Here is a 113,954-nt window from a genome sequence, read left to right as displayed (position 1 = left end):
ATCCCGGAATGGAGATCGTGCAGTCGGTGTGGCCCGGAGAAAATCCTTTCGCCGTCAGCCGCCATGAGTTGCTGCGTGCGGTGAAATACGAACTGGGATCGGCCGGGCGCGATCTCAACTTTAACGCTTATGCGGATAACCGCTCCATTTTCCGGTACGATATGGAGGCGTTGCCCAACGAAGTGACAGGGCCGATCGGGACTTCGACGGCCTTTGCAGCATGGAACGCGGCGGTGTATGTCGCTCAGGTCGAAGACGACCGCCTGGACGAAGTCACGCAAAGCGGACGTTATCTCGACGCCACCAGAGAGGTTCTGCGCAAGCACAACGGGCTCTGGTTCTACGATGAATCCTACGTCATCTCACGGCGTCGCGATTGATAAGAATTTGTTGAAAATCCAAACGGGCCGATCGCGGCCCATCTGAAAGGGATTGTTGATGCGCGCGTCTTATCTGTTCACCAGTGAATCGGTTTCCGAAGGTCATCCGGACAAGGTCTGCGACCGCATCTCGGACGAAATCGTCGATCTGTTTTTCCGTGAGGGCCCCAAGGCCGGCATCGATCCGTGGGCGATCCGCGCCGCATGTGAAACGCTCGCCACCACCAACAAGGTCGTGATCGCCGGCGAGACGCGCGGCCCGGCCACCGTCACCAACGAGCAGATTGAGGCGACCGTGCGCGCCGCGATCAAGGACATCGGTTACGAGCAGGAAGGCTTCCACTGGAAGACCTGCGATATCGAAATCCTGCTGCATCCGCAGTCGGCCGACATCGCGCAGGGCGTCGACGCACTTCAGCCCGGCACCAACAAGGAAGAGGGCGCGGGCGACCAGGGCATCATGTTCGGTTACGCCACCAACGAGACGCCTGAACTGATGCCGGCGCCGATCCACTACGCGCACAAGATCCTGCGCCTGATCTCGGAAGCCCGTCACTCGGGCGTCGAGAAGGTGCTGGGTCCGGACTCCAAGAGCCAGGTCACCGTGCAGTACGAAAACGGCAAGCCGGTCGGCGTGCGCGAAATCGTCGTGTCGCATCAGCATCTCGTCGAGGACATGACCTCGAACCAGGTGCGCGAGCGCGTCGAGCCGTATGTCCGCAAGGCGCTGCCGGAAGGCTGGATCAACGGCAAGACCATCTGGCACATCAACCCGACCGGCAAGTTCTATATCGGCGGTCCCGATGGTGACGCGGGCCTCACCGGGCGCAAGATCATTGTCGACACCTACGGCGGTGCGGCTCCGCATGGCGGCGGCGCTTTCTCCGGCAAGGACTCCACCAAGGTCGACCGCTCGGCGGCTTATGCCGCGCGCTATGTCGCCAAGAACGTTGTCGCAGCCGGTCTCGCCGACAAGTGCACGCTGCAGCTCGCCTACGCCATCGGCGTTGCGCGTCCGCTGTCGATCTACATCGACACCCACGGCACCGGTAAGGTCTCCGACGACAAGATCGAGAAGGCTGTTGCCGAGTCGATGGACCTCACCCCGCGTGGTATCCGCAAGCACCTCGATCTCAACAAGCCGATCTACGCACGCACGTCCGCTTACGGCCACTTCGGCCGCACGCCGGACGCCGACGGCGGCTTCTCGTGGGAAAAGACCGATCTCGCCGATGCGCTGAAGCGCGCGGTGTGATGCCAATTATTTCCCTCCCCCTTGTGGGGAGGGTCGGCCGAGCGAAGCGGAGGCCGGGGTGGGGGTGTCGTGAATGGCATTCTGAATGTTCCCCCACCCGACGCATTGCTCGCTTCGCTCTCAATGCGCCACCCTCCCCACAAGGGGGAGGGAGTAGAGCCGCAACTCAAAGGATAGAACCAACATGACCACCGCTACCGCGAAAGCCCCCGCAGGCTTCACCGATTACATCGTCGCCGACATCGGCCTCGCCGATTTCGGCCGCAAGGAGCTGTCGCTCGCCGAGACCGAAATGCCCGGCCTGATGGCCACGCGTGAAGAGTACGGCCCCAAGCAGCCGCTGAAGGGCGCGCGCATCGCCGGCTCCCTGCACATGACCATTCAGACCGGCGTGCTGATCGAAACCCTTAAAGCATTGGGCGCCGACATCCGCTGGGTCTCCTGCAACATCTATTCGACGCAGGACCACGCCGCAGCCGCCATCGCTGCCGCCGGCATTCCGGTGTTCGCGGTCAAGGGCGAGACGCTGAAGGACTACTGGGACTACACCGCCAAGCTGTTCGACTGGCACGGCGGCGGTCACCCGAACATGATCCTCGATGACGGCGGCGACGCCACCATGTACGTCCATCTCGGCCTGCGCGCCGAGAACGGCGATGCCGCGTTCCTCGACAAGCCGGGCTCCGAGGAAGAGGAAGTGTTCTTCGCGCTGCTCAAGAAGCAGCTCAAGGAGAAGCCGAAGGGCTACTTCAAGGCGATCGCCGACAGCATCAAGGGCGTTTCGGAAGAAACCACCACGGGCGTGCATCGCCTGTACGACATGCAGAAGGCCGGCACGCTGCTGTGGCCCGCCATCAACGTCAACGACTCGGTCACCAAGTCGAAGTTCGACAACCTCTATGGCTGCCGTGAATCGCTGGTGGACGGCATCCGCCGCGGCACCGACGTCATGATGTCCGGCAAGGTCGCGATGGTCGCGGGCTTCGGCGACGTCGGCAAGGGCTCGGCGGCGTCGCTGCGCCAGGCCGGCTGCCGCGTGATGGTGTCCGAGATCGATCCGATCTGCGCATTGCAGGCGGCGATGGAAGGCTATCAGGTCACGACGATGGAAGACGCCGCGCCGCAGGCCGACATCTTCGTCACCGCGACCGGCAACAAGGACATCATCACCCTTGAGCACATGCGCGCCATGAAGGATCGCGCCATCGTCTGCAACATCGGCCACTTCGACAACGAGATCCAGATTGCCTCGCTGAAGAACCTGAAGTGGACCAACATCAAGCCGCAGGTCGATGAAATCGCGTTCCCGGACGGTCACCGCATCATCATGCTGTCGGAAGGCCGCCTCGTGAACCTCGGCAACGCGATGGGCCATCCGTCCTTCGTGATGTCGGCGTCGTTCACCAACCAGACGCTGGCGCAGATCGAACTGTTCGCCAACAACAAGGACGGCAAGTACAAGAAGGAAGTCTATGTGCTGCCGAAGTCGCTCGACGAGAAGGTTGCGCGGCTCCACCTTGCCAAGATCGGCGTCAAGCTCACCGAGCTGCGCAAGGATCAGGCCGACTACATCGGCGTGAAGCAGGAAGGCCCGTACAAGAGCGATCACTACCGCTACTGAGAACCACCCGTCATTCCGGACGGTCTGCGAAGCAGGCCGATCCGGAATCTCGATGGGTTGGAAAAGAACGTCTGGATTCCGGATTCGCTTGCGATGCGCGCGCCCCGGAATGATGGAAACAGAAAAGCCCCGGATTGTTCCGGGGCTTTTTTGCTATTTGCTGCCGGGCGCTGCGGGCGCCGTAATGGTCACGCTGGGCCCGGAGCTTTTGCCCTTCATTCCGCCCTGCAGGAAAAAGAAACCGATGCCGACAACAATTATGGCACCCACGATCACGCCCAATATTCCAATTCCACCACTTCCACCTTCAGCCATCTTGTCCTCCTCATAAAGAACGGCAACGGTCACGAAGCTGTTATGTTCCCGCCCGCACAATCCGGCATGCGCATATCGCACGGGGCGAATCCCGATAAGATGCGCAGGTTTCCGGTTCATTCGCTGATGCGAGGTTGCTCGTGACCGCCAGATCAAACGACTATCCGACGACAGTCTCGCTGCTTGGCGTGCCGATCGAAGTCGGCGCGTCGCAGAAGGGCGCGCTGATGGGCCCGGCGGCGCTGCGCACGGCGGGCATCGCACAGCTTTTGGAGAGTCTGGATTTCAAGGTCGAGGATCACGGCGACATCGCGCCGCGCGAACTCTCGTTCAGCGATGAAGCGCCACCGCCGAACGCGAAGCACTACCGCGAGATCAAGGCCTGGATCGGCGAGACCAGCAAGCGCGCTTACGCCATGGCGAAGTCCGGCGCGATTCCGATATTCCTCGGCGGCGATCATTCGCTGTCGATGGGTTCGGTGAACGGCGTCGCGCGGCACTGGCACGCGCAGAAGCGCGAGCTGTTCGTGCTCTGGCTCGATGCCCACGCCGATTACAACACGCCCGCGACCACGATCACCGGCAACATGCACGGCATGTCCGGCGCGTTCCTGTGCGGCGAGCCGGGGCTGGATGGCCTGCTGCCGCAGAGCGAGCGATCCTCAATCGCGCCGCGCCAGCTTGGCCTGTTCGGCCTGCGCTCGGTGGACAAGAAGGAAAAGGAATTGCTCGGGCAGCGCGATGTCTGGATCGCCGACATGCGCCGGATCGACGAATTCGGCGTCAGCGTCTTGATGCGCGAATTCATCGAGCGGGTGAGGGCGCGCAGCGGCGTCCTCCATGTCAGTCTGGATGTGGATTTCCTCGATCCGGTGTCGGCCCCCGGCGTCGGCACCACCGTCTCGGGCGGGGCGACCTATCGCGAGGCGCATCTCGTCATGGAGATGCTGCAGGATTCAGGGCTGGTGCGCTCGCTCGATCTGGTCGAGCTCAATCCGTTTCTGGACAACCGCGGCCTCACCGCGCGCACGGTGGTCGAGCTCGTCGGCTCGCTGTTCGGCCAGCAGATTCATGACCGCCCGACGCCGAGCAATGCGGTGGTGTAGGGGACGGTTCTTCCACATTCGAATAACAATTCATGAGCGGAGCGAGAATGCTTTGTAAAATTTGCGAACGAGTTTCCTCATTTTGTTTCCCGATTCTTGCAGCGTGAAGAGCGGTTGAAGAGAAGGTTCAGAGAGGAGACGATCACAGATATTATGATGGCTAGCTTGATTAGCGTTGGTCAGCCAATGGTTTTCGTAGAGTTTCCAGATGAAAGCGTTACTGGCGCTGACATGGAATGGAATTTTGTAAACCCCCATACTCCGTCTTTCTTTCGCATACTTGTTCAAGCAAAAAGAGCTTTTGGAGAGGGGAAATCATGGAAAAGGCATTCTTATCGTGAACTCTTCCATGTTTCTGGCTCGCGGTTACAAGCTGAAACTCTTTGCGATAGCGCGCGGAATGGGAATGCAACTTATCCGCTGTATGTTTTCTATCATCCGGGTCACACATGCGAACTTGCAGCCAAAGCGGGCTTCTCTTCTGTATCAGGGGTCAACCTTGCCGATGGGTTTGTCATAGAAAAACTTGTTAAGACGAACAAAAAGCGAAGTGGAAATAATTCGTTAGGAAAAATTCAGCCGCATCTATTTCCATTGTCGAGTTTGTTTTGCCCTGAAAATCTCGTGTTACTCGACCCAATGGCATATTTCAGTTCGAGTGTTGTCGTTTTGAATCGTAACGGGATAGGCGTTCCGATACCGCCGAGTCCGGACGTAATTCGGGATAGGTTGATACAAATTCGACGCCAAAGTAGCTCTTCCGAGCTTATTCTGGGAGAGCTTGATATCCCCGAAATCTCCGAGGTGATACCTCGTGAAATTATGGATTTGATCGAAGCCCGCGGTGATCGAAGGAAGCTGGAAAAACTAAATCGGTGGCGAGTTACTTTTGTTTCGCCAATGGTGCCGGACTCCGTGCGAGGGACATATCCTCAGTCACAACGACGGTGACAAATCAAAGCGATCGATCACCGGGGAGAGCACGAAGCAAGCGGCCGTTTGAATCGGTGGATCGAAGTTCAGAGGCGCATAATGCGTCAATACTCGCAATCGTCATCACCGGGCTTGACCCGGTGATCAACGCCTTACTTGCGATGGGGTGAGTGTAGACGTGGATGGCCGGGTCAAGTCCGGCCATGACGATCTGTGGGCGATGCGCGATCGCGCAACACTTGCGATGTCGTCCCCGCGAAAGCGGGGACCCATAGCTACCGAACACTGTCTGCGTGGTCTGAGGTGCGAGCATTTGCGAGCCTCGAAGGACGACGGCAACAGGCAGCCGCGCGTCCTTCGAGGCTCGCGCGCTATGCGCGGCTCGCACCTCAGGATGACGCGACATCGCTACGTTAGCGATCAATGGGTCCCAGCTGGAGCCTTGTCATTCGGGCCGGCGAAGCCGGACCCGTCGGCGGGGACGACGCGGAGAGATCGCGTCGCCGCGTTATGGATGCGCCTGATCTCCTTCGCGAGGACGGCCCTCCTCGCGGCGTCGCGCAGGCTCGCGAGAGAGGCGCAGTGACAGCTCGGCGTGGTTGCCTCGCTGCTTGGTTGAAGTGAATCTTCTGGGAGAGCTTTAAGGCTAACTCCGCACGTTAAGCTGGAAATGCCGCGGCACCCGTGGGTTATTTTCAGCGCCCAAGCCTCTGGCATTGCTCGCTTAAACGCCTGCGCCGCCGCGCGAACACAATTGAGTTGTTGCTTTAAGGCCGGCAACTGCTACAAGCCTCGCATTCGACCTGCGGCACAGCTTTTGTTAAAGCGCCCTTTGGACCTTTTCGGTCCCCTTCGGCTCCTTACCCTAAGACATCGCTAGATTGGATTATGCTCCGCGCGACGTCGTGCGGAACTGCGCATGTACGCGCCTCTAAGGATTGTTTGTTATGACGACTGGTACTGTGAAGTGGTTCAACGGCCAAAAGGGCTTTGGTTTCATTCAGCCGAACGATGGCGGCACCGATGTGTTCGTTCACATCAGCGCTGTCGAGCGTGCTGGCCTGACCGGCCTCGCCGAAGGACAGAAGGTTTCGTACGAAGCCAAGGTTGACAAGATGCGCGGCAAGACCAGCGCAGAAAACCTGCAGATTCTGTAAGGCCGATCGCGGCAGCCGGACACCGGTTGTCGCGCAAGCCTGAACAAGAAAAAGAGCCAGGCGCTGCATCCACGGATGTACTGGTTGCAGCAGCCAGCTTTTCGCTCGTTTCACGGATGTAATGAAACGGACGTCACGAGTGGAGCGGATTTGACATTCGCTCCATTTTTGCGACTGCTTCCCAAAGCGAATGTCAAATCCAAAGCTCCACTAGAAATATATCTGCCGGTGGGCCTTTGATTCCAACATTCGCAAGGAAGCCCGCCGCAATATGGTGCGAATGTTAGAATCGGCCCACGAGGCCCCGTCAGAAATGATGGGGCTTTTTGCTGTCTGGGCGCGGAGGAAGGTCAGAAATATTCTGCGTCGTCACCGGTCAAGCGATCACGAATAATTCCAGGCACGGGGAAACCATAGCCGGAACCCTGGTCCGTCCATCGCAGGCTTCCGGACGTGTGGGCATCGCTTGCGTACAATTCCGATCCAACCGACTGGAACGCATGCAAAAGCGCCTGCGCGGAATCATACCCGAAGATTTCGCTCGTTCTGAGCCGGTCTGGCCACTGAATTTCCCAGCGACAACCCCAAGCGTTGTCATCCTTTGACGGCAGGAAAATACGAACAGCGACCGGCACATCTTTGCCGGATTGGTTCAATGTCAGTGTTCTTTCGGCGACAATCATGGGACGTCCTCAGAAGTTAAGCGGCGGAAGAGGATAACCGGAAATACATGCAGCCCGCCTGGCCATCGCCTGCCGCCAGCAGAGAACCTCTTTCAATCCGCTCATTTAACGACCGCGTTGCATTCGTTGATCTTGATGTAGGATAAAAATCCTACTGACAAGATCGACGTACAGATAACCGGTCATGGCGGCTTGCATTTCCAATTCACCTGCGCGCAAATCCCGGTCAGGGAGACCGAAATGCTCGACAAGACCAATATCAAGACAGAACACTTCGATGTGCTGATCGTCGGCGCGGGCCTCTCGGGCATCGGCGCGGGCTATCACCTGCAGCAGAATTGCCCCGGCAAGAGCTACGCGATCCTCGAGGGCCGCGAGGCCATCGGCGGCACCTGGGATCTGTTTCGTTATCCCGGCATCCGCTCCGACAGCGACATGTATACGCTCGGCTATTCGTTCAAGCCGTGGACCCAGCCCAAGGCCATCGCCGACGGCCCGCACATTCTGGATTATGTGCGCGAGACCGCGCGCGAGAACGGCATCGACGGAAAGATCCGTTTCAGCCATCAGGTCAAGAGCGCGTCGTGGTCCTCGGCGGACTCGCGCTGGACGGTGGAGGCGGAGCGGGGCGAGGCGCGCGAGATCGTGCGCTTTACCTGCGGCTTCTTGTTTATGTGCAGCGGCTACTACTCTTACGAGGGCGGCTACTCGCCGGAATTCCCCGGCGCGGACCAGTTCAAGGGCCGCATCGTGCATCCGCAGAAGTGGACCAGCGACATCGACTACGCGGGCAAGCGCGTGGTGGTGATCGGCTCGGGCGCCACCGCCGTGACGCTGGTGCCGGAAATGGCCAAGACCGCTACCCACGTCACCATGCTGCAGCGCTCGCCGACCTATGTGGTGGCGCGGCCCGCCGAGGACGCGCTCGCCAACAAGCTGCGCGCGAAGCTGCCGGCGAAGCTCGCCTATCATGCGATCCGCTGGCGCAATGTGCTGTGGGGCATGTATTTCTTCCAGCTCTGCCGCCGCAAGCCGGAGCGCGCCAAGCAACTCATCCTCGGCGGCGTGCGCCATGCGCTCGGGCCGGATTACGACATCGGCACCCATTTCACGCCGCGCTACAATCCCTGGCAGCAGCGGCTGTGCCTCGTGCCGGACGGCGACCTGTTCAAGTCGATCAAGGAGGGCCGTTCCTCGGTGGTGACCAGCACCATCGACACCTTCACGCCGAACGGCATTCGTCTGTCGGATGGCAGCGAACTCGAAGCCGACCTGATCGTCACCGCGACGGGACTCAATCTTCAGGTGTTAGGGGGCATGCAGGTCAGCGTCGATGGCCGTGCGGTCGATTTCGCGCAGACCCTGAACTACAAAGGCATGATGTATTCCGACGTGCCGAACCTGGCCTCGTCGTTCGGCTACACCAACGCCTCGTGGACGCTGAAGTGCGATCTCACCTGCGAGTATGTCTGCCGCCTGATCAATTACATGGACAAGAACGGCTACAAGCAGTGCACGCCGCGCAACACCGATCCCGAAGTGCAGCGCGAGAACTGGCTCGATTTCACCTCGGGCTATGTGCAGCGCGCGGTGGCGAAGATGCCCAAGCAGGGCTCGAAGCGGCCGTGGAAGCTTTATCAGAACTACGCGCTCGACATCGTCTCGCTGCGTCTCGGCAAGGTCGATGACGGCGTGATGGTGTATGAGTGAGCGCGCCGCGATTCTGCCGAAGGAAGCTCCGATGAAATCCCTCCCGTTCGCGCTCGGCCTGCTGCTGGCCGCATCGCCGCTGTATGCTGACACGCAGTCTGCAACGAGCAAGGTCGTGGTGAAGCCGGTGATGTCCACGACCGTGACATCGAGCGGCCAGCCGATCGTGCTGCCGCAGAAGGACGCGCAGGTCATCGTCTCGACCTACGAGATTCCGCCGGGCGCGGTGCTGCCGAAGCACAAGCATCCGTTTCCGCGCTACGGTTATGTGCAGGCGGGGACCATCGAGGTCACCAACCTCGACACCGGCAAGACCGAGATCTTCAAGACCGGCGACTTCATTGTGGAGGCCGTCGGCCAGTGGCATTTCGGCGCCAACAAGGGCACGGAGCCGGTGAAGCTGCTGGTCATCGATATGGTCGAGAAGGGCGCGGCCAACGTGGTGTTGCAGAAGTAGGGATTTGATTAAATTTGGCGGGCCGGTTGCAACCGGTTCGACTTGGGGTCGACTTGGGGTAGTTTCAAGCAAGTTCATTTCAAGCGGGGCGAACCATGCGCTGGTTAAACACAGCTGTGATTGTTGTTCTTGTCGCGGGAACCCTGATCTTTGCATTTCAGAATCTTCAGAGCGTCACGGTGTCCTTCCTCGGCATCAGGTTCAGTGCGCCGATGGCGGTGCATGCCCTGATTATCTATGTCGTCGGCATGGTGACGGGCGGCAGCGCATGGGGGCTGGTGCGCTGGGCCCTGCGCGGGCAAAAAACGCCGTAGCGCAATCAGCGCGCGAGGGCTGTCACATGTGACGGCGGATAAACGCGCCGGCTTGCGCCAGCGCGCGGCGGCCGGGTTCGAGATGCGCGTTCCACAGCGGCCAGGCGTGGATCATCTCCGGCCAGACTTCCAGCGTCACGTCGACATCGGCCGCGCCCAGCGCCGCCGCAAGGCGCACCGCATCGTCGAGCAGCGTTTCGTGCGAGCCGACCTGAACCAGCGCCGGCGGGAAACCCCGTAAATCCGCGAACAGCGGCGAGATACGCGGATCGTTGCGCGCAATCCCCGCAGGTACGAAGGCGTCGGCGAGTTCGCCGAGATAGCCCTTGTGGATGATCGGATCGACCGCATCCTTGGTCGCGAGCGAGTTGCCCGACATGGTGAGGTCGGTCCAGGGCGAGGTGAGCCATGCACAGGCCGGGTGTTCGCCCTGTTGGCGCAGCGTGTTGATCAGGACGCCAGTCAGATTGCCGCCTGCGCTGTCGCCGCCGATGGCGATCTGCGACGGCAGATAGGCCTGCCTGCGCAGGTATCGCCACGCGGTCATCGCGTCGTCCAGCGCTGCGGGAAACGGATGCTCCGGCGCAAGACGATAGCCGACCGCCAGCGTCCGGATTTTCGCCGCGCGTCCCGCTTCGGTGACCATGCGGCGATGGCTTTTGATCGAACCGGAGCAGTAGCCGCCGCCGTGGAAGAACATCAGCACGCGTGAGGCATCGCTGCCGGGCGCCAGCGACCATTCGCCGGGCACGCCGCCGAGATCGACGCTTGTCAGTGTGATGTCGTCGGCCACCGGCCACACCGAACCGATCTCGTCCAGCCGCTCGCGGCGTGCGGCCCAGCCGACCGGCCGGGCCTTCGCCGTCAGCAGCGCGCGGATGGCATCGATTTCGGAGGAGAGCATGGTGCTGGCTCCGGTTAGAAAACCTTGCCGCTCCTGCGGCTGCTGCGTCATGCCTTGGCGAAGATCGGCGTCAGCTCACTGTCCATCTTCTTCCAGAGTTTTTCGAACCCGGCCCAGTTGCCATGCATTTCGTCGTTCCAGAGGCTGTCGTCCGGGCCCGCAACGTAATCGTCCGTTCCGATCGTGTTGCGGAAATCGATCAAATGAATCTTCCCGTTCGACGCATCCGCGATCTGCTTCAGCCCGCCGTAAAACAGGTCGATCATCTGGTTGAGGATTTGCCTCATCAGCCCTTCGCCTTCGATCTTGTGAAATTTTTTGAGCTGGTAGCCGATGTACTGGCCGTTCAGTTTCGGATTTGGATAGTCGTAGGTATGCAGGATAACTGGCCTGCCACCGGCCACCACCTTGCTGGTCGCTTCGCGGTAACGGTGGATGGCCGCGCCTAATACGTCGTCGAATCCCGGTCTCTCGATGTCCCCTTTGTGCCTGATGTACTCGTCTCCGGGACGGTTCGGGTCGAAATCATAAACGCAGTCTTTCAGGTTGCCGATGAGGTCGTTACCTCCCGCGCTGATCATCACGTATTGGAAGAGCTTCGGGGTCGCCTCATTCAGTGTGTGAAAGAGGCCCATCAATGTTCCGTCCGGATATCTTTTCGGGAGGCCCACATTGCTGTCCTGATCGAGGATGTCGCTCCAGGTGTCTCCGGCCCTTGCCAGACTCAGAACCGCGTATTTGTCTCCGGCGCGGTCGATCAGGTCCGGGATGTTGGGCCATGGATACTCGAACCAGGAATCTCCTTCCGCCAGGATGATCGGACCCTTGTAGGGCGAGTTCAGTTTGTTGAGAAACCGCGTCCTCTTTGCAGGACGCTTGCGATCCCTGAGTTCGGTGACGTTGACCCGGTCGAAGGACGTCAGGTCTCTGGCGTCGAGCGGTGCGCCTTTGCGCACGAAGATGAAATTCCCGAACTGATCGATTCGTATGTCTATGAGATTCGAAAGCGCCTCATCTTTTGCGGCGGCGCTCAGTGTCTCGTCACCGATAATTTTGCGAACGCGATCTTCGAGTGTCTGGTCGGTCATGCGTGCCCCGTTAAATAACTAAAAAATGCCCGCATGGTTGAGCGGGCGGCTGAAAACGCGGGCAGTCTAGCCGGGATGAAACGAAGCGCAATCGGGACCGCTCGGAATCCCGTATGTCGTCTGGTTGTCCAGGCCCCGGAACGCCGAAACATTTCGTGATGGGGATACGTATCCCCGCCCTCCAAACCTCTCTTATGTTCGGCGTGTCCCGCCCCGTTGATGAGGGGCGTTTCGCGATCGTCACGATACGCGGGGCGGGATGCGGTGGCGCGGCAGCGTCAGGCGCGAACGAGGATGACAGGGCGCGTTCCTTGTACAAAGGGCGTGTGAGTCATCCGAGCCAGCGCTGACGAACCACGCTGTGCGCGGGAGTTTAACGTGGCGACACGTTATACGTCCGCGCGTCCGCGCCGGCCCAAGTCGTGTGGTCCTGCGAAATCCGGTCTGCTCTTTTCACCTCCGACCGGAGGAGAAAAGTACCGCGGAGACGACGGCGTCAGCCTGCGGGCGTTGCCGGGGAGAGCACGAAACAAGCCGGAGCCCCACCGCGTGCGGAACGCCGGATGCAACCGGCGTGACCGTGGCGACTAGGCTCGTGTGCTTTTCACTTTTGCACACGGGGCTGCGGATGCGCTCGCGCATCCGGCGTTCCGCGCGCCCTCATTTTGAGGGAGGAACGAACGAGAGCTTCGGGCGCCCCCGCGCCGTCATAACAACAGGGGCGATGGCGCGTGTTTGCGTGAGGTTTCGCGCGATGTGTCGGGCGAATGCGAAATTTTAGAGGCATTGCCTTCTGCGCGCGAAAAATACATTCTCCCGGCCCCGTTCCCGCAAAGCAAAAAGAAGCCATGACAGCCTCATCTCGCGACCGCCTAGAACAAGCCCTTGCCAGAATCGCCGATCCCGCCGGGGAAGGCGCGCGCTCCTGCCTGAGCGTCTATGCGGACGACGCGCGCAAGGCGGCTGATGCTGCCGACGCACGTATCAAATCCGGCGGTTCGCGCGGCCCGCTCGACGGCGCGGTCATCACCATCAAGGATCTGTTCGACGTCAAGGGCGAGGTCACCCGCGCCGGATCGAAAGTGCTTCCGGCGCGCAGCAAGCCCGCGGCGGCGGATGCTGCCATTGTCACGCGGCTGCGCGAGGCGGGCGCGGTCATCGCCGCGAAAACCAACATGACCGAGTTCGCCTATTCCGGCCTCGGCGCCAATCCGCATTACGGTACACCGGGCAATCCGGCGGACCGCAAGCGCGTGCCAGGCGGTTCGTCCTCCGGTGCGGCGGTGGCTATCGGTGACGATATCGGCGAAATCGCCATCGGCACCGATACCGGCGGCTCGACCCGCATCCCGGCGGCGTTCTGCGGCGTCACCGGCTTCAAGCCGACCGTGAAGCGCGTGCCGCGCACCGGCGCATTTCCGCTGTCGTTCACGCTGGATTCGATCGGGCCGATCGCGCGCAGCGTCGCCGATTGCGCCAATGCCGACGCCATTCTGGCCGGTGAGGCCCCATCGCCGCTGTCGCCGCCTGCACTGGGCGATGTGCGTGTCGGCCTGGTGCAGGGTTATCCCATCGAGGGCCTCGACGAGACCGTCGGCAAGGCCTATCCGCTGGCGCTGGCGAAGCTCGGCTCCCACTGGAAGGCCGCCGACATCACTCTCGATGCATTGAGCATCATGCACACCGCCAACGAACGCGGCGGTGTCGCCCCGCCGGAGGCCTATGCGATTCACCGCACGCTGCTGGCGGAAGCGGGCGAGGGCGTCGATCCGAACGTGCGGGCGCGCCTGCTGCGCTCGGAGAAGATCAGCGCGGCGGATTACATTCTCGCCCTGCGCGACCGCGAGCGCGGCATCGCGCAGATGGATGCGGTGTTCGACAAAGTCGATGTGCTGGTGATGCCGACGGTGCAGATCGTCGCGCCCACCATGGACGAAGTATCCACCATGGAGAGCTTCAACAAGCGCAACGTTCAGGCGCTGATGAACACCGCGATCTGGAATTTCTTCGACACCTGCGCGATCTCGCTGCCGATCCGGCTCGGCAACACGCTGCCGGTCGGCCTGATGCTGATCGGCCGCCATGGCGGCGACCGCAGGCTGCTTGCCATTGCGGCGGCGGTCGAAAAGCAGCTCGGGGCGTGACCGGATGACGGAAACGGCCAGCACGCAGGCAAAACCGGCGATCGCCTCGCTCACCGGCATCCGTGCGCTGGCCGCGTTTCTCGTGCTGTTCCTGCACGCGGACCAGAACATTCCTATCGGCCTCTCGCATATCGGCGCGGTGTCGCGGGGTTATCTCGGCGTCGACCTGTTTTTCCTGCTGTCGGGTTTCATTCTGACCTATGTCTATTTCGACAGCATGGAGCGGCTCACGGGGCGCAAGTTTGCGATCTTCATGTGGCATCGTTTCATCCGGCTGTATCCGGTGCACATCGCGGTGCTGGCAGCGCTGGTGATCATCGTGTTAAGCGCCGGGCGGCTCGGTTTGAATCTCCGGTCGCCGGAAGCCTTCACGTTTGGCGCGCTGCCGTGGCAGCTCTTGCTGGTGCACGCCTGGGGCGTGACCGATCAGATGAGCTGGAATGTGCCGTCATGGTCGATCAGCGCCGAGTGGTTCGCTTATCTCTGTTTCCCGCTGGTTGCTTATGGCCTCGGCCGAGTCCGGGATCCGCGGATGTTGCTGGTGATTGCGGTTGCAAGTCTCGGCGCTGCGGCGCTGATCTTCTCGCTGGCCGGGTGGGGACTCTCCGGCGCATGGATCGCGCCGTCGGCACTGGTGCGGATTGCCGGATCGTTCGTCTGCGGCGCGGCTCTGTGCCGTTATGCGGTGTTGCGCCGTAAGCTTGAAAGCAGGTCTGCTCTTAACGACGCGGCTGCAATGATGGCGCTCGCTGCGTTTCTGGTCCTGCCGTCATTCGGCGTGCCGGATTTCGCGCTGATCGCACTGCTTGCGGTGTTCATCGCGGCGCTTGCGATGTCGAGCGGCGTCACCACGCGGCTGTTCTCACTGGCGCCGATGGTCTGGCTCGGCGAGATTTCATACTCGCTCTATATGGTTCACTTCCCGGTGCTGCGGGCGCTCGGCATCGTCTTCAAGCCGGAGCGGCTCGCGGCCATGGGGCCGATGACTGCCATCGCGGTTTATGCTTTCGCGATCTGTGTCTGTGTGGCCGCTGCGGCAGTGCTGTATTATCTGGTCGAGCGGCCGCTTCGCGTCAGGCTTCGCAATGTCATCGGCGAAATGCCGCGCGGCGCTGCGACGGCGTCTGCCATCGCAGCAAAATCAGCGTAGGGAGATTCAGCCGATCGCGACTTTCAGCGTGCCGATGCCGTCGATGCCGCATTCGATCTTGTCGCCGGGCTGGAGCGCTGCGACGCCGGCGGGGGTGCCGGTCAGGATGATGTCGCCCGCGCCGAGCGAGACCTGCAGCGAGAGCTTGCCGATGATCTCCGCGACGTTCCAGATCATCTCGGAAAGATCGCCCTTCTGCTTCTCGGTGCCGTTGACCGAGAGCCAGATCTTGCCCTTCACGGGATGGCCGATCTCGGCGGCGGGACGCAGCGCGCCGCAGGGCGCGGAGAAATCGAACGACTTGCCGATCTCCCAGGGCTGCTCCTTCTTGCGCGACGCCATCTGCAGGTCACGGCGGGTCAGGTCGATGCCGACGCCATAGCCATAGACGTGATCGAGCGCCTTGGTCGGATCGATGTTGGCGCCGCCGCTCTTCAGCGCAACGACCAGCTCGACCTCGTGCTGGAAATCCTTCGTCAGCGACGGGTAGGGGATCGTGGCGCCGTCACGCGTCACCATGTCGGCGTGCTTGGCGAAAAAGAATGGCGGCTGGCGCTCGTCATTGCCCATCTCGCGGATGTGCTCGAGATAGTTGCGGCCCACGCACCAGATGCGGCGCACCGGGAAGGATTTCGATTCACCGGCGACAGGAATGGACGGTTGCGTGAGTGCGGGAATGACGAAGCTGGCGCTCATGGGGATTCCGGTGTCTGGGAGGGCAACGAGGCGGGAGAGGCGATCTTACGCGCTGGCGGCGACGGGAGCCAGCGGATTGGCATCACGATGCTGCAAGCGGAAGAACGAGGCGTAGCGTCCACCGCGCCGCAGCAAGTCGTCATGACGCCCGGTTTCGACGATGGTGCCGTTCTCGACCACCAGAATCTGGTCGGCATGCATGATGGTGTGCAGGCGGTGCGCGATGACGATGGTGGTGCGGTTCTGGCACAGATGCTCGATGGCTTCCTGCACTTGTTTCTCGGATTCGGAATCCAGCGCAGCGGTGGCTTCATCGAGCAGGATGATCGGCGCGTCCTTCACCAGCGCACGGGCGATGGCAATGCGCTGGCGCTGTCCGCCCGAGAGTTGCGTGCCGTGTTCGCCGACCGGCGTGTTGTAGCCGAGCGGGAAACTCATGATGAAATCGTGGGCGCAGGCGGCCTTCGCGGCGTTGACGATGTCCTCGTCCGACGCTCCGGCTTTGCCGAACGCGATGTTCTCGCGAATGGTATCTCGAAACAGGTAGACATCCTGACCGACATAGGCGGTCTGCTGGCGCAACGAGCGCCGCGACACGTCGGAGATGATCTGCCCGTCGATGACGATCGCGCCGAACTTGGCTTCGTAGAGCCGCAGCAGCAGCGCCAGCACGGTGGATTTTCCGCCGCCGGACGGGCCGACCAGCGCGGTCATTTTGCCGGGCTCGGCGACAAAACTCATGCGGTTGAGCACGGTCTCGTTGCCGCGATAGGCAAAAGTGACATCGCGGAATTCGACCTTTGCTTCGGTCAATTGCAATGCGGGCTTGTCGCTGTCGTCCGGCTCGCTCGCCGGGCTGTCAACGATCTCGAGCAGCTTGCGCGCGCCGATCAGATAGCTGTTGAGCTCGATGTTGAGGCGGGCGAGCCGCTTGGCCGGTTCATAGGCCAGCAGGAACGCGGTGATGAACGAGAAGAACTGTCCCGGCGTCGCGCCGGTCGCGATGATGCGATAGCCGCCATACATCAGGACACCGGCGATGGCGAAGCCGCCGAGGGTTTCCATCAGCGGGCTGGATCGGCTCTGGACCCGCGCCATCTTGTTGGCGTTGGCTTCAACCATCCCGATATTCCGGTCGATCCGCGCCTGCATGGTGTCTTCAAGCGTGAACGCCTTGACCGTGCGGATGCCTTGCAGTGATTCCTGCATGGTTTCGAGAATGTCCGCCGTGCCGGTGAACTGGTTGTGTGCGAGGCCTTTGATCCTTTTCACCAGCTTGCGGATGACGAACAACGCAGGGGGTGCAATCAGCAGCCCGGACAGCGACATCCAGGGGTCCTGAATCACCATCACGGCGGCCAGCCCGACCAGCGACAGGAAATCGCGGCCGACGGCGTTGATCAGGAGGCTGAGAACCTGGGTCACGGATTGCGCGCCTGCGGTGAGCCGCGCGAGGAACTCGGACGAATGGCGTTCGGAATAGAACCCGACATTCTCGCGCATCAGTTTCGCGAACAGCCGGCGCTGATTGCTGGCAAGGATGGCGTTGCTGATCTTCGACAGGATGACCGTATGACCGTAGGTCGCTGCGCCCTTGAGCGTGAACAGAACGATGATCGCCAGCGACAGCATCACGATGCCGTTGATGCTGCGATTGACGTAGGTCTGGTTGATCACTTCGCCAAGCAGCCAGGCGGACGCGGCTGTCGCGCCGGCGGACAACGCCATCAGGACGAAGGCGACCGTATAGCGCCGCCAGTGCTGGAGGCCCTGTTCGGTAATCAGGCGGCGAATAAGGGCAGCCGCCCCATAAGGGTCGTCAGTGATTTTTCGTGGAAGCTCGGTCATCCGCGTTCCATTGACGCCCGGCGCAACTAGTGATCCGGTTCCGACATTCGTATCACGTCTTTCGCAGGTACTTTTACGAATGTCGGAACCAAAGGATCACTAGAATCATCGTTTGCTAGTGTCCTTTCGTATCCGACGTTTGCTCGGAAGACGCTGCAAAACAAAGCAAACGTCGGATACGGGACACTAGCGCCCCGTCAGGGTTTCTGCGATGTCCGTCTCTTGCCCGCTATGGACCGGATTTTCAAGCGAAATCAGGGCTTTTTGGTCAATTCTACACTATGCCGAAACCGCCTGCCGGCCGTCCCGGAGCCGGTCCGCCAGCAGCTTTTCCTCCCATGCGAGCGCATGGCGGGCGATGGTGTCGAGATTGTCGTATTGCGGCGTCCAGTTCAGCGTGGCCCGAATGCGCGCCGTGTCCGCGATCATGGTCATGATGTCGCCGGGGCGGCGGTCGGCGTACTGAACCGCGAAGTTGCGGCCGGACGCGCGGCGGACTGCTTCAATGGTTTCAAGCACGGAATAACCGCGGCCGTAGCCGCAATTCAGGGTCGCCGAAGGGCCGCCGCCTTCGAGATAGCCGAGCGCCGCGCAATGCGCCTGCGCCAGATCACTGACGTGGATGAAGTCGCGGATGCAGCTTCCATCGACCGTCGGATAGTCGGTCCCGAACACGTCGATCTTGGCGCGCTGGCCGGTCGCCGCTTCAACGGCGATCTTCAGGAGGTGGGTCGCACCGACCGTCGCGAGACCGATCCGGGCTTCCGGGTCAGCGCCGGCGACGTTGAAATAGCGCAGCACGACGTAATGCATCCCGTGGGCGGAGGCGACGTCGTGCAGCATGATTTCGGTCATCAGCTTCGATGAGCCGTAGGGCGACAGCGGGCGTGTCGGCGCTTCTTCGGCCACGGGCATCTGCTCCGGATTGCCGTAAACCGCGGCTGTCGATGAGAAGATGAAGCGGCTGATGTTGCATTTGACCGCGGCGTTCAGAAGGTTGCGCGTGGTCATCGTGTTGTTGCGGTAATAGCCGAGCGGGTCGCGCATCGAATCCGGCACCACCACCGAGCCTGCGAAATGGATGATCGAACTGACGTTGTGCGCAGCGATCACGCCCTCGACGAGATTCTCGTCCGCGACGTCGCCGATGAACAGGGGCACGCCTTCGGGGAGGAACTGCGAGAAACCGGTCGAGAGATTGTCGACCACGACAACGCTTTCGCCTGCATCGACCAGCGCACGAACCGTGTGGCTGCCGATGTAACCTGCGCCTCCGGTGACCAAGACTGTCATGGCATTCCAATCCGCATTGCTTCCGCGCCTGTCTCTCGCGCCATATCTTTTCGTGACCTGGCGCGGAATGTGAAGCGAACTTGTTGCCGGAAGCTTGCAGAGAAACGATGGAAATGGGGTATAAGGCCGGACTTTCTCGGGAAATCCCTTGGATTTTCCCTCAGGAACGCGGTTTATGGTTTCCAAAACGTAACGCGCATTCAAGAGTTCAAGGCCCATCACGCCGATGCACGGTATTCTGTTCATCAAGACATCGTCGCTCGGCGACGTGGTGCATCATATGCCGGCGGTGACGGATACGCGGCGGCGCTACCCAAATGCGCAACTGACATGGGTGGTTGAGGAGGCATTCGCCCCGCTCGCGCGGCTTCATCCTGCTGTGAGCGAAGTGATCCCGGTCTCCACACGGCGCTGGCGTTCCCAGTTGCTTCGCGGCGAGACCTGGAGCGAGATTTCCGCGTTCAAGGCAAAACTCAAAGCGGTCAAGGCCGAGAAGGTGATCGATACGCAGGGCCTGATCCGCTCTGCATTGATCGCGCGCACGGCATCGGGCGAGCGCCATGGCTACGATGCATCGAGCATCAAGGAGCCGGCGGCGTCGTGGTTCTATGACGTCAAGCACGCCGTCGCGCGCGATCAGCATGCGGTGACGCGCAACAGAGCGCTCACCGGATTGAGCCTCGGTTATTCGCCGGATGCTGCGATAGACTACGGGCTGGTCAAGCCACCGAGGGGCAACGCAGCGCCTTATGCGGTGCTGCTGCATGGAACATCGCGTGCCACGAAGGAGTGGCGCGAAGTCGACTGGGTCGGCACTGGCAAGTGGCTGCGCGGGCAGGGCATCGATGTTGTGCTGCCGTGGGGCAACGAGGCGGAACGCCTGCGCTGCGTTCGGCTGGCCGCCGCCATCCCCGGTAGCCGCATCCTCGATCGCCAGCCGCTTGATGTGACAGCAAAGGTGATCGCGAATGCAGCGCTCGTTGTCGGTGTCGATACCGGATTGCTGCATCTTGCTGCGGCTTACAGCGTTCCGCTGATCGCGGTGTTCCTCGCGACCGATCCCGGCTTGACCGGCCCCGTCGGCAACGGATCGATTACGGTCGTGGGCGGGAAAAACGTCTATCCGTCGTTCGAGCGCGTCATTGAAGCCGGGCAGAGATTGCCGCTCACACCTTAAGCGGTTTGCTTCGCCAGAACGTCGTCAATGAAGTCCGACAGGTTGTCGCCGTTGTACAGGTAGCCCTTGATACCTGCGGCACTGCCCGCATCGAGGTCGCGCTGCTTGTCGCCAACGACGAAGCTGCGGGCCTTGGCGACCGGCCAGTGCTTCATGAGATCGAGGATCATGCCGGCTTGAGGCTTCCGCCAGTTGCACTCGCGCGTGTAGCGGGGGACGACGCCATCGGGATGATGCGGACAGTAGCGAAAATCGTCGATCCGTGCGCCGTCACGCATAAGTTCGCCGCGCATCCAGTTGTGCAGCGTGCGCACATCGTCCTCTGAAAAAAAGCCGCGTGCGACGCCGGACTGGTTAGTAAAGACGAAGACGTAATAACCCGCGTCATTCAGCTTTCTGATCGCGTCCGTGACTCCCGGCATCCACCGGAGTCTGTCGCGGGTGCCGACATAGGCGTCGTCAAGATTGATGACGCCATCACGGTCGAGAAACGCAGCAGGTTTCGATATCGCGCCGCCCGCCGTCATTTTGTCTTTGTCGTGCTGATCAGCACTTGCTCGACCTCGTCGCAGATCGCATGCATCGCCATCATGTGGATCTGCTGGATCACGGGCGTATCGTCGGTGGGCGAAACGAACAGATGATCGCAGGAGGCGCGCATGCTTTCGCCCTTGGTGCCGGTGAAGCCGATGGTGGTGACGCCGAGATCGCGTGCGACCTTGAGCGCGGCAATGATGTTCGGCGAGCGGCCGGATGTCGTGAGCGCGAACAAAACATCGCCGCGACGGGCGAGCCCCTGAACCTGCCGGGCAAACACCTGCTCGAAACCATAGTCGTTGGCGATGGCCGTCAACGCCGAAGTATCTGTCGTCAAGGCGATTGCCGCCCAGCCGGGCCGTTCCTGCTTGTAGCGGCCGACAATCTCCGCGGCGATGTGCTGCGCATCTGCTGCGCTGCCGCCGTTGCCGATCAGCAGCAGCTTGTTGCCGGCTTTCAACGCATCCGCGACTGCGCGCGCAATGGTGTGCGTTGTCGCGCGCAGGTCCGCGCTCTGCACGGCCTTGCTGAGGCCGTCGAGCGAACTCTGGAAATGGGCCGTGATCCGGTCCTGGCTCACATGTCACCGCGTCGTTTGAAGTTGGCGTCAGTGGTAGTCACAGCGCGATAACGGCGCAAGTGCGGCCGGTTATCGAGATTAACGGGCTTCGGCGATCACGCGCTGCGCGGTCTCCACCACCTGCGAGGCCGGTATGTCGCGCATGCAGTGATGATCGTTCTGGGTGCAGACCGGCTTGTGACAGGGCTGACAGGGCAGGTCGGTGGCGCGCTTGATCGTCGCCGCGAGGCCGTTCAGCGGCGCCCAGTGATAGGGGCTGGTCGGGCCGAAAATCCCGATGGCCGGGGTGCCGATCGCGGCGGCGATGTGCATCAGGCCGGAGTCATTCGAGATCACGGTTTTTGCGGCGGCCATGGCCATGATGCCGTTGCGCAGGTCATTGCCGGTGAGATCGCGCACGCGCGGGCCGGCAAAGTTCACGATCTCGGTCGCGATGGCTTTTTCGCCGGGGCCTCCGACGATCCATACGTCGAGGCCCTGCTCGGCGAACATCCGCGCCGCCTCGGCATAGTAGGTCCAGCGCTTCGAGGCGCCGACCGAGCCCGGCGCAAGCGCCACGGCGGCGGTCTGTCCGAGATTGTTAGCCTGTCGCCAGGCGGTCACTTCCCGCGGTGGGACCACAAGCTGCGGCACCGGCCATTCTTTTGGTAGGGGGGCATCGGCGGGCAGGGCGAGGGCGGCGTTCTTGTCGATGAAGCGCGGCATGCTGCGCTCGCCCCAGCGCCAGTCGTTGATCAGGCCGAAGCGGACCTCTCCGACCCATCCGGTGCGTTGGGGGATACCTGCCAGCGTCGGCGCGATGGCGGATTTCCAGGTCCGTGGCATCACCAGCGCGGTGCCGTAACCGGCGGCGCGGAACTGCTCCGCCAGCGCCCATTGCTTTTTCAGGGCGAGTTGCCCGCGCGGGAGGTCCCAGACGATGCCTTTGCGGACGCCGGGCATGTAGTCGACAAGGGGCGCGCAGAGGCTGGTGACCAGCAGATCCACCGGCCGATTGGGCCAGCGCTCCTTGAGCACCCGGACCACCGTATGCCCGCGCACGAAGTCGCCGATCCACATATACGGAACCACCAGAACCGGGCTGGTTTCCGAGGGATCGGGCGTTACCCCGATATCGCTTAGAAATGAATTTATATTCATTTATTGAAGGGTTTTAGAGCGCACCGATCCCGGTCCGGAGAATTGTGGACGATCAGCCGGTTACCGCGTCCCCCGCGCGGCGTCCAGATGCGTTTTCTCCGGCGTTACCTCATTCTCTGCCTTCACCAAGCCCATGGACGTGAGTTGCCTGGGGGGCAGGAGTGAGGCAAAGGTGACCCGCGCTAATAGGGCGGGATTCCTTCATGCTGTTGGTGACCGGCGGAGCCGGTTTTATCGGATCGAACATCGTCGCTGCCCTCAATGATGCGGGCCGCGCGGACGTGGCCGTGTGCGACTTTCTCGGGTCTGATGGCAAGTGGCGCAATCTCGCCAAGCGCCAGCTTGCCGACGTGGTTTCGCCAGCGGAACTGATGCAATGGCTGAACGGGCGCAAGCTGGATGCCGTCGTCCATATGGGCGCGATCTCGGAGACCACCGCGACCGACGGCGATCTCGTCATCGAAACCAATTTCCGCCTGTCGATGCGCCTGCTGGACTGGTGCACGGCCAACTCTGTCCCGTTCATCTATGCGTCCTCGGCCGCAACGTACGGCGATGGTGAGCAGGGTTTTCTGGATGATGGCTCCCTGGCCGCCCTGAAGAAGCTTCGGCCGATGAATCTGTACGGCTGGAGCAAGCACCTGTTCGACACGGCATTGGTCGAACGTGTGGCCAAGGGCGGGAAGATGCCGCCGCAGTGGGCAGGCCTCAAGTTCTTCAATGTGTTCGGCCCGAACGAATATCACAAGGGCACGATGATGAGCGTGCTGGCGCGCCGCTTCGACGACATCAGGTCGGGCCGCGTGGTGCAACTCTTCAAGTCGCATCGCGACGGCATCGCGGACGGCGACCAGCGGCGGGATTTCATCCATGTCGATGACGTGGTGCGCGTGATCATGTGGCTGCTGGCGACGCCCTCGGTGAACGGCATTTTCAATGTCGGGACCGGCCATGCGCGCAGCTTCCGGGACCTTATTCTCGCGGCCTATGGCGCGCTCGGGGCCAAGCCGAACATCGAATACATCGACATGCCGGAACAAATTCGCGGCAGTTATCAGTACTTCACGCAGGCGGAGGTCGATCATCTGCGCGGCGCAGGCTACAATGGCGGCTTCACGGCTCTGGAAGACGCCGTCGGCAGCTATGTCAGGGATTTTCTCGACCGGCCCGATCGCTACCGCTGATCGTGTCACAGGGATCTAGTGGTCTGGTTCTGGCATTCGCATCCCGTTGCAGCGGTTTCTTTTGCGAATGCCAGAACCAAAAGACCACTAGCAATTAATAGGTATCTAGTGTCCTTTCGAATCCGACGTTCGCTGCGGAAGGCGCTGCAAAATAAAGCGAACGTCGGATTCGGGACACTAGAGCGTTCTCATGTTCGATTTTGACGCGCTGTCGCAAGCGATAGTCCGCCAGACAGTGCTCTGCGTCGGCGACCTGATGCTGGACGAATTCGTCTATGGCGAAGTCTCGCGCATCTCCCCGGAAGCGCCGGCGCCGGTGATCGCGGCCCGGCGCAGCGAGATCAACGTGGGTGGTGCGGGCAACGTGGCGCGCAATATCGCCTCGCTCGGTGCGAAGTGCATTTTCGTCGGGCTGATCGGCAACGACGTCGCGGGCGAAACGCTGAAGGCTGAACTGGCCAAGGAAGAACAGATCGAACCTGTTCTGGTGACCGATCCGGCGCGACCGACGACACGCAAGGTGCGCTTTGTCTCGGAGCATTTCTCGACGCACATGCTGCGGGCGGACTGGGAGCTGTCGGCACCCGCTTCGGAAATCACCGAACGCAAGCTGATCGATGCGGTCGTCAGCGCGCTGCCGCGGGCAGACATCGTGCTGCTCTCGGACTATGCCAAGGGCGTGCTGACCGCGCGGGTGATCCGCAATGTGATCGACGCCGCACGCAAGCTCGGCAAGCCGGTGATCGTTGATCCGAAGAGCGCGAATTTGGCGATCTACCGCGGGGCCACACTGCTGACGCCGAACCGTAAGGAATTTGCCGAGGCGACACGGCGTCGTATCCAGTCCGATGCCGATATCGCCGATGCCTCTATCGAAGCGTTGCGCACCGCAGACGCAGAAGCCGTGCTGGTGACCCAGAGCGAAGACGGCATGACGCTGGCGCACCGCGACGGCAGCCTGATTCATGTTCCGGCGCAGCCCGCGAAGGTTCGCGACGTGTCGGGCGCCGGCGATACGGTGGCTGCTGTCCTGGCTGTGACGATGGCGGCAGGAACGGATTGGGACACATCGCTGCGCTGCGCCACTGCCGCGGCTGCGGTGGCCGTCAGTAAACCGGGCACGGCAACAGTGTCCCTTGCCGAATTGCGGCGGAAGATTCTGCCGCATGCCTCGCTCGCCGCGGAAGAGAAAATCGCTTCAAGCGCGGCGGACCTCGATGAACATCTTGCCGAGTGGCGCGGGCAGGGATTGCGCGTCGGCTTCACCAACGGCTGCTTCGATATTCTTCATCCGGGCCACGTGCGTGTGGTGACGCAGGCGCGCGCAGCATGCGACCGTTTGATTGTTGGCCTCAACAGCGATGCATCGGTCCGGCGCCTGAAGGGCGCTGAGCGGCCGGTGCAGGATGAGCGGGCACGCGCCGAAGTGCTTGCAGCGCTCGAGGCGGTCGATCTGGTCGTGATCTTCGAACAGGACACGCCGCTGGAACTGATTACGCAGATCAAGCCGAGCGTGCTGGTCAAGGGCGGAGATTACACCCGCGAGCAGGTGGTCGGCCACGAGATCGTCACTGCCAACGGCGGTGAGATCGTGCTTGTCGACATCCTGCCGGGGCACAGCACAACCTCGCTGGTCAAACGCGCGCGAGAAGGCAAGGCATGAGCGCGAACGCGTCAAATCTCGCGACAAGCGTCTCGCCGTCGATCTGGCGCAATACGGCTGCCTGGACCAAGGCAGCTGATATCGCCGTGGTCCTCATGGCGGCCTCGCTGCCATGGTCGACGTCGCTCGTCGCGATCTTTGCCGTGGTCTGGCTTCTGGTGTTGATTCCTACGATCGAATTGCGCGATTTCACCGAAACGCTACGGCGGCCGGCCTGTTTTCTCCCGGTTCTGCTTTTCGCGCTGGCCGTCATCGGCACGTTGTGGTCGACGGACATTCCATGGGCCGCGCGCCTGCAGGGCATCAACCCGGTTGCGAAGCTGATAGCGATTCCGATCCTGATACGTCACTTTGAGAAATCCGGACGAGGCCTCTGGGTTGCGCTCGCGTTCCTCGCGTCATGCACGGCCGTCATGCTGGCATCCTGGCTGATGTTCATGGATCACCGGCTGGCTTTCGATCCGATGCGCACGGTTGGTGTTCCGGTCAAGAACTACATTGCGCAAAGTCAGGAATTCGCGCTCTGTGCGTTTGCTGCGTTCGGGGCCGCGGTCTACTTGCTGAGAGCGCAAGGGAAGATCTGGGCTGTTGTTCTGATTGTTCTGGGCATCGGTTTTCTGGCCAACATGGTGTTTGTGGCGAGTTCGCGAACGGTATTCGTCTGCATTCCAGTGCTGTTTGTCGTTTTTGCTGCGAAGCACTTCAGCCGCCGCGGCTTTCTGTTGTTGATGGCTGTTGTCGTTGCCGCCGGCGCGATTGCATGGAGCTCATCGCCATATCTGCGGATACGAACGGCCATGATTGGTATCGAGTACCAGAATTATCGTGACTCGAACGCTGTGACCTCTGTGGGCGAGCGGCTCGAGTTTTGGCGCAAGTCGATCAAATTCGTCGAGGAGGCGCCGCTTGCCGGCCACGGAACGGGTTCGACGAAAACTCTTTTCACTCAGGATGCGGTGGGGCAAACCGGCGCGTCGGCTCAAATCATCGGCAATCCGCACAACCAGACCCTCAATGTGGCGGTGCAGTGGGGACTGATAGGCGTCTTCGTGTTGTATGCGATGTGGTTTGTGCACCTGAAGATGTTTACGGGTGCAGGACTTGCAGCCTGGGTAGGTCTGGTTGCTGTCGTTGAGAATTTTGTCAGCTCACTGCTGAACTCGCACCTCTTCGACTTTCATGAGGGCTGGATCTACGTGCTGGCCGTGGGAGTTGCGGGTGGCATGGTCATGCGCGCGCAGACGCGCGGTGCACACGCGGGGCAGGCGTAGTCATGGCCGGACTGTCCCAAATCAGAGTCCCGCGCCTCACCTGGCGAAATCTGCTGATTATCATTCATGACGTGCTGGCAACGATCTTCGCAGTCGTTGCGAGCTTTTATCTCAGATTTGAGGGCAGCGGCCTCGTAGAGCGCCTGCCGCTGCTGCTTCGTATCCTGCCGTACTTCGTCCTTTTCAGCATCGTGGTCTGTTACGTTTTCCGGCTGACGACGACCAAGTGGCGGTTCATCTCGCTGCCGGACTTCTTCAACATCGTGAAAGCATCAACGGTGCTGGCGCTGATGCTGCTGGTGCTGGACTATATTTTCATCGCGCCGAACGTCTATGGCACGTTCTTTTTCGGCAAGACGACGATCATTATCTATTGGTTCCTGCAGAACTTCGCGCTTGGCGCCCTGCGCATTGCCTATCGCTATTTCCGCTACACGCGAACGCTGAACCAGGCACGCAGCCTTGACGCTGCGCCGACGCTGCTGGTCGGGCGCGCCGCCGATGCCGAGGTGTTGCTGCGCGGTATCGAGAGCGGCGCGGTGAAGCGGACATGGCCGGTCGGCGTGTTGTCCCCATCCATCTCGGATCGGGGGCAATCGATCCGCGGCATTCCCGTGCTTGGCGCGATCGATGATCTCGCGGATATCGTCGATGATTTCTCGCGCCGGGAGAGACCTCTGGAGCGCCTGATCATGATGCCGTCGGCGTTCGAGGCGGATGCGTCCCCGGAATCGGTGCTGACGCGAGCACGCAAACTTGGACTGACCGTCAGCCGTCTGCCGTCGCTTGAGGGGAGTGGCGAGGCGCCACGTCTCGCACCGGTTGCGGTTGAGGATCTGCTGCTGCGTCCGAGCGTGAAGATCGACTATCAGCGCCTCGAAAGCTTCGTGAGGGGGAAGTCTGTCGTCGTCACCGGTGGCGGCGGATCCATCGGGTCGGAGATCTGCGATCGCGTCGTCACGTTCGGTGCGTCGCGGCTGCTCATTGTCGAGAATGCAGAGCCCGCGCTTCACGCGGTGATGGAAGGCTTGATTGCCAAATTTCCTACAGCGGTGATCGAAGGTCGCATCGCCGACATTCGCGACCGTGGGCGCATCGTGCATCTCATGACCGAGTTCAAGCCGGACATCGTCTTTCATGCGGCAGCGCTGAAGCACGTTCCGATCCTTGAGCGCGATTGGGGCGAGGGCGTCAAGACCAACATCTTCGGCACCGTCAACGTTGCAGATGCGGCGGTAAGCGCCGGCGCCGAAGCGATGGTGATGATCTCCACCGACAAGGCGATCGAGCCGGTCTCGATGCTGGGTCTGACCAAACGTTTCGCCGAAATGTACTGTCAGGCGCTCGACCGGGATCTGATGCATAAGGCAAACGGCAAGGCGCCGATGCGGCTCATTTCGGTTCGCTTCGGCAACGTCCTTGCCTCAAACGGATCGGTGGTGCCGAAGTTCAAGGCACAGATCGAAGCCGGCGGGCCGGTGACCGTGACGCACCCCGACATGGTCCGCTACTTCATGACCATTCGCGAGGCGTGCGATCTGGTGGTGACAGCAGCAACCCACGCGCTTGATCCGGTGCGGCCCGACGTATCGGTTTACGTGCTGAACATGGGGCAGCCGGTGAAGATCGTGGATCTCGCCGAACGGATCATCCGGCTCTCAGGTCTCCAGCCGGGCTACGACATCGAAATCGTATTTACTGGCGTCCGACCGGGTGAGCGCCTGAACGAGATTCTGTTTGCCCATGAAGAGCCAACCGCTGAAATCGGCATCGCGGGAATCGTCGCGGCGCGTCCCAATGAGCCGCCGCTCGATACGCTGCAAAGATGGCTGTCGACTTTGGAAAAAGCCGTAGCCAGCGAACAGCGCAACATCATTGTGGGTGTGTTGAAGGACGCGATCCCGGAATTCAAGAGCGGGGCCGCTTAATCTAGCCGAGCGGTTCTCGTTGCCGAGAGAACCGGCTGAGCACCAGCGCCACGGCGCTTAACCCCAAGAGAAGCGTCATTCCCTGAACATAGGGCGATTTCAGCCAGATCGTCACGGCGGCAAGAGCTGCGAGAACGATGTTCAGGACAAAGACCTCGCCGACGACCTGCGTCACGCTGAAGCCGTTGTTTGTCGCCTGCTGGTAAAAATGAGACCGGTGAGCGATCCAAACCGCTTCCCCCCTCATCAGGCGCCGAAAGAGCGTGATCGTCGCGTCGGCAAGATAGTACAGCGGCAGCAGGAGCGCGGCGAGCAGGTGGCCGTGTCCGGCAAGCTGAAGCAGGCACCATCCCATCAGCAAACCGATCGGCAGGCTGCCGACATCGCCGAGAAAGAGTTTCGCGACAGGCTTATTGAACGGCGCGAAACCGATCATCGCGCCGCAGAGCGCGAGCGCGACAATGGTCGGGCCGGGAGATAGTTCGCCGTAGAAGCCGAACAGCGCGAGCGCAGCCGTGACAGGAACGGTCTCCGCGACGGTGATCCAGTCGAGACCGTCCATGAAGTTGACGAGATTGACGAACCACAGTCCGCCGATCAGCAGCAGGGATCGCTCCAGCCAAACGGGCAGGGTCGGCACAAGGTGGAATTCAGCGGGAAGCGTTGCGAGGACCATGCCGACGGCAACCGCCTGCATCAGGAGACGAGGGCCCACTGGCATCGTCCGTAAGTCGTCGTAGGCACCGACCAGGGCGAGCAAGATAGTCGCAGCGAAGATCGCGAACAGCGAAGAAACATTCGCCGCGCCAAAAACAGATGCCGATACGGTGACCGCGGTGATGACTGCGATGATCACCGCTGCGCCGCCGCCTTGCGGCGTCGGTACGCTATGCGACGAGCGCGCATTCGGCCGTGCCAGCGCGTAGCGCTCCAGCAGAGGGTGCAGCACGACAATCAGTACTGAGCAGAGGATGCAGGCTGCTAGCGGCGTTGCGATGGTCAGCAATGGATTCATGAAATGAAGGCCATCCGGTCAGCGCTTGATGCCGATGGCACACCAGTAGGGCACGCGTTCCGAGAAGCGGATGTCCTGAAATCCTGCGGCTGTCAGCATGTCGTTGATCTGCGCGCGCGTGAAGCGCTGTTCAAGGCGCGTGCAGAACCGGTCATAGGCGTCGGTTCTCATGACATAGAAGGCGCGATGCTTGTAGGATTCCAGCGGCAGGGCTGCGGCGGAGAATCCGAGCCGCTCGACAAGAGCAGCAAGGCGGGCGAGCGGCCAGTAAACGATCACCGCAATGATCTGGCTGATCCACAGTCGCGGTTTTTCCGGAAGAGCCGAGATCACAACCCGGAAGAGATTGCTGAATTTCCAGAGCGCGCGATACCAGGCCGGCCGGTTGTCGAGGGCATAATAGAGATAGATCAGGAAGGGCGCGCCCGGCTTGAGTTTCGTGGAGACCTCGCAAATCGCGGCCTGAGTGTCGGGCACATGGTGCAACACGCCCAGCGAGAAAGCGAAGTCGAGCGAACTGTCCGGCAGGGGAAGTTCCCCAACGCTGGCATGATGAAACGTTACGTTCTTTGCCGCGGCCAGATTCGCGCGAGCGACATTCAGCGCATCGGCACTTGCGTCGAGAAGATGGAGGTGTCCGACGCGAGGAGCGACCATGACGGACCACCGGCCGCTGCCGCATCCGACATCCATGCCGACCGCGGTGGCAGGCAAGCGGTCCCAGGGGAAGATATGGAAATAGGACTCAAAGATGGCTGCCCTGTCGTCGGCTGAAAATGCATCGTCTCCCTGACGGAAGGTCGACCATTCATGGCCGAATCCGGCGGCAACCGCGGGGTCGACATTGCTGGGCGGACGATCAGGCATGAATTCTCATATGGTTGCCGGTGCGAGGACTTATGTAATGCGTGCATGGCTGCGGAGTGTTTAGTCAAACTCGGAAGACGTGACAACGTCCTCAGGCCTGCAACGGTTCTCATAAATCATGGGCTGGGCTGTTCCCTGTCAGGCGGGGCGTTTTTTCAAGCCCCTGACGGCGCTTTTCATCGGCACGTCAAAGCGATAGTAAGGCGACCGGAATGTCGGGGAGTGAGTAGCTTTGGTGGCTATTCGGTTGCTTCAAATGCTGCTCGCGGCTGCGCTGCTTAGCGGGTGTACGTTCTTTTTCGACGTGCAGGACTCCGTTCAGGCGGACCCCCAGCCGGACTCCCGGCAACAGCAGGTCATCTTCAGAGAGATCCAGCGCATTACACAATCGATGAAGCAGGTCGGTCCTTCGGAGATTTCCAACGTCGGGCCGAATGAAGCGCAGTCGGGGCCCGAAAAATGGACGGTTTGCTCACGCGCTAACTTTGGCAACGAACAGCGTTACTTCACGTTCTTTCTGAAGGGCGAAACCGTTGCCAACTGGCGGCCTGCGGTCATCAATGACAAGTGCGAGGTGCGCAATTTTGTACCGCTGGAGCAACGGTAGCTAAGGCTATCGAATGCGCTGCAACTGCTCTTCATAGAGGGCAACAGTCGCCGCGCCGATGGCCTGAGCCGACATCTTGTCGACGACGAGTTGCCGGGCCGCTGCTCCAAAGCGGGCTCTCAACTCTTGCGAGCCCGCCAGTTCACTTATTGCGCTGGCCAGCGCCTGTGGGTCCTCAATCGGCACCAGCAGGCCCGTTTCTTGATGTTTCACGATTTCCCGGCAGCCGGGGGCATCGGTCGCAATCATGGGCCGGCCGCAGGCGGCTGCCTCGAGCAGGCTCTTGGGCAGTCCCTCGCGATGAGACGGGAGGGCTGCGATATGAGAGTCGCGCCATAGCGAAGCAATATCGTTGACCTGCCCCAGCCATGTGATGCCCGGCTCACGGCCCCATTGCTGCGCCTCTTCAAGCGTTACTGAATCAGGATTGGCGGGATCCGGAGTGCCGGCGATCAGGAGCCGGATATCCTCACCCCGGGTCCGCAGGATCCGGTGCGCCGCAACCAGCGCGCGAATGCCTTTGGCAGTGAGCAGCCGCCCGGCAAACCCCACGGTGATGAGGCCGTCGGGCTCGGGCATCGGCATCAACTTGTCTGTGTCCACACCCGAGCCCGGGATGCGAGCAAGGCGGCGGGGAGCAATGCCAATTGTCTCAAGGGCGGCGCGGTCATCCGGATTTTGTACGAGAAAGACCGCGTGATCCCGATTGAGAAAGAAGCGGAGCGCGATCGCGATAACGATCCGGAGAAAAAGCGCCTTCGCGGTTGTCGACGTAAACGCGTAACCGAGCCCGGTCATCGCGTTGATCTGTGGCGTCGTCATTCCCAGTGACGAGATCCCTCCCAGCACGCAAATTTGCATGCCCACATGGTGCACGATCGCGGGGGAAAGATCGCGCTTGATCTGGCGCAGCGCCATGATGGTCGAGATCGCGCCGAACGGCGACAGGCCGCCGCGTCGCAGCGGCATGGAGTGTATCGTAAAGCCCTCGGAACGGATCGCATCGGCATTCGATCCGACAGAAGCCGCCACGTGAACGTCAAAACCCGCATCGCGAGCGGCGCGGGCCATCGGAAGCCGGTGGGACAGGAAGGCCTTGTCCTCGGTGACGACGTAGAGCAATTTCATGGACGATGAAGACGATGCCGTCATTGGAGGGGGCACGGGGTACGAAACATCCGGAAACTATATCGTTTTCACGGATTGTGAAATATGGCTTTCATGCGGGATAACATCTAAAGCCATGATGTCGGGCTCATTCCAGGCGCGATGCATTTCGTCAGATTGTCGGTTGGGTGACGCTGCATGTCTTCAGAAACATACCCGTCGCTTGTACCGGGCTCAGCGCCAGCGCCCGCGTTAAAGCAGGATGCTGGCCGAATTCCGTCGCTCGACGCATTGCGCGGCATCGCCATATTGATGGTCATCTTTGGTCATTTCATTCCCGCCCGGATAGCGCTAGGCGAAGCGTCCTATCACGTAAGCTCGCTTGGGCGCGGCGGCGTAATACTGTTTTTTCTCCTGAGCGGCTATCTGGTTTTCCGAAACATCGAGAGACAAGACGCGATTACCTTCATTTCCCGGAGGCTGTTCAAGATTTTTCCGGCCTATTGGGTCAATGTCTTATTGATCGCGGTTTTCAGCTTTCTGGCGGGTACGAAATTTTTCCCGCTCGATGTCGTGCTCGGCAATTTCTTCATGGTGCAGGATATCTTTCACAAGGAGTCTTTGAGCGGCGTTTACTGGACGCTGCTGATCGAAGTGAAGTTCTACCTGTTTCTGGTACTGCAATATTTTCTTCTGCGGGGACGCGGCATTCTTCTTGTCCTGGCCGCGCTGATTTGCGCGGATGCTGCGGTCTGGTTCGTGCGCGGGCACGCAAGCCTGCTGTTGATGTTCTTCCCGGCCTTCTACGTGGGCATTCAGGTCAGGCAAGCTGAGACTGCAGGCTGGAGCCGTTTGGCCATGCTGCAGGTTGCCGGCGTGAGCCTGGTCGTTGCCGCAAGCCTTCTTGTTTTCGATGACTACTGGGTTTCTTCGGCCGCATCTCGTACAGCCACTATCTTTATCACATGACGGCAGGTTACGTTTTTCTGTCGTTGTTCCCCCCGTCCGATGTTCTGCCGTTCAATTTGATGGTTGTCATGCTGGTGATCGCTCTCACCACCGCCATCGCCTACGTCTCATATCGTCTGGTGGAAGTCCCCATGGTTGCTTTCGGCAAGAGGCACGAACACCTGTGGATACGCCGACCCGCCCGCGCGGTGCCCTGATTTACTCCTCAGCCTTCCGATCGAGGCTTCAGGCCGCGTACGGGCTTTGGACGGGGCGTGGCCCAAGCGTCGATAATTAATGATTATTATCAGTCATTTAATCTGCGATGAGGTCGCTAAACTTGACGTTCATCGGGTGAACACGATAAGGAGACGGTTGCAGGAGTGAAGTAATGGAGCGAGCGTTTTCCGAAAGCGAGCGCGAGGAAGACAGCGACCGGATCATTCTCGGTCTCCTGAATTCCGTGGAGCAGGACGGTGCGCGCTCGCAGCGGCATTTTGCAGCCGAGCTCGGGATCGCGCTCGGCCTCGTGAATGCGTATCTCAATCGCTGCATCAAGAAGGGCTTGGTCAAAGCCAGCCAAGCGCCCGCGCGCCGTTATGCCTATTACCTCACGCCGCAAGGTTTCGCCGAAAAATCTCGTCTCACGGTCGAATATCTGTCGTCGTCGTTTGGATTTTTCCGAAAGGCAAAGGCGGATTGCGTGAAGGCACTTGAGATGGCGAAGGAGCGTCACCTCAAGCGGCTTGTTCTGATCGGCGTTTCGGACCTCGCGGAAATCGCAGCGATATGCGCGATAGAGAGCGGCATTGTTCTGGTCTGCACGGTCGATCCATCAGACAAGCTGGATCGCTTCGTCGGCCTGCCGGTGGTTGCCGACCTTGACGCGATCGACGAGCGCGTGGATGGCGCGCTCGTCACTGCGCTGGTGTCATCACCGGCAATCGATGCTCTGGTCGGAAACGCGCGCGAGAAATTCGGTGCGGACGCTGTTCTGATTCCGGAACTTGTCGATTCGCGGCCGCGGAAGGCGAGGGAGCGCTCCGCATCATGACAATATCCTCGAATTCCGCGTGGTATGTCGCCCAGACTCAAATCCAGTCGGAAGCGAAGGCCAGCGCCAACCTTGTCCAGCAAGGTTTCGAGGTTTACGTGCCGCGTTATCTCAGGACGGTAAGGCATGCGCGACGCGTGAATGTCGTCAAAGCTCCGCTGTTTCCAAGCTACATCTTTGTCCGGATAGATATGGAAACCCAGCGCTGGCGCGCGATCAATTCGACAGTCGGAGTCAAGCGCCTGGTCGGACATGAGGGGACGCCTGCGCGGATCGCGACGGATGTCGTTGAAGGTCTCAAGGAGCACGAGCAGGCGGACGGTTTCATGTCGATGATGTCTCCGGCTGTGCGTTTCAAGGCTGGTGACGCTGTTCGTATCTTGCGCGGTGCGTTCGATTCCTGCCGCGGAATATTTCAGGCCCGGACGGACAACGAGCGGGTTGAGATTTTACTTGAAATGCTCGGCCGTAAAGTTCGTGTCGTGACGGATGCGCAACTGATTGAACCGGCGTGATGGCATCGTGCCCGCGCCCGGTGCCGTCGCAACCGCAATAATCGGAAAGCATCGTGACTTCTACGTCATACGATTTCATAAAGGATGCGTGGGCGACCTTGCGCTGGAAGCTGCCGCTGCTCGCGCTGCTGACTTTCGCCAATGCGCTTCTCGAAGGAGCGACTGTTGCCGCACTGTTGCCGTTGCTCGCGAGCATAGGCGGGGAAAGTGCCTCCAGGCCGGATCGCATCAGCAAAATACTTGATGAAGGAATGGGTTGGTTCGGCTTGTCGCCGACGGCTGGAACCATCGCTGGATTGATCGTCGTTTTGATCGCCGTCAGCGCGGTGACTTTTATCATTCAATCTTATGTCGCTTCGCGGCTGCAGGCGCGCTACGTGGCATCCTGGCAGCGCCGGATGTTTTCGGCATTTCTTGCCGCCGACTATGACTTCTTTGTTTCGCGCCGGACTGGTGATCTGGTTGCTGCCGTTACCAACGAACCGTGGCGGATCGGTCTGGTTTTCTCGCAGGTCAATCTCGTCATCGCTGCGATGCTCTTTGTCTTCGTGCAGATCGTCATCGCGCTTTTCATCGCGCCGGTGGTCGTTGGTCTGCTGGTTGTGGTCGGTGCGTCGCTGTTTGGTATGACACGCTGGTGGACCGTGCGGGCTGCGCACTTCGGAACCGAGCTTACGAAGGTCAATGCCGACCTGACGGTCGACACAAGCGAGATCGTCGGCGGTGCGAAATTCGTCAAGGCGACAGCGACGGAAGCTCGTGCATTCGATCGCTTCGCCGGTTCTGTCAACCGGCTCGAAATTCTGTCGTTCGGGAACGCATTCGACAGTCAAATTGTGCGCGCGATCTTCGAGTACAGCGGCGGGCTGCTTGTTGTTGGGCTTCTTTTTCTTGGCCCCAAATTCCTGTCTGTTGATGTCGGCGCTATTCTGGTGATTGTCGCCATTTTTGTACGGCTTTTTCCCAAGATCACGGGACTGCGCCAGAATCTTCAGATCGTCGATTTTCACATTCCAGCGTTTGGAATAGCATCGGCGTTGCTTCGTGAAGCAGAATCGAAACGCGAGGCGGCCTCCGTTGGGAAGCCGGATGGATGGCCACCGGAGGTCGTGCCTGCTTCCATCGCGCTGGACGGTGTGTCGGTGACGCTCGGCGAGCGGGCGTTGCTGACGGGCGTGAACGTCGAAATTCCAGCCGGCGCATTTGTTGCGTTTACCGGTCACACCGGGGCAGGGAAAACAACGTTGATGGACTGCATTCTCGGTCTGCGGCGGCCGACATCGGGTGTGATACGCGTTGATGGACATGCGCTGGACACTTTGCCGAGCTCGGCGTGGCGGAAAGGCATCGGCTATCTCGGACAGGATCCGATGCTGTTCAATTCCAGCATCGGGGACAATCTGCGCTGGATCAGACCGCAAACAACCGACGACGAAATTCACGCGGCGCTGGAAGCCGCTGCCGCGGACTTCGTCCGCAATCTTCCGAATGGACTCGGAACGATTGTCGGCGACCATGGCAGCAGGCTGTCTGGCGGTGAGCGTCAGCGCATAGCACTCGCGCGCGCCTTGCTGGGATCGCCGCGCCTTCTCGTGCTTGACGAGGCGACAAGCTCGCTGGACGCGGAAACCGAGGAAATCGTAACCAGGGCGCTGATACAGCTGAAAGGCCGGATTACGATTGTTGCGATCTCGCATCGGCCGGCTTTGGTGCGCGAAGCTGATTTCGTCATCAATCTCGGCAACGGCCGGGCAGAGCGGATTGAAACACCGCTTGTTCAGCTGGCCGCTGACTAAGATCCCGTCCTCTGAGACCGGTATACATACTCATCGCAACCTGAACCGAATATTCCGCTCGACTTTGGCCGGGCAAAGACGCGCTCTGCCTTGAAGCCGAGGGCCGCAAGATGACGATCCACCTCCGGGGCAAGCGCTGATTCATATGGATAGCCGCCGAGCCAGTCATGAACGTCGTGATCGAAATCCATGCCGCGCCGTGAGGTGTAGTTTGCGATGTAATCCGCAAACGGTCCCTGCCGGGTCATGGCTCGTGCAAGGCGGAACGCGCCGATATATCCGCTCTTGATTGCATTCTGGATGAACGGCGGAGCACTCGTGTAAAGACGTTTCTCGAGCTTCCAGAACGGGTCTAAAAGCGTTTCGCGATAGAACGCGACTGCGAGGAGGCCGCCCGGAGCGACGAGCGCGGCTGCCTTGTCCAGCGCTTGCCACATATCGCCGGTGTGATGCAGCACGCCCCAGGAATAGACGATATCGAATACCCCGAATTGTTGGGGAGTGAGATCGAAGACGCTGACATTCTCGATTTGCCAGGGCGTGTCCTGCCCACGTTCGGACAGGACGTGTCTTGCCGTGGCGGCACTGTTGGGATCGATGTCGACACCGACGACGCGAGCCACGCCGAGCCGCATTGCTGCCAAGGCATGAAGACCGGACCCGCAGCCGATATCGAGAAAGGAGCGCCCCTTGAAATCGTCCGCCGGAATGAGTTTCAGCAGTCCTTCCTTGGCCTGCTCGATTTGCGGCTCTCCGATCAGTTTCGCATAGGATGCCCAGTTTTCGCCGAAAGCGAAATGACTATCCAGTTTCTTGAGAGCTTCGTTCGACACGCAAAAGGTTCCTTGTTGAGCTTTCTTTTGCCCAATCAGCCCCGAAGCGCAAGATGTGATGCGTTCTCAGGCGCCAAGCTGCGCATGAATGCTGGTGAATTCGAAGTATTCCTCACGCGAGCGATAGGTCCGACCGATACGTTCGTTGCGCAGAACAGAAAACCCCCGAGCGGAGAGCAGGGCTTCATACTCTTCCGGCTCTGTAAAATGAAAGGGGTAGTACTGGCCGAAAAAGGGCGAGGTGGTTCTGTGAAGACCGTCGAGTGTGCTCTCATCGATCATGCGTGATGGGCCGGGATCGCGAAAGCTGTCGTTATTTTTCGATGGCGTATAGGCAAAGAACCGGCCGGAAGGCTTCAGGATACGAGTGACTTCGTCGAGATATGTATTGAAATCCTTGTCGTCGAAGCAGTAACCCGAGAAGACATCGACAACGGCATCGAAATGATTGTCCGGATATCCCGTCGCGATCATGCTGCCTTGTTTGAGTGTCGCCTCCACCTGCCATCGGGACAGGACTTGCTCGCAAAGCCGGAGACCTTCCTCCGATAGATCCAGGCCATGGGCGTCGAAGCCTTCTCGCGCAATCATCCAGAGATTTGCGCCCGAGCCGCAACCCACCTCGAGAAACCGGAGCGTCTTTCGTTCGCTCGGTGGCAATGGAAAATAGTAGCTGCCCATGAAGCGCAGCAATTCCTCATTTGGGTAAAGGCGCTGCGCGGAAAAGCCTAGTTTCTTGTACGTTCCGTCGTGGAACGTTTTGGCGGCTTCACTTAAGGGAGCAGGCTGCATTTTGGAGCATCATTCCTGACTGGACGGAGCGTGGCTGATAGTCAAAGATAGCTGATATTAGAGGTTAAGTCATGTTTGAGAAATTTGATGCCATCGTTGTCGGTGGTGGAATATCGGGTCTCATTGCCACGCAGATACTGAGTCAGGCCGGCTATCGAGTTCTGCTTGCGGAAAAGGAAGCAAACCTCGGTGGCACCAACGGCTCGTTCCGTAACGCGCGAGGTGACACTTTCGATTTCGGCTACCACACCATCGATTACAACCGTTCGCCTTTCACGACGCGTTATTTTGCGCGGATGCTGAAGGGAAAATTCCACCTGTTGTCGCTGCGCAGGGGCATCGCGTTGCAGGGACATACGCTGCCCTATAACGCTCCTGTTTCGGAATGGCCGAAGGATATAGCCGACAAGATCAGCGCATCGGAATTTCACGATACCCTGAACGGCCCACCAACGCGTGATGCCATCGAAAAGATCTACGGTCCTTTTCTGACACGTGTCGCGTTTGACGAAATCCTGCCGTCATATCCGTCCCTGGCCTGGCAGAAGAAAAAGGGTAAGCCGGAATCTGATTTGATGGATTCGGTCTATCCCTGGTTTTTCCCCCAGACCTCACCCAAGGTGGTCGATGGGCCGGAATGGGTTAAATTTCACCAGAAGGTGCGCAATCAGGGCGAGCATCAAGTGATGTATCCGGACGAAGGCGGATTTGGTGCATTCATCGGCGGGATATACGACCACATTGATCATTCCCACGTAACGGTCGTGAAGGGGTTCGCGTCGATCGACATCGTGATTGATAAAAAAGATCAGCGTGTTTCAAACGTTGTCATCGATGGGACTTCTTACTCCGCCAGCCTATACTTTTGGTGTGCGCCGCTGGTGATCATGGGGCGGTTGCTCGGGATGCAGTTTCCTGTCGCTCACCCGCAAATGCTTTGCCTTGGCAGTTTTGCGTTCGAGAACGAACTTCCGTTCCGATTTCATGAGATTTTGGTCGGTGAGAAGGACGTCCCGATCAATCGCATTTCCTTTCCGGGAGCGATTGCCGGAAAGAGGAACAACCTTCTTCAGATAGAATTCGCATATCCGGTCGGCGACCTGGACATCAAGGAGGATACCTGGAGAGCCGATTGCCTGCGGTATGTTCGGGACAGGGGACTGATCCCTGCAGACAGCGAACCCGTAGAATACGCATACTTTGGCGCGGTGAAGGGCTTCATCTCGAGTTATGATCCGCGGCAGATGGTGGCGGATTTTCAGGCCCGGCTTCTGAGCACGACCAACGTTACCTATCCTTACATCGGCCTTGAGGCCGATAACATCAACCGTATCGTCCCGTCGGTGTTCAAGCAGGTCTATCAAGCCATCGCCGACGAAGCGGCTGTTTAATCATGGTTTCTCCGCAAGCGAGGCGTGGAAAGCCCTTGACGTTCATGACGTGAACATACTAAGGGTAAGTGGCTGTTGTTACGGGCATCTTCGCTCGCACACTCGAAAATGACCATTCGGTCGCCGAGTGGGCTTGCGTCGTGCCGGGATCGGCTCTAGCCGTTTCCGCGCTTTCAGGCCTCTCTGGGAAACGGTCATGAGTAACCTGCCGCCACGTACGGTCACCAATTTTGCGTTGTCGGACCGATACCGCGAGCGCGTGCATCAGGTCATTGTCGGCGGCGCCCACACCTATTCACGAGGCGATGATCAGTTTCCAGCGCTCGCGCCCGCCGCGATCGCCCGTGGCAAGGGTGCGCGGGTCTGGGATCTCGATGAGAACGAATACATCGACTGCACCCTCGGTCTCGGGGCCGTCAGCCTTGGCCACGCTTACGAGCCCGTGCTGGCCGCAGTGCGCGAGCAGCTTGAGCTCGGCGCAGGTTTTCAGCGCCCAGCGGCACTCGAGCTCGATCTTGCAGAAGAGTTCCTCGCGCTCACTCCAGGGATGGATCGGATCAAATTTGCGAAGAACGGATCCAATGTAACGACAGCAGCGGTCAAGTTGGCTCGCGCTTACACTGGCCGCGAACTGGTGGCGTTTCCAAAGAATCATCCATTTTTCAGTTTCGACGATTGGTTCATTGGCTCAACTTCGATCCACTCGGGAATCCCGGACGGGGTGCGACGTTTCTCGGTCACTTACGATTCGACAGATCCCGATACGTTGACCGCGCTCTTTGCGAAATATCCGGGACAGATCGCCTGCGTGATCACCGAACCGGAGGAAATGATTCCGTGGTCACCGGATGCAGTCCGTGCAATCGAGGTGATCGCCAAGCGCGGCGGGGCCGTTTTCATCGTCGATGAGATGATCACAGGTTTCCGCGCTGGCTTGCCGGGCTCATATGTCCGCCTCGGGTTGACGCCTGATCTGGCGACATGGGGCAAGGCAAGTGGCAATGGATTTTCGTTCTGCGCGCTTACGGGCAGGGCCGAGATCATGGACCTTGGCGGTATCAAGCAGACATCCCGGCCTCGCGTATTTCTTCTGTCGTCCACTCACGGCGGTGAGGCGCATTCGCTGGCTGCGGCCCGTGCTGTCATTCGTGAATACAGCACCAAGGATGTACTCGGTCATCACAAACATATCGTTGCGCGCGTTGAAGCGGGGGTCCGCCGTGCTGTCGAGAAGCACAAGGTTGGCGGTGCTATCGAATTGCACCCGGCATCCTGGCGGATATTTTTCGGCTGCAAGGATGCGGACGGACAGGTCTCGCTCGCATTCCGCACTTTGCTGCTGCAGGAGATGATCGGGCGCGGCGTATTGTTCCAGGGCGTGTTTCTGCCATGCTTCTCGCATAGCGATGCCGACGTCGATACCATCGTTGAAGCGTTCGATCAGGCGTTCGCGGTCTATGCGCACGCTTTGGAGCACGGGCTGGATCAGCATCTTGTCGGTGACGCGATACGCCCGGTGTTCCGCAAGTATGTCAGTTGTGACCGGGTGTGCGCGGACGACCCTTGCGAACACGAGATCGTCAGTCAGGCTGGCGGCAGCTAGATCACCGGGACAACATGAAGCGATTGGCAACCATCTGTGCGCGGGGTGGCTCAAAGGGCGTCCCCAACAAGAATCTGAAACTGCTGGGCGGGCGGCCGTTGATCGCGTGGAGCGTTTTGCAGGCAAAGGCGACCGGATTGTTCGATCGCATAGTGGTTTCAAGCGACTCCGAGGACATTCAGTCTGCGGCATTGCGCGCAGGTGCCGACGGCGTGGTGAACAGGCCGGTCGATATGGCGACCGACGAAGCGCCCAAGGTTCCAGCGATCCTTCACGCGTTACTGGAAACCGAGCGGCAGAACAACAAGCGCTACGATATCCTGGTCGATCTCGACGCGACCGCGCCGTTGCGGTTACCGGAAGACATTTCCGGTGCGGTTGCTCTTCTTGAAAGCAGCGGATCAAGCAGCGTCATCACAGGGAATGCTGCCTATCGTTCTCCTTATTTCGATCTTGTTGAGTTGCAAGTCGATGGAACGGTGCGTGTTTCGAAAACGCCATCGCGCCCCGTCTTCCGGCGGCAGGATGTTCCTGTCTGCTATGACATGAATGCTTCGATCTATGTCTGGAAGCGCGATGCGCTCGTTGCAAATCCTTCGGTGTTCTACGATGACACGCGATTGTTCGAGATGCCGGCGGAGCGGTCGCGCGAGATCGACAGTCAATTCGATTTTTCGATCGTGGAGTTTCTGTTCGAGAAACTGAAAATGGCTGACGCTCTGGACCTGCGATAGCGATGGACAGAAATTTCAAGATCATCGCAAGCGACAAGGACGCTGCGGGGTTTGCCGCAGTGCTGGCGGATCCGCGCTTTGCTGCCATTGAGGCGCACCCGCAGCCGGGTGCTTTCGGTCGTGCTTACTATCCGGCCGTTCATGGCGACAATCATCGCGACTATTCATTTGCCGTGGAGTGGCGGGACGAGCCGCGAGTTGTGGTGCTGTGCTCCGTAGTCGACGGTATTCTCGGCATGCACGGTATTCCGGCGCGAATCTTCGTGGAAAGCAATCTCGACGCTGAAGTCCTGAAGGCGGCCATGAAACATGCCTTCGCTCACATTGATGAGGTTGTGGTCGCCGCGAATGTGCAGGAAGTCGTCATTAGCGAGCCGGCGACGCCGGTCCTTTCGCCGGTGGGAGAAGCCTGTCTTTCGCGTGGCGCGAAGGCCGATGTCACGTTGATCGGCATGGTCGATATCCAGGCGGGACCGGCTGTCTGGAAGAAATCCCTGCGCAAGAGCTTTCAGCAGCTGATCAACTGGGGACGGAAGAACTTCGCGATCGGCTATGTGAATGCGGACAACTTCTCCCAGGAGGCCTTCGACCGGTTTCGCCACTTCCATGCGCATGTTGCCGGTCGTGTGACCCGGCCGATCGAGTCGTGGAATGCGATGGCAGAGAGTGTCAAGAACGGGCGTGGCGAAGTCATTGTCGGGGAGATAGCGGGCAAGCTCACGGCCGCGGCACTTTTCATCGATGGTGCCGTAACGTCACTCTATATGACCGCGATCTACGATCGGGACAGCGAAGACCCCCTTGCGCACTACATCATATGGCATGGGATGGAGCGTGCTCATCTTCGCGGGATGAAGGACATGGAGCTCGGGCCCATTCATCAGTTCGGCATGACCGACGCCAAGCAATTCAACATCGGTTTTTTCAAGCGAGGCTTTGTAACCCGCATGGATTCGAACCTCGACTGGCGCTGGCGGGTTAAATCCGCGGGCCGCGGCGAGTGAGATAGGGGCTGTAGGCATGGCTGCGGGCTGTTGCTCTTAACGAAGACGCGCGGGGCCAGCGATTCCCCCGATTCCTGGCCTTGGCGGCGGCAAAACTGTCTGCTACAAGATGCTGTTCATTTCGTGAACGTAAGACTATTGTTTATTTTCAATAGGTTAGACTGCCGATAGAGGCCTGATTATTGAGCTTCCGGCGGTCAAACGTCATCCCGCATAGCGGAGTGGCGTCGCTCGTATCCTGTCCGGGCGTTTCACCCGGACTGCGGTAGCCGTGGCTAGCCCGGTTATCGGAAGATCTCAGGCCCACAAGAAAGCACAATGCCCCCGCGCATCCTTGTTACCGGAGCCGATGGTTTTATCGGCTCACACCTCACCGAGCTGCTTGTTCGGGAAGGGTACGACGTTCGTGCATTCGTTCAGTACAACTCTTTCAACTCGTGGGGTTGGCTCGACGAGTGCGATGCCGACGTCGAGGGCAAATTCGAGGTCATTGCCGGAGACGTTCGCGATCCATTCGGCGTCAAGGCCGCGATGAAGGGGTGCGATGCCGTTCTGCACCTTGCTGCGCTCATCGCAATCCCGTTTTCATATCATTCGCCTGTGGCTTACGTGGAGACGAACGTCAACGGGACGTTGAATGTTCTTCAAGCGGCGCGCGATCTGGAAGTCGACCGCGTTATTCACACCTCGACCAGCGAGGTCTATGGGACCGCGCGCTATGTCCCAATCGATGAGGAGCATCCGCTTCAGGCTCAATCGCCTTACTCCGCGACCAAGATCAGCGCTGACCAGATTGCGCTCTCGTTCTACCGCTCGTTCCAGACGCCGGTTACCATCGTGCGTCCGTTCAACACCTTCGGACCGCGGCAGTCCGCGCGTGCGGTCATACCAACCATTATCACGCAGCTTGCAGCTGGCCGTGATCGCGTTGAACTGGGTGACCTGCGTCCGACACGTGATTTCAATTTCGTGGGCGACACGGCAGCCGGTTTCGTCGCGGCGCTGCGTTCTGATCGATGTATCGGCGAAGTCGTGAATCTGGGCACCGGATTCGAGATCAGCATCGGAGAGACTGCGCAGCTCATTGCCGAGCTGATGAACGTCAAGATCAACATCGGCCGTGATGAGGTCCGAATCCGGCCGGAAGCCAGCGAAGTGTTCCGGCTGCTTGCCAGTAACGACAAGGCGCGCCGCCTGCTTGACTGGCAGCCGCGTAATTCGGGCGCAGAAGGATTACGCAATGGCATGCAGACAACGATTGACTGGTTTATGAATCCCGACAACCAGCGCCGCTATAAAGCGGACACCTACAACATCTGATCGAGCATCAATGAGTTTGTTTTCCGATCAGATTGTTGCGGCGGTTCGCGAGGTCGCGGGCCCATCGCCGGCTGCGCTGCATGAGCCGGTCTTTGCGGGGCAGGAGATCAAATATCTCAGCGAGTGCATCGAAACCGGCTGGGTTTCGTCCGTCGGACGGTTCGTGGATCGCTTCGAGCAGCAACTCGCCGAGTATACTGGCGCGCGTCACGCGATCGCGGTTGTAAACGGAACGGCGGCGCTGCATGCGGCTCTGCTGGCCGTCGACGTGGATGCTGGCAGTGAAGTGCTGGTTCCGGCTTTGACGTTCATCGGAACGGTCAATCCCATTGTTTACTGCGGCGCGACGCCACATTTTATTGAAAGCTCTTCTGCGACGCTCGGTGTGGATCCCGATGCACTAGCGCGCTATCTGTCCGATATAGCCGTGGTCACCGGAGGCATCTGCCGCAATCGGCTGACTGGCGCTCGAATTTCCGCGCTCCTTCCGGTCCACATTTTCGGTCACCCGATCGATATGGATGCGCTTAACGAGGTCGCTCGCCGCTTCAGTATTCCTGTGGTGGAAGATGCCGCTGAGGCCATAGGCAGTTATGACAAAGGGCGGCATGCGGGAACATTGGGTTCTGTCGGAACGCTGAGTTTCAATGGCAACAAGACCATCACGACCGGCGGTGGCGGAGCGATCCTGACCAACGATTCGGGGCTGGCGGGCCGGATCAAGCACCTGTCGACGACGGCGCGTGTTGCGCACCGCTGGCAGTTCCTGCACGATATGGTCGGTTACAACTATCGCCTGCCGAATATCAATGCGGCTCTCGGCTGCGCTCAGCTCGAGCAACTGGATGGGTTCATCGCCCGCAAGCGCCGGTTGACCGAACTTTATGCCGCAGCATTCGAAAAGAACCCGGGTTTGCGGCTCATTCGCGAGCCGGCTGGCACACAGTCGAACTACTGGCTTCAATCGATCATGCTGGACCCGCAACATGCGTCGGAGCGCGATGTTGTTCTCGAAGCATTGAACGATGCCGGTTATGCCGCGCGTCCGGTCTGGCGCCTGATGAGCACCATGCCAATGTTCGAGGCTTGTCCACGGATGCCGCTGACGGTAACCGAAGACATCGAGCAGCGTGTGATCAGTCTCCCGAGCGGAGCGGGATTGATTTCATGAGCAAGGGTCTTTTGCTTGTCGGCGCCGGAGGGCATGCGCGATCCTGTATTGAGGTTATTGAAAGCGCTGGCCTTCGCGTTTTCGGGTTAGTCGATCGGGATACCAGCATGCTCGGCGGCGATGTATTTGGTTATCCTGTGCTGGGTAGTGATGCCGAGTTGGTAAGGCTGGCGAAGGAAAGCGATGGTGTGCTTGTCACTGTCGGGCAGATTGGGCGACCCAAGGCTCGCGTCACGCTCTACGAGACGCTGGTCCTTAACGGTATCGTTCCGGTGAATGTATCTGCCAGCACTGCGCGTGTTTCTCCGCGGGCGTCGGTTGGACGTGGCGGCGTCGTGATGCATCAGGTCGTTGTAAACGCGGGCGCGCGAGTCGGAGTCAATTGCATCGTCAATACCGGTGCAATTATCGAGCACGATGCCGAGATCGGCGATCACTGTCATGTTGCGATCGGCGCTGTGGTCGGCGGCGGCGTGCGCATCGGTGCCTGCTCATTTCTTGGTGCGGGTGCAATCATATCGCATGGCGTTTCGATTGGACCGGGTTCGATCATCGGTGCGGGATGTGTCGTGATGTCAGACTGCGCGGCGGAGACTTTCATGAAGCGGTCCGCATGAAACCGACGTTCATTATCGTTGAAGCCGGCGTCAATCATAACGGTGATAAGATGCGTGCCCGCGCGCTGATCGATGCTGCTGTGCGAGCCGGCGCGGACGCGGTCAAGTTTCAGACCTTCCGTCCTGATCTGCTTGTGACCCGTAGTGCCCAGAAGGCGCAGTATCAAAAGGCGCAAACCGGATCCGATCAAAGCCAGCACGATATGCTGGCCGCTCTCAGCCTCGGTGACGATGTATTTCGTGACTTATCGCAATATTGCTCGGCGCAGAACATCATTTTCCTGTCGACGCCGTTTGATGCGGAAAGTGCGGACTTCCTGGCGTCGATCAAGGTGCCTTTGATCAAGATCTCGTCCGGTGATCTTACCAATCTGCCGCTCCTGCGGCACATCGCTGCGCTGAAATTACCGATTATTCTGTCGACCGGCATGGCGACGCTGGGCGAGATCGAAGCGTCGGTCCATGCTCTTGAGCAAGCCGGTGCCAAAAGGCAGGACATCACACTGCTGCATTGTAACACCGATTACCCGACGCCCTGGCATGATGTGAACCTGCGTGCCATCGATACTCTGCGCCGCGCATTTGATATGCAGGTAGGGTATTCGGATCACACGACTGGAATCGAAATCGCCTGTGCGGCGGTCGCCCTCGGTGCCACTGTGATCGAGAAGCATTTCACGCTGGATCGAAGTTTGCCTGGCCCTGACCACAAGGCAAGTCTCGAGCCTGACGAGTTGACCTCGCTCGTCCAATCGATCCGCCATATTGAGCTTGCGATGGGAAGCGGCCGCAAGACGCCTACCGCGAGCGAACTTCCCAATCGGGCGGTGGCGCGGCGATCGCTTGTGGCCGCGCGGCCGATCAGGGCAGGGGAGGTTTTTGGACCTGACAACCTTATTCCGAAGCGAGCAGAACGAGGTTTGTCTCCCATGCTGTGGGACCATGTGGTCGGCCGCATCGCATGCCGGGATTTCGCAGAAGACGAGCCTATCGAGCTGTGACCCGCCGGGTTTGCATTTTTACCGGGGCGCGGTCGGATTTCGGCCTGCTGCAGCCCCTCATCCGCGCGGTGATGTTGGACAAGCAGCTTGAGTTGCAGCTCATCGTTTCCGGGTCCCACCTTGCGGCGGATTTCGGCATGAGCGTGAGAGAGATCGAGGGCGCCGGAATTCCGATTGCAAGGAAGATTGATATTCTCGGGGCGTCCGATGCTGCTGTCGATGTCGCGAGGGCCGCGGGCAGAGCTCTGATCGGGGTTTCGGATGCTCTCGAAGAGCTAAAGCCGGACATCGTCGTTATTCTTGGCGATCGTTACGAAGCGCTGTCCGCGGCGTTCAGCTCGGTCATACTCGGGATTCCTGTTGCGCATCTGCACGGCGGAGAAATCACCGAAGGTTCCAGCGACGACAGTTTTCGCCATGCCATCACGAAAATGGCTTCGTTACATTTCGTGGCGGCCGAGCCATACAGGACTCGCGTTATCCAGATGGGAGAGAGTCCCGATCGGGTATTTCTGGTGGGCGGATTGGGTGTTGACGCGATGTCGCGCCTGTCATTGCTTGACCGCGGCGAGGTCGAGCGCCGGTTGAACTTTGTTATCGATAACCGAACGCTGCTCGCCACGGTCCATCCATCCACGGCGGGAGCGGATGACACGGGCCTTGAGTGTGAGGAAATGCTCGCTGCCCTGGAAATCGAACGCGATTTAAGAGTGGTGTTCACATTAGCGAACGCGGATGCTGGCGGACGAGCGGTCAACGAACAGATCAGGGCTTTCGTCGCCCGCAACCCCACCCGGAGCATCTGCTTTCCCTCGCTCGGTTCACAGCTTTACTTTTCCTGCCTGAGATTTGTGAGGGGCGTTATCGGCAATTCGTCGAGCGGGTTGCTGGAGGCGCCCAGTTTCCACATCGGGACGATCAATATCGGCTCTCGGCAACAGGGCCGGCTGCGCAGTGCCAGCGTGATCGATTGTGCGCCGGACAGGCGGTCCATTGGCGAGGCTTTGGCACACCTGTTCAGTGCGGAGTTTCAACGCGTGGTGGCATCAGCATCGAATCCCTATGGCAGCGGAGGCGCGACGCCAGAGATTATTAGGGTTCTCAAGGCGGCGGATCTCGGCAAGCTGCATACGAAATCGTTTTACGACATTCCGAAGGCTTGAAGGCAAAGATGGTGGACTGGAAAAACTTGCTGATTGGGCCGGACGCCTCGATCGAGGCAGCTATCCAGACGATCGATCAGGGCGGCGCACGCATCGCGCTGGTGGTCGACGCTGATGGAAAGCTGCTGGGGACCGTGACGGATGGAGACGTTCGCCGCGCGATCATCGGTCACAAGGCGCTGACGGAAAGCATCGCGGGTGTGATGAATCCGCATCCGCGCACGGTGACACATCCGTTGGATCGAAAAAAAGCCGTCGCACTGATGAATCAGTATCGTGTGATGCAGATACCCGTCGTGGACGATCTGGGCCGTGTCGTCGGCATCGAAATGCTCGATGCCGCGGTGTCGGAACAGCGCCATGACAATTGGGTCCTGTTGCTGGCTGGCGGATTCGGAACCCGCTTGCGTCCTCTGACGGATAGCTGTCCGAAGCCGATGCTTGATGTCGGCGGGAGGCCAATCCTGCAATCAATTATCGAGAGCTTCATCAGTCTGGGATTTCACAAATTCTATGTGTCGGTCCACTACATGCCTGAAGTCATCAAGAACCATTTTGGTTCGGGCGAGAACTGGAACGTCACTATACGTTACATCGACGAGGAGAAGCCGCTCGGCACAGCAGGCAGTCTGAGTCTGATGGACGATGTCGGCGACCTCCCGGTAATCGTGATGAATGGCGATCTGCTTTCTCGGGTCAACTATCTCGACCTGCTCAAGTTTCACAAGGAGCACGGTGTCGCGGCGACGATTTGCAGCCGGGAGTTTGCTTATCAGGTGCCGTTCGGCGTGGTTAAATTTGAGGGCTACGATGTCCAGGAGATCGTGGAGAAACCGCTTCAGAAGTGCTTTGTCAGCGCCGGCATTTATGTTGTCGAAGCCGATGTGATTTCGGAGATGCAGAGGGGCCAGGCAATCGATATGCCGAACCTGCTGCAGAGCCTCATTGATCGCAAGCGCGGCGTTTGTACATTTCCCATTCACGAGTACTGGCTCGATATTGGCCGCTTTTCTGATTACGAGCGTGCCAATCGGGATTTTGAGTGAGCCAAATGACTGCTTTCCGCGACAAATTCAATCTTGCCGGAAAAGTCGCTATCGTGACCGGCGGTGCTGGTATTCTCGGTCAGAAATTCTGCGCGGGTTTGGCGGAGTTTGGCGCCAAGGTTGCTGTCATCGATGTTGATGAAGCGAGTGCGGCCGCGCTGGCTGCGCGGCTTTCGGCTAATTATGGCGCCGGGGCTATTGGTGTCGGCTGTAATATCGCAGAGCGCGACTCTGTGATCGAAATGTCGAAGAAGGTGATTGGCACCTTCGGTGGTGTGGATATTCTTCACAATAACGCAGCAACAAAATCGTCTGATCTCGCCGGCTTCTTCGCGCCCTTCGAAGATGTGTCGCTGGACACCTGGCGCGAGGTGATGTCAGTCAATCTGGACGGTGCGTTTCTGGTGTCGCAGGCGATCGGGCGCCAGATGATTTCGCAAGGGCGTGGCGGCAGCATCATCAATACCTCGTCGATTTACGGTATTCTCGGCGCGGACAAGCGCATCTATGAAGGCTCGCATTACCTTGGACGCGAGATTAACACGCCGGCTGTCTATGCGGCATCGAAAGCCGGATTGCTCGGATTGACGCGCTATCTCTCGACACACTGGGCCGCGCATAACATTCGCGTCAACGCGATTACGCCCGGCGGTGTTTCGAGCGGACAGAATGACGAATTCAGGAACAAGTATAGCGCGCGCGTTCCAATGGGCCGCATGGCTGATAGCGATGAGATGGTGTCAGCGCTGCTGTTTCTTGCGTCAGATGCATCCAGCTACATTACGGGGCAGAACATAGTCGTCGATGGTGGACTGAGTGCCTGGTGACCAGAGGCAGCTGCATTCTCCCCAATTGCCGCAAAAGTCTCTGACTTTTTTCCTTTCTGGATATTACGGGCAGGGGAATCTCGGCGACGATCTGCTGTTGCGCGCAACGATCGAAGGCATTTGCCGCATTAGTCCGGCCCCGCGTTTTGTGATCCGTAATGAGGGCGATGTCGCGCTATTGAAGGGGGCAGCGGTTCCGGTCGAATTGACGGGAATCGACAGGATCGCATCGGATCAAACGAAATCCAAAGTCCGGCGCCTTGTTTCCACGCTCGCGGCCTATCGCCGGCATCTAAGACAATGCGACTGGTTTGTCTTCGGAGGGGGGACGGTCTTCCACGAACGGTCGTCGGTTGTTCCACTTGCGATGACGTTATTGGTTTGTCTGCTGGCGCGGCTTATGGGTGTGCGAATAGCGGCGCTTGGAGTCGGCGTGGCAACGCTGCGTTCGGCAATGGGCAGATTTTTGCTGAGGTATATTATTTGGCTGTCAGACGTATTCGCGGTTCGGGACGCAGCCGCGCTGGCTGAGTGCACTAGGGCGCGGGCGGGGCACCGCGTTATGTTGACCTCCGACCTCGTGTTCACAATGGCTGGTGGTCTTCGGGGCCTGGGGGAAGTATCGTCTTCGATGGGGGTGCCGGTTGTCGGCATCTCGGTGTATTCGCCAGCGCTTTTGCACCCGGAGGCGGGTGATCGCATTTCCGCAGTCATGCGCGATGTGCTTGAGACCGTTCTCGTTCGCGGATGGCAGGTGGTGCTCATGGCGTTCCATCACAGCCATGAAGATTCGAAAACTCGGCTGGATCACAGCGCTTTGAAACAGCTTGGTGAAGATGTATCGCCTGAGTATCGGAATCAGATCCGGCATGTGGTCTTGGATGCAGCGAACATGACCGAGATCTTTGATGTGTTCTCGGAGATCAGTGTTCATTGTGGCATGCGGTTCCATGGACATGTTTTGTCCGCGATTTTCGAAAGGCCTTTTGTCGGCGTCGCGGTCGATAACAAGATCGACGCGATCTGCGGGTTCTTCGAAATGCCTGTGGTTAATCTCGACAAAATCTCGGCTGACGCTGTTGTGAATGCCATCGATCAAGCGATAGCCAGCCGCATTGATCCTGCGTTGCTTGCCAAATGCGAAGAGGCTGCCGAAGCAAATTTTTCGCTATTGGCTGCCCGTCTTGCTGTGTTGCAGCCGGCGCGACCATAGCCTCGCCGAAGAGTTGGAAGAATGACTGACCGCACACCACTGATTGCCGTGCACGGCTATGGAACGTATGCAATTTCGTATCGGCATATGATCGAAGTCGCAAAAACTGAAGCGTCCCACGTGCAATGGGCGATGCTGCTGCCGACGTCCCACCATCTTGACGTCGTTTCCGAAGTCCTCGACGCGGAGCACATTCTTTGCCTCGAGTATGAGCAAAGCCGCGCCAGTTTGAGCATGCCGAATGAGGTTGAGCTCGCAGGCTATCGCGGAAATATCTTCACTGATATCGAAGCTGAAAAGAAGGTCTTCAAGCATCGGCCGGCGGCGGAGCAGTTGATGCTCGCCGTACAGATCTATCGAATTTATAAGGACTTTCTGCTTCGCTTGAAGCCAACGCATCTTCTGATGGCCCATATCGAGACATTCGATGGCAAGGTGCTGGTTTCGCTCGCGCAGGAGCTGAACATTCCGGTGTTGATCCCGACCGATCTGCGGCATCTGGGTGGCATATATTTCAGCCGCGATGTGCAGGAACAGATTCCGGATTATCGTCAGATCGTCCCGGAGGGCAGGGAATGGGCTGCAAAGACGATCGCGGCGTTTCGGGCCAAGCCCGGTCCTGCTTTTGCGCCCGACATGTTTTTGGCGACCGGAGAAGATTTGTTGCCGATCGGCCGGAAATCGCTGCCCAAGCGCGCGTGGGGATTTGTCTCTCGCACTTGGAAGAACCCGCGGCTGTTTGAGAGCGAATTGTTCCTGACAAGTCTGAAATACACGTTTCCAGGTATTGTCGAAGGGTTTCGGTCGATGCGTGGTTATCTCAACGGGCTGAATTATGACTCGAAGGAGCTGACAGAACTACCACCCAGGTTTATCTACTATCCGCTACAGGTCACGCCGGAGTCCTCGATCAACACGCCGGCCCCTTACTACGTCGATCAGATGCGGGCGATAGATGCAATTCGCTTTGCCATGCCGAGCGACTGGACACTGGTTGTGAAGGAGCACAGGGCCTCGCTCGGTATCCGGCCCACATCGTTTTACCGTGCGTTGCGTCAGAAGGCCGGCGTTCACATCGCCCACGCAACGATGTCATCGATCGAGCTGATCAAGAAAGCCAAGGTAACGATTTCTGTTACGGGAAGTGCGACGCTGGAAGCGTTTCTTCTTGGACGTCCTGCTCTTGTGCTCGGAGGGTGCTTTATCGCGGACTATCTTGGCGGTGTCTGTTCGATCGATGAACTTCCATCCAGAATTGCAGCGAGCGCCTCGTCGCCGCCGGACGACCAGAAAATCGCATCAACTCTCGCTGAAATTCACAGCGTTCGTTACGAATGCGTTTTTCGGCCTGCAGATGAGCCCGGATATTATGGCAACCGTGCAGAGAATGTCAGGCGCATGATAGGTGCCGTGCTGGATCACATCAAACGGCTTGATATGATGGATGACCGGCGGGGCGCCCTCGGCAATCAGTCATCATGAAAAAAATGAGAGTATTCATTGCCCTGGGGACGCGGCCAGAGGCTATCAAGCTTGCGCCGCTGATTTTGTGCTGCCGGGCGACCGGGTATGTCGACGTGACGGTGTGCAACACGGGACAGCATAAATCGCTGGCGCGCGACATGCTGAATGCGTTCGGCATCGAAGCGGACGTCGATCTGGATGTTATGCGTCCTGGTCAGACCCTTACCGAGATCACGACGAATATACTCAAGGCGATCGAAGTCCCGCTGAAAGACAGGGAACCAGACTGGGTCGTGGTTCAGGGCGACACCACGACAAGTTTCACGGCGGCGCTCGCGGCGTTCTACCAGAAAATTCCCGTTGCGCATGTTGAAGCAGGACTTCGGACCGGCGACCGCTACTCTCCCTGGCCTGAGGAAATCAACCGCCGTCTCAATTCGGCTCTGGCGACAGCGCACTTTGCACCCACCGAGCGCAGCCGTTTGAACTTGATTGCAGAAGGTATTTCTCCGGAGCTGATCACAGTAACAGGTAACACCGGTATCGATGCGCTTTTGCAAGCTGCGAGAATCCTCGATGAGGATGCTGGAAGAAATGAAGCCGTTATCCGCGAACTTGTCGCGCGTGGATTGACGTTCTTGTCAACCGGAGATCAAGCGAAGAATGTTGTTGTCGTCACGGCGCACCGTCGCGAGAACTTTGGTGAGGGCATTGAGTCGATTTGCAAGGTGATTGTGGCGCTTGCCAAACGATATCCGAATCTCAAATTCGTTTTCCCCGTTCACCCCAATCCCGAGGTCACAGGCCCCGTCGATCGCATTGTCAGGACGGCAGGGTGCGCCAATATTTTTCTGATCGAACCGCTCGACTATTTTCCCTTTACCTATCTGCTTAAGGGCGCACGGTTGGTCCTCAGCGATTCGGGCGGCATTCAGGAGGAGGCTGTGTCGCTGGGAAAGCGGCTTGTCATCCTGCGCGAGGCCACTGAGCGCGTCGAACTTGTAGGTCAGTCCGATGTCTGGATCGTCGGCACCGACCAGCGGCTGATTGTTGATGCCGTGGATGCAGCGCTTAACAAAACGTCGGATTGCAAGCGGCTGGACATATTCGGTGACGGCCATGCTTCGCAGCGGATCGTCAACGCACTCGACGCATCACGATGAAAGTATTGGCGATTTCCTACGCCCTGCCGCCGATGTTGTATCCGCAGGCAATTCAGATCGGCAGGCTGCTTTCTCACAGTCGGCTATCGATTTCAGCGGTTTCGGGTGGCGACAGAGTGGATGAGGCGGGGTTCGGCAAACATGTCGAGCACCACATTGTACCGTTCAAGAGTGAGGCGAAGGGGATTTTGCATTCGCTCGGTATGAGGGTCGTTCCGTTCTATGGCACGATGCCGGACGCGTTCCGCGCGTGGATCGATCTGGCTTACGCCGCCATCTGCAGCATTGTTGAACGGCAAGGCAAACCGGATTTGATCGTCACTTTCGGAGAGCCGATGAGCGATCACCTTCTGGGGATTCGCCTGAAGCAAGCGTTCAATATCCCTTGGCTCGCGCATTTCAGCGATCCGTGGTCCGACAATCCCTTTCGTAACATCCAGCCGCTCTCGAAGTTCGCAAATCGCATACTCGAACGGCGCGTTCTGGAACGCGCCGATGCCGCTGTGTTTACATCCGATGAAACCGTCGATCTCGTCTATCGTAAGTATGATCGATCTCTTCGGAACCGATCGTCGGTTCTGTCGCATGCATTCGATCCCGATGCTTACGCCGGTGAAGCAGAGATGGAAATGTCGGGGCCGATCGTCCTGCGATACATCGGCAATTTCTATGGCCATCGCAGCCCCCGCCCGTTAGTTGCTGCGCTCGCTCGCATTTATTGCGACACCCCTGACGTGCTTGCTGATGTGCGCGTCGAACTGGTGGGCGGAATTCCAGAGCGGATGCGACGCTCGGGAGAGTGGAGAACGCTGCCGGAAGGACTACTGATTGCCCGTGGCAGCGTGTCGTATGCGGAATCACTTCGTCTCATGAAAACGTCGGACATCTTGCTGACGATTGATGCGCCCGCGCGTGAGAGCGTGTTCTTTCCAAGCAAACTTGCGGACTATATCGGTGCCGGCAGACGGCTCGTGGGGATCGTGCCGCCAGGCGCAGCTGCTCGCATTATGGGTCAATGTGGCGGAAGGTCGGTTTCGCCAACGGCTCCAGTTGCGGACGTAGCTGACCTGTTGCGTGATGAAATCGCTGCGGCCCGCTCGCAGCGAAAGATTGGCGTCTCAAGGCAGGCGCCTGGACAGAACGCGTCTCGTTACGATATTGCGAATGTCGCACCGATGTTTGATGCCCTCTGCCGCTCGACGGTCGAAGTTGCCCGACAGCGTGCGGGAGCGCTGCCATGAGCGCTTGCCCTTTGTGTGGATCGAAGGGGAACTGGCCGATGCGCTGGACAGCCGATCCAGCCGTTCGGCAGTGGCGGCTGGAACGTGGGGATAACCGCGCCTATGCGTGGTCCCTGTGCAAGACATGCGGGAATGGCTACCCGGCCTTCCAGCCGTCGTCAGATCTACTTTCCTTTTTCTGGAATCGCGACCGGCAGGACGGGTTCGACAGCGATGCGCAGAGTGAGGCTGCCTGGGCAGGCCGGAGGGCGGCCAGCCAGAAAAATGCGGCGCGCACTTTCGGTATGTTTGCGCCCATGCATGCGGGCCGGCCCGGCCGGTTCATCGACATTGCTTGTGGTCTGGGCGAAACAGTAAAGTACTTCTCCGATCGCGGTTGGGATGCGCGCGGCATTGATGCAGATCCGGCGCTCAAGCGCTTTCATGAACGGATCGGGATACGATCCGAAATCGGGCAAATCGAAGCCGCCGAGATCGATGGAAAATTTGATATCATCCATGTTTCTCACGCAATCTACTTCATTACGAACCCCGGCGAATTTCTGGAGCGCCTCAAGTCCTCCCTGAACCGGGGTGGGCTGCTGTGTATTGTTATTTCGAATTTCCTCGCGCCCGAGGACCCAGGTCTTCCGGGTTATGCGCACAGCTTTCTCCCGACGGCCGGCTCCATGCGCTATGCTCTGGCAAGGGCGGGCTATGAGATTGTTCTCTCCCGGAAAAAATCGGGGAGCATCTATATTGCTGCTCGTCGAGGGGAGGGACAGCTTCCCAAAGTTTATCCGCAGCTCATTCGCCTTGGCTATCGTACAAAAGCCTTGCGATACTCGCTGATTGGCCGGCCAAAGCTCCTGCTACATCGGGTTGCGAAGCAGATTCTGTCTTGGGCAGGTCTGCGTTGAAACTCGCAGCACACGCGTCGTAGCGCGGCCGGGTCCTTTTTCCATGTGTGGTATTGCCGGTTTCATAGATCGCCGCCTTGCACCCGATGGTGCCGCGCTTGTGCACCGCGCGCGGGCGATGGGTGATGCCATTGCAAACCGCGGCCCCGACGCTAGCGGAATCTGGACGGATGACTCCGTCGGCTTGGCTTTGTCGCATCGCCGCCTGTCTATCGTCGATTTGTCGGAGGCTGGTGCGCAGCCCATGGTGTCCGCGGACGGGCGCTGGGTGATTTGCTACAATGGCGAAATTTATAACAGCGATGACATCCGTCGCCATCCTGCGTTGAAGGCCGTGGCGTGGCGTGGTCATTCCGATACGGAAACGATTGTCGAATCCGTAGCGCGGCGCGGATTGAGCGTCACGCTGGATGACCTCAATGGCATGTTCGCGATCGCGTTGTGGGATCGAAAGGAGCAGGCGCTTCATCTTGTTCGCGACCGGCTCGGGATTAAGCCATTGTTTGTGGCCCACCGCGGCGAACATATTTTTTTCGCGTCCGAACTGAAGAGTTTTCACGCCGCTCAGGCATTCGATCTGGAGATCGAACCGTCGTCGGTCGCGAGTTTCCTGCGCTTCGGTTATGTGCCGGCGCCTCATAGCATTTACCGCGGCGTCAAGAAAGTGATGCCTGGTGAACATGTCACGTTTTCGGTTGGTGGTTCTTGCGCCAGCCGCCGTTATTGGTCTGCGGCGGAAGTGGCGTTGCAGGGGATCGATTCCCCCCTGAAGCTTTCCGACGAAGAAGCCATCGCGCAGCTCTCGGAATTGCTTGGGGATGCGGTTTCTCGGCAAATGCTTGCGGACGTTCCGCTTGGAGCTTTCCTGTCCGGCGGTATCGACTCGTCAGCGGTGGCAGGCTTGATGGTTGCTGCCGGGCGAGGGCCGGTTCGTACCTTCTCAATCGGATTTCCCGAATTTGGCTTCGACGAATCGAAAGACGCTGCCGCAGTCGCCCGGCATCTCGGCACGCAGCACACCGAACTCGTCGTTACCGCGTCCGATGCTCTCGGTGTAGTTCCGCAACTTGCGCAGATGTATGATGAGCCGTTTGCGGATTCGTCGCAAATTCCGACCCATCTGGTGTCGAAGCTCACCCGGCGGCATGTGACTGTCGCGCTATCGGGCGACGGCGGCGATGAACTGTTTGGCGGGTACAATCGCTATCGGCTGGCTGAGGGCATGTCCCAGAAGCTTTCACGAATTCCGCTCGGTGCGCGGCGTATCGCGGCGGGCGCGCTGCAAGCACTTCCCATGGCGTGGGTCGATGGTCTCGCATCGCTTGCGCCGCGCGGAATGCTGCCATCGCAGGTCGCCGACAAGCTGCACAAGTTTGCCAACGTGATGACGCTGGATTCCGAGGGGATCTACCGCAGGCTGGTGAGCCAGTGCGAGGATCCAGCAACGCTCGCCCCATTCGCGGATGAGCATCCTTTGACACCGTGGTCGACAGGTGCGGTCGGAGCATTACCGACATTTCTCGATCGCATGCAATTGCTCGACACCATGACTTACCTGCCGGACGACATTCTTCAGAAGGTCGATCGCGCCTCAATGGCAGTCGCGCTCGAAGCACGCCCGCCCTTGCTGGATCATCGCGTGGTCGAATTCGCTTGGCGTCTGCCCCGACGGTTCAAGATTCGGGACGGTGAAACGAAATGGCTCCTGCGGCGGGTGACCGAGCAGATGGTGCCGAGATCCCTGCTGGATCGGCCCAAAATGGGATTCGGCATTCCGCTTGCTGAATGGCTGCGTGGTCCGTTGAGGGACTGGGCGGAGGATTTGCTCGATCCGTCGCGGCTTGGCGGCGGCTTTCTCGACATAAGCGCTGCGCGTCGCTTGTGGGCAGATCACCTGACGGGCCGCAGGAACTGGGCTTACGCGCTTTGGACCATTCTGATGTTTGAAGCGTGGCGCAGGCGCTGGGCGGACAGTTAGGCCCGTGGACAACGTGTCACCTGCGCGGTCGCGTATCCTCTTTGTCACCAAGAAGATGGTGATGGGCGGCGCCGAGCGTCATCTGGCGCAATTGCTGCCTGCCTTGATGTCGCGTGGCTTTGCGGTGGAACTGTTCGTGCTGGAGCGGGGCGGAGAGCTTGAAGCGGATCTGGCGAAGGCTGGCGTGACCATCTCCGGGTTGCGACGCCGTTCCGGACGAGTGCGTCATTTGCTGACGGCCGCCGCCGAATTGTATCGTCGCACCCGCCGGACGCGCCCTGATATTCTGCATTTCTTTCTGCCAGAGCCCTATCTGGTCGGTGCGGCCGTTGCTGTTGTTGCGCGCCAGCGCATCTGCGTCATGAGCCGCCGTTCCTTGGCACACTATCAGCGCAGCCATCCGTGGTTCGGGCGCATCGAGCGCCTGCTTCATCGCCGCATGGCGGCGTTGCTGGGAAACTCAACAGCTGTTGTCGATGAACTCGTCGCGGAGGGAGGAGACCGACGCAAGATCGGCCTGATCCATAACGGCGTCACCATTCCCCGGCTCGCTGATGACCAGATTCGCGAGGCGCAGCGGATTGCCTTGGGTATTCCCCCCGGCGCCTTTGTCATGGCGATTGTCGCCAATCTGTTTCATTACAAGGGCCATGCAGACCTGTTTGATGCACTGGGGACGATAGCGTCGCGGCTCCAGCAGCCCTGGCGACTGATGGTTGTTGGCCGTGACGAAGGTGAAGGGCCGCAGTTGCGCTTACAGGCTGAACGTCTTGGCATTGCCGATCGCATTCTCTGGCTCGGAGAACGGCGCGATGTTGAAGCGATTCTGCCGGCGGCCGATATCGCGCTGCTCGTATCCCACCAGGAAGGTTTCTCTAACGCCTTGATCGAAGCGATGGGGCAGGGATTGCCAACCATAGCAACTGCTGTCGGAGGCAATCTCGATGCCGTTGTCGACGGTGAAACCGGCTTGCTGACTCCGCCAAGGGAGCCTGCCGCCCTCGGCGCGGCTATTCTAGCTCTTGCATCGGACCCGTCGAAACGCGAGGCCATGGGGATTGCGGCGCGGAGGCGGGCCATGGCGATGTTTTCCCAGGATGCCTGCGTTACGCGCTACGGCCGTCTTTATCGGAACCTCGGTAAATCGTCCCTGGGTCCGGTTCAGACCATGATTGACGGCGGGGACTAGCCGCCCGTTCAAGCGAATTAAGCCGCGTGTGGCGCGGTTTTGACCTTGGTCATGGGACGTTTGCGTGCCAGAAGGGCTCGCCAGAAAATACCACCGTCAGAAGCGAAAATTATTGCCATGTCGACTTCGTCATTGCCCTCGCGCAAAGCGCAAATATTGTCCCATTCGGAGGAATACGCTACCTCGCGCCCTGAGTGGCGTAACAAGGCAGCATTCTTTCATCGCGAGGATGAAGCCTATCTGCGGTTTCTGATCCCGGAGAATGCGCGCGTTCTTGAAATCGGATGCGGCATCGGAGATACGCTCGCGGCCCTCAAGCCTGCTTATGGCGTGGGTATCGACTTTAGCCCCGCGTTGATCGACATCGCCCGCAAGAGGCATCCCGGCCTGACATTTATTGTGGGGGATGCGGAAGATCCTGCAACGATTGCTTCAGCGGGTGGCACGTTCGACTATATCCTGGTTCTTGATGCGATCGGATCGCTGGACGATTGCCAGAAGTTCCTAGAACAGCTTCATCCGCTTTGCACGCGTGAGACCCGCGTTGTGATCGGTTACTTCTCGCATCTGTGGCAACCGGTACTCAAATTCGCGGAGTTGATCGGCCAGCGCATGCCGCTGCCGCCTCAGAACGCTCTTGCGCCGGCGGACGTCGCGGCCATCGCCCAGCTCGCGGACTTTGAATCGGTGAAATCCGAGCAGAGAATGCTGATGCCAGTGTCGCTGTTCGGGCTCGGGCACCTGGTCAACCGCTTTATCAGCGTTCTGCCTGTATTCCGTTTCTTCGCCTTGCGTCATTACTCCGTTTGCCGGTCGTGGCCGGCGGCGAAGGAAGATCTCAAGTCGGCAACGGTCGTCATTCCCGCGCGCAATGAGCGCGGGAACATCGAGCCCGCAGTGCAGCGGTTGCCGCAGTTCTGCGATGACATCGAAATCATCTTCATCGAAGGTCACAGCAAGGACGGGACCTTCGAGGAGATGGAGCGCGTCAAGGCTGCTTATCCGGACAAGGATATCAAGTTGATGCGCCAGCCCGGTAAAGGCAAGGCGGATGCCGTGTTCACAGCCTACGATGTGGCCCGCGGAGATGTGCTGATGATTCTCGACGCCGATCTCACCATGCCGCCCGAGCAGCTGCCGAAATTCTGGGAAGCGATCAAATCGGGGAAGGGTGAGTTCATCAACGGCTCACGCCTCGTTTATCCGCTTGAGGATGACGCGATGCGCTTTCTCAACCTGATCGCGAACAAGATATTTTCCTATCTGTTCTCGTGGCTGCTGAATCAGCGCTACACGGACACTCTGTGCGGCACCAAGGTGATGCGGAGAGCGGACTACTATCGGCTCCGTGACGGCAAGGCCTACTTCGGGGATTTCGATCCGTTCGGCGATTTCGACCTTATTTTCGGCGCGTCGAAACTCAACCTCAAGACGATCGATCTGCCGATCCGCTATGCCGCCCGTGCCTACGGCGAAACACAGATTTCGCGATTCCGGCACGGCGTGATGCTGCTGAGAATGGTGATCTTCGCGTTCTTCAAGATCAAGGCGATCTGATCGTGATGTCGAGACGCATCCGGTGTCGAAACGATTGATGTGCCATGGCCGGTGTTCTTGACAGCTATCGTGCGGTTTGGGAGCAGAAGCCGGTTCTACGGACGGTCTACAATGACATTTTCGACCGGATCGCGAGCCGTACCGTTGCGGGAACGACTCTCGAGATCGGCGGTGGTATCGGCAATCTGAAGGAGCGGATCGACGACCTTATTTCGTCGGACATCCAGTTCGCACCATGGCTCGATCTTGTCGCCGATGCGCAAAAGCTCCCGTTTGCGGACGGCGCCCTGTCGAACATTGTGATGCTTGATGTGCTTCACCACATCGAATTCCCGGCATTGTTGTTTCGCGAGGCTTCGCGCGTGTTGCGTCCGGGCGGGCGTATCATCATGGCGGAGCCGGGCATTACGCTTGGAAGCAGGCTTTTCTATCGCTTGCTGCATCATGAGCCGGTGCGGATGGATGCAGACCCGCTGCTGGAGGGATCGCCGGACAGGAGCCGCGATCCTTACGATTCCAATCAGGCAATCCCGACATTGCTGGCGACGAGCCACCGCGAGCAATTTCATTCCAAATTTCCGGATCTGACGATCAGCGAAACGCAATGGTTCTCGTTCGTCGCATATCCGTTCAGCGGCGGGTTCAGGCCATGGTCGCTGATGACGGAGCCGATGGCTCGCGCGATGCTTTGGTTTGAAAAGCATGCCGAGGGCGCTCTTGGCCGCCATCTCGGTTTTCGTTTGCTGACCGTGGTCGAAAAACGAGGCGGATAGCCTTACGCCACTTGATGGATGTTGACCTTGCCGGGCTTCCTGCGCCGGTCGCGAATGGCGATCAACCCTGCACCGCTCAGCACATTGAAAATCGGCTCCAGTGGCAACCGGTACTTGGGGGAGGCGACAGGCCCATTGACGAGCAGGATGTAGCCACACCACGATGCCGCCAGGAAGATCGCAGGCCAGTTCGCGGTTCGCCGCGCCAAAGCGACGAAACCGATCAATTGCAGCAGGCGCATCGCCGCCAGCCCAGCGCTGCCGGCCAGCAGAAACCACGTATAGACCGGTTGGCCCGACCGGATTGCATAGTTGAAGGCCTTGTCGAAGAACGAATTGCCGGGCGTGTTGTAGAAGCCGGGCCGCGGCAGTTGCGAGACGGGCGGCGACAACAGAACTGCGGGTGAAACAAGATTGATTGTAATGCCGGACAGCCACGACTTCGCAATCGCGCTGACGGGGATATCCTTCAGCGCTTCTTTCGCGATGATCGTGTATTGCCGGGATTGCTCGAATGGATTTGAAGAATGCGGCCCGAACCTCTCAATGGTTCGCTTCTCCAGATCATTGTAGCTCGTCATATAAGGCGTTCTGTCCTGCATTTCCCGTGCGAGCGGAACAACCCACAGCGCAAGATGGATGCCGCCCTGCGGCGTCAGTCCGGCGGTTCCGAATACAGCGACATTCTTTGCGACAATGATGCCAATACCGGCGGTCAGGGCAACAACGGCAGCGGTTATTGTTGCTGCTTTCTGTAGCGTGCATTTCCGAAAGACGACGTAGGCGGCGAGCAGGGCGAGCGCGAAGAAGGCCCATGGGACGATGATCGCCCGTATGAGCGCCGCGCAGCCGAGGAAGAGACCTAGCAGAGTGGCGTTTCGCCACGAGGGGTTGTCGACCCAGCGGAACGCCGCCCAGAACGACATCGCGACAAAGAAGATGAATGGAGTGTCGGTGTAGAACAGTCCGCTGAGAACGATCTGTGTGGGATTGATGACGGCGATGAGGGCCGCAGCGACAGCAACACGGGTGGATATCCAGGACGCTATGCCATACACCGCAACGCAGGTCCCAGCATCGAACACTCCCTGCATCAGGATATAGGCAAGAGTGCCGTGCGCGCTGCCGAAAACGAGAAAGGGGATTGCTGCAAGCCAGTGATAGAGCGGCATCGTATAGGCATGCTGCCCAAACCACTGCGAGCCATGAACTGTGCCGGATTTGACGGCGTTCGCGAAATCGCTCGCAACGCTTGTGTAGGTCAGGGAGTCGACGCCCTTCAGTCCATCGTCGCCCATCAGAGCGTACATCGCGAGGGCGTAGGCCCAGCGGATGATGAGTGCAGCAAAAAAAATCTTCAGCAGGATCGATTGAGCTTTGTGCGCTGAGGGCGCACCGGGGTCAGCAAGGGCGGACGAACTATTCGCCCTCGGGAACGGCATGGGATATCTCGGACGTTTTCTCGGCGCTGAGAATCCAGACCAGTCCGCCGATCGCCCCGACCACGAAGGAAGAGGCTCCGAACAGAAGCGACACCACCGTGCCGTCGGTGGGCGCGAGCCCGGCATATCCAAACGCAACCATCATGGTTGCTTCACGGACGCCCCAGCCAGCGATGGAAATCGGCAGCATCGTGATCAGCATGATCGGCGGTACGAGCAGAAACAGTTGTTCGAATGCCGCCGGCGCGTCGATCGAGCGAACGGCGCACCAGGCAATCACCACGGCCATGACGTGAATGAGCAGCGAAAGGGCGGCGACCTTAGGCCCACTGGTGCGGTTGAATATTACCTGATTGGCGATCACCGCGCAGGCATGGATGTGGCGCAGGGGCCAGAGCTTCTTGAGCCATTCCCAGCGGAGCGCGCCGTAAACGAGAAAGCCGAGGCCGGCCGAAATCGCGGCGACATCGACCAGCAGCAGCGCAAGGCGTCCGCGAGGGCTGCCGATCAGGTCGTAGCTCCATGGAAGGCTTGCGACCACAATCAGCGCAAGAGCGATCAGGCCGATGGCGCGATCGACAAGAACTGAATAGGTGGCGGCGCGCCAGCCCGCGCCCGTGTGCCGCACAAGCCAGAGCCGCATGGCGTCGCCGCCGATGGTGGACGGCAGCGTCTGATTGAAGAACGCGCCGATCATGTTGTAGCGGAACGCCTGTCCGGTCCCGAGAGGCGCGGCACAGCGCGCGCTGATCTCGCGCCAGCGCAGCGCGCCGAGGAAAATCTGGAAAACCGTCGCCAGCACCGCGAGCAGAAACCAACCGGGGCTGATCTGGCTCAGGCGGGACTGGATCGCCGCGAAATTGATGCCGCGGAACGCGATATAGAGCAACGCCGCCGACACCAGTATTCGAGCGGCAAGAAGGAGAAATCCGCGCATTCCGGACCGCGATGGTTAACGTTGCTGGATCTGAAAAGGGCGTGAATAGCAGCGCTTGACAGTCATTTTCAGGGTCTTGGTATGGCTTTAGAGGTGCTCTGGCAATAGGTAAGCTCAACCTATTGCCGCAGCCACCGCACGGCGGCTAAAGAGGGCAGCTTGATTGGGGCATCTGGCGTGGGTGACGCCCATTCGGCTTGGGGACGGAATTCGTGACACACGGGCGCAAAATTGCGGTCATTGGGCTGGGTTATGTCGGATTGCCGGTCGCGGCGGCTTTTGCCCGTGCCGGGGTTCCGGTGACCGGCTTCGATATCGATCAGAGGCGCATCACCGAGTTGTGCGAGTTTCACGATCGCACCAACGAAGTCGAGACAGCCGATCTGCGCCATGCCTCGCTTTCGTTTACGCACGACGTGAGTGCGCTGGCATCGTCGGATTTCTTTATTGTCACGGTTCCGACACCAATCGATGAAGCGCGCCAGCCTGATCTCGGCGCCATGTTCGCGGCTTCCCGTACGGTCGGCAAAGTGCTCAAGAAGGGCGACATCGTCGTTTACGAGTCGACGGTTTATCCGGGAGCCGTCGAAGACGAATGCGTGCCGCTTCTGGAGAAGGCATCCGGTCTCAAGGCTGGATCTGATTTCAAGGTCGGTTACTCACCTGAACGCATCAATCCGGGCGACAAGCAGCACCGTTTCGAGACCATCATGAAGGTGGTGTCGGCGCAGGATGCTGCAACGCTCGACATCGTGGCTGATGTTTACGGTTCGGTGGTGACTGCCGGGATTCATCGCGCTCCGTCCATCAAGGTCGCCGAAGCGGCCAAGGTGATCGAGAACACGCAGCGCGACCTGAACATCGCTTTCATGAACGAACTGTCGTTGATCTTCCAGGCCCTGAATATCGATACCGGCGACGTGTTGGCCGCGGCGCGCACCAAATGGAATTTCATGCCGTTTCAGCCGGGACTCGTCGGCGGACACTGCATCGGCGTCGATCCCTATTACCTGACCTATCGAGCGGAGAAGGCGGGGTATCATCCGGAAGTCATTCTCGCTGGACGCCGTATCAATGACGGGATGGGTCAGCGCATCGCGCGTGAATGTATCCGTGGCCTGCTTCGCCGCAAGGGCGGCGCGGGCGTCGTCACCGTGCTGGGGCTTACTTTCAAGGAAGATGTGCCGGATACACGCAACTCGCGCGTGGTCGATATTATTCGCGAACTGGAGTCATTCGGACTTCAGGTGCAGGTCAGCGATCCGATGGCAGACCCCGCCGATGCCATGCACGAATATGGCGTGAAGCTGATTGATTCTGATTCGTTGCAGCCCGCCGATGCAATCATCGTGGCGGTCGCCCACAAGGCTTACGTCGATGCGGGATGGCCGATGATCCAGAAGTTGTTGAAGAACGGAGACGGTCTCGTTCTCGACGTAAAGATGCGGCTTGATCGCGACAGGCTGCCAGCCGGTATCGAGTTGTGGCGCCCCTGACCGCAGGATGGTGAACGGAATGTCGGACGAGACAATACTTGTTACGGGGGCCGCGGGTTTTATCGGCTTCCATGTCACGCAGAAACTCTTGCAGGCTGGCCGCCGTGTCATCGGTCTGGACAACATCAACAGCTACTACGACCCGAAGCTGAAGGAAGCGCGTCTCGACGTGCTGAAAAACGATCCGGCCTTCAGTTTCGTCAAACTCGACCTTGCCGACAGGGCCGGGGTGGCGGACCTGTTCAGCACGCATCGCTTTCCCGTCGTGATCCACCTCGCCGCGCAGGCCGGTGTCCGGTACTCGCTGGAAAATCCGCACGCTTATGTCGATGCAAATCTTCAGGGCTTCACGAACATCCTTGAAGGCTGCCGGCACAACGCATGCCGTCACCTGCTGTATGCATCGTCGTCATCGGTGTATGGAGCCAATACCAAGCTGCCGTTCTCCGTGCACGACAGCGTCGATCATCCCATCAGTCTCTACGCGGCTTCGAAGAAGGCGAACGAGCTGATGGCGCATGCGTACAGCCATCTTTATCGCATTCCCTCAACCGGCCTGCGGTTCTTCACGGTGTATGGGCCATGGGGCCGTCCCGATATGGCGATGTTCCTGTTCGCCAAGGCCATTCTTGAAGGCCAGCCGATCAAGCTGTTCAATCACGGCAACATGCGGCGTGACTTCACATACGTAGACGACGTAACCGAAGCCATCGTGCGGCTGATCGATCATGCGCCGACAGGGCAGACCAAGGCGCCGGACGCGGCTCCCGACCCCGGGACCAGCGCGGCTCCCTGGCGGGTGTTCAATGTCGGAAACAATCATCCTGAGGAATTGCTCAAGGTCGTCGAACTTCTCGAGAAGGAGTTCGGGCGCACCGCGACCAAGGAAATGCTGCCTATGCAGCCGGGCGACGTGCCTGCCACTTACGCCGATGTCGATGACTTGATGCGCGAGGTCGGCTTCCGCCCGTCTACGACAATCGAAGACGGTATCGCGCGGTTCTCGGCGTGGTATCGCGACTATCATCGGCTATAGGCCTCTGAAACAGTTTGAGGACGCATGAGCGAGCGAATTATTCCACTGATTATGTGCGGCGGTGCAGGCACTCGGTTGTGGCCTGCTTCGCGCGAAGGGCGCCCAAAGCAATTTCTTCGGCTGTTCGGTTCGAACTCGACCTTTCAGGAGACGATGCTGCGTGTGAGCGATCCAGCGCTGTTCGCGCGGCCCATCGTTATTACGAATGCGGCCTATCGCTTCATGGTGCTCGAACAGCTCAGCGAAATCGGGCTAGAGGCGGACATCCTCCTCGAGCCGGCACGGCGTGATTCCGGTCCCGCTATCGCCACCGGTGCAGCTTTCGCCCTGACCCGGGACCCGGATGCTGTCGTGCTGGCGCTGGCCGCGGACCATGTGGTGCGGAACGTTCCCGCTTTCGTCGAAGCTTGCCGGAAGGCGCTCGGCGCAGCGAATGCTGGCCGTATCGTCACGTTTGGCGTTTTGCCGGAGCGGCCTGCGACGGAATACGGTTATATCCGGCCTGGAGACGTCATCTCCGGTGATGTCCGCAAAGTCTCGAAGTTCGTCGAGAAGCCGGACCCTGCAACCGCCACGGGCTATGTTGCCGAAGGTTATCTGTGGAACTGCGGTAACTTCATGTTCCGCGCCCAGATGCTGCTGGATGAGTATCGTGGCGTCGATTCCGACAGTGTCAGTACGCTGGTCGATGCGGTCGCCAATGCCGGACGCGATCTCGATTTCGTGACTCTCCCGCTTGAGTCGTTCGGAAAGGCGACCCCGATCTCGATCGATTATGCGGTCATGGAAAAAACCACCCAGGCGGCCGTTGTGCCGGTTGATTGCGGCTGGTCCGATGTCGGCTCCTGGCACGCGGTGTGGGAGCTTTCGGACAAGGACGAACACGGCAACGTCGCGCAGGGCCTGACTGTGTTCGAAGACTCGCGCAACTGCAATGTCTCCACCGACAAAGCGCTGGTCGCGCTGGAGGGCGTCGACGATCTTGTCGTCGTGGCGACGCAGGACGCCATTCTGGTGTCCCGCCAGAACGATCCCAATGGTTTGAAGCGGCTGGTGGGCAAGCTGCGAACTGTGGCTCCGCAGGTGACCGAAGACCATATCAAGGTGCATCGGCCGTGGGGGTCATATCAGTCGCTCGATATCGGCGAGCGCCATCAGGTGAAGCGGATTGTTGTGAAGGCAGGCGGACGGCTCTCGCTGCAAAAGCATCATCACCGGTCCGAACACTGGATTGTTGTGCGCGGAACGGCGCTCGTGACGGTCAACGAGCTGCAAAAGATGGTTCACGAGAATGAGTCCATCTACATCCCGATCGGCGCGGTCCATCGGATGGAGAATCCCGGCAAGATTCCTCTGGAACTGATCGAGGTCCAGACCGGCAGTTATCTGGGCGAGGACGACATCATCCGCATCGAGGACGATTACCGGCGCTCCTGATACTGCGTCAATCCTGGAAAGATTCCAGTTTTTCAATAGGTTATGTCGAGGGTCGATGTAATTCTTTGAATCAAAACGTGTAGGGAATCCAGGCCGCTCCGTTCGCCACACATGTGACGACATGCTAGGACATCTGCGGCGAGCGGGCAGCGACTCGTGCCCGGTTTCAAGGAATCAGATGATGAGCTCGACGGTGTCGACAAAGAATACGGCTGGCAACGAACGAGTTTTGCGCGTCGGTGTCGTTGGCGCGGGTGTCATGGGCACCAATCATGCCCGCGTGCTGGCCGGTCTGCCCGGTGTCGAACTTGTCGGTATTGTCGATCCGCTTCAGGCGCACCGCACGCGCGCGCTGGAGATTGTCGGCTGTCCGACGTTCGCGACTCTGGAAGAGATGCTCGATGCCGGCCCCGATGCCGTGACCATCGCCGCGCCGACACACCTTCATCGCGATGTCGCGCTTGCCTGCATCGCGCGAAAAATTCACGTCCTTGTCGAGAAGCCGATCGCGTCGTCGGTCGAGGAAGGGCACGAGATCGTCACCGCCGCACGCAATGCCGGAGTGACACTGATGGTCGGCCATGTCGAGCGGTTCAATCCGGCTGTCGCCGCGATCAAGCAGGCGATCAAGGACGAAGAAATCCTTTCGATTGCGATCACCCGCGTCGGGCCGTTTCCGCCGCGCATGTCGAATGTCGGCGTGGTGATCGATCTTGCCGTTCACGACATCGACCTCATCCGTTGGTTCACTGAATCCGACATCGTCGATGTCCAGCGGCAGCTGGCGAGCGCCGTCGCCGAGCGCGAGGATATCGCGCTGCTTCAGTTCCGTACTGCGTCCGGCGTGCTTGCCCATATCAACACCAACTGGCTGACGCCGTTCAAGGCGCGCAGCGTCACCGTGGCGACGCGTGGCAAGTACGTTCAGGGCGATCTGCTGACGCGGCAGGTGACCGAGTGTTTCGGTTTCCAGCGCGACGGCAGCTACTCGATGCGGCATCTGTCGGTCGGACACGACGAACCTTTGCGCGCTGAACTGGTTGCCTTCCTCGATGCCGTGCGGACCGGCAACGCACCTGCCGTGACGGGCGATGAAGGCGTCGCCAGCCTCGAGATTGCGATCAAGTGTCTCGATGCTCCGGCGGGCTCCATCGCCGCACCGCTGCGCAAGGGGCCGCGCGCCGTCGCAAGCTGACGGCATCTCATCTTTCGAAATGGATACGGCACGCATGAACCAGCATTTGCGATCAGAACCCGTGGCATTTATCGACATTGGCGCTCAGCGCCGGCGTCTCGGCACGAAGATCGATGACGCCGTTGCGCGCGTGCTGACGCATTGCCAGTTCATCAACGGTCCCGAAGTCACCCAGCTTGAAGCCGATCTGGCGGCGTTCTGCGGCGCAAAGCATGTGGTCGCCTGCGCCAGCGGCACGGACGCATTGCTGATGGTGCTGATGGCGCAGGGCATCGGTCCCGGCGACGCGGTGATCTGTCCGTCGTTCACCTTCTGCGCGACCGGCGAAGTGGTCGCGCTGACCGGTGCGACGCCGGTGTTCGTCGATGTGAATGAAGTCTCGTTCAACATGGACATCGCGTCCCTGACGAAGGGCATTGCCACTGCGCGCAAGCTCGGCCTGAAACCAAAAGCGATCGTGCCGGTCGATCTGTTCGGCCAGAGCGCGGATCACGATGCGATCATCGAGGTTGCAAAAAGCGAAGGCCTGTTCGTGCTGGACGACGCCGCGCAGTCCTTTGGCGCCACCTACAAGGGCAGGCGTCTCGGCACCTTCGGGCTGGCGACGGCGACCAGCTTCTTTCCGGCCAAGCCGCTCGGCTGCTACGGCGACGGCGGCGCCATCTTCACGAACGACGCCGATCTTGCCGAGCGCCTGCGCAGCATCAGGGTTCACGGGCAGGGCACCGAGAAATACGACAACGTCCGTCTCGGTCTGACCGCGCGGCTGGACACCATACAGGCCGCGATCCTGATCGAGAAGCTGAAGATTTTCGACGACGAGATCGAGGCACGCAACAAGGTCGCGAACCGCTATTTCGATGCGCTGCATAACATCGTGATCGCGCCGCGTGTGGCGGACGGCAATGTGTCGACCTGGGCGCAGTACACCATTCGGCTGCCGAATGGTGGTCGTGAGGCCTTTGCGGACGCTCTCAAGGCGCAGGGCATTCCGACCGCGATCTACTATCCGAAGTCCATGCACCAGCAGACGGCCTACAAGCACTATCCGACTGTGGAAGGCGGGTTGCCGGTCAGCGAAAAACTGTCCTCGGATGTCATCAGCCTGCCGATGCACGCCTATCTCGATCAGGCCGCGCAGGATCGCGTCATCAAGGCTGTGCGCGACGCGCTGTCCTGACTTTTGCCAGAGCTGCCAGATGATCGTCATGCCCGGGCTCGTCCCGGGCATCCAGTCTTGGCTGCAACCTCAAAAAGACGTGGATGGCCGGAATAAATTCGGCCTTGACGGGGCAGGTCAGGACTTCATCGGTTCGCGATTGCGCTGCCATCCTGTAGAAGCAACACATGCTCGGGCGCATTTTCACCGTCGGCGGCTATACCCTTCTTTCGCGGGTCACCGGGTTCGCGCGCGACATCATGCTTGCGGCGATCCTCGGCGCCGGCCCTCTGGCTGATGCCTTCTTCGTGGCGCTGCGGCTTCCCAACCATTTCCGGGCAATTTTTGCGGAGGGGGCGTTCAATGCCGCCTTCGTGCCGGCCTATGCCCATGTCCACGGCGAGCGCGGGGAGGCTGCCGCAAAGCTGTTCGGCGATCGTATCTTCACCCTGCTGTTCGTATCGCAGGTCGTGCTGCTGATCCTTGCGCTGGTCTTCATGCCGCAGGCGATGTCAATTCTCGCGCCCGGCTTCACCGACGATCCCGCGCAGCGCCATCTCGCCATTGAGCTGACACGGATCACGTTTCCTTACCTGCTGCTCATTACGCTGGTGACCCTCTACGGCGGCATGCTCAACGTGATGCATCGCTTTGCCAGCGCCGCCGCGGCGCCAATATTCCTGAACCTGTCGATGATGGCGACGCTGGCGCTGGCCGCGTTCTTTCCCACCGCCGGCCACGCGGCGGCCTGGGGCGTGCTGATCTCAGGCTTCCTGCAATATGTTCTCCTTGCTGGCGACGCCAAGGTTCACGGCATCCTTCCCAAGTTCACCTCGCTGAAGCTCGATGAAAATGTGCGCGGCTTCTTCAGGGCGCTTGGTCCGGCGACGCTGGGTTCGATGGGGACGCAGGTCGCGCTTTTCGCCGATACCATCATCGCGACCTTCCTCGCCGCTGGCGCGCTGTCGGCGCTGTATTATGCGGACCGGCTCAACCAGTTGCCGATCGGGGTGATCGGCATCGCCATCGGCACGGTGCTGCTGCCGGAAATGTCACGGCGAATTACCGCCGGCGATGATGAGGGCGCGATTGCTTCGCAGCGGCGCGCATTCGACTTCACATTGCTGTTCTCGGTCCCCTTCGTCGCCGCCTTTCTTGTCGTCCCTGACGTCATCATGCGCGCCATGTTTGCGCGGGGCGCGTTCTCGAAGGCCGACGCGGTCGCCGCCGGGGCGACGCTCGCGGCCTACGCGGTCGGACTCATTCCGTTTGTTCTGATCAGGAGCGCCGTCGCCACTTTCTATGCCCGCAAGGATACCGCGACACCTGTCAAGGCTGCGCTGACCGGCGTGGCCGTCAATGTCGGGCTGAAACTCGCGCTGGTCGGGTCGCTGGCGCAAATCGGGCTCGCGCTGGCCACCGCTGTTGGCGCATGGGTCAATCTCCTGCTTGTGCTTCTTTTTGCGACACGCCGCGGGTTCTTTGTGTTCGATCGGGCTTTTCTTGTGTCCTTGGCGAAGTTCGCGACAGCGGGCGCGGTGTTGGCTGCGGCGCTATGGCTCGCGTCCCGTTGGGCGGCGACAGCATTGGCGGGGATGACATCGCTTCGCGATGAAACTGCTCTCGGAATTTTGATCGTGGTCGGCGTCGTTGTTTACGGCAGCAGCGTGTTGCTGCTGTTCGGAAAGCGATGGCTGACAGCGCTGATTCGCGGGTAAGCCATTTGCGCTTCCTTCCATTCCGCTGCATGATGGACGTTAGAAACGTTCCAGATCGCAGCCGGAGATAGCATGGCTCCAGTAAAATTCGGTGTCGGGCAGAGCGTCCTGCGCAAGGAAGACGACGCGCTCATTCGCGGCAAGGGCCGTTATACGGACGACTATACGCCGGCGGCGGCGATGCATGCCCTGGTGCTGCGGTCTCCGCACGCCCACGCAAAATTCAAGATCGATGTGTCGCGTGCCAGAGGGCTCCCCGGCGTTGGGGCAATTCTCACCGCAGACGACATCAAGGATCTCGGCGGTCTTCCCTGTCTGTTCAATCTGCCCGACGAGCCTTTCACAGGTCCTCCGTACCCGATCCTCGCGCGCGACGTGGTGCGCCATGTCGGCGATGCCGTCGCTTTCGTGGTCGCGGAGACTGTCGAGCAGGCGCGCGATGCCATCGAGGCAATCGAGGTCGAGTGGACAGCGCTGCCGGCCGCCATCGGTCTGGTCAATGCGGTGAAGAAGGATGCGCCGCAGGTCTGGCCCGATCATGCCGGCAACGTTTTGTTCGACACATCGATCGGCGACAAGAAAGCAGCCGAGGCCGCCTTCGCCAAGGCGCATGCGGTGGCGGAAGTCACCATCGTCAATCCGCGCATCGTGACGAACTACATGGAAACCCGTGCGGTGGTTTGCGAGTATGATGCGAAGCGCGATCATCTGACGCTGACCATCGGCAGTCAGGGCAGCCACCGCCTGCGCGATATCCTTTGCCAGAACGTCCTCAATATTCCCGTCGAGAAGATGCGGGTGATCTGCCCGGATGTCGGCGGCGGTTTCGGCACCAAGCTGTTTCCTTATCGCGAGTATGCGCTCGCGGCGGTTGCTGCGCGCAAGCTGAAGAAAACGGTGAAGTGGACCGCCGAGCGGGCCGACCACTTTGTGGGCGACGCGCAGGGACGCGACAACGTCACCACAGCGCGCATGGCGCTGGCGGAGGACGGCAAATTCCTTGGCATGGATGTCGATCTGATGGGCGACATGGGTGCCTATCTCTCGACGTTCGGGCCGTACATTCCGCATGGCGGCGCGGGAATGCTGCCGGGTCTCTATGACGTTCAGGCGTTTTACTGCCGCGTCCGCACCGTGTTCACCAATACCGTGCCGGTGGATGCTTATCGCGGCGCTGGACGCCCCGAAGCGGCCTATGTGATCGAGCGCCTCGTCGATGCGGCGGCGCGCAAGCTCGGCATGACGCCCGATGCGATCCGCCGCAAGAATTTCATTTCGCCGCGTGCGATGCCTTACACGACCGCCACCGGCAAGGTTTACGATTCGGGTGATTTCGCCGCGCACATGAAACGCGCGATGGATATCGCCGAATGGAAAGAGTTCCCCAAGCGCGCCAAGGCCGCGAAGAAACAGGGCCTGGTGCGCGGCATCGGCATGGGCACCTATGTCGAAGTCTGCGGCACCATGGGCGAGGAAACGGCGCAGGTCCGGCTCGATCCCAACGGTGACGTCACGATTCTGATCGGCACCCAGTCGAGCGGGCAGGGGCATCAGACCGCGTATGCGCAAATCGTCGCGCAGCAGTTCGGTATTGCACCGGAGCGCGTCCATATTCATCAGGGCGACACCGACGAGATTCCGACCGGTTTGGGCACTGGCGGCTCAAGCTCGATTCCGTCCGGCGGCGTCAGTGTGGAGCGGGCGACCCGCACGCTCGGTGCGAACCTGAAGGAGATCGCCGCCGATGCGCTGGAGACCGGCGTCGGCGATCTTGAATTCAGCGACGGCGCGATCCGCATTGTCGGTACCGACCGCACGATCTCGTTCGCCGACCTCGCCAAGCGAGCCGATCCGTCCAAGCTCAACGCAAGCGCCACCTTCAGCAGTGCGGACGGCACCTATCCGAACGGCACGCACATCGCCGAAGTCGAAATCGACCCGGCGACCGGCGTGATCCATGTGGTGAACTACGTCATCGTCGACGATTTCGGGGTGACGCTGAATCCGCTTCTGCTTGCAGGCCAGGTGCATGGCGGCACCATGCAGGGCATCGGGCAGGCGCTGATGGAGGCTGCGGTTTATGATGCCGCCGATGGCCAGCTTGTGACCGGCACGTTCATGGACTACGCGCTGCCGCGCGCCGCCGACGGCCCGTCGATCAAGTTCGAAACCCACAACGTTCCGTGCAAGACCAATCCGCTTGGCGTCAAGGGGGCAGGTGAGGCAGGCGCGATCGGCTCGTGTTCTGCGGTGGTGAATGCGATTATCGACGGTCTCTACCGTGAGTATGGCATCGACCATATCGACATGCCGGCAACCGCGGAGCGGGTCTGGATGGCGATCGCAAAAAGCCGCCGCGAGCACCGATTGTAGAAATTCCCCGCAGCATAAAAAATTGTTGGGCTTGTCAGTTCGCGGCAGGAATGTTGGATTCTGCCAGGTGTTGCGGAAAGAACCATTTTGAAACCGAGGGAAGGAAATATCCTGATGATGCGTTCCGTTCTTGTGGCCGCCGCGATCTTGCTCGGCGTGACGGCTGTCTCCGCCCAGCAAGACATCGCCGAGCAGCAGGATAAGCTGATGAAGACACTGGCGAGACCGATGTATGGGGTGCTCGGCCGCACGGTGAGAGGTCAGTCCGCGTACGATCAGGCGGCTATCGATGCCGCACTGGTTCAGCTCGAAGAGAATGTTGGAAAGATTGCGAATGTTTTTGCGGTCAATCCGAAGGAAGATGTTTTCGGTGCGGACTATGGATCGTCGCAAAAAATCTGGCAGAACAAGGCGGATTTCGACTCGAAAATTCCTCCGGTTGCCAAGTCCATTGCGGACGCCAAGGGCAAGATCAAGGATGCGGACAGTTTGAAGGCGGCGTACACCACCATCAACGACCGGTGCAACGATTGTCACGAAACCTACCGGGTCAAGCTGAAGTGACGGGTTGATTTCATCCGGTTCAGGCAAATGATGACGGGGCGGTTGCATTCAAGCGATCCGCCCCTTTTGTTATCCGGTAGAATCTCGGCTGCGAAACTACTTCGTGACCTGCCCGCGAATTTCGCCGCCTGGATTCGCCGCGGTGTGGACGTTGATGTACAGCTTTCCAGCCATCAGATCAGCGGCCTGCGCATCGGTCAGGGTCGCGCTGCCTTCGGCTCCGCTTGCGGCGTCCTTAAACGGGATCACGACGGGAGCGTTCTTGCCGGCTTCGGCGGGGCCATGAAAATGCGCCATGGTGGCGGGTCCGGTGAGGCCGGAATAGGTCGTCTTCCAGGTCAGCATCTTGCTTGCGGTATCGTAGGTCACGTCCGCCGTGCCTTTGCCGGGGCTGGTGTTGGGAGGTACTTCGGCGGCACTGGTCAGATTGGCCTTCATGCTGATTTTCTCGGCGAAAGCCGGCCCGCTGAGTACGACGCAAGCGCCGATGGCAAGGACTCCACGCGCAATTGCTTTGCTGTTCATCGTTTTCTCCCTTAGTTTTTGGCTTTCCAATACCGATTGAACACTGGCCGAGGCCGTTTAGTTCCTGCCGTTTCCTCTGGGGGCACTCATGTTTCGGAAATTTTTCCTGCTGGCGATTGTCGCGCTCGCCGCTGGCCTGGCAGTGTTCTGGCTTGTCACCGTTCCCGCAGTGGTCTCGGCCGAGGCGCTGCCGGCCTATTCGCCCAACGTCGCCAATGGACAGGCCGTCTTCAACGCCGGGGGCTGTGCGTCATGCCATGCAGTGGTGGGCGAGCCGCGCACCATGCTCGGCGGCGGGCTGGCCCTTCCGTCTCCGTTCGGCACGTTCTATGCGCCGAACATTTCGCCGCACAAACAGAACGGCATCGGCGGCTGGAGCGAAGCGGATTTCGTCACGGCCGTGAAGCACGGGACGTCGCCAGCTGGAACGCATTACTTCCCGTCGTTTCCCTACGGCTCTTATGTGCACGCAACGGACAACGACATTCGTGATCTGTTTGCCTATATCAAAACCTTGCCGCCGCTCTCCGGGCGCCCGCGTTCTCACGATGTGAATTTTCCGTTCAACGTCCGCCGCCTCATCGGCGGATGGAAATTCCTGTTCATGGATGACAAGCCGTTTACGCCAGACCCGAAGCAATCCGCCGCATGGAATCGCGGCGCGTACCTGGTCAATGGGCTCGGCCACTGCGCCGAGTGCCACAGCCCTCGCAATTTCCTCGGAGGCATTGTGTCCTCGCAGCGCTTCGCCGGAGGCCCGAATCCCGAAGGCGAGGGCTGGGTCCCGAACATTACCCAGAAGGGCCTCAAGAGCTGGACCGAGAAGGAACTGGCCTGGTTCCTCAAGACCGGCGAATTGCCCGACGGCGACACCGCAGGCGGCTCAATGGCGCGCGTGATCAAGAACACATCGCAGTTGAGCGATGAGGATCTTGCGGCGATGGCGACGTACCTCAAGTCCCTTCCGGCGGTGGACGGGCCGGTGCGGCCCAAGAAGAAGACCTGAGGCGGGGTCAGTTCGGGGCCGAAGAGCCCTGCATACCCCGGCCAAAAGCCATGTTGCGAGCGGGGTTTCCCGGATCGCCACCCCGTGCTTTGTCGGCCCGGAATTGCCGCAGGATTCTCGACTTTTTCCATGAATATCGTCAAAGCCGTTTCGTTCAAGGTCGCCAGCACATTGATGTTCGCGGTGATGGGCGCCCAGGTCCGTTATCTGGCCGGGGCCTATCCGGAAGGTCAGGTCGCGTTCTTCCGTTCAATGTTCGCGCTGATCCCGATCCTGGTCGTCTTCGGCTGGCGCGGACAGCTTAGGGGTGCGCTTCGGACCGAGCGGCCGTCCGATCATCTTCTGCGCGGCGTTTTCAGCGTGGTCGGGACGTTTGCCACCTTCGCCGCGCTGGCCCGGATTCCGATTGCCGACTTCACCGCCATCGCGTTCGCGTCACCGCTCATCACCGTGGTTTTCGCGGCGGTGTTCCTGAAGGAAAAGGTTCACGCCTATCGCTGGTCCGCCGTCGCCTTCGGCTTCTGCGGCGTGATCCTGATGCTGATGCCTTACTTCCGCGATCACGCCGCACTGACGGCATCGATGATCGTGGGAATTCTGTTCGCCCTGACCAACGCATTCACCGCAGGCGGCGCGTCGATCCAGATTCGCCGTCTGACGGCGACCGAGACGACATCGTCCATCGTGATCTTCATGACGCTGCTGGTTCTGCTGGTGTCGCTGCTGACCGCGCCGTTCGGCTGGCGCATGCCGGCCACCTGGCAGGATGTTGCGATCCTCGCCGGAATCGGCATCGCGGGCGGGCTCGGCCAGATATTCTTCACGGACAGCTACCGCTTCGCGCCGGCGTCGTTTCTCGCGCCGTTCGATTACACAGCGATGTTGTGGGCGTTCCTGCTCGGTTACTGGTTTTTCGGTGAAGTGCCGACGCTCTATGTCGTGATCGGCGCGATCGTCGTCGCCAGCGCCGGGATTTTCGTCATCCTGCGCGAACGCTATCTCGGGCTGAAACGGCTGCGCGATACGCCGGTCGCGGCCATCGCGACCATCGCCGACGCCGAGGAAGATCCTGACGCGCCGGTGTCAGACACGGCCAAGGCGGCCTGAAAAGGCGGCTCTTACGTTCCGAACGCCTTGAACGTGATGATGGTGTAGGTGTCCTGGATGCCGGGGATGACCTGCAGCTTCTCGTTCACGAAATGGCCGATGTCGGTCCCGCTGTCGACGTAGAACTTGACCAGCAGATCGTAGTCGCCCGCAGTCGAGTAGATTTCCGACGCGATCTCGGCCTCGGCAATGGCATTCGCGACCGTATAGGACTGGCCCAGCTTGCATTTGATCTGGACAAAGAAGGGCACCATCGCTGTGTCTCCGGCAGGGCAATTTGACGTCTTCGGAAGCCGCAATAGAACCAAATCCGCTCCCTGTGGCAAGGCGGGTTGCCGGACGTTTCTTCTTGCTTCCCTCTCCCGTGGGGAGAGGGTGGCGAGCGAAGCGAGCCGGGTGAGGGCGTAGAATCCGTCATCATATCGAACCCCCCACACCCCGACCCTCTCCCCCGAGGGGAGAGGGAGCACATCGCCTGCGTTACAATGCTTCTCTCCCCAGTTAAAATGATCTAGAGCCCTGACGTAGGCTACGGAAAGCCTGGCGGAACGACGAGAAGTCCATGAGCATACCGATTGCGCTCACCATTGCCGGTTCGGATTCGAGCGGCGGCGCCGGGATTCAGGCCGACCTCAAGACATTCGCGGCGTGCGGCGTTTACGGCGCGTCCGCGATTACAGCGCTCACCGCACAGAACACAAAGGGCGTCACCGGCATCCATGACGTGCCGGCGGATTTCATCACCGCGCAGATCGATGCCGTGTTCAGCGATCTCGACGTCAAGGCCGTCAAGATCGGAATGGTCGCGCGGCGGGAAGCGATCGAGGCCATCGTGGCCGGCCTCGGCCGCTGGAAGCCGAAGCACTTTGTCGTCGATCCGGTCATGGTCGCGACATCGGGCGATCGCCTGCTGTCGCCCGATGCGGTCGATGCGTTGCGGGCCAAGCTGTTTCCGCGTGCGAGCCTGATTACGCCGAACCTGCCGGAGGCTGCCGCGCTTCTTGGTGAGGCCGTGGCCGCGAATGAATCCGACATCGAACGTCAGGGCAGGCGGCTGCTGGCGATGGGATGTCCTGCCGTTCTGATCAAGGGCGGCCATGGAAGCGGACCCGAGAGCACGGATTATTTGATCGATGCGAACACCGTCATCCGGCTAGCCGCGCCGCGCATTGCCACCACCAACACCCACGGCACCGGTTGCTCGCTGTCGTCGGCCATCGCTGCGGGATTGGCGAAGGACAAGGATCTCGAAACCGCCGTCCGCGAAGCCAAGGCTTACATCAGCGCGGCGATTGCCGCAGCGGACCGGCTTGACGTCGGGCATGGTCACGGGCCGATACACCACTTTCATGCGTTCGATTGATCGCGAAGCCTGAGAGTGGCTCCCTTCACCTCTCCCGTGGGGAGAGGTCGTCCGGCGAAGCTCGCGCAGCGAGCGAAGACGGGCGGGTGAGGGCGTAGAATCTCCCGATTTACCGAACCCCCTCTCCCCACGGGGGAGAGGGAGCACATCGCGCCTCGAGATGAGGTTGCGAACGGCAGAGCGCGCGACAACCTGACGCGTTTGTCGCCTGTTTGTCGTACTCCGCTGCTAATCGCCAATAAGCGAAACAAAATCTGATTCCTCAGACCGCTTATTGGAACCAAGATGAGCTCGACCGATCTCGACAAATCCATTGTTGAAACCGCCTACGCCCGCTGGGCGCCGATCTACGATGCGGTCTGCGGTCCGGTCATGGTGAAGGGACGGCGCGCGGCGGCTGCCGCTGCTCGATCCATCGGCGGGAAGATCCTGGAAGTGGGTGTCGGCACCGGCCTGTCGTTCGATGACTACGACAGCAGCACCGAGATCACCGGCATCGACATGAGCGCGCCGATGCTGGAGAAGGCACGCGCGAAGATGGCGAGCGGCAAGTATCCGTTCGTCAAGGCGGTCCACCAGATGGACGCCCATCACATGACATTTGACGACGCCACGTTCGACTGCGTCGTGGCGCAGTTCGTGATCACGCTGGTCGCCAATCCCGAGCAGGTGCTGTCCGAATGCCACCGCGTGGTGAAGCCGGGCGGCCGCATCATCCTCGTTAACCACCTCTATTCGGAAGTCGGCGTCGCGGCGGCTGTCGAGCGCTGGGCAGCGCAGAAGACCCGTGCGCTCGGCCTGCGGCCTGAATTTCCGTTCGCGCGCCTTCAGGCATGGGCGCAATCAAACGCAGGCACGACCCTCGTCGAGCGGCGCAAAGTTGCGCCGTTCGGCATCTACACACTTGTTTGTTTCGAGCGAACTGTCAGCTCGCAGGCTGCCTAGTCCGTCATCGGACTGTCATGCGATTCTGATAAGCGCTCGCCCATGGAAAGACAGGCTATGAGCGACAGTAGTCCAGAACGGCTCTTTCGCACTTTGTTTATCTCCGACGTCCATCTCGGAGCCCGCGGCTCGCAAGCCGACCGCCTTCTCGACTTTCTCCGCTGCCACGACGCCGATACCATCTATCTCGTCGGCGACATCATCGACGGCTGGGCGCTGAAGTCGAACTGGCACTGGCCGCAGTCCCACAACGACTTCGTGCAGAAGATGCTGCGCAGGGTCCGCAAGGGTGCCAAGGTGATTTACATTCCAGGCAATCACGACGAATTCCTGCGTTCGTATTACGGCACGCATTTCGGCGGTGTCGAAGTTGTCGAGACCGCGATTCATGAAGGCGCAGACGGCAAGAAGTATCTCGTTATTCACGGCGATATCTTCGATCTTGTCGTGCAGAACGCGCGCTGGCTCGCGCATCTCGGTGACCGTGCGTACGATTTTGCAATTCAGATGAATCGCCTGGTCAATGCGTTCCGCAAGCTGTTCGGCCGGCCTTACTGGTCGCTGTCGCAATGGGCCAAGCTGAAGGTGAAGAACGCCGTCAACTACATCGGCGCGTTCGAACAGACGCTGGCGGGCGAAGCCAAGCGCCACGGCGCGGACGGCGTGATCTGCGGGCACATTCACTACGCGACGATCCGGGAAGAGAACGGCATTCGCTACATGAACTGCGGCGACTGGGTCGAGAGTTGCACGGCGCTGGTCGAGCACGACGATGGCCGCTTTGAAATCCTGACCTGGACCGACCCGGTGCGCCGTCCGCAGCCCGCACCGCGCGTCACGGCGCAGGCCGCCTGATGCGTATCCTGGTCGCGACCGACGCGTGGCACCCGCAGGTCAACGGCGTTGTTCGCACGTTGACCAAGATGGCTGAAGCCGCCGCGTCGATGGGTGTCGAGGTCGAATTCCTGACGCCTCAATCTTTTCGCACGATCTCGCTGCCGAGTTACGCCGATATTCATCTGGCACTGCCGCGGCCGGGCAAGATCGCGCGAATTATCGAAGAGGCGCAGCCCGACTACATTCATATCGCGACCGAAGGACCGATCGGGATATTGGTGCGGCGTTATTGCCAGAAGAACAGGGTGCCGTTCACCACCAGCTTTCACACCCGTTTTCCCGAATATGTCTCGGCACGTTTTCCGATCCCGGAATCATGGGTCTGGGCAGCGCTGCGCTATTTCCACGGTACCAGCGATGCGGTGATGGCGGCGACGCCCGCGCTTGCGGAAGAATTGCGCGGGCGCGGCTTCCGTAACGTCGTGCTGTGGTCGCGTGGTGTCGATGCCGAGCTGTTCCGGCCACGCGATTTCGATCTCGCCCTGCCGCGTCCGATCTTCCTGTCGGTGGGCCGCGTCGCGGTCGAGAAAAACCTCGAAGCGTTTCTGGATCTCGATCTGCCCGGCACCAAGGTCGTAGTCGGCGACGGTCCCGCCAAGGCCGAGCTCGAGCGCAAATACCCTGACGCGGTGTTCCTCGGCACGATGCAGGGTGAAGCGCTTGCCGAGACCTATTCCGCCGCTGATGTGTTCGTGTTTCCGAGCAAGACCGACACCTTCGGTCTGGTCCTGCTCGAAGCGCTCGCCAGCGGCGTGCCTGTTGCGGCGCTGCCGGTGTCAGGCCCGCTTGATGTGATCGGTGATGCGCCGGTCGGTGCGCTGAACAACGACCTGCGCGCGGCGTGCCTGGCTGCGCTGGAGATCCCTCGCGAAGCCTGCCGGGAGTTCGCCGCGTCCCGAAGCTGGGGCGCATGCGCCCAGGCCTTCATCGATAACGTGACGCGTGAGCGTCCGCCCCAGGTCAAGCGCCGCTGGCGCCGCCGTCTCGCTCGCCGGCTCCGGCTGACATCGGAATCCGTGCCAACCGCCTGATCGCAAGGTGCCGCGATTCTTCGTGCCTGATTCTTCTGTGTTGATCGGGAGCGAGACGCACGTTCCTCTTCACCTCTCCCATGGGGAGAGGTCGGATCGCTTGAGCGATCCGGATGAAGGGGTACGCTCTCTCGATAGATTCTACGCCCTCACCCCAACCCTCTCCCTACGGGAGAGGGGGCCGACCGCGTCCGGTGCTGCATCGAGACAAATAATGTAGTTCAGGCGGTCAAGCGCCGACGATCTTGCCCATATGCATCAGCGCGCTATACATGCGCCATGACCGAACTTGCTCTCCCCACCAATGCAGATGTCGAAGCCGCCGCGCGCGTTCTCGCGCCCGTCGCCGTCCGAACCCGCCTCATCTCGTCGCCCGCGCTCGATGCACTGACCGGCGGACGCATCTTCCTGAAGCCGGAGGTGTTGCAGCGAACGGGATCTTTCAAGTTTCGCGGCGCCTTCAACAAATTGTCCTCCATTCCTGAGGCCGCGCGCAAAGCCGGTGTCGTTGCGTTCTCATCCGGCAATCATGCGCAGGGCGTCGCGGCTGCTGCGCAGATTCTCGGCATGCCGGCAGCGATCGTGATGCCGTCCGATGCGCCAGTGTCCAAGATCGAGCGCACCAAGAGTTACGGTGCTGAGGTCATTCCCTATGACCGCGACAAGGAAGACCGCGATGCCATCGCTCGCGATCTCGCGAGCAAGCGCGGCGCGACGGTCGTTCCTCCCTATGACGATCCGTGGGTGATCGCGGGGCAGGGCACCGTGGGCCGCGAGATTGCGGAGGATTTGTCGGCGCTTGGTGTCGCACCGGACATCGTATCTGCGCCGGCATCCGGCGGCGGGCTGATGGCCGGTATTGCGCTGGCAACCAAAGCGAAGTTTCCCGATGCGGGGCTAATCACTGTCGAACCTCATGGCTTTGACGATCACGCGCGTTCGTTCGCGGCCGGGCATCGCGAGCCGCACCGCGCTGTGGGCCGCACCATCTGCGACGCGCTGATGGCTTCCATTCCCGGCGAGATCACTTTTGCCGTCAATCAGAAGCTCGGCGCGCAGGGCGTGACGGTGACGGATGACGAAGTCGCGAAGGCCGTTGGATTTGCCTTTCGCGAACTGAAACTCGTTGTCGAGCCGGGCGGCGCGGTCGCGCTGGCGGCGCTTCTTGCGGGATACCTCAACGCCAAGGGAAAGACCGTCGCGATCGTGCTGTCGGGCGGCAATGTCGATGCGGATCTCTACGCGAAGTTGATTCAGTAGGCGTCACAATTCGGCCCTTTGCCTGCCTTTTGCGGCAAAGACCGTCACAACTTCGCCTTTAGCTGAAGAACGCGATTCTTTCGGCCTGGCTCATCCGCCGGATCGGCGCCAGCGGATCGCTGCGCGGCGTCGCGGGCCTGGCGATAATCCCGCTGGCGATCAGGCTCTCACCAAGCGATGCCGGGGCGGTCATCGCGCTCTCGGGCACAATCTCCGGAGCCGGCTCAGGCGGTTCCGGCAGGATTTCCAACTGTATGGCCATCGCCGGCTCGGAGGCCTCGATCGCCTCCGCACTTGCCAGTTCTACCGGTAGGCTTTCTTCCACCAGCGGCACCGCTTCTGTCGCCATCTCCGGGGACGAAGCCTCAGAAGCGGCCGCTACGTCGAACAATTCATTATCGGCAGCGGCAATCTGCACCTCATCGGAGGCTTCGATAGGGGCCGTATCGGCAACGGGGAGTGCCGCACCGGATTCAGCCTCGCTCTGCGGCTCGATGGTGGAAGGGGCAATGGCCTCGATCTCACGCGCAGCCTGATCGAAGGCTTGCAACACGCCGTCCCGAATGCCGCCCGCGGCAACGTGATCGCAGGCGGCGTTGATCGCATCGACCTGCGACTCCAGCAGAAAGCAGATCCGCCCGTCCGCGCCGGACTCGCGCAGCCCCCAGGCGATCTCGCGGATCACCCGCGCGCACTTCCGCGACGGTGCCAGCGATTCCTCGAACGCCGCGCCCGACAGGGCAGCGGAAACGCTCTCGCGAGCGGCGGCCACGATGGCTTTGACTGCGGCCATGGCCTCAGGCAACTCGCTTGAAGGCGGCTCGACCGGCGGGGTTTCGATCAGGGGGGTTTCGACAATGGCCTGCTGCCGCTGTTCCTCTTTCTGGGCGGCAAGCGAGCTTTCGATGCGGGCGACGGCCTCGAGCACCATCGCGGTGTCGGCGTTTCGGTTGCGCCGCGTGTATTCGTCGAGAAACCAGCGGCCCCGCGCGGTCTCCAGAAACGCCTCGCGGATAGCCTCGAAGTCCGCGTCCGTCGGAGACGCGGCGCGGGCTGAAATCGGCGACAGGGCGAAGGCTTCGTTGGCCATGAAAACCCGTGAGACAGAAACCTGTAGAACAGAAACGCGGTGACGCGATCCACACGCAAAAGCGATGTCCAGATACACCGAACACGCGCTAGATAACGATCACCACGAACCGCAGCGAATCGCAATTCCCTTGCTCACCAGCGAATCACAAAAGCACCCGGCCGGGCAATCCATCGCCCGCCGATTTGCCGTGCGGATCAGCCTGTTTTACGCCTCGACTTTCGGCATCATTGGCGTCCACCTGCCGTTCTTCCCGGTCTGGCTGAAGGCGATCGGCGTCGACGTGTCCTGGATCGGATTCATCACGGCCGCGCCGTCGCTCTCCCGTTTCACTATCCTGCCGTTCGTGACAGCGGCGGCCGAGCAGCGCCAGATCCTGCGCGGCACCATGATCGCGCTTGCGTTCATCACGGCCGTTGGCTTCGCCGTGCTGGGGCTGCTTCGCGATCCGCTCACAATCCTGATCGTGTATGTCGTGATCGCCTGCCTCTGGACGCCGCTCAGTCCGCTGACGGACGGTTACGCGCTGAAGGGCGTCACACGTCACGGGCTCGACTACGCGCAGATGCGGTTGTGGGGGTCTGCGTCATTCGTGGTGTTCGCGATGATTGCGGGCGTTCTGTTCAAAGTGATCGATCCGCAGAATCTGATCTGGATCATCGTTGCGGTCGCGCTTCTCAGTGCGTTCGTCAGTCTCGGCATCGTTCCGCTGGACTCATCGCCAGCAGGTACCGCGCCGCAGGGGCGAGCGAGCGGCCTGTTACGGAAGCCGCTGTTCCTCGCCATCATCGGCGCTTCGGCCCTGATCCAGGGCAGCCATGCCGCCTATTACGCGTTTTCCTCGATCACCTGGCAGAATGCCGGTTTCGGCGGCTTCACCATCGCGGCGTTGTGGTCGCTCGGGGTGATCGCTGAAATCGTGGTGTTCGCGATTTCGCCGCGCCTCACACTGTCGCCGACGGCCATGGTCCTGATCGGTGCCCTGAGTGCGGTGGTGCGCTGGACCATCACCGCGATGGAGCCGCGGATCGAGGTGCTCACGGCGGTGCAGGTGATGCACGGGCTGACCTTCGGGATCACGCAGGTCGGCACCGTCGCCTTGATGGTCCGCAATGTGCCTCATCACATGCTCGCCACCGCGCAGGGCTACATGGTCGCCTCGCAGGGCGCAGTAACCAGCCTGACCATGATGTTGTCCGGACTGATCTATGCGCGGGTCGGCGAGGGCGTCTATTACGCGATGGCCGTGATGGCATTCGCTGGCGGCCTCGTCATGGTCGCGGCACGCCGGCGTCTCGACGCGCACCACACGGCGACGGACTAACCCCAGAGCCCGGCATCGGGCGGATAGACCGTGCTGCCCTCATAGCGCAGACCGTTGTCGCGGTCCCTCGCCAGCAGCAATGGTCCGTCGAGATCGACCACGCGTGCGCCCTGCGCGATCATCAGCGCAGGGGCCATCGCCAGCGACGTCGCGACCATGCAGCCGACCATCAGGTCGAATCCCAACGCCTTTGCGGCTTCGGCCATGGCCAGCGCCTCGGTCAGGCCGCCGGTCTTGTCGAGCTTAATGTTGATGGCGTCGTAGCGCTCCCTCAGGCCCTCCAGCGACGCGCGGTCGTGCACGCTTTCATCTGCGCAGACGGAGACGGGCCGCTTGATCCTGGCCAGCGCCTGATCATTTCCAGCGGGCAGGGGTTGCTCGATCATGGTCACCCCGGCATCAGCGCAGGCGGCCAGATGCCGTGCCAGGTTACCGTCAGTCCAGGCTTCGTTGGCATCGACGATCAATTCGGCTTCAGGTGCAGCCTTGCGAACAGCGGCGATCCGGGCCTCGTCGCCGTCGCCCCCGAGCTTGATCTTGAGCAGCGGGCGATGGGCCGCCTTCGCGGTGGCCTCCGCCATGGTTTCCGGCGAGCCCAGCGAGATCGTATAGGCGGTGGTCAACGGGCGCGGCGCGGGACGGCCGAGAAGGCCCCAGATGCGCTTTTCCGCCACCCTGGCCTCAAGGTCCCACAGGGCGCAGTCGAGCGCGTTGCGGGCGGCGCCTGCCCGCATCTGCGCCTGCAGCATCTGCCGATCCAGCCCGCCGCCGAGCGCGTCCTGCATGGTCTGGATGGCTGCCAGCGTTCCCTCCGGTGTCTCGCCGTAGCGGGCATAGGGAACACACTCGCCACGCCCGACAATGGCCTTACCGTCACGGCTTTGGCGACTTACCTCGGCCACAATCACAACGGCTTCTGTCTTGGCGCCGCGGCTGATGGTGAAGCCACCGGCAACGGGCCAGCGCTCGATCCGGGCGGCGAGTGTCAGCGATGGCATCATTTGTGAAATCGATTTTCGTGAGGATGGGCTTGCCTGAATATGGCAATTATGGCTCTTAGTCACATCCCCGTACAGTTTGTTGGCATCGTGATAGGTTGCTTCGTCAGCCGGGCACGGAATCGGCGCAGGAGTTGGGCTTGAACGGCAATCCGACATTGGAGCAGGTGACCGTCGGCGCAGGCCTTGCGCTGCGCGCGGCTGGCCAATGGACCGTCCATTACGCCCCCGATCTCGAAAAGATCGTCGAGGACACCGAGAAGCGGAATGGCGGCTCCGCCAATATCATCATCGATGTGTCGGAAGTCTCCAGCCTGGATACTTTCGGAGCCTGGCTGATCGAGCGGATGCGCCGCAGCCTCACGCACGGCGGTGTCGAACCCAGAGTGGCGGGCCTGTCCGACAACTACGCCAGCCTTGTGAACGAGGTGCGTCAGGTCAAAACCGGCGTTGTGCACCAGCGCCGCCGGCAAACCATCGTCGGCATGCTGGAAGGCGTCGGCCGCAGCGTGGTCGAGGTCGGCGGCACGCTGGTCGGCCTGATCGGCATGCTGGGCGCGATCCTCAATGCGCTGTTCCGGGTGATCCGGCATCCGACCAGCTTCCGCTTCACCTCGATGATCCACCACCTCGAACAGGTGTGCTGGCGCGCGGTCCCGATCGTTGTCCTGATCACCTTCCTGATCGGCTGCATCATCGCCCAGCAGGGCATCTTCCACTTCCGCAAGTTCGGCGCCGATGTGTTCGTGGTCGACATGCTTGGCGTGCTGGTGCTGCGTGAACTCGGCGTGCTGCTGGTGGCGATCATGGTCGCCGGCCGTTCGGGCAGCGCCTACACCGCAGAACTCGGCTCGATGCGGATGCGCGAGGAGGTCGATGCGCTGCGCACCATGGGCTTTGACCCGACCGAGGTGCTGATCCTGCCGCGCATCGTCGCGCTGATCATCGCCATGCCCATTCTCGCATTCCTTGGCGCAATGGCGGCGCTGTATGGCGGCGGACTTGTCGCCTGGGGTTACGGCGGCGTGCAGCCGGATGCGTTTCTGTCGCGGCTGAAGGAAGCCATTTCGATCAACCATTTCACGGTGGGCATGGTGAAGGCGCCGTTCATGGCGCTGGTGATCGGCATCGTCGCCTGTGTCGAGGGCGCCGCGGTGAAGGGCAGTGCGGAGTCGCTCGGCCAGCACACCACGGCCTCGGTGGTGAAATCGATTTTCTTCGTCATCGTCATGGATGGCCTGTTCGCAATCTTCTTCGCGACGATCAATATTTAGGACCGGTTGATGGCGGAGAACTTCGACGATCACATCATCAGGGTGCGTGACCTCACGGTGAAGCTGAACGAGAATCTCATTCTCGATCATCTCGACCTCGATGTCCGGCGCGGCGAAATCCTCGGCTTTGTCGGCGCGTCGGGCGCGGGCAAATCGGTACTGACCCGCACGATCATCGGCCTGATCCCCAAGCTGGCCGGCAATATCGAAGTGTTCGGTGTCGACATGGGCAAGGCCAGCGAGGATCAGCGCCGCGCGGTCGAGCGCCGCTGGGGTGTGCTGTTCCAGCATGGCGCGCTGTTCTCGTCGCTGAACGTGCGGCAGAACATCCAGTTTCCGGTGCGCGAGTTCATGAACGTGTCCGAGCGGCTGCTCGATGAAATCGCCATCGCCAAACTCGCCATGGTCGGCCTCAAGCCTGAGGTCGCCGACCGGTTCCCGTCGGAACTGTCCGGCGGCATGATCAAGCGCGTGGCGCTCGCCCGCGCGCTGGCGCTCGACCCCGAGATTGTGTTCCTCGACGAGCCGACCTCCGGACTCGATCCGATCAGCGCCGGCGATTTCGATCAGCTTGTGATGACGCTGCAGCGCACTTTGGGACTGACCGTTTTTATGGTAACCCATGATCTGGACAGCCTTAAAACGGCCTGCAACCGGATTGCAGTGTTGGGGGATCGTAAGGTTCTCTTGGTAGGCACAATGGACGACATGCTGGCCTCGCAGCATCCTTGGCTGCGGGCCTATTTTCATGGCAAGCGCGCCCGTGCCGTCGTCGCGTAAGTACATATTGCGTATTTGGAGTTAAGTTGATGGAAACAAAGGCAAATTACGTCCTGATCGGGGCGTTCACGCTTGCGGTGGTGGCCGCGGCCTTTGGCTTTGTGTTCTGGTTTCAGAACCTCGGCGCGGCAGCCCAGCGCGTTCCGCTGCGTATCGTGTTCGAGGGCGCGGCCTCCGGCCTGCGCACCGGCGGCAACGTCAACTTCAACGGCATCAAGATCGGTGAGGTCACGTCGATCAAGCTCGACGATCCCAAGCGCGTGGTCGTGATCGCAAACGTCGACAAGAACGCGCCGATCCGCAAGGACTCGTTGGTCGGTCTCGAATTCGCCGGCCTCACCGGCGTCTCGTCGGTGTCGCTCAAGGGCGGCTCGATCGAGGCGGGCGGCGTGCCGGTCGCCGAGGACGGCGTGCCGACGCTGACGGCCGATCCCAATGCGATCCAGGACATCGGCGAAGCGGTGCGCGGCGTGCTGCAGAACGTCAACAGGCTGGTTCTTGAAAACCAGGAAACCCTGCACAGCAGCATGACCAACATCGAGGTGTTCTCGAAGAGCCTTGCCGCCAATTCGGCGCGCATCGACAGCATCATGGCCGGCGTCGATGGCCTGATGGGCGAGAAGGGCGAGCTGCAGGCCGCCGCCAAGTCGTTCCGCGAACTGGCCGACAATCTCGACAAGCGCTCTGCCGGCCTGATCATCGACGGCCGCCGCACGCTGGCCGACATCAGCCGCGCGGTGAACAACTTCGACCGCAACCCGACCCGCGTGCTGTTCGGCGCGGGGCAGAAGGACGTTGCACCGGCTCCGCCGCCTCCGGCTCCAACCCCGGTCCGAAGTCCCGCCGACGCCCGCGCGCGGCAGCGGTAGGGGTTTCACCTCGCCCGCTTGCGGCGAGTGGCGTTGAGGCATCCACGCAATCTCTCAACTGGTCGTCCCCGCGAAGGCGGGGACCCATACTCCCTGAGTTCTCGATTTGAGGGAGATGCCGGAGCAATCTTCTCGCCATCATCAGGATGTTCGGTGGTTATGGGTCCCCGCCTTCGCGGGGGCGACGATTGGGTGTGATGCGACAGCGTGCGCCACTTCAACTTTCCGATTCAACTATCAAACAGCCACGCATGATTGCTCTCGCGATTGATCGCGAGTTGATCTGTTAGTTGCCCCGGACAACGAGGGGCATGGAGCGCCGCGAGGCGCACCTTGTGTTCGTTTCGCTCCCGGCATCGCGTGCGAGGCGATGGTCTTCCGGAAGCGCATCGCCTTGCGGCGCTCCACTGCGGCGATTTTGGGCGAGGGGACCGTACTTCCGGGTGCGGACGGGGGAGGTACTCGACCCCTGATCCGGACGGCTTTCGCCGCCTTCGTCCGCTCCGCGTCCAGCCGGCGAACGGCAGAGCCACATAGTTGGCCCGGACGGTGACCCCAGCCTCCCGAACGCGTGTTTGCGAGACACACGCGCAGGCGCCGCATCCTGCTCCGCTTCAAAGCGCCCTCGAGAAGCGCCCCTCACGAACAGGACATGGCGAACTTAAGCGCGGTACGGAGCGCGTGGATACGTATCCCCATCACGAAATGTTGCAGCCCGTCATTGCGAGGAGCGAAGCGACGAAGCAATCCAGCTTTTGCGGCGGCAAGTGAAGATGGATTGCTTCGCTGCGCTCGCAATGACGAGTGGTGATACATGCCCAACGAAAAAGCGGAGGCCGTGAAGCCTCCGCTTTTCGTATGGTTGTCGAAGGGGGTCTGAGCTTACCCCAGCCGGCCCGCAGCGTGAGCGAGCAGGGTGTAAACGAGGCCCGTTTCCGACACGAGGTGGCTGCGCAGGGCCGCCGGTCCGCGCTCGTCGCGCGAGACTTCATCCAGCAGGCGTTCGAACTCGTTGATGTAACGGTCCACCGTCTGCTTGAAGGCGCGGTCGGCGCGATACTTGCGGGCGACCTCGTCGAACGCCTTCTGTCCGGCCGGCGTGTAGAGCCGCTTCGAGAACGCCTTGCGCTCGCCGCGTTGATAGCGATCCCACATTTCCGCTGCGAGTTCGCGGTCCACGAGCCGGGCGATGTCGAGCGACAGCGCTTCAAGCGGGTTTGCGGACTGACGCGGAGCGGACGGCGCGGCACGGCCGCGTGCGCCGTCATCGTCCGAGCGGTTCAGCAGGTCGGACAGCCAGCCGTCGTTGTTGCCGCCATTGCCGACCGGGGAGACCGATGGCGCTTCGGTGCGGCGCGGTGCAGGGCTGGCCGGGCCGAACTCCGGCGCGGGCAGGCTGGAGGCGCTGGCAACGTCGCGAGGCCGCTGCGGCGCGGACCGCGATACGGTCTCGGCGCGGCCGCCGGCTGTCGCCATCACGGTTTCTTCCTCGCGATAGACGGTGCGGGTGGTCGGCGCCACGTCGAGGCCCTTGCCGTGGCGGGCGACGATGCGGTTCAGCTCGGCCAGCGCTTCGACCTGGTCGACGATGACCTTGCGCATCTGCGCGGTGCTCTCAGCCGCTTCCTGCGGCACTTCGAGAACGCCGCGGCGCAGTTCGGCGCGGGTGGCGTCGAGTTCGCTGTGCAGTTCGGAGGCCATCTGCTTCATGCCGTGCACGATGGTCGCGAACTTGTCCGCGGCTTGACGGAACATGTTCTCCGCCTCGCGGGTGCCCTGGTCGTACAGTTCGGCCATGGCTTCGGAGGTTTGGCGGCGCTCGTCCTCGACGGCCATGCGGACCGCTTCGAACTGGCGGCTGACTTCAGCCGAGCTGGAGCCCGCGGTCTGCGCCACGATCTGCGCGATGTCGCGCGCCCGCGTCTCGGCTGCGGCGAGCGAGTCGTCGAGCAGGTTGGTGAAGCGCGAGAGGCGCTCGTCGAGATCGTGCGTCCGCAGGTCAATGCTGGACACCAGCGATTCCAGCAGGGCGTTACGGTCGGCGACGGAGTCGCCGGCGCGCTCGTTGCTCCGCTCGATCAGGGTCGCAGCTTCAACCAGCGCGCGGCCATGGTTCTCGAACTGCGCCGAGAGCGCGTTGAGATTCTCCAGCGCCCCCGATGTCTTGGACGTGAAGGTTCCGAGCTGCTGCTCCAGCGCGTTGGTGGATTCGCCGTTGCGGCTGGTGACGTCGTTCATCGTCGAGACGAACTCCGCGACCCGCGTAACCAGCGTGCGCTCGAGCGAGTTGAGGTTGTCGTGAGCGCCGGTGAGCACTTCCTGGAGCAGGATGTTGCCCTCACGCAGCCGCTCGAACAGGGCGAGCGTGTCGGTGCGCAGGATCTTGCTGGTCTCCTGCAGCTCGTTGATGGTCGAGGTCGCCACCTGACGCGACTGGTCGATCGCCGCGCGCGAGGTCTGATCGATATCCTTCAGCGATTTGCTGACGGCGCCGATCGCGATCTCGCTGGCGGTATTGATCTGGCGGGCCAGATCCGAGGAGTTGTTCATCATCGCGACGGTGAAGGCGCCGCCGTGGTTCTCGATCGACTTCAGCGCGGAGTCCGCAGCGCTGCCGATGGTGGACGAGATCTCCGCAGCCTTGCTGCCGAGAGCTTCGACCAGCGCGCCGCGGCGGCTGTCGACCAGCTGCGCCAGCTGTTCGGTCTGCTCGCGGACGCCGTCGGTGATGGCTTCGACCTTGCCGTTGAGGGTCGAACCGAAGCGGTCGGTCGAGACCGCGATGGTGCGCTCGATCTCGGCGGAGGCCGACTTGATCTGCGAGGTCGCACCGGTCGATGCGACTGTAAGGGTGTTCTCGGCTTCGCGCGCCGCCATCTGGATGGTGCGCTCGAGGTCGCCGGAGACCGCCTTGAGGCTGGTGCCCACGTCGCCGGAGATGCCGCGAAGATGCGAGCCGATCTCGCCGGAAATATCCCGGAGCTGGGTGCCGACCTCGCTGGTGATGCCACGGAGCTGCGAGCCCACTTCGCCCGACACGGTCTTCAGGTCGGTGCTGACTTCGCCGGACACGGCCTTGAGCTGGCTGCTGACATCGCTGGAGAGCGCGATCAGCGACTGCTGGGCGGTGCGTGCGCCTTCCTGGATCGTGGTCGAGGTGTTGGACATCAGGCCGGTGAGGGCACGCTCGGCTTCCTCGACGCGGGCCTTGATCGCCTGGGTCATCTCTTCCGAACGCGAGCCGATCGCATCGGCGGCGTGATGGCCGCTGGTGGTGACGCGGTTGGCCGCAGCCTCGACCCGCGTATCGAGCAGGTTCTCGAACTGCGCGACGCGCGCGCTGATGTCGGAGGCGAGGGCGCTGACGTTGAATCCCAGGTTGCCCTGGATGTCCTTGATGCGCTCGCTCATGGCGTTTGCCATCTGGTCGACGCCGCTGGTCAGCAGGCTCATCACCTGAGCGCCGCGCGCCTCCATGGCCTCGGCGATGGTTGCGGAGCGGTTCTCGACCACCGACGCGAAGGCTGCTGCGCGGCTGTCGAAGGTCTGCACCATAGAGGCGGTACGGGTATCGACCGTGTCGGCAAACGCCGCCGTGCGGGTATCGATGATGTCCGCGAAGGACGCGGTGCGGGTTTCGACGATGTTCGCCAGCGCCGCAGTGCGGCTGTCGAGGGCATCGGTGATCGCAGCGGTACGGGCATCGACGATGGTGGCGAAAGCTTCCGCTCCGGTGTCGACCCGTTCGGTGATCGCGGTGGTGCGCGCATCGATCAGATCGGCGAAAGCCGTGGTGCGGCTGTCGATCGTATCGGTGAACGCGGTGGTGCGGTAGTCGATCGATTCCTTGAACGCCGCGGTCTTGTCGTTGATCGTTTCGGTGAACTCGGAGGCGCGGGTGTCGAACACCTTGGCGATTTCGGCAGAGTGCTCACTGAGCTTCTCGGTGAACGCCGTGGCACGGGTGTCGAATACCCGGGCGATTTCGGCGGAGTGATCGCTGAGCTTCTCGGTGAACGCCACGGCGCGGCTGTCGATCGCGTCGGTGAAGGCGCTGGTGCGCGCATCCATCACCGTGGTGAAGGACGCAGCGCGGTTGCTGACCGTGTCGCCGAATGCGGCGGCGCGGGCATCGAACGATTCCTCCAGAGCCTTGGTGCGGGTCGCAACCGTCTCGTCGAGCGAGTTGACGGTGGAGAGCAGCGAGGTGTCGAGGCGGTCGACGCGACTTTCGATCGCGGCCTTGAAGCCGGCGAGGCTGGTGTCGAGCTTGGAGTGGATTTCGTCGCGATGCGTGGTGACGCGGGTATCGAAGGTGTCGACATAGGCCTTGAGGTTGTCGGCGAGGCCCTGGGTATGCTCGCCCATGCGTTCGACGATCTCGCCGCCATAGGTTTTCACCGTGCGATCGAATTCGGCGATGTGGCGGGTGATGAGGGCGCCGAGCGTGCCGCTGTCGCGCGCGAACTTCTCGGCCAGTTCGTTGCCGTGTTCCTTGACGATGCCGTCGAACAGGCCGATCTGGTTGCTCAGCGTCTCGTGGGCGGTTTCGGTCTGGCTCACGACCTTCGCCACCAGCGTATTGATGGTGACGTCGAGCGCTTCGCCGGCCTTCTCGCCGCTGGTCAGAACGCGGTCGGCAAGGCGATTGCCGGCCTCATCGATCTGCTCGGACAAGGTGGCGCCACGGACATCGAGCTCGGACAGCAGGGACTCGCTCGAAACCCTCATCGATTCGACGATTTTGTCGGTACGGTCCGCGACGCTGGCGATGATTTCCTCGGAACGCGCGGCGATACCGTCGACGATGGTCGCCGAGCGCTGTTCGAACTCGCCGGTCATCTTGTCGAGGCGTTCGTTCAAGGCGTCGTGGACGCGGTCGGCGAGGTCCGCGAATTCCTCATGGACGTGGCCGGTCTTGAAGTTGAGGCTGGCGGTCAGCTTTTCGCTGGCGTCGAGCACGCTGGCCGCGGTCTGGGTGCTGGCTTCCTCGAGGCGGTCGAGCAGGTCGCCGCCGCGTTCGCCGAGCGCGATGATCATGTTGTCGCCGGCGCTGGAGAGGGCGCGGGTGATGTGCTCGCTGCGCTCTTCGAGAGCGCCGGTGATGCTGCTGGCCACTTCATCGACGCGCGAGGCGATGGCGTCGCTGATCAGGGCAATGTCCTGACGCAGATCGATCTGCACGCCGGAAATGGCGTTGCGGACCTGCTCGGCCTGGCCGACCAGGTTGTCGCGCTGGACGGCGATATCCTGGAGCAGGGCGCGGATGCGCACTTCGTTGTCGCTGTAGGCGCGCTCCAGCGAGGAGACTTCGTTGGCGACCAGCGCTTCGAGTTCGCCGGCGCGCGCGACCGCGCGCTCGACGCCGTCGCCCATGGCGGCGACTTCGCGGCGGATCGCCTGACCCACGGTCACGATGGCGCCGTTGGCGACATGCTCGGGTTCGGAGAAACGGACGGCCATCTGCGCCATCGACTGCGCGATCATGCTCATTTCCTGGCTGCGCCATGCCATGCTGGCGATGAAGTAGAACAGCAGCAGGGGGGCAACGAGAACGGCGATCAGGCCGATCAGCGCCAGGAAGCCGGCGCTGCCCTGGCCGACGATTGATTCGAGTGCGGGCAGGAAAGCGAACGCAAGGAAGCCGACGCCTGCGATCCACAGGCCCGAGAACAGCGTTGCGACAGTATAGGCGTTGCGCCGCGGGCGGCCCTTCTGAATGGTCTGGAGAATGGCGCCGATGGTTTCGCGGTCGTCATTGGCGGGACTGCGGTCGAAGCTCGGGACGCCGAGGTCGTCGGCAACAGGCGAACGCAGGTCGGCCCCGCGGCTGGCAGCGCCAAGCGACGGTTCGTTGCGCGCGAGGTTGTCCCGACTGCTGTCGGAGGGAGGCAGATCGCCGATGTTCAGAGCTTCCTGGATCGCCGAAAGGGCGGCTTCAGTTGGATCCTTGACCTTCGGATTTTTCGCCATGTGTCCCGCACGCCTTTATTTTTTACGCATCCGCAAGTGGCACCGCAGCCAGGGCTGTGCGCCGTCGAATGTTCCCCGATACCGGTAGACGAAACGAAGTTACGTCGCCGATTTGTCCCGCCGGTTGTCCCGCACTTCCGCAAACATCCTATTGGCTCGGTGGGTCGAATGAAATGGGATGGGTTAATAGATTTTTAATCATCGTTAACACCGGCACGGTTAACGCTTTCAGAAATCAACAGTTTTCAAAAGCACTTTGGTATTTCTAGGCGGCGAAGCGGCGAAAACATGGCTAAATCGGGGCGAATACCTGATACATTTCGTTAACCATTGGTGTGATTGCCTGACGGTGTTTCCGGCCGGATTCGATCCGGCGCCGTCAGCAATTCGGATGGGTCATGTCACTTAACCTGGAGCGGTTGAACTGGATGCCGTCACCACCGCTCGTTCCAGAAGAGACCGCCATCGACGTCCAGCATCTCGGGCGCATGACGCTCGGCGAAGCTGCGCTTGAAGCCGAAGTTCTCGGGCTTTTCTCGGCTCAAAGCGCCGATCTGGTCGGCCGGCTCAAGACAATTCCCGCCGACGCCGCTGCGCTGGCGCATACGCTGAAGGGGTCCGCGCGGGCCATTGGCGCATTCCGGGTCGCAGAGGCCGCTCTGGGTGTCGAAGCCGCCATGAAGAACAATGGCGACGTCGCGGGCGCGATCACCCTGCTTCAGCACGCGGTCGAGGAAGCCAGGGCCGCGATCGGCCATATGTTGAGCAGGTCCTGACCCGGTCTTTCCGCACGGCTTTTATCCCCCGGCAAAGCTGGCATCTGGCGGATTGACCCGTTATAGGACGTCTCCAACTGAATTATCCGGGCAGCACGACAAATCATGGTCAAAATCAACTTCATCGATCACGCAGGTACCACCCGTTCCGTGGACGTGGAGGCCGGCGCGACCGTCATGGAAGGCGCGATCCGCAACGCGATTCCCGGCATCGAAGCCGAGTGTGGCGGCGCATGCGCCTGTGCGACGTGCCATGTGTATGTTGATGAAGCCTGGCGCGAGAAGGTCGGATCGCCGACGCCGATGGAAGAGGACATGCTCGACTTCGGCTACGACGTGCGGCCGAACTCGCGGCTGTCGTGCCAGATCAAGGTGACCGACGAACTCGACGGACTTGTGGTGTCGACGCCCGAACGTCAGGCGTAGTATCTTCATCCTCTGCCGGACCAGCCGGCGGCGGGATGTTCCTGACGATAATCCATTCGATAATCGCGGTGACAAGGCCGACCACGAACGCGGCCACCACGATACGCGTGTCCGCCTGCATCAGCATCGCAACGATGCCGAAGATCCAGATCGCGCCGGTCAGCCGGAGCGCGATGGCGAGCGTCGGTGGCAGGTCCTGCATGGCGGCGATCTCAGAACGGCACTGATGCGCGGGCGCGATAGGTCCAGAGGGCTGCGCCGCTGCTGCTGCCAATCCCGCCGCGCTCTGCGCCGATCGAGATCTGCGCGCCGTTGGTGAACTTCAGATTTGCGCCGCCTGCGGCACGCGCCGACCAGCCGTCGAGAATGGCGGCCGATACGGTTGCGAGGCTGGCGGCCGAAACGGCCGCAGTGTCGCCGTTGAAGTAGTAGTCGCCATACAATCCCACATACGGCGCGACGGCGACCGATGACCACATCACCGGATAGGCGAGCCGCAGCCCCGCGCTGGCACGGCCTGTAGTGAAGTCGCGCGCGGTTTGAACCGTGCCGAGCGTGTCGGTGTAGGCGTTCTCGTGCTCCCACAGCGCGTAGATGCGCGCCGACGGTTCGATCATCAGGCCGTAGGTTTCATACTTGCCGGTCAATCCGCCCGACACCAGCCAGCGATTGCCGGTGAATGAGCCGGAGGCAGTGCCCGCGGTGCCGTCATAGCCGAGGCCGGAGTATCCGACCGCGGCATCGAAGCGGATGGTCTGGGTGATCTTCCAGCCGAGATAGCTGCCGACCGTCCAGCCGTCGCCCTTCATACGGCCCTGCAACTGATCCGAACGATAGTCGAATGTCTCGTAGCCGCCGAATGCGCCGATCAGGAAGTTCGGCGCGAGCCTGCGCGTGAGACCGGCAAGCACGTTGATCTGGTTGCCATAGAGGGTCGACGTGCCTGCACCCGCCGCGCTCCATCGCTCGAGCGTTGCACCGCGTGCTTCCGCCCAGCCAAGCCAGTCGCGCGGTTCGACGAAACGCTTCGGAGCCTTGACCGGACCGGCATAGGCGAGGGCATCGAAAGCGTCGTTGACGCGCGACTTGTCCGAGGTCGCGCCGAACGGAGCGGCCGAACTCACCTTTGACGAAGCCTTCGGATCGTCACTGCCGCTGTCGGCGGCGAAGTTGAAACGGATGCCGCTGTTGTTCGGGCTGACCAGCGATCCGCCGTCGTCGGCGAAGCCTTCGTTGACGGCATTGTCGATCGCACCGGAGATCGCCTGACCGGAGAACTGGCTCACCACGGGTGTGGCCATGGCTTGCAGCGCGCGCAGCTTCAGGCTGTCTGCGGGAATGTTGATCGACTGCATCAGCGGCGATGATGTGCCGCTCGTAAAACCGGGGCTGCCGCCGTAACTCGCGGTGATGGTGTGACTGCCCAGCGCCAGCGCGGACGTGGTGAGCGTTGCGACGCCTGCAGACACGCTGGCGCTGCCGAGCGTTGTCGCTCCGTCCATGAAGGTCACGGTGCCGCCGTTCGGCGCACCAGCGCCGCTTGTGACGCTCGCGGTGAATGTCACCGGCTTGCCCACGTCGCTTGGATTTTGCGACGACGCCAGCGTTGTCGTGGTGGTGGACAGGCTGATGGTCTGGGACAGGGCGGAGGATGTCGAACCGTTATTGTTGGCGTCGCCACCATAGACTGCGGTGATGGAATGCGGTCCCGCAGACAGGGCCGAGGTCGAGAAGGTGGCGCTTCCCGCCGATACAATTCCGGAGCCGAGCAGCGTCGCGCCGTCAAAGAACTGCACCGTACCGGTGGGATTGGTGCCGGTGACTGTCGCGGTGAACGTTACGGATTGTCCGAACGGGCTCGGATTGGCGCTCGAGCCGAGTGTGGTGCCTGACGTCCCCGCGCTGACCGTCACCGGAAAAGTGGGCGCAGCGTTCGCGTAGTTCGTATCGCCGCTGTAGTTCAGGCTCACGGTGAAGTTGCCCGCGGCCGCATAGGTATGCGTCGTGCTGGCGGTTCCACTGCTCAGCGTGAGAACTGCGTTGGATGAACCGTCACCGAAGTTGATCGTCGCCGTGCCGGTCGGAGCCGGCACCCCCGACGCGCCAGGGACCGTCACTGAAAATGTTGACGCCTGGCCCACGACAGCGGGCGACGGCGTGATGTTCAGACCAGGCGAACTGGTGACCTTGTTGACGGTCTGCGTCATGCTGGCCGAGCTTGCGACATAGTTGGTGCTGTCGCCGCCATAGTTCGCGGTCACGGTCTTATTGCCCGCTGTCGCATAGGTATGGCTGATGGATGCCGTGCCGCCGCTGAGCGTGACGGGTATTGCCGCTGTGCCGTCGCCGAAGTCGAAGGTGACGGTGCCGTTCGGGGTGCCGTTCGATGCGGTGCCGGTCATGGTGGCGGTGAAGGTTACCGATTGCCCGGCGATGCTCGGACTTCCGCTGCTCTGGATTTCCGTCAGGCTGGCATTGGCCGGGCCGGGCGTACAGGTGACCGTGATCCAGTTCGAGCCGCCGCCGGAGCCATTATTGTAGATGTAGGCGATGATGGAGGACTCGTTGCCAGCAGCCGTCAGCGTGAAGGTCGAGAAGTTCGGAGGATTGCTGCGCTGCGCGCTCCTCTGGCTGCCATCCGTGAACACCAGGTAGACCAGGCCCAATGAGCCGTCATTGGTGCGGGATGTCGTGGTCAGCAGATCGCCGGGGGCGAAACGCTTGCCGGTGATGCTATGCGAGGCCATCGGCGTTGAAGTGGACGCGGAGACGTCGAGTTCGCCGTTGTTGACGGCGTCGCAGCCTGCCGATGCCCATGCGTTTGCCGTGACCGAGACCGCCAGAAGGCCACCCGTCAACAGCGCGAACGCGGCTCGCTTGATCGCCGCGATCCTCTCAACGCACCCCATGCCCCACCCATTACTCCATGCTCCGTCGCTAACCCGGCGGCGGAGGTCTCAGCAGGAAACGTGTGGCAGATCGATGTGGAGACGTCTTCTCATTGCGCGCACGCGTTCTGTCCGGATGCCTAAAATCCGAATCTTTTCCGGCTTGTGGCGCGGCGGCCACATCGTGCGGTACGAGAAATTTTTTGGTGATGAAATGGAAGCGCGAAAATACGGGCGCAACAAATTCTTACGTCATGAAAGGTGACGTCAAGCCTCGCCGATACGCTCTCCAACCGCCTCAAACTACCAAAGGCGCGTGCGGGCCGTCTTCTCACTCCGCGCAAACGCCAAACTTTTTCGCGCTGCACGCGCCGTGTGATCTCAGAACGTCTGACTGACGCCGAGGCGGGAGACGTAAGTGACCACCTGACCGGGCGTGAGCGAAGCCGTGACCGAGGCGGTGACTGCGCCGTTGGTCCAGGCCGGCAGGCGCACACCGCCGCCGACTTCCGTCCAGTCCCTTGCCGACGACAGGCCGGGCGAGGTGAAGCCGAACGGCGCATCGATCAGCGTGCCGGTGATGCTTGCGCCCCTGCCGCTGTCGAGGCGATGGCCCCACGCTGCCGTGCCCCAGACCCAGCTATTCGGCGCGAAGGTGTAGCGGAGATCGCCGCCGACGCGCGAGACCTGCGAGGTCGAAATGAAATCATCAAAGTTCGAGGCGAACACGCCATTGGTCTCGCCGTAACCTCCGAAGCGCGTTTCTGCGAACGTGTAGGAGGCGAACGGCGTCACCGTGACCTGCGGCAGAACCGCGAAGCCCCAGCCGATGCGCGCGGTGGCGCCATAGCCGTTGCCCGACGCTGAGCCGGTCGATGATGCCGGTGTGACGCCGTTGAGATAACCGCGTGTGATGTCGCCCCTCAGCGTGATCAGGCTGCCGCCGAGCAGCCATTGCAGGCCCGTGTCCGGTGTGCGTGCGATGAATGCGCCCAGCGCGCCTCCGAACATCTTGGCATTGCCGTGATAGACCATGTCGGTCTTCACGTAGTTCGCCGACGCGGTGAATCCGGCGACAAGACCGAACGGCAGATCGGCGGTGAGGCCGAGTGTGCCCGATGCAATTGGGTCGCTGTCGTAAGCACCGTAGCCAAAAACAGAATAGGGCGTGCTGCGGCTGCCCTGAGTCTGATACGCCTGCGTCGCGTATTCCTGCATGGTGCCGAGCACGCCGCCGATCGCGGCGTTGGCGGTCTGTCCGACGGCGGACTGGCCTGTGTAGGAACTGGCCATCTGGTCGTAGGTCGTCAGCCCCTGACAGATCACGGACTGGCAGCGGGCAATGTAATACCCCTGCCAGCTCCCACCTGGACCGGTGAGTTGGCCGACGGTGATCTTGCCGTCGGCGGACATGTAAGCCGTTTGGCCCAGAATGAAGCCAGGTCCCGGACTTACGCCACTCGCGGCCAGGAGATCGGACAGTTTTTGCATGCCGGTAGCCTGCGTCCATCGAAATGCAAATCCAAAACCTCCGCCGCCCGTGCCGCTGGAGCCGCCCGCCACGATCGAGCCGTCGGCGCTGACGGCAACGGCGTTGGAATAGACGCCACCTGGCAGCGTGCCGAGATCCTGCATGCCGGTAGCCTGCGTCCAGCGAAAGGCGTGCTGATTCCCAGTGCTATCCACGACGGCACCTCCGACGATCACGGAGCCATTGGCACTGACGGCGTTTGCAAAACTGTTTCCTCCGGGCGCTGTCGGCAGCGAACCGAGGCCGACCATGCCGGTCGCCGTGGTCCAGTACATCGCCTGGTATTGCTGTAGACCGGCATTGCCCACGTAGCCGACGATTGTGGTCCCATCCGCTGAAATGGCGCTCGCGTGGCTCAACGAATAACCCGGCAGGAAACCGAGGCCCGTCATGCCCGTGGCCTGGGTCCAGCGAAAGGCCTGCCAACCTCCGAGGTTACTCTGAGCAAAGCCCGCGACGACATTCGTGTCGGCGCTCATGGCGGTGGCGAAGCTTTCGATATAATTCTCGAGCGAGCCTCCGGGTCCGAATGCGGCGCCGGTATGAAGGTCGGTAAAGGCGCCGTTCGCATAACGGATCGCGTGGCCGGTGACATAGACTGGCCCCTGAAATTGCCCATAACCGACCCAGACCGTTCCGGTATCGTTGATCGCCGACGCAGTGGTCTGGAGAGTCGGGTCGGCGAACACCGGCACCAGGGTGAAGGTGCCGTTGCTGTAAATCCAACCGCGATAATTGTTGGAGCCGCCGTCAGTAACGCCAACAAGGAATTGCCCGTTACGGCTCATACCCCAGATCGAGAAGGGATCGCTGGCAAGCCCGGTGAGGACCTCCATCCCGTCAACGGCCTGGGCTGTGGACGGAATGGCAAGCGCGGCCAGCGCCGTGCCAGCCAGCAGCGCGGCGCGCCATCGTGAACGCGTTAAAAGTCCAGCCTCAGCCATTGACCGCTTCCCAACCGGCTTTGGCCTACCAAATCGGGAAAAAGCCGTCTTCTCACTGCGTGCAAACGCTCGGCCCCAAGGCTCAAAAAGAGAGTCTTTTCAGGCTTGTGGTCCGGGTGCCACAGGGTTCACGCGTTGAGAGACATCGCCCGGACATCGCCCGGCGTCATGCCGTAGGCGCTGCGGAACACCCGGTAGAACGTCGCGATGCTGTCAAAGCCGCAGGCATAGGCAATGTCCGCGACCTGCCGCGCCGGTGTGAGGCCGAGCAGCCGGCGTGCTTCCTTGAGGCGCATCGCTGTCAGCGAGCGTGCGAACGACAATCCCGTCGGCTCGAACAGCACATGCACCTGCCGCAGCGAGATCGCGAGTTCGGCGGCGACGCTCGCCGATGTCAGATCCGGGCGGTGCAGATCGCGGATCATGATCTCGCGCGCCGCGTGAAGAAATCCCGCGCGAAGCGCGGCGCGTCCCTCGGGCGAGCCTTGCGCAAGGCGGCCTCGTGCGATCAGGGCAAGGCGGGCGATGGATTCGATCTCGCCCGATGCCTGAAACGGGTCGTGCTCCAGTGCGCTCAGCGTCGCCTTGATCAGCCGAGTCAGGCGGGCGCCCTGCATCAGCGGTTCAGGAAAAAGATCGTGGGTTCGCGCGCCGAGCGCGAGATCATTCGTGAGCGGAATCTTCAATGTGCGGAAATCGAAGCCGTCCGATCGTTCCGGCGTTCCCGCGAACATCATGTTGGAGTGGCTGATGGTGACATCGCCTTCGCGCACCAGATGCACGCGGTCTCCCTTGATCTTCATCCAGCCCGGCCCGCGGATCTGCAATCCGATGCTCAGACTGTCGCTCGAGACGCGCGCGATGTCGGCCGGTGTGCGGCTGACGCGATAAGACGATGCCGTCATCTCCGCCAGCACGGCGTCTCCGATCGGTGTCGCGGAGAACCGGCCCTGGAAGCTGTCGCGTTTCTCACGCTCCAGTTCGATGGTGACGCCGAACAGACTCTTGCCGCGCACTTCGCACCAGTGGTCGAAGCGATCCTGCGGACGAAGGTCGTCGGTGGAGAAACTCAGCATTGGAAAAGACGATCAGTCGAGGACAGCGGCCGTGCGCGCATCGCTCGGCGTGATGCCATAGAGATTGCGGAACACGCGGTAGAACGTTGCGGAGCTGTCGAACCCGGACGCCTGCGCGATCTCCGCCACAGGTTGTGCCGGGGCGTTCCTGAGCCGCCGCAGCGCTTCTTCGGCGCGCATCGCGGTCAGCGTGCGTGCGCAGGACATGCCCGTCGGTTCGAACAGCAGATGCAGTTTCCGCAGCGAGATGCCGAGTTCGGCGGCGACCGCTGCCGGTGTCAGGTTCGGGCGATACATGTTGCGCGCGAGAATGTTGCGGGCCGCATGCAGGAATCCGAACCGCAGCGCGGCGCGGCTTTCCGGCGAACCGTGCCGAACGCGGCCTTGCGTCAGCAGTGCCAGCTGCGCGAGGTGATCGACGGCGAGATCGAGATCGTTGTCGGAATTCCTGGCACAGTCCGCGGCCAGTGCGGCCAGCGAAGCGGACATGACGGTTTTCAAGCGCGGATTGTCGCTCAGCAGCGACGGCGACAGACCTCGCGCCGCGTGGACGAGGTCTTCGCGGCCGGTGAACGGAATTTTCAGAACGCGAAGATCGAAGCCGTGCGCGGTGGCCGGACGGGTCAGGTAGGGCAGGTCGGTGTGGCTGATGGCGATGTCGTTCGCCGCCACCACGAACTCGCCGCCACCCTTGCTGTTGAACCAGCTTGCGCCGCCTAGCTGCTGATAGATGCAAAGGCTGTCGCCGGGTGCGCGGGAGATATCGGCGATGGAGCGCGACACCCAGTAGGATGACGCCTGCATCTCGCTGATGATCGCGCCGCCTGCGGGGACTGCCGAAAATCGTCCTCTGAAATTCTGTCGCTCATGCGGTTTCAGCGAGATCGTCACGCCGAAAAGATTGCGGGCACGTACTTCGCACCAGTAGTCAAACCGATCCTGTGGACGGAGATCGTCGGTGTTGAAGCTGAGCATGACGGACGACTGGCCCGGTTGTCGCAAGTTCGCCTTAAAGATTTAGAGGCGAACGGCCACGGCGGCAACAGCAATTGCGGGGCAGGTTGTCGCTATGCGCGCAGCAGCCAGGGCTGAAATCGCTCGATGATCTCGGGCGTCAGCGGGGTCGGTTTGCGGGTCGTGGCGTCCACCAGAACCGTGACGGCTTCCGCCGAGGCGGTGCAGACATCGCCCGCGAAGACCACCTGCGCGAAGGTCGCCGAGGTCCGCCCGAGCTTCGAGACGCCGATGCCGAGTTCAAAGCTCCCGGGCCAGTGCATTTCGGCGCGGAAATCGATGGCGAGATGCACCAGCATCCAGCTCAGGCCCTTCGGCATCAGGCCGCGATCGCCGCTGCGCAGCAGGGTGACGCGCGCCGTCTCGAAATAGGTTGAATACACCCCGTTGTTGACGTGCTTGTTCGGATCGAGGTCGCCGTAGCGGACATTGTCGGCCAGGCGGAACGGGTAGTTTTCAAGCTTGAACTGAGGTTTCGGGCGGGTCGGTGCATCCACGTCTTCGGTCTCCGGTTTGGGTCCTGCATAGCGGGAAATGTCGCCGCCTCACAAGGCGCGGAGGCAGCGGGCGGGGCCGAATATGACTTCCCCCGGGGGGCCGGTTTGGTTAGACAATGCCGTCAAAAGCGGCATTTTCCGCCCCGCACCTCGATCTTTCTCCATCACAGACCGGAACGAGCATGACCGACACGATCAAAACTGATGTCCTGATTATCGGCGCCGGCCCTTGCGGCCTGTTCGCGGTGTTCGAACTGGGCCTGCTCGATATGAAGGTGCATCTGGTCGATATTCTCGACAAGCTGGGCGGACAGTGCGCCGAGCTTTATCCCGAGAAGCCGATCTATGACATTCCGGCAATTCCGATGGTGACGGGGCAGGGCCTCACCGACGCCCTGATGGAGCAGATCAAGCCGTTCAATCCGACCTTCCATCTCAACGAGATGGTCGAGACCATCGAGAAGATCGGCGACCCGCTGTTCCGCGTGAAGACCGATGCCGGTCAGGTGTTCGAGGCCAAGGTCGTGGTGATCTCCGCAGGCGGCGGCTCGTTCCAGCCGAAGCGTCCGCCGGTGCCCGGCATCGAGGCCTATGAAGGCAGCTCGGTGTTCTACGCGGTCCGCAAGATGGAGCAGTTCCGCGGCAAGGATCTCCTGATCGTCGGCGGCGGCGACAGCGCGCTCGACTGGGTGCTGAACCTTCAGCCGATCGCCAGGCGTGTGACGCTGCTGCATCGCCGTGACGATTTCCGCGCAGCGCCGCACAGCGTCGATCAGATGCGCAAGCTCGTTGCCGCCGGCAAGATGGACCTGAAGCTCGGACAGGTCACCGCGCTCGAAGGCGAGAACGGCGTGCTGTCCGGCGCGCTGGTGAAGGGCAACGACAACGAGATATCCAAGGTCGAGTGCAACACCATGCTGCCGTTCTTCGGGCTGACCATGAAACTCGGCCCGGTGGCGAACTGGGGCGTCAAGCTCGAGAACAATCTGGTGCCGGTCGATACCGAAGCGTTCGAGACCAACGTGCCCGGCATCTTCGCCATCGGCGACATCAACACCTATCCCGGCAAGCTGAAGCTCATTCTCTCCGGCTTCCATGAAGGCGCGCTGATGGCGCAGAAGGCGAGCCGCTATGTCTTTCCGGACAAGCGCGTCGTGTTCCAGTACACCACGTCGTCGTCGAGCCTGCAGAAGAAGCTCGGCGTGAACTGACGCAGTTTATGCCTGATGTCATTGCGAGGAGCTTTTGCGACGAAGCAATCCATCTTTTCTTGTGGATTGCTTCGCTTCGCTCGCAATGACGGAATTATCGCTGTTGCGCTGCCGGCGAGAGCGGTTCGCTAATCACTGGTGCTTCCGACAGTCCCAGCCCCAGCACGCTCATTGCGGCGGGAAGCGCCGCGTCCGCCATGGCGGCGTGACCTTCGGCGGTCGGATGGATCGCACCGCCGTAAACGGCGGAGAGGACGCCCCACGTCGCGTCATGAATATCGCCGGGCTGGTTCGGCGCCTTCTGCGCCTGCGGATAGGTCATCGCGGTGAAGTAGCTGTCGTTGGCGTCGCGAATCCAGCGTGCGCGCGGCGCGTAAGCGCGGAAGTCGCTGGCGCCCGCGCCGCAGACCAGCGGATTGTTCGCGGCATCGACGATATCCGCAACGAAGCTGTCGCCCTTCGCCGAGAAACATTCGCGGTCGAACGGCGGGTCGGTCTCTGCGCGTGCGCAGAAGCCGTGATTGGCGAAAGCCGCCTGATGCTGATCGACGAAGGTCATGCGGTCGCGCGCGGGATTGCCGCACAACACGCCGCCGCTGCACGTCGCCAGCTTCTTGAGCGACGGCAGGAATTCGTTCTGCACAAATTCGGTGACGTCAGCGAGACGCTGCGGGTCGGCGTTGAACGAGGGATGAATGTCGAAACCGGCGCGGCCGCCGGCGCAGGGCGCGCCGTTCAGCAGCGACGGGTTCGCGTAGGATGTGTAGATCACGCGCGAGAGGTCGCCGCCGACGAAAGGTTTCAGCGCCTGACGCAGTTTGCTGAAATTCTGCGGCAGTTCGCGTTGCAGGGTGGAGCGTGCCTCGTCGACCGAACTGAGAACGCCGGTGCGCCGTGACAATGCGCGTTCGGTCTGCCGTTCGACAATGACGTCGGCGACAAGTCCCGAGAAGTCGACATCGTTGGCGCCGATCGACAGCAGGATGAGATCAAGTCCGCGATCCGGCTGACGCTTCGTTGCCGCGGTCAGCGCCTCGCGCAATTCGGCGACCTGCGCATTCACCGTGCCCTGACAGGTCAGGCTGTTCTTGCCGACCACGCATTCGCGGGCACGCTGCGCGCCGAACATGCCCTCATCGATCGTCGCGCCGGTGCAGGCCAGCGGCAGGTACGTCACCGCGATCTGCGGGTTCTGCGCGGCCAGCGCGATCGCCATGCGGGTTTGGTAGCTGTAGAGCGAGCGATGGCACGCCGGGTTCATCCATTGCGCACCGGCGCGCTGCCAGTTCTGCAAGCTGGTGCCGTCGGACGTATCGCAGGCGCGGGCGCCCTTGAATCCGGCGCGGCCGGGACGGAAATACATCCCAGCGGGGCCGCCGAGATAGGAGCGGAAGCAGAAACCGTCGTCGGTCAGCGCCACGGGACGATCGGGATTGCCTTCGCCCGATGCGATGGAATCGCCAAGGCCCGCGATGAAAATGTCGCGCACTGCGATTTGCGTGATGACCCGTTGCGGTGCCTCGGACCCGCTTGAGACGTCGACGGTGACGGGCGTCGGCCGGCCGTAGCGTACGCGCAGGTTGATCGGCTCGGCGCAGTCCAGCGTCGACTGCCGCGGCGGATCGCCGTCCTCGAATGTCCATGCGCAGGTCGCGCCGACCGGCACCGCGCCTGTGAGGCGGATCGTGACCGGATGATCGGTGGGCGTGAGATAGCTTTCCTTCACGCCGTCGCGCGTGCAGGGCTCGCTGACACGGCCCGTTGCGTCAATGCACAGGCGTCCGAGTGTGTTGCGCGCCCAGCCGCGGCCGTCGCTTTGCGTCGCCAGTGCCTGTTCGGATTCAAGAATGGTGCGGCCGCTGAGCGACGCGATATGAAGCTGGAAATCGCGCTCCTCGCGAAACAGGCGGAAGCGGTTGCGGACTTCCCACGAAATCTGCATCGCCGTCGTGAGCTGCGGAACGGGCTGTGCAACGGAAGGCGGCACGAGCGGCGTCTGCGCCGTAGCAGCGCCTACCATCGCGCCGCCGAGCGCCGCGATCAGGAGCGATAAGCGGATGACGCGCGACTGGATCATGCTGGTCTTGAAGCCGACGGATGAGGCCAAAATGTGGGGATGTCGCTTGAGCGTAAATCACGCTCCCGAACCCCACAAGCCACATCTTTGTGCGCGGATTACTCCGCGGCCTGCTTCGGCTTCGACTGTGGAGGTGACGATTGCGCGACGGCGGGCGCGGGCTGGAGTTTTCGGCTCTGTTGCCACGGCAGGATGACGCTGAGCCACAATTCCCGGACGCCCATGATCGTGATCGAGGTGGCGAAGGGGATCAGGAAATACAGAATGCGGAAAACGAGCAGGGACGCCAGCAGTTCCTCCTTGCCGAGCATCGGCAGGCCAACAAGCATCGCGGCGTCGAACACGCCGAGGCTGCCGGGTGCGTGGCTGGCGAAACCGAGCAGCGTCGCGAGAATGAAGACGACCGAGAGCGTCACGAAATCGAGGTCGGGGCTCGACGGCGCCAGCAGATACATCGCGAGGGCGCAGAAACCGAGATCGACGACGCCAATCAGGATTTGCAGCACGGTCAGCGGCGCCGACGGCAGATGGACCTTCCAGCCGTCCTTGCCGAGCTTGCGGCGGCCCTGGCCGGTGGCGATCCATGAGAGATAGATCGCGATGCCCGCGAGCAGGCCGATGCCGATCAGCCGGTTGATGCTTTCAGGCAGGAGATCGATCGATGCAGCGGCGGCGGGATGCCAGATCATGCCGATGCCGAGCACGAAGGTGTTGCCAAGCCAGAACGTCAGACCGGAGATGAAACAGATTTTCGCGACATCGATCGCGGTCAGCCCCCAGTCCGAATAGATGCGGAAGCGGATCGCGCCGCCGGTGAACACGGTGGCGCCGATGTTGTGGCCGATGGTGTAGCTGGTGAAGCTCGACAGCGCGGCGATGCGATAGGGTACGTGCATCTTGCCGATCGTGCGCAACGCGAACAGGTCGTAGAACGTCAGGGTGAAGAACGCGCACAGCACGCACACTGCGGCGAGCGCGATCTGGCCTTGCGATTTTTCGGCAAGCGCGGTGAGAACGATCGCCGTGTCCACGCCCTTGAGGGTGCGGAACAGATGCATGATCGCAATAGTGACGATAATCAGGCTGGCAACGATCCCGACCCGTTTCCAGCCAATTCGTTCCCTGAAAACACGCCTGAGCGTGCTCAACAACTGTTGCATTCGTCCTCCCGGCAGGGCGCGTAACCTATAGAAGCCGATTGAGGCGACAGTGAGCAAGCGGCTGCGGCGGTACTCATACGCGAAATCCCACGCTTGGAAAATAGGTCGTTGTGCGGCGCAAAGTGCCGTTATTGCTGGGAAACCGGGGCTGGCTGGACTGTCATCTGCGCTTCATATTAGGCCGGATGCCGCGATTCATCAGTTAGCCGGATATGGGAAACGAAGATGCTGTTGCAAAGGGCGAGACAGCCATTCCATTCCATCGGCGATGCCGATCTTTCAAGGACATTCACGCGCATTCCTGATGAATCGATTTAGCCGGATGGGATCGATGCGGCGCCAGACTACTGATCCAAAAAAGGACGGCATCCGGACTGGTGGCTGAAGCAACAGCTAAAGCAAGCTAACCGCGGCTGCGATTATCGTTAAGGGCCGAATGAGGCAAAAAGCCGCGCGGGTGCATGCCGGCGGTCAGGACCGGCGGAGCGCGAATTTCGCCCCGCAGAACGCCATCACCGCGCCGAGGCCAAGTGCGGCGAGACCTGCGAGCACGCCGGACAGTGTCGGGATCGCGCTCGGTGCTGCCGCGGCCTGACCCGCTGCCGCGAGCATGATGACGCCGACAGCGACCAGAAACTGCCGCAGACGAAGCGAGATCTGGCCGGACACCGCGCTCTGCATCAACGACGCGGAAATGAAGCCAGCCAGAAACGCCACCGCGGCGATCAGCCACCATGCCAGCGCCGCGCGCGCGGGGATCAGCTCCGGCACGTCCGTTCGCCACAGGTCGCCGAGATTGAGATTGAAGCGCTGGATGATGATGTGGATGCCAAGCGCGAGCAGCACGCCGAACAGGATCGATGCGGAGAGAACAATGGGCTGCGAGAAATAGGCAGGCTTGGCCATCAGGGTGTTTCGTCCCGGCGCAATGGGCTGCTAAGACTTGTAGAATAACGGCCGGCTGCTGCGCAAGGCGGCTGTCGGGATCGCGGGTGCCCGCGGCGATTGAAGGATTTTCATGCTTTCGCAGATATTCAGCGCCGGATCGCGCAGCGGAGCCAGCGGCCCGGAGGCCGTCGGTGACGGCACGCAGTATGTCTTCAAGCCGTCTCTTGTCGGGAGTGCTTCGCAACTTGACATCACCGGCGAGGGGCTGTCCTGGCAGATGAAGGGAAAGCAGGGCATCTGGCCGCTGGAGAAGATCGCGGCCATTCGTCTGTCATACCGGCCGGTCTCGATGCAATCGCGGCGATTTCGCGCCGACATCGAAGACACGCGCGGTGAGCGCGTCACGATCTATTCAACGACATGGCACACCGTTGCGCTGATGTCGCCGCAGGATAACGGCTATCGTGCATTCATTGTCGAATTGCACCGGCGCCTTGCGGCCATCGGGAGCAAGGCTGTTCTGGTCGCCGGCATCAATCCCGTGATTTATTCGGCCGGGCTGGTCGTGCTCGGGTTTGTCGCCTTGGCCATGCTGGCCCTGCTGATCCGTGCGGTGATCACCGCGCAGTTGACCGGTGCGCTGTTTCTTGCGGGATTTGCTGCCTGGTTTGCATGGCAGATCGGCGGCTTCATGCGCCGCAACCGGCCGCGCAGCTACACGTTCGACGAATTGCCCAAGGACGTCTTGCCGTAGCGAGACTTGCCATAGCGAGACTGCCGTAACGGGTCTTGCCGTAGCGGAAGGTCAGCTCGGCCGGGCGTCGTTGGCCGGCCCGGCCAAACCTTACCGCCCGATGATGGGGATCACCCTCCGGCGGCGCGCGAACTTAGTCCATGATGACGCTGGAGAGAAGTCAGCCCGACGCGAAAACCGTTTTGTGATCGGTTCGGCGCTCTAATGTCGCACCACGAGCACTGAGCATTTTGCATAGCGGACGACATGTCCCGCGTTTGAGCCGAGAAAATAACTCTGCATCGATGGCCGATGCGATGTCATGACGATGAGGTCCGCGCCGATGTCGGCGGCTTCCTCGAGCACCTCGTGATAGATGCCGCCCTGCCGCACCGTGACCGAGATGCGGTTGCTGTCGATTCCGGATTCGCGCGCCACGATCGCCAAAGCCTCCTCGGACGACTGGCGCTGCTGGATCTCGAAATCGGGCGGGACATATTCCGCCAGCATCACCGGCGTGATCGGCATCACGTTGACCAGCCGTACCAGTCCGCCAGAGGATTTCGACAGGGACGCCGCTGTCTCGATGGCCGGTTTTGCGAGATCGGTGTCGGCAAGGTCGATGGGCACGAGGATGGATTGAAACATCGGTCTCTCCGGTCGCAACAGATTCTGTTTTGACGCGTTTCCTTCACGCGAACCGGGATCCAACCTCGGGTCAAGCCCGAGGGCAGGCTTCGCCTGAAAACGCTATGACGGCTTACGATGAATTCGTTGGCGGCAAGATGCAAGGCCGCTTCACTTTAGTATCGCTATGCCCCTTCGGAGCCTTCGCGCAGCAGCTTCGGACTTGCGAAGCGCTCGAGCCTCCCGGTGCGAAAACCGACTTTCTCCCAGTTGTCGATCTTGAAATCGATCACCGCGACACCTGCTGTCGGCAGGTTGTTCGCGAGGGCCTGCCGGCCCGCCGGATCGCCGCTGGCGATAAGGCCGAGCGCCAGTTCGTGCAGCCCCGGATTGTGTGCGAGGATCAGCAGGCATTGCGGATCGGCATCTGCGACGCTGTGAATGATCCTGAGCAGTTCGGAGGGATCAGCGCCGTACAATGCCGGCAGGTGTTTCACCCGCATGGCCGGCATCGCAGCGCGAAGCAATTCCCAGCTTTCCTGGGTGCGCGTTGCGGTCGACACCAGCACGAGATCAGGCCGGTAGTCGTGGAGGGCGAGCCAACGGCCCATCTCCGCGCCGTCATGCTGGCCGCGTTCGTCGAGGCGGCGATCCTGATCCTTGCCAGACGGGGCATCCCGCTCGGTCTTGGCATGACGCAGCAGGATCAGACGGCGCATATCGCGATCTCGTTTCGGTGGGGAATAAAACCGGGACACTAGGGCACGGCGCGGAATAGTGTACAAGCTTACGTCCGATATTGTGACGATGGGGACCCCGTTACACCCAGAAAATACCCGCTTGTGACAGCGATCTTGGAACTGCGATCATGGACAACCCTTCGGTGAATTCGTCGGTGGACCTGCCCGCCCGTCCGCGGCTGACGTTCGACCTCGATGTCGATATCTGCGTGATCGGAGGAGGGCTCGCGGGCCTGACCATGGCGCGGGAAGCGGCGGGAATGGGTGCAAGCGTCGCACTTCTTGAAGGCCGCGAGATCGGGTGGAATGCGTCGGGCCATAATCTCGGCACTGTCATGCCGGGTTACGGTGTCCCGGTGTCCGATCTGATCGAGCGTGTTGGATTCGACGATGCGCGGGATCTGTGGTCCCTGGCGCAGGAAGGCGCCGACTATGTTCGCGCCACGGTAACCGGCAATGCCATGCCGGGCGTGATGCTGACGGAGGGAGCGCTCGAAGTTTCCAGGGTCGATGCGGGCGACGAACTCATCAGCCGGTTGCAGACGCTCGGAGAAGATTTCGGCACCGAGATCGAAGGCTGGCAGATCGACCGCGTGCGCGACACGCTGAAAACGGATCGCTATTTCCATGCGATTCATTTTCCGAAAGCGTTTCAGATCGACGGGCGGCGATATGTTCACGGTCTCGCGGCGCTGGCGGAAGACGCAGGCGTGCGGATCTTCGAGGATACGCCGGTGGTCAGTCTCGATCCGGCGGGGGTTCGCAAGCGCGTGTTCACACCATCCGCGAAGCTGCGCTGCTCTCATGTCGTGCTCGCAGGCAACGCGCATCTCGGCGCGCCCGGCCGCCGCCTGACGGCAACGCTGCTGCCGACGTGGCGATACGCCATGCTGACCGAGCCGCTCGGCGAGCGGCTTGCTGAAGCGATCTCGTTTCAGGGGTCGGTGACCGACACTCATGACATCGATCATTTCCGCATTGTCGAGGGCGACCGGCTGCTCTGGTCGTCTCCGGAGACGACATGGCAGGGCGATCCGCAGCGCTACGCGAAGCGCATTCAGAATCGCATCGCGGCGATTTTCCCGAAACTCGGCCCGGTCGGAATTGCCGAGGCCTGGAGCGGGATGTTCGGGCAGACCGTGCACGGCATGCCGCAGATCGGCGAACTGCAATCGGGTCTTTGGGTTCTGAGCGGCTTCGGACGTCAGGGACTGAACACGACGGCGATGGGCGGCCAGCTTCTCGCGCGCAGCATTCTGCACGGCGATGATCGCTGGCGGCTGTTTTCGCCGTTCGAGCTTGTCTGGGCCGGCGGATCGGCAGGCCGCGCCGCAGGGCAGGTGTTCAACATCTGGTCACGCGGCTACTCGGATGCGGCCAGCGCACTGTCACGGTATCGCGAGCGCGCACGCGGCCGCGAACAGGCGCGGGAACGTTCGCGGGAGGCCCGGATCGCAGCCGCGAAGGCGCAGACCGCGCGATTGAAATAATGCCCCGGCGGCGGGGTTATGGGAACAGACAGGCGAAAGCCAGCTCCGGCCTCGCGGGAAAGTGAGCCTGCTGGTGGAGCGTTGCTGTAACTTTTCGCGAAATGGACCGTAGATCGTGATGGACAGCCTGTTTCCCGATCTGCACGGAGCTTTGACCATGATCGACCGCCGCATCCTGCTCGCATCCGCGATGAGTCTCGCCGCATTTTCGGCATTCCGCTGGCTGGGTCTTGGCAGCGCCCGTGCAGGGGAGAAATCAGCGCAGAAATTCGAGATCGAGAAGACCCCGGCGGAGTGGCGCAAGCAGTTGAGCGCCGCCCAGTATAATGTGCTGCGCGAGGCGGGCACCGAGCGTCCGTTCACCAGCCCGCTCAACAACGAGAAGCGCAAGGGAACCTTCGCCTGTGCCGGCTGCGACCTGCCGCTGTTTTCCTCCGACACCAAGTTTGACAGCGGCACCGGCTGGCCGAGCTTCTATCAGGCGCTGCCCAACGCCATCGTGGAGAAGTCCGACCGCAGCTACATGATGGTGCGGACCGAGACCCTGTGCCGGCGGTGCGGCGGCCATCTCGGCCATGTGTTCGACGACGGCCCGAAGCCGACCGGCCTGCGCTACTGCATGAACGGGCTGGCGCTGACCTTCAAACCCGCGGAC

General features: G+C 61.0%; 98 protein-coding genes and 1 pseudogene (2 of these 99 only partly in view). 67 read left to right on the top strand and 32 right to left on the bottom strand.

Annotated elements, in window-relative coordinates; translation table 11 throughout:
* The 7 genes and pseudogenes from AC1Q67_RS04195 to AC1Q67_RS04165 form a co-directional block, all read left to right on the top strand.
* Positions 1 to 380, top strand: the final stretch of a protein-coding gene (locus tag AC1Q67_RS04195; protein ID WP_492235086.1) for a hypothetical protein. Its footprint begins 964 nt before the window's first position; only the last 380 of its 1,344 coding nucleotides appear in the window; its start codon lies beyond the left edge, outside the window; the stop codon is at positions 378 to 380.
* 58 nt (positions 381 to 438) lie between these two features.
* Positions 439 to 1,635, top strand: a complete 1,197-nt coding sequence (metK, locus tag AC1Q67_RS04190) for a methionine adenosyltransferase (protein WP_024574718.1) — start codon at positions 439 to 441, stop codon at positions 1,633 to 1,635.
* Positions 1,636 to 1,819: 184 nt separating this feature from the next.
* On the top strand, positions 1,820 to 3,256 hold the full coding sequence (gene ahcY, locus AC1Q67_RS04185) for an adenosylhomocysteinase (RefSeq protein ID WP_492235087.1): 1,437 nt from the start codon (positions 1,820 to 1,822) through the stop codon (positions 3,254 to 3,256).
* 57 nt (positions 3,257 to 3,313) lie between these two features.
* On the top strand, positions 3,314 to 3,715 hold the full coding sequence (locus AC1Q67_RS04180) for a hypothetical protein (protein WP_492235088.1): 402 nt from the start codon (positions 3,314 to 3,316) through the stop codon (positions 3,713 to 3,715).
* Positions 3,712 to 4,677 carry an arginase gene (gene rocF, locus AC1Q67_RS04175; protein WP_492235089.1) on the top strand — a complete coding sequence of 322 codons (966 nt, stop codon included), beginning with the start codon at positions 3,712 to 3,714 and terminating at the stop codon, positions 4,675 to 4,677. Before AC1Q67_RS04180 ends, rocF begins: the two co-directional genes overlap by 4 nt.
* 69 nt (positions 4,678 to 4,746) lie before the next feature.
* Positions 4,747 to 5,628: pseudogene (locus tag AC1Q67_RS04170) on the top strand (DUF6615 family protein); the annotation flags it as partial.
* 929 nt (positions 5,629 to 6,557) lie between these two features.
* The gene (locus tag AC1Q67_RS04165; protein WP_006021548.1) at positions 6,558 to 6,767 is read left to right on the top strand and encodes a cold-shock protein; all 210 of its coding nucleotides are present in this window, start codon (positions 6,558 to 6,560) and stop codon (positions 6,765 to 6,767) included.
* Between the two features lie 350 nt (positions 6,768 to 7,117).
* Here the strand turns inward: AC1Q67_RS04165 and AC1Q67_RS04160 are convergent, their stop codons facing one another.
* Positions 7,118 to 7,450: a DUF6968 family protein gene (locus tag AC1Q67_RS04160; RefSeq protein WP_024574723.1), complete on the bottom strand. Its 333-nt coding sequence runs from the start codon at positions 7,448 to 7,450 to the stop codon at positions 7,118 to 7,120.
* 240 nt (positions 7,451 to 7,690) lie between these two features.
* Between AC1Q67_RS04160 and AC1Q67_RS04155 the strand changes: the two genes are divergently transcribed.
* From AC1Q67_RS04155 to AC1Q67_RS04145, 3 genes are all read left to right on the top strand, one after another.
* A complete protein-coding gene (locus tag AC1Q67_RS04155) occupies positions 7,691 to 9,160 on the top strand; it encodes a flavin-containing monooxygenase (RefSeq protein WP_492235090.1) in 1,470 nt (489 codons plus the stop codon).
* A 31-nt stretch (positions 9,161 to 9,191) separates the two neighbouring features.
* Entirely contained in the window at positions 9,192 to 9,617 is a 426-nt protein-coding gene (locus AC1Q67_RS04150) for a cupin domain-containing protein (RefSeq protein WP_492235091.1), read from the top strand.
* 95 nt (positions 9,618 to 9,712) lie between these two features.
* Positions 9,713 to 9,931 (top strand): LapA family protein, encoded by a 219-nt coding sequence (locus AC1Q67_RS04145; RefSeq protein WP_024574726.1) that lies wholly within the window; start codon positions 9,713 to 9,715, stop codon positions 9,929 to 9,931.
* Between the two features lie 22 nt (positions 9,932 to 9,953).
* On the opposite strand, the gene AC1Q67_RS04140 is transcribed toward AC1Q67_RS04145, so the two are convergent.
* A complete protein-coding gene (locus AC1Q67_RS04140) occupies positions 9,954 to 10,835 on the bottom strand; it encodes an alpha/beta hydrolase (RefSeq protein WP_492235092.1) in 882 nt (293 codons plus the stop codon).
* A 47-nt stretch (positions 10,836 to 10,882) separates the two neighbouring features.
* On the bottom strand, positions 10,883 to 11,923 hold the full coding sequence (locus tag AC1Q67_RS04135; RefSeq protein ID WP_492235093.1) for a hypothetical protein: 1,041 nt from the start codon (positions 11,921 to 11,923) through the stop codon (positions 10,883 to 10,885).
* Between the two features lie 848 nt (positions 11,924 to 12,771).
* Here AC1Q67_RS04135 and AC1Q67_RS04130 point away from each other — a divergent pair.
* A complete protein-coding gene (locus AC1Q67_RS04130) occupies positions 12,772 to 14,067 on the top strand; it encodes an amidase (RefSeq protein ID WP_492235094.1) in 1,296 nt (431 codons plus the stop codon).
* Positions 14,068 to 14,071: 4 nt separating this feature from the next.
* Entirely contained in the window at positions 14,072 to 15,217 is a 1,146-nt protein-coding gene (locus AC1Q67_RS04125; RefSeq protein WP_492235095.1) for an acyltransferase family protein, read from the top strand.
* Positions 15,218 to 15,223: 6 nt separating this feature from the next.
* Here the strand turns inward: AC1Q67_RS04125 and AC1Q67_RS04120 are convergent, their stop codons facing one another.
* From AC1Q67_RS04120 to galE, 3 genes are all read right to left on the bottom strand, one after another.
* Positions 15,224 to 15,913 (bottom strand): fumarylacetoacetate hydrolase family protein, encoded by a 690-nt coding sequence (locus AC1Q67_RS04120; protein ID WP_492235096.1) that lies wholly within the window; start codon positions 15,911 to 15,913, stop codon positions 15,224 to 15,226.
* A gap of 45 nt (positions 15,914 to 15,958) precedes the next feature.
* On the bottom strand, positions 15,959 to 17,761 hold the full coding sequence (locus AC1Q67_RS04115; protein ID WP_492235097.1) for an ABC transporter ATP-binding protein: 1,803 nt from the start codon (positions 17,759 to 17,761) through the stop codon (positions 15,959 to 15,961).
* A 279-nt stretch (positions 17,762 to 18,040) separates the two neighbouring features.
* Positions 18,041 to 19,054, bottom strand: a complete 1,014-nt coding sequence (gene galE, locus AC1Q67_RS04110; RefSeq protein ID WP_024574733.1) for a UDP-glucose 4-epimerase GalE — start codon at positions 19,052 to 19,054, stop codon at positions 18,041 to 18,043.
* Between the two features lie 226 nt (positions 19,055 to 19,280).
* On the opposite strand from galE, the gene waaC reads away from it, so the two are divergent.
* On the top strand, positions 19,281 to 20,231 hold the full coding sequence (waaC, locus tag AC1Q67_RS04105; RefSeq protein WP_492235098.1) for a lipopolysaccharide heptosyltransferase I: 951 nt from the start codon (positions 19,281 to 19,283) through the stop codon (positions 20,229 to 20,231).
* On the opposite strand, the gene AC1Q67_RS04100 is transcribed toward waaC, so the two are convergent.
* The 3 genes from AC1Q67_RS04100 to waaF form a co-directional block, all read right to left on the bottom strand.
* On the bottom strand, positions 20,228 to 20,758 hold the full coding sequence (locus tag AC1Q67_RS04100) for an HAD family hydrolase (RefSeq protein WP_492235099.1): 531 nt from the start codon (positions 20,756 to 20,758) through the stop codon (positions 20,228 to 20,230). The genes waaC and AC1Q67_RS04100 overlap by 4 nt on opposite strands.
* The gene (locus AC1Q67_RS04095) at positions 20,755 to 21,348 is read right to left on the bottom strand and encodes a D-sedoheptulose 7-phosphate isomerase (protein WP_492235101.1); all 594 of its coding nucleotides are present in this window, start codon (positions 21,346 to 21,348) and stop codon (positions 20,755 to 20,757) included. Before AC1Q67_RS04095 ends, AC1Q67_RS04100 begins: the two co-directional genes overlap by 4 nt.
* 78 nt (positions 21,349 to 21,426) lie before the next feature.
* A complete protein-coding gene (gene waaF, locus AC1Q67_RS04090; protein WP_492235102.1) occupies positions 21,427 to 22,488 on the bottom strand; it encodes a lipopolysaccharide heptosyltransferase II in 1,062 nt (353 codons plus the stop codon).
* A 203-nt stretch (positions 22,489 to 22,691) separates the two neighbouring features.
* Here waaF and rfaD point away from each other — a divergent pair, with 203 nt between their 5' ends.
* From rfaD to AC1Q67_RS04070, 4 genes are all read left to right on the top strand, one after another.
* The gene (rfaD, locus tag AC1Q67_RS04085) at positions 22,692 to 23,672 is read left to right on the top strand and encodes an ADP-glyceromanno-heptose 6-epimerase (protein ID WP_492235103.1); all 981 of its coding nucleotides are present in this window, start codon (positions 22,692 to 22,694) and stop codon (positions 23,670 to 23,672) included.
* A 190-nt stretch (positions 23,673 to 23,862) separates the two neighbouring features.
* Complete coding sequence (gene rfaE1 / locus AC1Q67_RS04080; protein WP_492235104.1) at positions 23,863 to 25,335, top strand: D-glycero-beta-D-manno-heptose-7-phosphate kinase; 1,473 nt, start codon at positions 23,863 to 23,865, stop codon at positions 25,333 to 25,335.
* The gene (locus tag AC1Q67_RS04075; RefSeq protein WP_492235106.1) at positions 25,332 to 26,606 is read left to right on the top strand and encodes an O-antigen ligase family protein; all 1,275 of its coding nucleotides are present in this window, start codon (positions 25,332 to 25,334) and stop codon (positions 26,604 to 26,606) included. Before rfaE1 ends, AC1Q67_RS04075 begins: the two co-directional genes overlap by 4 nt.
* Positions 26,607 to 26,608: 2 nt before the next feature.
* Positions 26,609 to 28,534, top strand: coding sequence for an SDR family NAD(P)-dependent oxidoreductase (locus AC1Q67_RS04070; RefSeq protein ID WP_492235107.1), 1,926 nt, complete (start codon positions 26,609 to 26,611; stop codon positions 28,532 to 28,534).
* Between the two features lies 1 nt (position 28,535).
* Here AC1Q67_RS04070 and AC1Q67_RS04065 read toward each other — a convergent pair whose 3' ends face one another.
* Both AC1Q67_RS04065 and AC1Q67_RS04060 read right to left on the bottom strand, forming a co-directional pair.
* The gene (locus AC1Q67_RS04065; RefSeq protein ID WP_492235108.1) at positions 28,536 to 29,549 is read right to left on the bottom strand and encodes an MraY family glycosyltransferase; all 1,014 of its coding nucleotides are present in this window, start codon (positions 29,547 to 29,549) and stop codon (positions 28,536 to 28,538) included.
* An 18-nt stretch (positions 29,550 to 29,567) separates the two neighbouring features.
* Positions 29,568 to 30,416, bottom strand: a complete 849-nt coding sequence (locus AC1Q67_RS04060) for a class I SAM-dependent methyltransferase (protein WP_492235109.1) — start codon at positions 30,414 to 30,416, stop codon at positions 29,568 to 29,570.
* 256 nt (positions 30,417 to 30,672) lie between these two features.
* Here AC1Q67_RS04060 and AC1Q67_RS04055 point away from each other — a divergent pair, with 256 nt between their 5' ends.
* The gene (locus AC1Q67_RS04055) at positions 30,673 to 31,023 is read left to right on the top strand and encodes a hypothetical protein (protein ID WP_244432759.1); all 351 of its coding nucleotides are present in this window, start codon (positions 30,673 to 30,675) and stop codon (positions 31,021 to 31,023) included.
* 6 nt (positions 31,024 to 31,029) lie between these two features.
* Here AC1Q67_RS04055 and AC1Q67_RS04050 read toward each other — a convergent pair whose 3' ends face one another.
* Positions 31,030 to 32,151, bottom strand: a complete 1,122-nt coding sequence (locus AC1Q67_RS04050) for a glycosyltransferase family 4 protein (protein ID WP_492235110.1) — start codon at positions 32,149 to 32,151, stop codon at positions 31,030 to 31,032.
* A gap of 177 nt (positions 32,152 to 32,328) precedes the next feature.
* Between AC1Q67_RS04050 and AC1Q67_RS04045 the strand changes: the two genes are divergently transcribed.
* From AC1Q67_RS04045 to AC1Q67_RS04030, 4 genes are all read left to right on the top strand, one after another.
* Positions 32,329 to 33,099 carry an acyltransferase family protein gene (locus tag AC1Q67_RS04045; RefSeq protein ID WP_492235111.1) on the top strand — a complete coding sequence of 257 codons (771 nt, stop codon included), beginning with the start codon at positions 32,329 to 32,331 and terminating at the stop codon, positions 33,097 to 33,099.
* Between the two features lie 370 nt (positions 33,100 to 33,469).
* The gene (locus AC1Q67_RS04040; RefSeq protein ID WP_492235112.1) at positions 33,470 to 34,132 is read left to right on the top strand and encodes a winged helix-turn-helix transcriptional regulator; all 663 of its coding nucleotides are present in this window, start codon (positions 33,470 to 33,472) and stop codon (positions 34,130 to 34,132) included.
* Positions 34,129 to 34,647, top strand: a complete 519-nt coding sequence (gene nusG / locus AC1Q67_RS04035; RefSeq protein ID WP_024574748.1) for a transcription termination/antitermination protein NusG — start codon at positions 34,129 to 34,131, stop codon at positions 34,645 to 34,647. The genes AC1Q67_RS04040 and nusG overlap by 4 nt, the downstream gene beginning before the upstream one ends.
* Before the next feature lie 53 nt (positions 34,648 to 34,700).
* The gene (locus tag AC1Q67_RS04030; RefSeq protein ID WP_492235113.1) at positions 34,701 to 36,443 is read left to right on the top strand and encodes an ABC transporter ATP-binding protein; all 1,743 of its coding nucleotides are present in this window, start codon (positions 34,701 to 34,703) and stop codon (positions 36,441 to 36,443) included.
* Here AC1Q67_RS04030 and AC1Q67_RS04025 read toward each other — a convergent pair.
* Together AC1Q67_RS04025 and AC1Q67_RS04020 are read right to left on the bottom strand one after the other, a co-directional pair.
* The gene (locus AC1Q67_RS04025) at positions 36,440 to 37,276 is read right to left on the bottom strand and encodes a class I SAM-dependent methyltransferase (RefSeq protein ID WP_492235114.1); all 837 of its coding nucleotides are present in this window, start codon (positions 37,274 to 37,276) and stop codon (positions 36,440 to 36,442) included. The genes AC1Q67_RS04030 and AC1Q67_RS04025 overlap by 4 nt on opposite strands.
* Before the next feature lie 66 nt (positions 37,277 to 37,342).
* Positions 37,343 to 38,068 (bottom strand): class I SAM-dependent methyltransferase, encoded by a 726-nt coding sequence (locus AC1Q67_RS04020; RefSeq protein WP_492235115.1) that lies wholly within the window; start codon positions 38,066 to 38,068, stop codon positions 37,343 to 37,345.
* A 71-nt stretch (positions 38,069 to 38,139) separates the two neighbouring features.
* Between AC1Q67_RS04020 and AC1Q67_RS04015 the strand changes: the two genes are divergently transcribed.
* The 20 genes from AC1Q67_RS04015 to AC1Q67_RS03920 all read left to right on the top strand — a co-directional run bounded on the left by AC1Q67_RS04015 (position 38,140) and on the right by AC1Q67_RS03920 (position 61,422).
* A complete protein-coding gene (locus AC1Q67_RS04015) occupies positions 38,140 to 39,459 on the top strand; it encodes an NAD(P)-binding protein (protein ID WP_492235116.1) in 1,320 nt (439 codons plus the stop codon).
* A 196-nt stretch (positions 39,460 to 39,655) separates the two neighbouring features.
* Positions 39,656 to 41,062 carry a glutamate-1-semialdehyde 2,1-aminomutase gene (locus AC1Q67_RS04010; RefSeq protein WP_492235117.1) on the top strand — a complete coding sequence of 469 codons (1,407 nt, stop codon included), beginning with the start codon at positions 39,656 to 39,658 and terminating at the stop codon, positions 41,060 to 41,062.
* Between the two features lie 14 nt (positions 41,063 to 41,076).
* Positions 41,077 to 41,796, top strand: coding sequence for an acylneuraminate cytidylyltransferase family protein (locus tag AC1Q67_RS04005; RefSeq protein WP_492235118.1), 720 nt, complete (start codon positions 41,077 to 41,079; stop codon positions 41,794 to 41,796).
* Positions 41,797 to 41,855: 59 nt separating this feature from the next.
* The gene (locus AC1Q67_RS04000; protein WP_492235119.1) at positions 41,856 to 42,800 is read left to right on the top strand and encodes a hypothetical protein; all 945 of its coding nucleotides are present in this window, start codon (positions 41,856 to 41,858) and stop codon (positions 42,798 to 42,800) included.
* A 318-nt stretch (positions 42,801 to 43,118) separates the two neighbouring features.
* Entirely contained in the window at positions 43,119 to 44,120 is a 1,002-nt protein-coding gene (locus tag AC1Q67_RS03995) for an NAD-dependent 4,6-dehydratase LegB (protein WP_492235120.1), read from the top strand.
* 10 nt (positions 44,121 to 44,130) lie between these two features.
* Positions 44,131 to 45,291: a LegC family aminotransferase gene (locus tag AC1Q67_RS03990; RefSeq protein ID WP_492235121.1), complete on the top strand. Its 1,161-nt coding sequence runs from the start codon at positions 44,131 to 44,133 to the stop codon at positions 45,289 to 45,291.
* Positions 45,288 to 45,908 carry an acetyltransferase gene (locus tag AC1Q67_RS03985; protein WP_492235122.1) on the top strand — a complete coding sequence of 207 codons (621 nt, stop codon included), beginning with the start codon at positions 45,288 to 45,290 and terminating at the stop codon, positions 45,906 to 45,908. Before AC1Q67_RS03990 ends, AC1Q67_RS03985 begins: the two co-directional genes overlap by 4 nt.
* Complete coding sequence (neuB, locus tag AC1Q67_RS03980; protein ID WP_492235123.1) at positions 45,905 to 46,909, top strand: N-acetylneuraminate synthase; 1,005 nt, start codon at positions 45,905 to 45,907, stop codon at positions 46,907 to 46,909. Before AC1Q67_RS03985 ends, neuB begins: the two co-directional genes overlap by 4 nt.
* Positions 46,906 to 48,072: a UDP-N-acetylglucosamine 2-epimerase gene (gene neuC, locus AC1Q67_RS03975; RefSeq protein WP_492235124.1), complete on the top strand. Its 1,167-nt coding sequence runs from the start codon at positions 46,906 to 46,908 to the stop codon at positions 48,070 to 48,072. Before neuB ends, neuC begins: the two co-directional genes overlap by 4 nt.
* A gap of 8 nt (positions 48,073 to 48,080) precedes the next feature.
* Positions 48,081 to 49,118: a nucleotidyltransferase family protein gene (locus tag AC1Q67_RS03970; RefSeq protein ID WP_024578053.1), complete on the top strand. Its 1,038-nt coding sequence runs from the start codon at positions 48,081 to 48,083 to the stop codon at positions 49,116 to 49,118.
* Between the two features lie 5 nt (positions 49,119 to 49,123).
* Complete coding sequence (locus AC1Q67_RS03965) at positions 49,124 to 49,945, top strand: SDR family oxidoreductase (RefSeq protein ID WP_492235125.1); 822 nt, start codon at positions 49,124 to 49,126, stop codon at positions 49,943 to 49,945.
* Positions 49,935 to 51,158 (top strand): polysaccharide pyruvyl transferase family protein, encoded by a 1,224-nt coding sequence (locus tag AC1Q67_RS03960; RefSeq protein WP_492235126.1) that lies wholly within the window; start codon positions 49,935 to 49,937, stop codon positions 51,156 to 51,158. Before AC1Q67_RS03965 ends, AC1Q67_RS03960 begins: the two co-directional genes overlap by 11 nt.
* Positions 51,159 to 51,245: 87 nt before the next feature.
* Complete coding sequence (locus AC1Q67_RS03955) at positions 51,246 to 52,640, top strand: capsular polysaccharide export protein, LipB/KpsS family (protein WP_492235127.1); 1,395 nt, start codon at positions 51,246 to 51,248, stop codon at positions 52,638 to 52,640.
* Positions 52,637 to 53,785 carry a non-hydrolyzing UDP-N-acetylglucosamine 2-epimerase gene (wecB, locus tag AC1Q67_RS03950; protein WP_492235128.1) on the top strand — a complete coding sequence of 383 codons (1,149 nt, stop codon included), beginning with the start codon at positions 52,637 to 52,639 and terminating at the stop codon, positions 53,783 to 53,785. The genes AC1Q67_RS03955 and wecB overlap by 4 nt, the downstream gene beginning before the upstream one ends.
* Positions 53,782 to 55,026, top strand: a complete 1,245-nt coding sequence (locus AC1Q67_RS03945; protein WP_492235129.1) for a glycosyltransferase — start codon at positions 53,782 to 53,784, stop codon at positions 55,024 to 55,026. The genes wecB and AC1Q67_RS03945 overlap by 4 nt, the downstream gene beginning before the upstream one ends.
* 38 nt (positions 55,027 to 55,064) lie before the next feature.
* The gene (locus AC1Q67_RS03940) at positions 55,065 to 55,925 is read left to right on the top strand and encodes a class I SAM-dependent methyltransferase (protein WP_492235130.1); all 861 of its coding nucleotides are present in this window, start codon (positions 55,065 to 55,067) and stop codon (positions 55,923 to 55,925) included.
* 43 nt (positions 55,926 to 55,968) lie between these two features.
* Positions 55,969 to 57,903, top strand: a complete 1,935-nt coding sequence (asnB, locus tag AC1Q67_RS03935; RefSeq protein ID WP_492235131.1) for an asparagine synthase (glutamine-hydrolyzing) — start codon at positions 55,969 to 55,971, stop codon at positions 57,901 to 57,903.
* Positions 57,904 to 57,964: 61 nt separating this feature from the next.
* Positions 57,965 to 59,092: a glycosyltransferase gene (locus AC1Q67_RS03930; RefSeq protein WP_492235132.1), complete on the top strand. Its 1,128-nt coding sequence runs from the start codon at positions 57,965 to 57,967 to the stop codon at positions 59,090 to 59,092.
* A gap of 117 nt (positions 59,093 to 59,209) precedes the next feature.
* Positions 59,210 to 60,649 (top strand): glycosyltransferase, encoded by a 1,440-nt coding sequence (locus AC1Q67_RS03925; RefSeq protein ID WP_492235133.1) that lies wholly within the window; start codon positions 59,210 to 59,212, stop codon positions 60,647 to 60,649.
* Positions 60,650 to 60,693: 44 nt separating this feature from the next.
* On the top strand, positions 60,694 to 61,422 hold the full coding sequence (locus AC1Q67_RS03920) for a class I SAM-dependent methyltransferase (protein WP_492235134.1): 729 nt from the start codon (positions 60,694 to 60,696) through the stop codon (positions 61,420 to 61,422).
* Positions 61,423 to 61,424: 2 nt separating this feature from the next.
* On the opposite strand, the gene AC1Q67_RS03915 is transcribed toward AC1Q67_RS03920, so the two are convergent.
* Entirely contained in the window at positions 61,425 to 62,864 is a 1,440-nt protein-coding gene (locus AC1Q67_RS03915) for an ArnT family glycosyltransferase (protein WP_492235135.1), read from the bottom strand.
* Positions 62,842 to 63,801 (bottom strand): lysylphosphatidylglycerol synthase transmembrane domain-containing protein, encoded by a 960-nt coding sequence (locus AC1Q67_RS03910; RefSeq protein WP_492235136.1) that lies wholly within the window; start codon positions 63,799 to 63,801, stop codon positions 62,842 to 62,844. Before AC1Q67_RS03910 ends, AC1Q67_RS03915 begins: the two co-directional genes overlap by 23 nt.
* Positions 63,802 to 64,013: 212 nt before the next feature.
* On the opposite strand from AC1Q67_RS03910, the gene AC1Q67_RS03905 reads away from it, so the two are divergent.
* From AC1Q67_RS03905 to AC1Q67_RS03870, 8 genes are all read left to right on the top strand, one after another.
* The gene (locus tag AC1Q67_RS03905) at positions 64,014 to 65,297 is read left to right on the top strand and encodes a nucleotide sugar dehydrogenase (RefSeq protein WP_492235137.1); all 1,284 of its coding nucleotides are present in this window, start codon (positions 64,014 to 64,016) and stop codon (positions 65,295 to 65,297) included.
* A gap of 19 nt (positions 65,298 to 65,316) precedes the next feature.
* Positions 65,317 to 66,333 carry an NAD-dependent epimerase gene (locus AC1Q67_RS03900; protein ID WP_492235138.1) on the top strand — a complete coding sequence of 339 codons (1,017 nt, stop codon included), beginning with the start codon at positions 65,317 to 65,319 and terminating at the stop codon, positions 66,331 to 66,333.
* A gap of 24 nt (positions 66,334 to 66,357) precedes the next feature.
* Positions 66,358 to 67,770 carry a mannose-1-phosphate guanylyltransferase/mannose-6-phosphate isomerase gene (locus tag AC1Q67_RS03895; RefSeq protein ID WP_492235139.1) on the top strand — a complete coding sequence of 471 codons (1,413 nt, stop codon included), beginning with the start codon at positions 66,358 to 66,360 and terminating at the stop codon, positions 67,768 to 67,770.
* Positions 67,771 to 67,951: 181 nt separating this feature from the next.
* A complete protein-coding gene (locus AC1Q67_RS03890) occupies positions 67,952 to 68,965 on the top strand; it encodes a Gfo/Idh/MocA family oxidoreductase (RefSeq protein ID WP_492235140.1) in 1,014 nt (337 codons plus the stop codon).
* 34 nt (positions 68,966 to 68,999) lie between these two features.
* The gene (locus tag AC1Q67_RS03885; RefSeq protein WP_492235141.1) at positions 69,000 to 70,145 is read left to right on the top strand and encodes a DegT/DnrJ/EryC1/StrS family aminotransferase; all 1,146 of its coding nucleotides are present in this window, start codon (positions 69,000 to 69,002) and stop codon (positions 70,143 to 70,145) included.
* A 167-nt stretch (positions 70,146 to 70,312) separates the two neighbouring features.
* Positions 70,313 to 71,842: a murein biosynthesis integral membrane protein MurJ gene (murJ, locus tag AC1Q67_RS03880; protein ID WP_492235142.1), complete on the top strand. Its 1,530-nt coding sequence runs from the start codon at positions 70,313 to 70,315 to the stop codon at positions 71,840 to 71,842.
* A gap of 72 nt (positions 71,843 to 71,914) precedes the next feature.
* Complete coding sequence (locus tag AC1Q67_RS03875) at positions 71,915 to 74,215, top strand: xanthine dehydrogenase family protein molybdopterin-binding subunit (RefSeq protein ID WP_492235143.1); 2,301 nt, start codon at positions 71,915 to 71,917, stop codon at positions 74,213 to 74,215.
* A 114-nt stretch (positions 74,216 to 74,329) separates the two neighbouring features.
* Positions 74,330 to 74,779: a cytochrome c gene (locus AC1Q67_RS03870; RefSeq protein WP_492235144.1), complete on the top strand. Its 450-nt coding sequence runs from the start codon at positions 74,330 to 74,332 to the stop codon at positions 74,777 to 74,779.
* A 96-nt stretch (positions 74,780 to 74,875) separates the two neighbouring features.
* On the opposite strand, the gene AC1Q67_RS03865 is transcribed toward AC1Q67_RS03870, so the two are convergent.
* Positions 74,876 to 75,304: a CHRD domain-containing protein gene (locus AC1Q67_RS03865; protein WP_492235145.1), complete on the bottom strand. Its 429-nt coding sequence runs from the start codon at positions 75,302 to 75,304 to the stop codon at positions 74,876 to 74,878.
* Between the two features lie 88 nt (positions 75,305 to 75,392).
* Between AC1Q67_RS03865 and AC1Q67_RS03860 the strand changes: the two genes are divergently transcribed.
* Both AC1Q67_RS03860 and AC1Q67_RS03855 read left to right on the top strand, forming a co-directional pair.
* Complete coding sequence (locus AC1Q67_RS03860; protein ID WP_492235146.1) at positions 75,393 to 76,310, top strand: c-type cytochrome; 918 nt, start codon at positions 75,393 to 75,395, stop codon at positions 76,308 to 76,310.
* A gap of 129 nt (positions 76,311 to 76,439) precedes the next feature.
* Entirely contained in the window at positions 76,440 to 77,417 is a 978-nt protein-coding gene (locus AC1Q67_RS03855) for a DMT family transporter (protein WP_492235147.1), read from the top strand.
* Positions 77,418 to 77,428: 11 nt separating this feature from the next.
* On the opposite strand, the gene AC1Q67_RS03850 is transcribed toward AC1Q67_RS03855, so the two are convergent.
* Complete coding sequence (locus AC1Q67_RS03850; protein ID WP_006021479.1) at positions 77,429 to 77,671, bottom strand: Lrp/AsnC ligand binding domain-containing protein; 243 nt, start codon at positions 77,669 to 77,671, stop codon at positions 77,429 to 77,431.
* A gap of 308 nt (positions 77,672 to 77,979) precedes the next feature.
* Here AC1Q67_RS03850 and thiD point away from each other — a divergent pair, with 308 nt between their 5' ends.
* The 5 genes from thiD (at position 77,980) to AC1Q67_RS03825 (ending at position 82,913) form a co-directional block, all read left to right on the top strand.
* Positions 77,980 to 78,780 carry a bifunctional hydroxymethylpyrimidine kinase/phosphomethylpyrimidine kinase gene (gene thiD, locus AC1Q67_RS03845; protein WP_492235148.1) on the top strand — a complete coding sequence of 267 codons (801 nt, stop codon included), beginning with the start codon at positions 77,980 to 77,982 and terminating at the stop codon, positions 78,778 to 78,780.
* A 285-nt stretch (positions 78,781 to 79,065) separates the two neighbouring features.
* Complete coding sequence (locus AC1Q67_RS03840) at positions 79,066 to 79,725, top strand: class I SAM-dependent methyltransferase (protein WP_024577789.1); 660 nt, start codon at positions 79,066 to 79,068, stop codon at positions 79,723 to 79,725.
* A gap of 57 nt (positions 79,726 to 79,782) precedes the next feature.
* A complete protein-coding gene (locus tag AC1Q67_RS03835) occupies positions 79,783 to 80,580 on the top strand; it encodes a UDP-2,3-diacylglucosamine diphosphatase (RefSeq protein WP_492235150.1) in 798 nt (265 codons plus the stop codon).
* Positions 80,580 to 81,653 (top strand): glycosyltransferase family 4 protein, encoded by a 1,074-nt coding sequence (locus AC1Q67_RS03830; protein ID WP_492235151.1) that lies wholly within the window; start codon positions 80,580 to 80,582, stop codon positions 81,651 to 81,653. Before AC1Q67_RS03835 ends, AC1Q67_RS03830 begins: the two co-directional genes overlap by 1 nt.
* Positions 81,654 to 81,932: 279 nt before the next feature.
* Positions 81,933 to 82,913: a threonine ammonia-lyase gene (locus AC1Q67_RS03825; RefSeq protein WP_492235152.1), complete on the top strand. Its 981-nt coding sequence runs from the start codon at positions 81,933 to 81,935 to the stop codon at positions 82,911 to 82,913.
* A gap of 58 nt (positions 82,914 to 82,971) precedes the next feature.
* On the opposite strand, the gene AC1Q67_RS03820 is transcribed toward AC1Q67_RS03825, so the two are convergent.
* Positions 82,972 to 84,003 (bottom strand): hypothetical protein, encoded by a 1,032-nt coding sequence (locus AC1Q67_RS03820; protein ID WP_492235153.1) that lies wholly within the window; start codon positions 84,001 to 84,003, stop codon positions 82,972 to 82,974.
* A gap of 64 nt (positions 84,004 to 84,067) precedes the next feature.
* Here AC1Q67_RS03820 and AC1Q67_RS03815 point away from each other — a divergent pair, with 64 nt between their 5' ends.
* Complete coding sequence (locus AC1Q67_RS03815) at positions 84,068 to 85,327, top strand: MFS transporter (protein WP_492235154.1); 1,260 nt, start codon at positions 84,068 to 84,070, stop codon at positions 85,325 to 85,327.
* On the opposite strand, the gene dgcA is transcribed toward AC1Q67_RS03815, so the two are convergent.
* Positions 85,324 to 86,328 (bottom strand): N-acetyl-D-Glu racemase DgcA, encoded by a 1,005-nt coding sequence (dgcA, locus tag AC1Q67_RS03810; protein WP_492235155.1) that lies wholly within the window; start codon positions 86,326 to 86,328, stop codon positions 85,324 to 85,326. The two genes, AC1Q67_RS03815 and dgcA, sit on opposite strands and share 4 nt — an antisense overlap.
* Before the next feature lie 137 nt (positions 86,329 to 86,465).
* Here dgcA and AC1Q67_RS03805 point away from each other — a divergent pair, with 137 nt between their 5' ends.
* From AC1Q67_RS03805 to AC1Q67_RS03795, 3 genes are read left to right on the top strand one after another with little or no spacing between them, the layout of a single operon-like run.
* Positions 86,466 to 87,599 (top strand): ABC transporter permease, encoded by a 1,134-nt coding sequence (locus AC1Q67_RS03805; RefSeq protein ID WP_492235156.1) that lies wholly within the window; start codon positions 86,466 to 86,468, stop codon positions 87,597 to 87,599.
* A 9-nt stretch (positions 87,600 to 87,608) separates the two neighbouring features.
* Entirely contained in the window at positions 87,609 to 88,379 is a 771-nt protein-coding gene (locus tag AC1Q67_RS03800) for an ABC transporter ATP-binding protein (RefSeq protein ID WP_024577797.1), read from the top strand.
* Positions 88,380 to 88,408: 29 nt separating this feature from the next.
* The gene (locus AC1Q67_RS03795; RefSeq protein ID WP_024577798.1) at positions 88,409 to 89,248 is read left to right on the top strand and encodes an MlaD family protein; all 840 of its coding nucleotides are present in this window, start codon (positions 88,409 to 88,411) and stop codon (positions 89,246 to 89,248) included.
* A gap of 882 nt (positions 89,249 to 90,130) precedes the next feature.
* Here AC1Q67_RS03795 and AC1Q67_RS03790 read toward each other — a convergent pair.
* Complete coding sequence (locus AC1Q67_RS03790) at positions 90,131 to 95,221, bottom strand: apolipoprotein A-IV repeat region-like domain-containing protein (RefSeq protein ID WP_492235157.1); 5,091 nt, start codon at positions 95,219 to 95,221, stop codon at positions 90,131 to 90,133.
* 398 nt (positions 95,222 to 95,619) lie between these two features.
* On the opposite strand from AC1Q67_RS03790, the gene AC1Q67_RS03785 reads away from it, so the two are divergent.
* Positions 95,620 to 95,997, top strand: coding sequence for an Hpt domain-containing protein (locus tag AC1Q67_RS03785; protein WP_492235158.1), 378 nt, complete (start codon positions 95,620 to 95,622; stop codon positions 95,995 to 95,997).
* Positions 95,998 to 96,102: 105 nt separating this feature from the next.
* Positions 96,103 to 96,423 carry a 2Fe-2S iron-sulfur cluster-binding protein gene (locus AC1Q67_RS03780; RefSeq protein WP_024577801.1) on the top strand — a complete coding sequence of 107 codons (321 nt, stop codon included), beginning with the start codon at positions 96,103 to 96,105 and terminating at the stop codon, positions 96,421 to 96,423.
* Here AC1Q67_RS03780 and AC1Q67_RS03775 read toward each other — a convergent pair.
* The 6 genes from AC1Q67_RS03775 to AC1Q67_RS03750 all read right to left on the bottom strand — a co-directional run bounded on the left by AC1Q67_RS03775 (position 96,365) and on the right by AC1Q67_RS03750 (position 104,373).
* Entirely contained in the window at positions 96,365 to 96,625 is a 261-nt protein-coding gene (locus tag AC1Q67_RS03775; RefSeq protein WP_492235159.1) for a hypothetical protein, read from the bottom strand. The two genes, AC1Q67_RS03780 and AC1Q67_RS03775, sit on opposite strands and share 59 nt — an antisense overlap.
* A gap of 10 nt (positions 96,626 to 96,635) precedes the next feature.
* Complete coding sequence (locus AC1Q67_RS03770) at positions 96,636 to 99,332, bottom strand: autotransporter family protein (RefSeq protein WP_492235160.1); 2,697 nt, start codon at positions 99,330 to 99,332, stop codon at positions 96,636 to 96,638.
* A gap of 360 nt (positions 99,333 to 99,692) precedes the next feature.
* Positions 99,693 to 101,786: an autotransporter domain-containing protein gene (locus AC1Q67_RS03765; protein WP_492235161.1), complete on the bottom strand. Its 2,094-nt coding sequence runs from the start codon at positions 101,784 to 101,786 to the stop codon at positions 99,693 to 99,695.
* Between the two features lie 128 nt (positions 101,787 to 101,914).
* Positions 101,915 to 102,862, bottom strand: coding sequence for a helix-turn-helix transcriptional regulator (locus tag AC1Q67_RS03760; protein WP_492235162.1), 948 nt, complete (start codon positions 102,860 to 102,862; stop codon positions 101,915 to 101,917).
* 12 nt (positions 102,863 to 102,874) lie between these two features.
* Positions 102,875 to 103,837 carry an AraC family transcriptional regulator gene (locus tag AC1Q67_RS03755; RefSeq protein WP_492235163.1) on the bottom strand — a complete coding sequence of 321 codons (963 nt, stop codon included), beginning with the start codon at positions 103,835 to 103,837 and terminating at the stop codon, positions 102,875 to 102,877.
* 92 nt (positions 103,838 to 103,929) lie between these two features.
* Positions 103,930 to 104,373 carry an acyl-CoA thioesterase gene (locus AC1Q67_RS03750; RefSeq protein WP_024577806.1) on the bottom strand — a complete coding sequence of 148 codons (444 nt, stop codon included), beginning with the start codon at positions 104,371 to 104,373 and terminating at the stop codon, positions 103,930 to 103,932.
* A 182-nt stretch (positions 104,374 to 104,555) separates the two neighbouring features.
* Between AC1Q67_RS03750 and AC1Q67_RS03745 the strand changes: the two genes are divergently transcribed.
* Positions 104,556 to 105,584: an NAD(P)/FAD-dependent oxidoreductase gene (locus tag AC1Q67_RS03745; RefSeq protein WP_492235164.1), complete on the top strand. Its 1,029-nt coding sequence runs from the start codon at positions 104,556 to 104,558 to the stop codon at positions 105,582 to 105,584.
* A gap of 94 nt (positions 105,585 to 105,678) precedes the next feature.
* Here the strand turns inward: AC1Q67_RS03745 and AC1Q67_RS03740 are convergent, their stop codons facing one another.
* The 3 genes from AC1Q67_RS03740 to AC1Q67_RS03730 all read right to left on the bottom strand — a co-directional run bounded on the left by AC1Q67_RS03740 (position 105,679) and on the right by AC1Q67_RS03730 (position 109,727).
* Positions 105,679 to 107,661, bottom strand: coding sequence for an SGNH/GDSL hydrolase family protein (locus AC1Q67_RS03740; protein ID WP_492235707.1), 1,983 nt, complete (start codon positions 107,659 to 107,661; stop codon positions 105,679 to 105,681).
* 98 nt (positions 107,662 to 107,759) lie between these two features.
* A complete protein-coding gene (locus AC1Q67_RS03735) occupies positions 107,760 to 108,821 on the bottom strand; it encodes a lysylphosphatidylglycerol synthase transmembrane domain-containing protein (protein ID WP_492235165.1) in 1,062 nt (353 codons plus the stop codon).
* A gap of 471 nt (positions 108,822 to 109,292) precedes the next feature.
* Positions 109,293 to 109,727 (bottom strand): hypothetical protein, encoded by a 435-nt coding sequence (locus tag AC1Q67_RS03730; RefSeq protein ID WP_024577810.1) that lies wholly within the window; start codon positions 109,725 to 109,727, stop codon positions 109,293 to 109,295.
* A gap of 112 nt (positions 109,728 to 109,839) precedes the next feature.
* Between AC1Q67_RS03730 and AC1Q67_RS03725 the strand changes: the two genes are divergently transcribed.
* The gene (locus AC1Q67_RS03725; RefSeq protein ID WP_492235166.1) at positions 109,840 to 110,463 is read left to right on the top strand and encodes a hypothetical protein; all 624 of its coding nucleotides are present in this window, start codon (positions 109,840 to 109,842) and stop codon (positions 110,461 to 110,463) included.
* Between the two features lie 201 nt (positions 110,464 to 110,664).
* Here AC1Q67_RS03725 and AC1Q67_RS03720 read toward each other — a convergent pair whose 3' ends face one another.
* Together AC1Q67_RS03720 and AC1Q67_RS03715 are read right to left on the bottom strand one after the other, a co-directional pair.
* Positions 110,665 to 111,090, bottom strand: a complete 426-nt coding sequence (locus AC1Q67_RS03720) for a universal stress protein (RefSeq protein ID WP_024577812.1) — start codon at positions 111,088 to 111,090, stop codon at positions 110,665 to 110,667.
* Between the two features lie 164 nt (positions 111,091 to 111,254).
* Positions 111,255 to 111,788: a SixA phosphatase family protein gene (locus AC1Q67_RS03715; protein ID WP_492235167.1), complete on the bottom strand. Its 534-nt coding sequence runs from the start codon at positions 111,786 to 111,788 to the stop codon at positions 111,255 to 111,257.
* 149 nt (positions 111,789 to 111,937) lie between these two features.
* Here AC1Q67_RS03715 and AC1Q67_RS03710 point away from each other — a divergent pair, with 149 nt between their 5' ends.
* Together AC1Q67_RS03710 and msrB are read left to right on the top strand one after the other, a co-directional pair.
* On the top strand, positions 111,938 to 113,299 hold the full coding sequence (locus tag AC1Q67_RS03710; RefSeq protein WP_492235168.1) for an NAD(P)/FAD-dependent oxidoreductase: 1,362 nt from the start codon (positions 111,938 to 111,940) through the stop codon (positions 113,297 to 113,299).
* A gap of 157 nt (positions 113,300 to 113,456) precedes the next feature.
* Positions 113,457 to 113,954 carry the 5' portion of a peptide-methionine (R)-S-oxide reductase MsrB gene (msrB, locus tag AC1Q67_RS03705; protein WP_492235708.1) on the top strand. It continues 15 nt past the right edge of the window, so only the first 498 of its 513 coding nucleotides appear in the window; the start codon lies at positions 113,457 to 113,459; its stop codon lies off the right edge, out of view.

This window comes from Afipia sp. GW823-FHT06G09, from assembly GCF_058794875.1.
The sequence above is the reverse complement of the archived record's forward strand: the minus strand, read 5'-3'. Positions and strand labels throughout refer to the sequence as shown.

What these genes read in the sequence shown, in the direction of transcription:
- metK (WP_024574718.1), top strand. Translation starts at nt 439, where the DNA reads ATGCGCGCGTCTTATCTGTTCACCAGTGAATCGGTTTCCGAAGGTCAT.
- ahcY (WP_492235087.1), top strand. Translation starts at nt 1,820, where the DNA reads ATGACCACCGCTACCGCGAAAGCCCCCGCAGGCTTCACCGATTACATC.
- AC1Q67_RS04165 (WP_006021548.1), top strand. Translation starts at nt 6,558, where the DNA reads ATGACGACTGGTACTGTGAAGTGGTTCAACGGCCAAAAGGGCTTTGGT.
- AC1Q67_RS04160 (WP_024574723.1), bottom strand. Translation starts at nt 7,450, where the DNA reads ATGATTGTCGCCGAAAGAACACTGACATTGAACCAATCCGGCAAAGAT.
- AC1Q67_RS04155 (WP_492235090.1), top strand. Translation starts at nt 7,691, where the DNA reads ATGCTCGACAAGACCAATATCAAGACAGAACACTTCGATGTGCTGATC.
- AC1Q67_RS04150 (WP_492235091.1), top strand. Translation starts at nt 9,192, where the DNA reads ATGAAATCCCTCCCGTTCGCGCTCGGCCTGCTGCTGGCCGCATCGCCG.
- AC1Q67_RS04145 (WP_024574726.1), top strand. Translation starts at nt 9,713, where the DNA reads ATGCGCTGGTTAAACACAGCTGTGATTGTTGTTCTTGTCGCGGGAACC.
- AC1Q67_RS04140 (WP_492235092.1), bottom strand. Translation starts at nt 10,835, where the DNA reads ATGCTCTCCTCCGAAATCGATGCCATCCGCGCGCTGCTGACGGCGAAG.
- AC1Q67_RS04135 (WP_492235093.1), bottom strand. Translation starts at nt 11,923, where the DNA reads ATGACCGACCAGACACTCGAAGATCGCGTTCGCAAAATTATCGGTGAC.
- AC1Q67_RS04130 (WP_492235094.1), top strand. Translation starts at nt 12,772, where the DNA reads ATGACAGCCTCATCTCGCGACCGCCTAGAACAAGCCCTTGCCAGAATC.
- AC1Q67_RS04125 (WP_492235095.1), top strand. Translation starts at nt 14,072, where the DNA reads ATGACGGAAACGGCCAGCACGCAGGCAAAACCGGCGATCGCCTCGCTC.
- AC1Q67_RS04120 (WP_492235096.1), bottom strand. Translation starts at nt 15,913, where the DNA reads ATGAGCGCCAGCTTCGTCATTCCCGCACTCACGCAACCGTCCATTCCT.
- AC1Q67_RS04115 (WP_492235097.1), bottom strand. Translation starts at nt 17,761, where the DNA reads ATGACCGAGCTTCCACGAAAAATCACTGACGACCCTTATGGGGCGGCT.
- galE (WP_024574733.1), bottom strand. Translation starts at nt 19,054, where the DNA reads ATGACAGTCTTGGTCACCGGAGGCGCAGGTTACATCGGCAGCCACACG.
- waaC (WP_492235098.1), top strand. Translation starts at nt 19,281, where the DNA reads ATGCACGGTATTCTGTTCATCAAGACATCGTCGCTCGGCGACGTGGTG.
- AC1Q67_RS04100 (WP_492235099.1), bottom strand. Translation starts at nt 20,758, where the DNA reads ATGACGGCGGGCGGCGCGATATCGAAACCTGCTGCGTTTCTCGACCGT.
- waaF (WP_492235102.1), bottom strand. Translation starts at nt 22,488, where the DNA reads ATGAATATAAATTCATTTCTAAGCGATATCGGGGTAACGCCCGATCCC.
- rfaD (WP_492235103.1), top strand. Translation starts at nt 22,692, where the DNA reads ATGCTGTTGGTGACCGGCGGAGCCGGTTTTATCGGATCGAACATCGTC.
- rfaE1 (WP_492235104.1), top strand. Translation starts at nt 23,863, where the DNA reads ATGTTCGATTTTGACGCGCTGTCGCAAGCGATAGTCCGCCAGACAGTG.
- AC1Q67_RS04075 (WP_492235106.1), top strand. Translation starts at nt 25,332, where the DNA reads ATGAGCGCGAACGCGTCAAATCTCGCGACAAGCGTCTCGCCGTCGATC.
- AC1Q67_RS04070 (WP_492235107.1), top strand. Translation starts at nt 26,609, where the DNA reads ATGGCCGGACTGTCCCAAATCAGAGTCCCGCGCCTCACCTGGCGAAAT.
- AC1Q67_RS04065 (WP_492235108.1), bottom strand. Translation starts at nt 29,549, where the DNA reads ATGAATCCATTGCTGACCATCGCAACGCCGCTAGCAGCCTGCATCCTC.
- AC1Q67_RS04060 (WP_492235109.1), bottom strand. Translation starts at nt 30,416, where the DNA reads ATGCCTGATCGTCCGCCCAGCAATGTCGACCCCGCGGTTGCCGCCGGA.
- AC1Q67_RS04055 (WP_244432759.1), top strand. Translation starts at nt 30,673, where the DNA reads ATGCTGCTCGCGGCTGCGCTGCTTAGCGGGTGTACGTTCTTTTTCGAC.
- AC1Q67_RS04050 (WP_492235110.1), bottom strand. Translation starts at nt 32,151, where the DNA reads ATGAAATTGCTCTACGTCGTCACCGAGGACAAGGCCTTCCTGTCCCAC.
- AC1Q67_RS04045 (WP_492235111.1), top strand. Translation starts at nt 32,329, where the DNA reads ATGTCTTCAGAAACATACCCGTCGCTTGTACCGGGCTCAGCGCCAGCG.
- AC1Q67_RS04040 (WP_492235112.1), top strand. Translation starts at nt 33,470, where the DNA reads ATGGAGCGAGCGTTTTCCGAAAGCGAGCGCGAGGAAGACAGCGACCGG.
- nusG (WP_024574748.1), top strand. Translation starts at nt 34,129, where the DNA reads ATGACAATATCCTCGAATTCCGCGTGGTATGTCGCCCAGACTCAAATC.
- AC1Q67_RS04020 (WP_492235115.1), bottom strand. Translation starts at nt 38,068, where the DNA reads ATGCAGCCTGCTCCCTTAAGTGAAGCCGCCAAAACGTTCCACGACGGA.
- AC1Q67_RS04015 (WP_492235116.1), top strand. Translation starts at nt 38,140, where the DNA reads ATGTTTGAGAAATTTGATGCCATCGTTGTCGGTGGTGGAATATCGGGT.
- AC1Q67_RS04010 (WP_492235117.1), top strand. Translation starts at nt 39,656, where the DNA reads ATGAGTAACCTGCCGCCACGTACGGTCACCAATTTTGCGTTGTCGGAC.
- AC1Q67_RS04005 (WP_492235118.1), top strand. Translation starts at nt 41,077, where the DNA reads ATGAAGCGATTGGCAACCATCTGTGCGCGGGGTGGCTCAAAGGGCGTC.
- AC1Q67_RS03995 (WP_492235120.1), top strand. Translation starts at nt 43,119, where the DNA reads ATGCCCCCGCGCATCCTTGTTACCGGAGCCGATGGTTTTATCGGCTCA.
- AC1Q67_RS03990 (WP_492235121.1), top strand. Translation starts at nt 44,131, where the DNA reads ATGAGTTTGTTTTCCGATCAGATTGTTGCGGCGGTTCGCGAGGTCGCG.
- AC1Q67_RS03985 (WP_492235122.1), top strand. Translation starts at nt 45,288, where the DNA reads ATGAGCAAGGGTCTTTTGCTTGTCGGCGCCGGAGGGCATGCGCGATCC.
- neuB (WP_492235123.1), top strand. Translation starts at nt 45,905, where the DNA reads ATGAAACCGACGTTCATTATCGTTGAAGCCGGCGTCAATCATAACGGT.
- AC1Q67_RS03970 (WP_024578053.1), top strand. Translation starts at nt 48,081, where the DNA reads ATGGTGGACTGGAAAAACTTGCTGATTGGGCCGGACGCCTCGATCGAG.
- AC1Q67_RS03965 (WP_492235125.1), top strand. Translation starts at nt 49,124, where the DNA reads ATGACTGCTTTCCGCGACAAATTCAATCTTGCCGGAAAAGTCGCTATC.
- AC1Q67_RS03955 (WP_492235127.1), top strand. Translation starts at nt 51,246, where the DNA reads ATGATCGAAGTCGCAAAAACTGAAGCGTCCCACGTGCAATGGGCGATG.
- wecB (WP_492235128.1), top strand. Translation starts at nt 52,637, where the DNA reads ATGAAAAAAATGAGAGTATTCATTGCCCTGGGGACGCGGCCAGAGGCT.
- AC1Q67_RS03945 (WP_492235129.1), top strand. Translation starts at nt 53,782, where the DNA reads ATGAAAGTATTGGCGATTTCCTACGCCCTGCCGCCGATGTTGTATCCG.
- AC1Q67_RS03940 (WP_492235130.1), top strand. Translation starts at nt 55,065, where the DNA reads ATGCGCTGGACAGCCGATCCAGCCGTTCGGCAGTGGCGGCTGGAACGT.
- asnB (WP_492235131.1), top strand. Translation starts at nt 55,969, where the DNA reads ATGTGTGGTATTGCCGGTTTCATAGATCGCCGCCTTGCACCCGATGGT.
- AC1Q67_RS03930 (WP_492235132.1), top strand. Translation starts at nt 57,965, where the DNA reads ATGGGCGGCGCCGAGCGTCATCTGGCGCAATTGCTGCCTGCCTTGATG.
- AC1Q67_RS03925 (WP_492235133.1), top strand. Translation starts at nt 59,210, where the DNA reads ATGTCGACTTCGTCATTGCCCTCGCGCAAAGCGCAAATATTGTCCCAT.
- AC1Q67_RS03920 (WP_492235134.1), top strand. Translation starts at nt 60,694, where the DNA reads ATGGCCGGTGTTCTTGACAGCTATCGTGCGGTTTGGGAGCAGAAGCCG.
- AC1Q67_RS03915 (WP_492235135.1), bottom strand. Translation starts at nt 62,864, where the DNA reads ATGCCGTTCCCGAGGGCGAATAGTTCGTCCGCCCTTGCTGACCCCGGT.
- AC1Q67_RS03910 (WP_492235136.1), bottom strand. Translation starts at nt 63,801, where the DNA reads ATGCGCGGATTTCTCCTTCTTGCCGCTCGAATACTGGTGTCGGCGGCG.
- AC1Q67_RS03900 (WP_492235138.1), top strand. Translation starts at nt 65,317, where the DNA reads ATGTCGGACGAGACAATACTTGTTACGGGGGCCGCGGGTTTTATCGGC.
- AC1Q67_RS03895 (WP_492235139.1), top strand. Translation starts at nt 66,358, where the DNA reads ATGAGCGAGCGAATTATTCCACTGATTATGTGCGGCGGTGCAGGCACT.
- AC1Q67_RS03890 (WP_492235140.1), top strand. Translation starts at nt 67,952, where the DNA reads ATGAGCTCGACGGTGTCGACAAAGAATACGGCTGGCAACGAACGAGTT.
- AC1Q67_RS03885 (WP_492235141.1), top strand. Translation starts at nt 69,000, where the DNA reads ATGAACCAGCATTTGCGATCAGAACCCGTGGCATTTATCGACATTGGC.
- murJ (WP_492235142.1), top strand. Translation starts at nt 70,313, where the DNA reads ATGCTCGGGCGCATTTTCACCGTCGGCGGCTATACCCTTCTTTCGCGG.
- AC1Q67_RS03875 (WP_492235143.1), top strand. Translation starts at nt 71,915, where the DNA reads ATGGCTCCAGTAAAATTCGGTGTCGGGCAGAGCGTCCTGCGCAAGGAA.
- AC1Q67_RS03870 (WP_492235144.1), top strand. Translation starts at nt 74,330, where the DNA reads ATGATGCGTTCCGTTCTTGTGGCCGCCGCGATCTTGCTCGGCGTGACG.
- AC1Q67_RS03865 (WP_492235145.1), bottom strand. Translation starts at nt 75,304, where the DNA reads ATGAACAGCAAAGCAATTGCGCGTGGAGTCCTTGCCATCGGCGCTTGC.
- AC1Q67_RS03860 (WP_492235146.1), top strand. Translation starts at nt 75,393, where the DNA reads ATGTTTCGGAAATTTTTCCTGCTGGCGATTGTCGCGCTCGCCGCTGGC.
- AC1Q67_RS03855 (WP_492235147.1), top strand. Translation starts at nt 76,440, where the DNA reads ATGAATATCGTCAAAGCCGTTTCGTTCAAGGTCGCCAGCACATTGATG.
- AC1Q67_RS03850 (WP_006021479.1), bottom strand. Translation starts at nt 77,671, where the DNA reads ATGGTGCCCTTCTTTGTCCAGATCAAATGCAAGCTGGGCCAGTCCTAT.
- thiD (WP_492235148.1), top strand. Translation starts at nt 77,980, where the DNA reads ATGAGCATACCGATTGCGCTCACCATTGCCGGTTCGGATTCGAGCGGC.
- AC1Q67_RS03840 (WP_024577789.1), top strand. Translation starts at nt 79,066, where the DNA reads ATGAGCTCGACCGATCTCGACAAATCCATTGTTGAAACCGCCTACGCC.
- AC1Q67_RS03835 (WP_492235150.1), top strand. Translation starts at nt 79,783, where the DNA reads ATGAGCGACAGTAGTCCAGAACGGCTCTTTCGCACTTTGTTTATCTCC.
- AC1Q67_RS03830 (WP_492235151.1), top strand. Translation starts at nt 80,580, where the DNA reads ATGCGTATCCTGGTCGCGACCGACGCGTGGCACCCGCAGGTCAACGGC.
- AC1Q67_RS03825 (WP_492235152.1), top strand. Translation starts at nt 81,933, where the DNA reads ATGACCGAACTTGCTCTCCCCACCAATGCAGATGTCGAAGCCGCCGCG.
- AC1Q67_RS03820 (WP_492235153.1), bottom strand. Translation starts at nt 84,003, where the DNA reads ATGGCCAACGAAGCCTTCGCCCTGTCGCCGATTTCAGCCCGCGCCGCG.
- AC1Q67_RS03815 (WP_492235154.1), top strand. Translation starts at nt 84,068, where the DNA reads ATGTCCAGATACACCGAACACGCGCTAGATAACGATCACCACGAACCG.
- dgcA (WP_492235155.1), bottom strand. Translation starts at nt 86,328, where the DNA reads ATGATGCCATCGCTGACACTCGCCGCCCGGATCGAGCGCTGGCCCGTT.
- AC1Q67_RS03800 (WP_024577797.1), top strand. Translation starts at nt 87,609, where the DNA reads ATGGCGGAGAACTTCGACGATCACATCATCAGGGTGCGTGACCTCACG.
- AC1Q67_RS03795 (WP_024577798.1), top strand. Translation starts at nt 88,409, where the DNA reads ATGGAAACAAAGGCAAATTACGTCCTGATCGGGGCGTTCACGCTTGCG.
- AC1Q67_RS03790 (WP_492235157.1), bottom strand. Translation starts at nt 95,221, where the DNA reads ATGGCGAAAAATCCGAAGGTCAAGGATCCAACTGAAGCCGCCCTTTCG.
- AC1Q67_RS03785 (WP_492235158.1), top strand. Translation starts at nt 95,620, where the DNA reads ATGTCACTTAACCTGGAGCGGTTGAACTGGATGCCGTCACCACCGCTC.
- AC1Q67_RS03780 (WP_024577801.1), top strand. Translation starts at nt 96,103, where the DNA reads ATGGTCAAAATCAACTTCATCGATCACGCAGGTACCACCCGTTCCGTG.
- AC1Q67_RS03775 (WP_492235159.1), bottom strand. Translation starts at nt 96,625, where the DNA reads ATGCAGGACCTGCCACCGACGCTCGCCATCGCGCTCCGGCTGACCGGC.
- AC1Q67_RS03770 (WP_492235160.1), bottom strand. Translation starts at nt 99,332, where the DNA reads ATGGGGTGCGTTGAGAGGATCGCGGCGATCAAGCGAGCCGCGTTCGCG.
- AC1Q67_RS03765 (WP_492235161.1), bottom strand. Translation starts at nt 101,786, where the DNA reads ATGGCTGAGGCTGGACTTTTAACGCGTTCACGATGGCGCGCCGCGCTG.
- AC1Q67_RS03760 (WP_492235162.1), bottom strand. Translation starts at nt 102,862, where the DNA reads ATGCTGAGTTTCTCCACCGACGACCTTCGTCCGCAGGATCGCTTCGAC.
- AC1Q67_RS03755 (WP_492235163.1), bottom strand. Translation starts at nt 103,837, where the DNA reads ATGCTCAGCTTCAACACCGACGATCTCCGTCCACAGGATCGGTTTGAC.
- AC1Q67_RS03745 (WP_492235164.1), top strand. Translation starts at nt 104,556, where the DNA reads ATGACCGACACGATCAAAACTGATGTCCTGATTATCGGCGCCGGCCCT.
- AC1Q67_RS03740 (WP_492235707.1), bottom strand. Translation starts at nt 107,661, where the DNA reads ATGATCCAGTCGCGCGTCATCCGCTTATCGCTCCTGATCGCGGCGCTC.
- AC1Q67_RS03735 (WP_492235165.1), bottom strand. Translation starts at nt 108,821, where the DNA reads ATGCAACAGTTGTTGAGCACGCTCAGGCGTGTTTTCAGGGAACGAATT.
- AC1Q67_RS03730 (WP_024577810.1), bottom strand. Translation starts at nt 109,727, where the DNA reads ATGGCCAAGCCTGCCTATTTCTCGCAGCCCATTGTTCTCTCCGCATCG.
- AC1Q67_RS03725 (WP_492235166.1), top strand. Translation starts at nt 109,840, where the DNA reads ATGCTTTCGCAGATATTCAGCGCCGGATCGCGCAGCGGAGCCAGCGGC.
- AC1Q67_RS03720 (WP_024577812.1), bottom strand. Translation starts at nt 111,090, where the DNA reads ATGTTTCAATCCATCCTCGTGCCCATCGACCTTGCCGACACCGATCTC.
- AC1Q67_RS03715 (WP_492235167.1), bottom strand. Translation starts at nt 111,788, where the DNA reads ATGCGCCGTCTGATCCTGCTGCGTCATGCCAAGACCGAGCGGGATGCC.
- AC1Q67_RS03710 (WP_492235168.1), top strand. Translation starts at nt 111,938, where the DNA reads ATGGACAACCCTTCGGTGAATTCGTCGGTGGACCTGCCCGCCCGTCCG.